The following is a 112,182-nucleotide window of genomic DNA, read 5'->3' as shown; positions in this document are numbered from 1 at the left end:
GTCCTCGGCGACGATGTAGTGCTGCAGCCGGCGACGCGGATCGGGTTCGCGGTAGACCATGCCGACGTTTTCGAGGTAGCCGACGGCCTTGGAGACAGATGCCGGGGAGACGCGGAGCTCGCGGACGAGATCGGCCGCGGTGAGGCTGCGGGCGTCTGCCGTGTACAGCAAGGCTAGAACTCGCGACGCCATCCGGGGCAGGCCACCGTCGACCATCATCGTCGCGAACCGCTCGACGAACTCCCGGATCTGCTCGTCGAGTCCTGACATCGGTTCCGGGCCACCGGTTCGCCGGCGCCGGGCCCGCGAGGTGGTCGCGTAGTGCGCGTGGTCGGCCCGGTAGCCGTGCGCGCCGCCGTTGCGGGCGATCTCGCGACTGATGGTCGAGGTCGGTCGATCCAGTTGCCGGGCGATCTCGGCGTACCCGAGCCCGGCCGCCAGCCCGGTCGCGATCTCGCGCCGGTCGTCGTGGGTCAGCCTGCCTCCCGGCATCGATTCCTCCTAGGTGCTTTCATCGGCAGCTCATTGCAACGACCGTCAAGCCTCGGTTGCGTTCAACCTCATCGTCATTGCACAGATTGCCATACATTCGCCAGAAATACAGGGCTCCGACTCCTGGAGCTGATTGCCGGTTGACTGAACGCAACGTAGCTTTCAGGCATTCGTGAACGACAGAAGAAGGGAGCCGCCCATGGTGCTGGCGGTCGACGGCCTGCGGATGCGCTACGGCAGCACGGAGGTCCTGCACGACGTCTCGTTCCAGGCCCGGCACGGCGAGGTCGTCGCCCTGCTCGGCCCGAACGGTGCGGGTAAGAGCACGACCATCGAGATCCTCGAGGGGTTCCGGCTGCGCTCGGCCGGGACGGTCGAGGTGCTCGGGGTCGACCCGGCCCGCGGTGACGAGCGATGGCGAGCACGGCTCGGCATCGTGCTGCAGTCGTGGCGCGACCACGGCAACTGGCGAGTGCGTGAGCTGTTGCACCACCTCGGCACGTACTACGCGCCGTACTCGACAAGCACCATCGACCGGCCCTGGGAGACCGGCGAACTGCTGGCCGCAGCCGGCCTCACCGAGCACGCGGAAAAGAAGGTCAAGACGCTGTCCGGCGGTCAGCGGCGCCGCCTGGACGTTGCGATCGGGATCGTCGGCCGGCCCGAGTTGCTGTTCCTGGACGAGCCGACCACCGGCTTCGATCCGCAGGCCCGGCATGAGTTCCACGACCTGGTACGCCGCCTCGCCGCCGAGTACGAGACCACGATCCTGCTCACCACCCACGACCTCGACGAGGCCGGCAAACTCGCCGATCGCATCCTGATCCTCACCGGCGGCCGGATCGTCGCGGCCGGTTCGCCCGCCGAGCTCACCACGCTGATCGCCGGCGAGGACGAGGTCCGCTGGAGCATCGACGGTCAGACCTACCGCAAGTCCACCGCCGACTCGACCGAGTTCGTCCGCGGTCTGTTCTCGCAGTACGGCGCAGCGGTCCGCGAGCTCGAAGTACGACGTGCCTCCCTGGAAGACACCTACCTCGCGCTGGTGCGCGACGGCCTTGCTGGTGGAAGGGAGCCGGCAGCATGAGAACCGTTGCGATCCGGGCCGGCTGGCGGCGCGGCCTGATCGAACTGCGCCAGTCCTTCACCAACGGGCCGGAGCTGACCAGCCACTTCCTCTGGCCGGTGCTGATGCTGGTCGCGCTGTTCTTCCTGCGGGACCGGGACTTCGGCTCGACCGGGTTCCTGCTCGGCGCGCTCGCGTTGCCGAGCATCCTGGGGATGAACGCGGCGATGGGCATGGTCAGCATGAGCCAGCAGTTGACCGCGGACCGCGAGGACGGCACGTTGCTGCGGGCCAAGGCGACCCCGAACGGGATGCCCGGCTTCCTCGTCGGCAAGGTCGTCTCGGTGGCCGGCGGGCTGCTCGCCGACCTGGCCATCCTGCTGATTCCCGGCCTGCTCATCGTGGAAGGGCTCGCAGTCGGCTCGGCCACCGGCTGGCTCACGCTGGTCTGGGTGCTGCTGCTCGGGATGGTCGCGACACTGCCGATCGGCGCGGTCCTGGGCTCGGTCTTCACCAGTGCCCGGTCGCAGGGGCTGATCCAGTTGCCCGTGCTCGGCTTGATCGCGATCTCCGGCATCTTCTACCCGATCACGGCGTTGCCGGACTGGCTGGAGTGGATCGGCCAGCTGAGCCCGATCTACTGGTTGGGCCTCGGCATGCGCTCGGCGTTACTGCCCGACAGCGCGGTCGTGGTCGAGATCGATGCCACCTGGCGGCACCTGGAGACGGCCGCCGTCCTCGGGGTCTGGGCCTTGATCGGGCTCGCGGTCGCACCCGTCGTACTGCGCCGGATGGCTCGGCGGGAGTCCGGCTCCAAGGTCGCCGAGCGGCGGGAGCGGGCGCTGCAGCGGGTCGCGTGACGGTGAAAGCGTTTTGAAAGAGCTCTTGAGCCCGTCCCCTCCTACCTTCGAGGAAAGGAGTCGAAGGGGAGGGACGGCCGATGGACTGCGACGACTCGGGCGAAGCGCCCGACCTCGATGAGATCACGCTCCTGCGGCTGCCGCCGCCGGATACCGCGCAGCGCATCCCGGACGACCGCGCGCAGCACCTCCCCACCCCTGACGACCCGGAGCAGGAAGAAGAGGACCCATGGTGGCGACGGGACACCGGCGGATGAACGAGCAACGACCCGGACTGACACCGCCCGGGGGTTCTGAGATGGTCGAGGAATGAGCGACCAGATGGACGTCTGGGCGGTGGACCGGCCGGGACCGATCGATGACGGGCCGTTGCAGCACGTACGTCGTACGGTGCCGGAACCGGGGCCGGGAGAAGTGTTGGTCAAGGTGGAGGCCTGTGGGATCTGCCGGACCGACCTGCATCTGTGCGAGGGCGATCTGGAGCCGCGACGGCCGGGCGTCGTTCCCGGCCATCAAGTCGTCGGGTTGGTCGTCGGTGGCGGGGCCGAGCGGTTCGCGCCGGGGGATCGGGTCGGGATCGCGTGGCTTCGGGGGACGTGTGGGGTGTGCGAGTTCTGTCGCGCGGGGTCCGAGAACCTGTGCCCGCGGTCGTCGTACACCGGTTGGGACGCGGACGGCGGTTTCGCCGAGTACGCCGTGGTGCCGCAGGACTATGCGTATGCACTGCCGACCGATCGCTCGGCCGTGGAGCTGGCGCCGTTCCTGTGCGCCGGGATCATCGGCTACCGGTCGTTGCTGCGGGCGAATCTGCCGCCAGGCGGACGGCTGGGGATCTACGGCTTCGGCTCGAGCGCCCACCTCACGGCGCAATTGGCGACCGCGCAAGGTGCCGAGCTGTTCGTGATGACCCGCGGCGAGCGGAACCGGGAGCTGGCCCGCTCGCTCGGCGCCGGGTACGTCGGTGAGACAGCAGACCGGCCGCCCGTCCCGCTGGACTCGGCCATCGTGTTCGCCCCGGCCGGCGACGTCGTGCCGTATGCCCTGGAGGCGGTCAAACCCGGTGGCACTGTTGCGGTGGCGGGGATCCACTTGAGCGACGTACCGGTGCTCAATTACGAGCGGCACCTGTTCCATGAGCGGGATCTGCGCAGCGTCACCGCCAACACCCGCCGCGACGGCGAGGAGCTGTTCCGTCTCGTCGAGCGGCTGCCGGTCAGTGCTCACACGACCGTGGTCCCGTTCGCCGAGGTGGACCGGGCGCTCTCAGACGTGGCGCATGGACGTGCGGCCGGCTCGCTGGTGGCCGTCTGAATCCCGCCCCACCACCGCGGTCAGGCCACGCTTGAACGCTTCCGGCCACTTAATCGTTAGAACTGGGTGAAGATTCAAACCGCGGTCGGGTCCGGACTTCAGGGGTGAGGACTAGCTACGTTAGATTTGATCAAATCCTACCGACCTGCCAGGGAGTGTGAACGCCATATGCGAGGTCTGACCAGGCACGAGTGGTCGGTCCTTGCGACTGCCGTTCCCGAGGCCCTGCGGCCCGCTGCCCTGACCGGGGCGGTGGGGCGGGAAAAGTACTCTGCACAGCGAGACGGGCAGTGCTGAGCAAGGTTCTCGGCGCGGTGGGTGTGGTCCTGCTGATCGCCGGGGTGGTGTTCGCCATCCGCCCGGTCATGGTCGACGGCCGGGACTGTGGTTCGGTCTTCCAGCCGGAGAAGGGCATCACGCCGATGCAGTGCGACCCGCGCCTGGAGGCCCGCGGCAACCTGGTCGTCGGTCTCGGCACCAGCGGATTCGCCCTGGTCCTCACCGGCTTCGCCGTCGCCGCGGTCCGCGACCGGCGCACCCGCGTTCCGTCCTGACCCGCTCCGCGGCACAGTGTTGACCTTCACACTGTGTCAAGCCGGAAGGTGGTCGCATGTTCACCATCGGAGACTTCGCGGCGTTCGGGCAGGTGTCTGCCCGGATGCTCCGGCACTATGACGCGATCGGCCTGCTCCGGCCGGCGGTCGTCGACGAGGCGACCGGGTACCGCTACTACTCGGCGGACCAGTTCAGCCGGCTGAACCGGATCATCGCGCTGAAGGATCTCGGCTTCAGCCTGCAGCAGGTGCACGAGATCGTCGACGCCAAGCTGAGCGCCGAGGAACTGCGCGGCATGCTGCGGCTACGGCGGGCCCAGCTCGAGGACGAGCTGGCCCGGAGCGCGTCCCGGTTGGTCAGTGTCGAGGCGAGGCTCCGGCTGATCGAGAAGGAAGGTCACATGCCCACCGAAGACGTCGTTGTGAAGCGCATCGCCACGACCAAGGTCGCCGAACTGAGCGCGATCTCCAAGAGTTACGACGGCGAGGACATCGGCCCGGTCATCCAGCCGCTGTTCGGCCAGTTGTTCGAGCGCCTCGGCGCGGCCGGGGTGATGCCGGCCGGCTCGCCGGTCGCGTACTACGAGGATGCGGCCGACGAGCAGATCCTCGTCCACGCCGCCGTACCCGTCGACGCCGACAAGGTCGCCGACCTCGAGGTCAAGGACCTGCCGGAGATCCTGGAGGCCGCGACGATCGTGCACCAGGGCGACATGGACGAGGCCGATCGCAGTATGCAGACGCTCGCCCGCTGGATCGAGGACAACGGCTACCGCAGCCAGGGATATGCCCGCGAGGTCACGCTCCAGTTCGACCCGGACAATCCCGCCAACTGGGTGCACGAGTTCCAGATCCCCGTCACCCGCTGAGCCGACAGGCCCCCGCTCCAGAACGGGAGCGGGGGCCTTCGGCGAGTCAGACGTCGAGGCTGATGGTGGCAAACGAGTGCGGCGGCAGCGTCACCCGCAGCCCCCGCGGGTCAGCTTCCAGTCCGGTCAGCGTCACCGGTGCCACCGCGGTATCGGTGGTCGTGTTGTAGGACTGCGGCTTCGATGCCGTCAGCAACCGTCCGGCCGGGTTGCGGATCTCCGCACCCCGCAGATCCAGGACGACGTCGGCCGACGAGCCCGGGTCCAGGTTGCTGACCGAGATCAGCGCCTTGCCGTCCTTCACACTGGCCGACGCGGACAGCAGGTCCATCGTCTTCCCGTCCAGTTCGTACGGCTCCGGCTGCTCGACCAGGTGCACCGGAACCGCCGTCGCCTCGTGGTGCCCCTTGTTCATCTCGAACACGTGGTACGTCGGGGTGAGTACGAGACCACCGTCGTCATCGGTGAGCAGCATCGCCTGCAGCACGTTGACGGTCTGTGCGATGTTCGCCATCACCAGCCGGTCCGCGTGCCGGTGGAACACGTCGAAGTGCAGGCTCGCGACCAGCGCGTCGCGCATCGCGTTCTGCTGGAACAGGAATCCGGGGTTCGTGCCCGGCTCGACGTCCCACCAGGTGCCCCACTCGTCCAGCACCAGGCCGACCTTGCGCTCCGGGTCGTAGGCGTCCATCACCGCTGAGTGACCGCGGATCACCCGCTCGATGTCCTGCGCCTTGATCATGGTCCGGTAGTAGTCGTCCAGGTCGAACTCGGTCGCCCGGCCCTTGTTCGCCCAGGTCCCGGCGACCGTGTAGTAGTGGAACGAGATCGCCTGGAAGATGTTCTTCGGGTCGCGGCCGCAGCCGAGGCAGCTGATCGCCTTCATCAGTGCCTCGGTCCAGTTCAGGTCGTCGTCCGACGCACCCGCTGCGATCCGGTAGAGCTTGTTGTCCCCGTGGTCCCGGCAGAAGGTGGCGTAGCGCCGGGCCAGGTCGGCGTACGCCTCGGCCCGCATGTTGCCGCCGCAGCCCCAGGTCTCGTTGCCGACACCCCAGAACGGCACCTTCCACGGCTCGTCCCGGCCGTTCGCTTTGCGCTGCCGGACCATCGGGCTGTCGCCGTCACGGGTCAGGTACTCGACCCACTCACTCATCTCCTGGACGGTCCCACTGCCGACGTTGCCGTTGATGTACGGGTCGGCGCCGAGCAGCTCGCACAGCGCCATGAACTCGTGGGTGCCGAAGTGGTTGTTCTCCTCGACGTTGCCCCAGTGGGTGTTGATCATCGACGGGCGCTCGGCCTTCGGACCGATCCCGTCCTTCCAGTGGTACTCGTCCGCGAAGCAGCCACCCGGCCAGCGCAGGTTGGGGATGTTCAGCGCCTTCAGCGCCTCGACCACGTCGAGCCGGATACCGCCCTCGTTCGGCAGGTCGGAGTCCTCGCCGACGTAGAAACCGCCGTAGATGCACCGCCCGAGGTGCTCGGCGAAATGGCCGTACAGGTGCCGGCTGATGGTCGGACCGGGTACGTCCAGATCGATCACGACCCGTGATGCCTTGGACAACTGGTTCTCCTTGTGTGCTTGGTATTTCAGACTGTACGACGCAGGTCCAATGCGACCGGTGCGTCGCGGTCACAGCTGAGCCGATCACCGTCGGCACGCAGTACGGCGACGTGGACGTCGGTCAGCCGGTGCGGGTCGACCACGTTGTCGACACGGTTCTTGTTGAGATTGGCCAGCGTTCGGTGCGTGAAGTAGAAGATCCAGCCCAGCTCGAGGCCGTTCTCGTCCCGGCCCACCACGACGTCCGCGTGGTGACCGACACCCCGGTCGAGCGACCGCTCGTCCAGGATCTGGCCGGCCTGCTCCCAGGTGGTCAGGTCGCGCGATCGGTACACGGCCTGACCGCGCCACTCGTCGGTGATCATCCAGTAGAAGTCGCCGAGCCGGAACACGTTCGGCCCTTCGTGCGGAGCGCCACCGATCACCTGGATCGGGGCCGACCACTCACTGAGGTCCGGCGAGTCCACCGACCAGGTGGTCGACCCGTGCGCCTCGTCCTTGTACCAGAGTCGCCAACCACCACCCGGCAGCTCATGGGCGCACGCGTCGATGACCCGGTCCGACGACAGCGGCAGCACACCGTCGTACCGCCAGTCGATCAGGTCGGTCGACGTGTGGTGCAGGATCGATCGCGGATGCCCTTCCCAGCGGTCCGGTACGCCGGGGATGTAGCTGGTGAACATGTGATAGCGATCCCCGGCACGGATCACCTCCGGCGCCCACAGCGTGTTACGGCCCGGATGGGGATCGAGGCCGGCCGCGACCCCGTCGTACGTCCAGGTCAGACCGCCGTCGACGGAGCGGGCCACGCCGATGTCGGTGCCGTGCACCCAGCGGTTGCCGCCGTCGGGTTCGCGGGCGCGGCGCTGGGTGTAGAACATCCACCACGATCCGTCCGGGCCCGCGATCACGGTCGGATCGGTCGGCGCCAGGTGGACCGGGTCGGAGTACAGCGGTGAGGAAGCAAGGGTCACGACTTCACGCTTCCCGCCAGCAGACCGTCGACGATGTGGCGCTGGGTGAGGATGAAGAACACCACCATCGGGACCAGGACCAGCACGCTCATGGTCATGAACCCCGGCCAGTCCGTCGAGAACTCGCCGACCGATCGGTAGACCTGCAGTACCAGGGTGGCCTTCTCCGGTGAGCTGAGGAACACACTCGGCGTGATGAAGTCGTTCCAGATCCACATCGTCTGGAACACGCCGACGGTGGCCAGGATCGGCCGGATCAGCGGCAGCACGATCCGCCAGTAGATCTGGAACGGGCCGGCGCCGTCGATCCGGGCCGCCTCGATGATCTCGAACGGCAGCCGGCTGATGTACCCCTGGATCAGGAAGTAGCAGAAGATCGCGCCGCCGGTGTAGATCACCACCAGCCCGCGCAGTGTGTCGACCAGTTCGACGTCGACCAGCATCCGGTAGAGCGGGATCAGCGTCGACTGCCCCGGCACGATGAACCCGAGCAGCAGCAGCGCGCCGAAGAACCGGTTGAACCTGCTCGCCCGCATCGCCATCGCGTACGCCGCGGTCGAGCCGACGAACAGCATCACCAGGATCGCGACCACCGTGACGATCAGCGTGTTCACGAAACTCCGCCCGAGCGGCACTGTCTCGAAGATCTGCTGGTAGTTGCCCAGGAACAGCTTGCTCGGCAGCGCCAACGGCGACTGCGTCATCTCCTCCTGCGTCTTCAGCGTGTTGACGACGATGTAGTACAGCGGTACGCCGACCAGGCATGCCAACCCGATCATCACCACACTGGTGATCGGAGACCGTCGTTGCTTCACAGGACCCTCCGTTCGATTCGGCGGGAGACCCACAACTGCGCGACGGCGACCAGGCCGACCGCGATTGTGAACAGCACCGCCAGTGCCGAGGCCAGCCCGTACCGCCCCTGCGCGACACCGCTGGTGATGATCGACTGCGTGATCGTGTACGTCGCATAGCCCGGACCGCCCTTGGTCAGGGTGTACGGCAGGTCGTAGACCTTGAGCCCGCCGGTCATCAGCAGAAAGTTGCTGATGACAATGGCCGGGGTGAGCAGCGGCAGCGTGATGTGGAAGAACTGCTGCCGGGCCGACGCGCCGTCGATGGTGGCGACCTCGTAGTAGTCCGACGGAATCGACTGCAGATAGGCGAGATAGAGCACCGCGTGCCAGCCGGCGCCGCCCCAGACCGCGACCACGATCACCGACACCCGGGCCAGCGTCGCGTCCGACAGGAACGGGTACGGCCCGGCGCTGAACAGGCTGTCCAGCACCGAGTTCAGCACGCCGGAACCCAGCGGCGACAGGATGTAGCCCCAGACCAGGCCGAGGATCGCGATACTCGGGATCGCCGGGAAGAAGAACACCGACCGGACGAGGTTGCGGGCGAAGAACTTCTTGTTCAGTACGACGGCCAGCGGGATCGCGACCACCGTGATCAGGACCGCCGTACCGATGGTGAAGGCCAGGGTGAAGCCGAGACCGGCCAGCATGGACGGATCGGTCAGCACCTTGCCGTAGTTCGAGAACCCGACGAACTTCACGTCGGCCGAGTAGCCGGTGAAGTCGGTGAAACTCCAGTAGAACGTCTGCGTCAGTGGCACCACCAGGAGCACCACGAAGACGAGCGCGACCGGAACCAGGAACAGCTGGTTCGCGGAGGTCTCGCGCGCCCGCGACCAACTGAACCGTGGCGGCCGGTCGGCCCCGGCCGGGACCTCGGTGGAGGTCTCGGCCGGAGCGATCAGACCAGCGGTCACGACGTACTCGCAAGCTTCGTGTCGAGGGCGTTCGCGACCTGCTCAGCCGACGCCTTGCCCTGGACCAGCAGCTGCAGTTGCGCGGTCGCCTCGACGTTGAGGATGTCCTCGGCCCGCTTCCAGGCGATCTGCGGCAGGTACACGTTGCCGGCCCGGACGTCCTTCACGATCGGGGTCAGCGCGGGGTCGAGTTTCGGCTCGAAGTCGGTGGTGACGGTGATCGCCCCGGTCGCCTTCTGGTACAGCGCCATCGCCTCGGGCGAGTCCAGGAAGGTGAGGAACTTCTCCGCCAGCTCAGGGTTCTTCGCCTTGGCGTTGATCGCGTAGCCCGGGCTGGCCGCGCCGGCCAGGTACGGCTTCCCGCCGCTGATGCCGGGGATCGGCGCCATCTCGATGTTCAGCTTCGGCGCCGCCTTGCGCACGCCGGGCACGTCCCACGGACCGGCGATCATCATCGCGGCCTTGCCGGTGGCGAACTCGGTGCGGACCTGATCACCAGTCAGGCCGACCACACCACGAGTGACGAGCCCTTCGGTCCACAGCCGGGACCACTGCGTCAGCGGCTCGACCCAGTAGTCCTTGAACTTCGCGGAGCCGTCGAAGATCTTCGCGTCCATGGTGTTGTCGGTGGTCGCGTTCTGCGCGCCGAGGAAGGCCGACAGCGGCGTCGACATGGCCTGCACGGACTCCAGGTACGGCGTGACGCCGGCGTCCTTCAGTTTGTGGCACAGGGCAAGGAACTCGTCCCAGGTCTGCGGGACCGTGGTCGCTCCGGCCTTCGCCAGCAGGTCCTTGTTGTAGAGCACCCCGGCACCCCAGGAGGCGACCGACATCCCGTACACCGCGCCGTCCGGACCGGAGTACGTGGCCTGGTTGAACTTCGGCACGTTCTTCAGGAACGGCTTGTCCTTCAGGTCGACGACATGCTTGCCGTTGATCAGGTTGGTCTTGTTCTCGGCCGCGATGGCGAACACGTCGGACGCCGTACCGGCGAGGATGCGCGACTGCAGGGTGGAGATGTACTCCGCGACCGGCGGGGCGTTGGAGAACTCGACCTTCACGCCGGGGTTGTCCTGCTCGAACTTGGTGATCAGCGGCTTCATCGTCTCCTCTCCGTCCCAGGAGAAGAAGGTCAGCTTCTTGTCATCACCGCCGCTCCCCGGCGTCCCGCCACAGGCGGCGAGCGGAAGAGCGAGTGCGACGGCCGCCAGGGCGGCCAGTGTGCGGCGTTTTCTCATCGCAACTCCAGAAGGTGTTTAAGGTATGGACCATGAAGCGATCGGGGCGGTGGGGCGGGGAAGGCGACAAGCGAGCGTCCACCGTGGTGACGATGGCCGATGTGGCGCGGTCCGCGGGGGTGTCCACGATGACCGTGTCGAACGTGATCAACGGCCGGCCGCGGGTTGGCGCGGCGACCCGGGAACGGGTGCTGGCGGCGATCAGCGACCTCGGGTACCAGGTCAACCTGGCCGCCCGGCACCTGCGCGCGGGCCGGACCGGAGTGATCGGACTCGCGGTTCCGGAACTCGAACGCCCGTACTTCGCCCAGTTGGCCGGCCGGCTCGCCGACCGGTTCGAGACGCACGGACTGCGGATCGTGATGGAGCGCACCGGCGCCAGCCGCGAGGGCGAGCTGGACGCGGTCGCCTTCTCCCGGCTGCGGATGTACGACGGACTGATCCTCAGCGTGGTCGACATCGACCCGGCCGAGCTGACCCAGATCCGCACCGACGCACCGGTGGTGATGATCGGTGAGCGGGCCCTGCCGTCGCGGTTCGACCACGTGATGATGGACAACGTCGACGGTGCCCGGCAGGCGACCGCGCACCTGCTCGCCACCGGCGCCCGGCGGGTCGCGATACTCGGCGGCAACCCCGACATCACCGCGAGCATGCCGTCCCTGCGGGCCGAGGGCTACGCGGTCGCGCACCGTGAGGCCGGCGTACCGGTGGATCCGGAGCTGGTCGTCCGGTGCAGCTTCCGGCTGCAGGACGGGTCCGACGCGATCCGGTCGCTGCTCGATCGCGGGATCGGCTTCGACGCCGTGTTCGCGCTGACCGATGTGGTTGCCATCGGCGCCCTGCGCGCGCTGGCCGATGCCGGGCTGCGGATACCGGACGACGTCCAGGTGGTCGGCTTCGACGATATCGACGAGGCGTCGTACCTGGTCCCGTCGCTGTCCTCGGTCAACCCCGGCCACGAGGAGATGGCCGACACGATCACGTCGCTGCTCATCGCGCAGATCAATGGCGGGCCGACCGGTGATCCGAAGGAACTGATCGTGCCCGCCCAACTGGTCCAGCGCGGCACGACCAGACCGGCCGGCTGACCGCACAACAGACCTCATCAGGACTCCCGGGGGTGGGTGTTCCTCAGAGGTATATCGATAAACCTAATCAGTCGGCAAGAGGTCGACGGCAGCGAATTGTGGATCCGAACGTGGCGCAGCCCGGCGCCGCCGCCAGTGGGCGAGAGCGCCGGGCTGGTCCTTGGGGGGTGCTGTCAGCTGGTCATGGTGGGGTCGCCCGACCGGCCGGAGATCCGGTCCCGGGCGGCCGTTGCCATGCCGCGACCGCGGTTCGACATGTCACGGGACATGCCGTTCATGCCCTGTGCCGCATGGGTCGACCTGTCCCGCAGTTTGGCTCGTCGTTCGCGGCCTCGCTCCGGGTCCATCAAGTACTCGGTCACCATTCCGGCGCAGACGCCGGCAACGGTCACCCCGGCGGTCTTGAGGAACGGATGCCCGTGATCCTGCACCGCGATACCGCGGCGCCGGGTCCTGCGGTCGACGATCAGTCGCATCGTGTCTCACCCTCTCGATGGTCAGTCATCGTTCGGGTACCCATTCCGCCGCAGGGGATTCGTCACCGCCCGAGCAGCGTGGCGATCTCCGCCATCTGGTCGTCGCGCAGCGGCCCGAACTCCATCGCCCGCGCGTTCTCCTCGGCCTGGGCGACAGTGCGGAAGCCCGGGATCGGGACCGTTCGCGGACTGCGAGCCCACAGCCACGCGAGCGCACCCTGCGCCAACGTCCGGCCGTCACTCTCGAGTACGTCGCGGATCGCGGAGACCTTGTCCCACCACTCCGGTGTGGGTACGCCGCCCTTGCCGAAGTACCGGAGCCAGGACGGCGGCAGGGTGCGGATGTCCGCACCGGTGGCCGGCCGGCTCGCATCGCGGCGACCGAGAAGGCCCATACCCAAAGGCGTTCTGTTGATGCTGGCGAGGTCGGCGCGCTCGCACAGTGCGAAGAACTCCGGCGCGTCGTGCAGGACGCTGGCCTCGTGCTGCACTGCCGAGCAGTGCTCGCCCTCGGCAAAGAACTCCGCGCTGGTCACGGTGTCCGTGCTCCAGGCGTAGCTGCGGATCAGACCTTCCCGCACGAGCTCCTCGCACGCCTCACGCAACGGCTGCGCCACCTCGTTGGACGTGTCGAAGTGCAACTGATACAGGTCGATGTAGTCGGTCCCGAGCCGCTCGAGTGACGCCCGTACCGCCTTGTGCACATACGCCGCGGAATCGTCCTGGTCGTGCATGGTCGCAGTCGACTCGTCGAAGGTGTTACCCCACTTGGTCGCGATGACCACCTGGTCCCGCATTCCCTCGAGGGCCTTGCCCAGCACCCTTTCGCTGTGCCCCGCGCCGTACACATCGGCCGTGTCGAAGAACGTCACGCCGAGTTCGACGGCCCGGCGGATCGCCCGCACCGACTCGTCGTCGTCGACCTCACCCCACCCCAGCGGATCGCCGTCCGGCCTCGAGAACGGCCCGCCGATGGCCCAGCACCCGAACCCGACCGGGCTGACCTCGATTCCCACTCGTCCCAATACACGTTTCTCCATACTTCAACCCAACCAGCGCGTTCCTCATCCGTCCAATGCATCTTTCTTACACAGTTGATGCATGAGACACATCAACTCGGCTCGACTCCCGTGACCGAGCCCTGGGCGTCGGTGACGTACAGGCCCTTCGACAGATCCAGCAGGACCAACGGGTTGCCGAAAGGGTCTTCGGCGATGGCGCAGCGGCCGACCGGGATGTCGAAGGGTGCCTTGATGAGGCGGCCGCCGCGAGTCGTGAGCTGCTCGGCGGCGTCGTCGGCCGAGTTCACCAGCCAGGTCGGGGCGTAGTCGAGGGCAGTGGTCAGGACGATCTCGGTGTCGGCGTCCGGCAGGCGGAGGCCGGCCTGGCCGATGTCGTCGTTCCGCCAGAGCAATTCATGTCCGAGTTGGTCGCGGTAGAACTCCAGTCCGGTGTCCAGGTCCGGTACCCGGATCGTCACGGCGTCGACTTTGCGCAGCAGTCCCGTCATGACTGCCAACCTGCCGTGAATGACCTCCGGCTGTCGAGCGGACTTGTCGTCAGCGGCCGGTGGCGCGGGCGGCCAGGGCGTTGTTCATGGCGACGAACTGCGGCTCGATCGTCGTCGTCAGCATGGACCTGGTGAACGGGATCGCCGCGCCGCGGAACGTCTCTTCCTGGATCAGCCGGGTGCGGCCGCCCGGCAGTTCCTCCAGCCGGAACGCGTGCTCCCCGTCGAAGATCCCACCGAACGCGATCTTGCCGATCCAGCGCAGCTCCTTGTTCGGCTCGACCGCGAGGAGTTCGGGGGAGAACGTGGTCTCCTTGCCCTCGGTGTCGCGCAGTACGTTGGTGATCGTGGCTCCGGCCGTCAGCTCACCGGTCGAGGAGATGATGAAGGGGTTCCACTCCGGGTATGCCTGCCGGTCGGTGAGCACCTTCCAGACCTGTTCCGGACTCGCGTCCACCTCGACCTCGGTGTGCAGGACGTACGGCCGGACGATCGTGTAAACGGTGTAGCCGGCAACCAGTACGACGATGGCGCCGAGGGCAACCAGTAGCTTCTTCATGACTGCTCCAGATCGGGTCCGAGGGTGCTGAGCACCAGCTCCCTCACGTAGGCGGAAGAGATCGGCTCCCCGGTGATGAGGAGCCGGTAGTACAGCGGCCCGACGAGCTGGTCGACCAGTACGGCGGGGGAGGCGTGCCCGGGGACGAGCTCGTCCTCCTGTGCTTGCGCGACGACCGCGGTGACGGCGGCGTGCCGCTCGCCCCACAGCGCGCGGACGCTCTCGCTGACCCGCGGTTCGCGAGCGGCCGCCGCGGCCAGATCGGCGATCAGAGTCGTCGGTACGGCGGTCAGCGTCGAAGCGATCGTGGTGACGAGGTCGGTGAGGTCGCGCCGTGGATCGCCACTCGGCTCGAACGGCACGGCAGCGCGCAGACCGGCGATCATCGCGATCACCAGCTCGGCCTTGCTCGGCCAGCGCCGGTAGATCGTGGTCTTGGCGACGGCGGCCCGATCCGCGACCCGGTCGACCGACATCCCGTCGTACCCGCGCAGTCGCATCTCGGCCATGGCGGCGTCCAGCACCCGCCCCTCCACCCCGGCATCCCGAGGCCGCCCGCGTCCCACCATCGCCACCCTCATTTCGCTACGGCAGTGTCGAAAAGAAGGTAACCCGGCCGGACCGATTTATGCAACTACGGTAGCGAAATGCGCCGTCAAAAGACTGACATGACTTGGCAGTGATTGTTGGGAGGGTGGTTGGGTGCTCAGATCTCATCGGCTGCTGTTGCCGGCTGCCTTCATCACGTCCCTCGGTAACAACATCCAGTTGATCGGGGCCGCGCTGCTGCTCGTGCAGGCGCGTGGCTCGATGCTGGATGTCGGCTGGCTTTTCATCGCGGTGGCCGTGCCGCAAGCGGTGCTGTCGCCGTACTTCGGCCGCATCGCGGACCGGTTCGATCGGCGCCGGCTGTGGGTGGGGTGCGATGTGGTGAGCGCCGCCGCCGCGCTTTGCCTGCCGATCGGGCTGGCGGTCGGTGTGCCGCAGCAGACCCTCGTCTACGCCAGCAACTTCGCGCTGGCGGTCGTCGCGGCATTGTTCGTGCCGGCGAGCGCCGCTTTGGTGCGGGAGCGGGTGCCGGCTCCCGAGCTACGTCGGTTCAACGCGCACTACGAGATCGCCTTACAGTGCGGCATGTTGCTGTCGGCATCGGTCGGCGGATTCGCCTTGCAGTACTTCGGTTCCACGCCGCTGTTCGTGTTCAACGCGATCACGTTCGTTGCCTCGGGCCTGCTCGTGCTCGCGGTCGGGCGTGGTGCTCGCCGTACCACTGCTGCCGTCGAGGAGTTGCGTCCGGCGACCACGCCGAGCCGCCGGAGGTTGCCCCTTGGCGCTCTCGCGTTGCTCTACGGTCAAGGGCTCGTGGTGGTGACGGTCTTCAACGCGTTGTTGCCGGTGCTGGTCGTCGGTGAATGGCGTCGCGGTCCGGCGGTCGTCGGGGTCGTCGATGCGCTGGGTGGTGCCGGGTTCCTGCTGGCCGCGATGGTCTATCGGCGGACCGGCGTACGGTTCGGCGATCTGCGAGTGGCGCTCTTCGGGTTCGTCGCCTGCAATGCCTTGCTGGTGGTGCAGCCGCTGTTCGGGGTCAGCGTGTTGATGGGGCTCGTCCTGGTCGGTGCGTTCGTCTTCGGGCAGGCGCGGATCGCGACCCGGTCGTTGCTGATGACGTCGGTCGAGGAGTCCCGGGTCGGCCGTGCGTTCGGCGTCGCCAACGGGTACGGGCTCGCGGCCACCGTCGTGGTCATGCTGATCGCTTCGGTCGTCACCGGTCGCACCGACACCCGCTACGGCTTCGCGACCCTGGTCGCGATCAGCCTCGCTGCCGCCGTACTGGCCGCCGTCTGGATCCGCCGGTCAACCTTTCCCCGTCGTCCGGCATCTCACGATCATGAGGCGGGAACAGTCGTTCGATCATCTGGCCGAGCAGTACGACCGGCTGGGGGAGTTGACTGACGACGCTGTGGCCGACTGGCTGCCGACCGTCCTGCCGGAACGCCGGCGCCGCGCCATCGACCTCGGCTGCGGCGCCGGCCGGCATGCGGTGATCCTGGCCGACTACTTCGACCAGGTCGACGCGATCGATCTGTCCGGCCCGATGATCCGGCTGGCCCGCCGTAAGCGCTCGCGGCCGAACGTCAGCTATCTCGAGTCCGACATCCTCGACGTCGCGGGGCAGTACGACTTCGTCACGAGCTCGGCGACGCTGCATCACGTCGCCGAGCCGGCCCTCGTGCTGATGCATATCAGGACCCTCGTCGCGGTCGGCGGTCGCGCGGCCCTGGCTGACACGGTGTCGCCGCGGCCGGCCAATCCGAAATGGTGGCTGTACGGCGGTGAGGTCCGGAAGCTGGCCCGGAATCTGGTCCGACGCGGTGCCGGGGACGCCTGGGAGATCTTCCGCTTGTCGACCGGTGAATGGCTCGACCACCGGGCCAGCGACCGGTACTTGAGCCGGGACGGCTTCGAACGTCTCTACGGCGCCGCCTTCCCGGGCGGGAGCTTCGTCCGCGTCGGCGGTCAGCACTGCGTGATCTGGGATCGGCCGGAAGTGACAGGACTTATATAAGTGCTGTTATGATGCGGTCATGGACGATCCGAGTGAGCAGAGTCAGTGGCGGGGGCTGCATCAGTTGCTGGCGCGGATGGACGCGGAGATCGCGAGCATCTACACCGAGCGGCAGGTCAAAGGGCTGAAGCCGAGCTTCGTGATGGAGCTGCTCCGGCTGCACGCCAAGGGCCCGATGACGATCACCGAGTTGGCCGAGTCGGTCGGGCGCACCCATTCGGCGCTGAGTCAGAAGGTCTCCGCGATGCGCACCGCCGGGCTGGTCCGGACCGTGCCGGGCGCGGATGCTCGCAGCAAGAAGGTCGCCCTGACCGCCAAGGCCAAGGGAATTGTCGAGCTGCTGGCGGCCGAGTGGCGAGCAACCGAGGCCGCGATCACCGAACTCGAGGCTGAAATCCCGTACCCGATGACCAAGGTGGTCCGCGACGTCGAGGAAGCCCTGGCCCGTAAGAGCTTCCACGACCGCATCGCCGAGAAGCTCGACCAGCAGCAATGAGAGGCCGGCATGCGCTGATCGATCTGGAGCCGTTGCGGGCTTCGCGGCCGTTCCGGCGGCTGTGGGCGGGTCAGGTGTTGTCGACGTTCGGTGGGCAGCTTGCCTTCGTCGCGGTGATGTTCCAGGTGTGGGATCAGACGTCGAGTGCGGCGTGGACCGGTGCGGTCGGGTTGTCGCAGGCGTTGCCGTTGATCGTGCTCGGGTTGTTCGCGGGCGCGGCGGTCGATCGGGTCGAGCGGCGGCGGTTCTACCTGCTCACGATCAGCGGGCAGGTGGTCGTTTCGGCGCTGATGGCGAGCCAGTTGGTGATCGGCTCGGTGCCGGTCGGCGTACTGCTGGGACTCGTCGCGGCGCAGGCGGCGTTCGGCGCCGCTGGTGGGCCGGTGGCGCGGACCGTGCTTCCGCAGTTGCTGCCTCGCGAACTGCTTGCCGGCGGGATCGCGCTCAATAGGATCGCCTTCCAGGGCGCTATGTTGATCGGCCCGGCCCTTGGCGGACTGATCGTGAACGCGTGGGGTGTCGGTGTCTGCTACCTGATCGACTGTCTGAGCTTCCTTGCCGCCTTGTACGGCGTACTCGGGCTGCCGAAGATGCGGGTCGAGGCCGTTGGACGCCCGGGCCTGGGCGGGATCCGGGACGGGCTGGCGTTCGTGGTGTCGACGCCGGTGATCCGGGGTGCGCTGATCACGGATCTCGCGGCGATGGTGTTGTCGATGCCGATCAGCCTGTTCCCGGTGATCAACGCCGAGCGGTTCGGCAACGATCCGCGGACATTGGGTCTGTTCCTGACCGCGATCGCGGTCGGCGGCGTGACGGCGTCCATCCTGTCCGGCATGTTCACCCGGCTTCCGCGACCGGGCGTGGTGATGCTGGTCGGCTCCATGGGGTGGGGGATCGCGCTTGCGTTGTTCGCCTTCTCGCCCACGCCCTGGGTCGCGCTGGCCTTCCTCGCGCTGGCCGGCGCCGCGGACACCGTCTCGGTCGTCTCGCGCAGCACGATCGTCCAGCTTCACACTCCCAACGAACTCCTCGGCCGCGTCAGCGCCGCCGAACAGATCGTCGGTCAGGCCGGCCCCGACCTCGGCAACCTCCGCGGCGGCCTCGTCGCCCAGGTGACCTCACCATTCATCGCCCTGACCTCGGGCGCCGTCCTCTGCATCGCCGCCGTCGCCGCCGTAGCAGTCACCACTCCCGGCCTCCGGACCCCAACGACCCTGGTACCGAACGACAGGAGGTAGTCCACCGCGACGTTTCCCTCCCCACTGGAACATGCCGGCCGAAGGCAGTTCGGGCCGACTACCTCCTGTCGTTAGGTACCGACAGTCCGGAAGCCGGCGTTGCCCATCGAGGACTCCGGGGTGTTCGACGAGCGGGCGGCGTTGCGGTAGCGGTTGCAGTACGAGTCGTGGCACAGGTACGAGCCGCCGCGCATCACCCGGGCCGCGCCGAGGGACGGGCCGCGTGGGTCTTCGTCCGGGGAGAACTTGTAGTACCGCGGCCCGAACCAGTCGCCACACCACTCCCACACGTTGCCGACCGTCTGCCACAGTCCGTAGCCGTTCGGCTCGAAGGTCCGCACCGGTGCGGTGGTGAGAAAGCCGTCGTCCAAGTCGTTGCGCTGCGGGAACACGCCTTGCCAGATGTTGCAGCGCCACTCGCCGTCGTCGCCGATCAACTCGTCACCCCACGGATACCGCGCGCCTTCGAGCCCACCTCGGGACGCGTACTCCCACTCGGCCTCCGTCGGCAGGCGCCGGCCCGCCCACGAGCAGTAGGCGACCGTGTCGTTCCAGCTCACATGGACGACGGGATGGTCGTCGAGCCCATCGAGATCGGACCGCCCGCCACCCGGATGCCGCCAGTCCGCACCGTGCACTCCGGCCCACCACGGCGTCCCGGCCGCGGGACCCATCAGGTCGCCCGGATCTGCCTGCAGCGCCAGATGGAACACCGCGGAGAAGCCGTAGATCTCAGCCTCGGTCCGATACCCCGTGTCGTCGACGAAGCGCGCGAAGTCGCGGTTCGTCACCGACGTCGCGTCGATGCTGAACGGCTGCAGCCGCACCTGGTGGATCGGCACCTCGCCATCGCCGGGGTTGCCGTCTCCGTAGCCGTCACCCATCGCGAACACGCCACCGTCCAGCACGATCTGCTCGATATCGTGCTTCCCGGTCGCGGCGGCCGGAGCCGGCGGCGGGCTGGAACCGATCCCCACCACAGGCCGCGCCGGCGCGCAGCAGGACGGCTGTTCTTCGGTCATGCCCCCAGCATCTCAAGTCCTCACATCGGAAGTCCCCCACCCAGGGGGCTCAGATGCTGGGCGGGCCCTGTTCGATCCGGCGGAGGACGGGGTCGAGGCGGTAGAAGTCGTTGCCTCGGATGAGTTGGCGTTCGTCCCACCAGGTGGCGCCGGCTTCGGCCAGCGGCTCGATGACGGAGCGATAGTCGGCAGGGTCGGTGATGCCGCCGACGATGACGTCGTACGGCGTGTCAGCGGCTTCGTCACCGCGCAGCTCGCGCAGGTAGCTCATCAGGTCGCGGAGCTCGTCGACCGGCGGGGCGACGCCGTGGTTGGCGCTGAGGAACAGCGGTACGGCGCCGTCCCAGCGCGCGGCGCGTCGCATCGGGGTCTTGCGCGGCCAGTAGCCTGCGATCCAGACCGGCGGACGCGGGCGTTGGACTGTTGCCGGCAGCATTGTCACGTCGTCGACGCGGTAATGGCGACCGTCATGGTTCACCGTCTCGCCGGACCAGTACTGCGCGAGCAGTTCGAGCCCTTCGTCGAGTCGCTCGGCCAGCACCTTCGGATCGGTCTCGTCGCCGAAGCTGCCGAACTCGTCGTCGATCGGGCCGCCCAGGCCCGCACCGAAGATGACCCGTCCGCCGCTCATCCCGTCCAGCGTCGCGACCTGCCGGGCGAGCTGCTCCGGCCGCCGCCGAGCCACTGGCGTCACCAGCGGTCCGAGCATGATCCGCGACGTCGCCAGCGCAGCCGCCGTCAGCAGCATCCACGGATCCCCGAAGGCCTGTCCCTGCCGCTGCCTCTTGCTGTGGACGACGTGGTCCCAGACGAACAGTCCGTCCCACCCCGCCTCCTCAGCCGCCTGGGCAACCCGCGCAACGGTCCGAGCATCCGCGAAGTCCCCGAAGTTGGGGATATTGATCGAGAAGCGCACCCTCGCATCCTCTCTCCTCCCGCCGACACCAGCAATCGGGTCAGTCGGGTTGGGGCTCTAAGCGCAACTCGATGAAAGGGATGGTGTCGCCCGGCAGCAGGTAGGACTCGACCTCGACGAAGCCGTGGGACTTGGCGAACCGCAGTCCGTCCTCGTTGGTCGCCAGGATGTGCGTCTCGATACCTTTGCTGCTGAGTTCGCGGCCGCGGGCGAGACTGCGCTCGTAGATCGCCGTACCGTAGCCCTGCCGTCGGTGTTCCGGCAGCACGCGGGCGATGACGGTCGCCGCCGCGGTCTCCTCCGACGGCGGGCGCACGGTCGAGCATCCGATCAGGACATCACCGGCGTACGCGACCTCGAGCACGTTGCGCTCGGCGCGCTCCCGGATGTCGTCGACAGACAACGGCGCCGTCGGAATGATCTCGTTGTGCACCCGCTGCCAGTCCAGCAGTGTTACGTCATCGCCCACCGGCACAATCCGAAGCTCACTCACCGCTCGAGTCTAGTAGCGTCCGTGTCGTGCGGATCTTGTTTGTGGGGAACAGCTTCACGGCCCGGAACAACCTGCCCGGGCTGCTCACCGCGCTGGCCGGAGCGCGCGGGATCGATCTCGAGCACAAGCTGATCCAGGCCGGCGGTGCGTCACTCCGGCAGCACCTCAATGCCGGGAAGGCGCTCGACGCGATCGCGACCGGCGGCTTCGACGTCGTCGTACTGCAGGAACAGAGCACGTTGCCGGTCAAGAGCCCGGCGCGGATGCGGGAGAGCGTGCGCGACTTCGACGCCGCGATCAAGGAGGCCGGCGCGCGGACCGCGCTCTACCTGACGTGGGCCCGGCGGAACGCGCCCGAATCCCAGCAAGCGCTGACTTCCGCGTACGCCGGTAGCGCTGCCGAGCTCGGTGCGACACTCGTCCCGGTCGGCGTGGTCTGGGAACGCTTCCTGAGCATGCACGACCAGCCGGTGCTGCACGACAAGGACAACAGCCACCCGGCGCTCGCGGGCAGCTATCTCGCTGCGTGTGTCTTCCTCATCGCGCTACTCGAGCACGATCCGGTCGGCATCGACGTACCGGTGAAGGGCCTCGATGCGGACACCGCCGCCCTTCTCCGTCAGTCCGCCTGGGACATCTGCGAGTCCTTAGCGACCACCGAGTAGACCACCGCGGACACGCGCTCTCCGCTCGGAGGAAACGCGGAAACATGTTGCCTAAGCGGTACTACACCGACCAGGAGGACATCGACGTCTGGACGAAGAACGACGCGCATCCGCCGGAGTACAAGACCGCGGCCATCGACTACACGGTCAACAACTCGGCGCCGTACTTCTACCAGAAGCTACGCAACATCGACGCGATCGACAAGGTGCTGACACCGGCGATCCAGGTCATCCAGCAGGGCAAGACCCCGGCCGCCGAGGTGCTCAAGCCACTGGCCGCCAAGCTGAACGGCGGTCTGCTGCAAGGTACGTACCCCACCGACGGCAACTGATGAGAGCCGAACAACGCTGGGGATGGTTGCTGGCGGCACCAGCGATCCTGGGGTTCGGGATCTTCACTATCGGGCCGATGATCGCGTCGCTGGTCTTCAGCCTGACCGACTGGCGGATCGGTGGGCCGGCCCGGTTCATCGGCCTCGGCAACTACGACCCGCTGGCGGGCGACCCGCTGTTCTGGAAGTCCTTGAGCGTGACCAGTTACTACACCATCGGCGTCGTACCGCTGACACTGCTGGTCGGCTTCGTGGTGGCGATCCTGGTCAACCAGGGGGTGCGCGGGCGGTCGTTCTGGCGAACGACCTACTACCTGCCGACGCTGGTGCCCGCGGTCGCGAGTTCGGTGTTGTGGATCTGGATCTTCAACCCCGACTTCGGGTTGCTCAACAGCATGTTGCGCGGGGCCGGGCTGCCGACCTCGAACTGGATCTACGCCGAGCAGTCCGCCGTACCGTCGCTGATCCTGATGAGCGTCTGGGGATTCGGCAACACGATGGTGATCTTCCTGGCCGGGTTGCAGGGGGTGCCGCGGCATCTGTACGAGGCGGTCGCGATCGACGGCGGCGGGACGTGGGCGCGGTTCCGGCACGTGACGCTGCCCTTCATGACACCGGTGATCTTCTACAACCTCGTGACCGGGGTGATCGGCACGTTCCAGGTGTTCAACCAGGCGTACATCATGACGCAGGGCGGGCCGAACAACGCGACCCAGTTCTACATCTACTACCTGTACACGAAGGCCTTCACCGACAGCGAGATCGGGTACGCCAGCGCGCTCGCGTGGGTGCTGTTCGTCGTCGTCCTGGTGATCACCATCCTGCTGTTCCGCAATGCCCGCCGGTGGGTCCACTACGAGATGGGAGCAGCCAGGTGATCCGTCGTACCTCGGTATGGGTGGTGCTCACCGTCGGCGCCGCACTGATGTTCTTTCCGTTCGTCTGGCTGGTCCGCAGCGCACTGATGGACGACAACCAGATCTTCATCTCGCCGCCGGAGTGGATCCCGCAGCCGTTCGCGTGGTCGAACTTCAGCGATGCGCTGAGTTCGCAGCCGTTCGCGCGCTACTTCCTGAACACGATGATCATCGAGGTGCTGGTCGTCACCGGCACCGTGCTCACCTGCGCGCTCGCGGCCTTCAGCTTCTCCCGGCTGCGCTGGCGGGGCCGCAACCTGATCTTCGGGCTGCTGCTCACCGGCGTGATGCTGCCGTACGCCGTGACGCTCATTCCCACTTTCGTCATGTGGGGGTCGGTGGGCGCACTGGACACGTTCGTGCCGCTGACGGTTCCCGCATGGTTTGCCGGGGCCGGTGGCGGGGTGTAAACCGGTGATCGTGGTCGTCGTCATTTTCACCTTCATCGGCGTCTGGAACGACTTCCTCGGGCCGCTGCTCTACCTGACCTCGGACGACAAGTTCACCCTCGCACTGGGCCTGGCCGGCTTCCAGAGCACCTACACCGCCCAGTGGGGCTACCTGATGGCCGCCTCCCTGGTCGTCATCCTCCCCATCATCCTCATCTTCTTCGTCCTCCAGCGCTACTTCGTCGAAGGCGTAACCCTCACCGGCGTCAAGGGCTGAGTACCGTCAATGCGCGTCCCGGTGCGGCGATACCGCCGGGGCCAGGAGGTCGATCGCGTGGTCGGTCCAGCCGTCGCGTGGGGCTCCGAACCTGAGGATCTCTGCGAGGTAGGCGTCTACCAGCAGGCCGGCCAGCGTGTCGGTGTCCACGCTCGGATCGAGTACGCCGACCTGCACGTCGACGTCCATCAGGTCCGTGACTGCGTTCAGCCGGCAGTCAGTCGTGCGCGTAGCGCTGAGGTGAAATCGGGTCACTGTCGGCGATCACGGCGGCGGTGGCGCCGCGGCCGAAGTAGTGGTGCGATGAGGAGGAGCGCGTGAGACAGCTGCGGTCGCCTCGGGTGCAGAATCGGACGGGAACACGCGGCCTGCGGCAGGCTGGGTTTCAGCGTGATTCGCGGGCCGGTCGGGAGCCGTTGTGATGGACGTGCCGTTGTGGGTATGGGGTCTCACGATCCTGGGGATCGTCGGGCTCCTGGTGTTCGACTTCTTCTTCCACGTCCGTAAGGCCCATGTCCCGACGCTGAGAGAAGCCGCTGTCTGGTCGTCGGTGTATGTGGGACTGGCGCTCGCGTTCGGGGTCGGCGTCCTGATCTTCGGCGGAACGGCGATGGGAGCGGAGTACTTCGCCGGCTACGTGACCGAGAAGGCGTTGTCGGTCGACAACCTGTTCGTCTTCCTGGTCATCTTCACCAGTTTCCGGGTTCCTCGCGAGGACCAGCAGAAGGCATTGCTGTTCGGGATCACCTTCTCGCTGCTCGCGCGCACCGGCCTGATCTTCCTCGGGTCCGCGGCGATCAACGCCTTCTCCTGGGTGTTCTACGCCTTCGGCCTGATCCTGCTGATCACTGCCGGCAACATGCTGAAACCTCGAGGTGGCGAGGACGAGTCGGCCGACAACATCATGGTGCGAGCCGCCAGGAAGGTCGTCCACACGACGGACCGGTACGACGGCGACAAGTTGTTCACCGTCCAGAACGGCAAACGGGCGATGACGCCGATGCTGCTCGTCATGGTCGCGATCACAGGCACAGACCTGTTGTTCGCCCTGGACTCGATCCCGGCGATCTTCGGTCTCACGCAGAACGTGTATCTGGTGTTCACCGCGATCGCGTTCTCGCTGCTCGGCCTGCGCCAGCTGTACTTCCTGATCGACGGCCTGCTGGACCGGCTGATCTACCTCGCCTACGGCCTGGCGGCCGTCTTGGCCTTCATCGGCGTCAAGCTGATCCTGCATGCCCTGCACGAGAACAACCTGCCGTTCGTCAACGACGGCCAACCGGTCGATGTCGTCGAGATCAGTACCGGGCTGTCGTTGACCGTGATCCTGGGAGTCCTGGTCGTCACCGTCGTCGCCTCGCTGGTCAGCCGCAAGGGCAAGGCGCAGACCGCGATCGCCAACGCACGGCGGCACGCGACGGCGTACCTGGATTCGGAGTACACCGCCGACCCGGCCGAACGCGAGCGAATCTACGGGCGCCTGCTCGACGAGCGCGATCAGATCATCCGGCTCGGTCCGAAGTACCGGTTGATGGCCAGGAGTGAACAAGACCTGATGGACCTGGTCGATCGCGCCCGCGCCAGCCATGACGCGGCCGTCGGGCGCGGCGAGGCAACCGCCGACTCCTGGCCGCCGCCACCCGCACCGACCAGCTGACTACCTGCCCACGAACTGGCCGGCCTGAGAATCAGGCTGCAAGAACACCGAGTCTTCCGGCAGAACCAACTGCGTGATCTCGCGGACCCGGCCGACCCAGTGGCCGACCACGGCCCTGTGAGCCACTCAATGGACTGCGGTCGGCGTCAGCGATCCGTGTCGTAGCGGTGGTAGAGGGCGGCCATGGTGCCGTCGGGATCCAAGGTGCTCAGGATCGAGTCGGCGATCGCGGTGAGCTGGGTGATCTGCTCGGGTGTCAGAGCGTCGATGACGTGCTGTCTGACCGTGGCCACGTGGCCTGGCGCCGTTTCGCGCACTGTGTCCCAGCCCTCCGGAGTCAGCCGCGCGTTGGTGGCGCGGGCGTCCTCTGGACAGGGGAAGCGCTCGACCAGGCCCCGGTCCTCGAGTCTTCTGACGACGTGGGACAGCCGGGGGAGCGTGGCGTTCGTCTGCAGTGCCAGGGACGTCATCCGCAAGGTGCGGTCCGGGGCTTCCGACAGCATCGCGAGCACGTAGTACTCGAAGTGTGTCAGCCCGGCGTCCCGCCGCAGTTGTGAATCGAGGACCCCGGGCAGGAGTTCGAGTACGGCGGCCAGTCGCACCCAAGCACCCAGTTCTGTCTTGTCGAGCCAATGTGTCGTCGTCACGAGGATCATTCTTGCAGTGATTAGTTGTCGCTACAACCATCTCATGCTATCGTCATAGTTGTAGCGACAACTATTCAACGTTCATCCAGGAGGAGTCATGGCACACGTCAGCATCATCGGCACCGGAAACATGGGACAGGCGATCGCGAGCGTCGTCTCCAAGGGCGGCAACACGGTCGAGCTGTTCGGCTCCGCCGACAAAGCTCAGCGGATCACCGGCGAGATCGTCGTGCTGGCCGTGCCGTACCCGGCCGTGGCACAGGTCATCGCCGAGCGCGGTGACCAGCTCGCCGGCAAGATCGTCGTCGACATCACCAACCCGCTGAACTTCGAGACCTTCGACTCGCTCGTCGTCCCTGCGGACGGCTCCGCAGCCGCGGAGGTTGCCGCGGCGCTGCCCCAGTCGCGGGTCCTCAAGGCCTTCAACACGAACTTCGCCGCGACCCTGGCCTCCGGTGCGGTCGGCGAGGCTCCGACGACCGTGTCGATCGCCGGTGACGACGCTGACGCCAAGGCATTGCTGGCCGGTGTCGTCTCCGCGGGCGGTCTGCGCGCCGTCGACGCGGGATCGCTCAGCCGGGCCCGTGAACTCGAGGCGCTCGGCTTCCTCCAGCTCACCCTCGCGGTCGGCGAGAAGATCTCCTGGACCGGCGGCTTCGCCCTCGTCTGACAGACCCAGCGCAGTGTCGACTCTCGACGACACTGCGTTCCGAGTCCGCTCGCGGCCGAAGAGTCGACCGCAGGCGGTGTCCGTCTACTTCGCGTCGTGGAAGACCAGGCCGAGGGTGTGGCGGTGGCCGGTGTGGATGGTGGAGACGCCGTGGCGGACGGGGGAGGCGGACCAGCCGCGGGCTGACTTGACCGGGCGGTCGCGGGTGGTGAAGACCAGACCGTGGCCGTGCGGGATCAAGGTCGACGTACCGCGCGACTGGGCCCTCGGTCGCTGTTCGACCAGGAGGAACTCGCCGCCGGTGTGGTCGACTCCGGGCTCGTTGAGGTTGATGACGACCTGGAGCGGGAAAACCTTGTCGCCGTACAGATCCCGGTGCAGGGCGTTCCAGTCGCCGGCGCCGTAGCGCAACAGGATCGGCGTCGGCCGCGTCTGCCCGGCGCGGTGACAGATCTCCAGCCACTCGTCCAACGTGTCCGGCCATTCGGCTTCGCGGCCGAGCTTCTCGTACCAATCCCGTGCTATCGGCAACAACCGCGGATACAGCGCCTGCCGCAGCGACTCCACCGCCTCCGGGAACGGTGCGTCGAAGTACCGGTACTCACCCTCGCCGAACCGATGCCGGGCCATGGTGATCGTCGCGCGGAACCGCTCGGCCTCGTCGTACAGGCCGGCGATGTTCGCTGCCTCGGCCGGCGTCAGCAACTGCGGCAGCAACGCACGCCCCAGGTCGTTCACCTCGGCCGTCACCTGGTCCCAGTCCGCCTTCGCCACCCGTCGCGCAAATCTGTCCATACCTATGGAACGGCGTGGAGTCCAGGTGTGTGAGATTGGCCAGGTGGACGTACTGCGATGGGTCGGCGAAGCGGCAACAGGTGGCGGTGTGAGCGAGCGCCAGTTCCACGTCGTACGCGACGAAGGCGACGTACCGGGGGTCATGTGGTTTCCCGAAGGGGTCGACGGTCCGCTGCCGGTGGTGCTGCTCGGGCATGGTGGGAGTGGGCACAAGCGGGGTGGTCGGCAGGAGATGCTCGGTCGGTGGTTTGCCGCCGAGGCCGGGATCGGGGCAGTCGCGATCGACGGGCCCTATCACGGTGAGCGAGTGGCCGGGCAGATGTCCGCTACCGAGTACCAGAGCCGGATCGCGGAGCTCGGAGTCGACAAGGTCACCGACGGGATGGTCGGCGACTGGGATGCGACCGTGGACGCGCTGGTTGCGGATGGATGGATCGACGGAGAGCGCGTCGGCTACCTCGGGTTGTCGATGGGGACGCGGTTCGGGGTGCCGTTGGTGGCGGGTGGTCGGGTGCGGTGCGCCGTACTGGGGAAGTGCGGGATGGTCCAGCCGGCGGCGATGCCGGTCGGGGTCGACATGGCGCCGCGGTTCGCGGTCGATGCGCCGAGGGTAACCGTGCCGTTGCTGTTCCACGTGCAGTGGGACGACGAGCTCTTTCCCCGGTCCGGTCAGCTCGAGTTGTTCGACCTGCTGGGGTCGCCGGACAAGCAGTTGATCGCTTTCCCTGGGCCGCATCGGGGTGCGGTTCCGGCGGCCGTCGCGGCGTGGTGCTCCTTCCTGGTCGAACGGCTCGGTCTGGTCGACCGGCTCGGCGCGGAGCGGCGTACGTCTTGACGTGAAGAGGGGTGGGGAGCGACGGTTGGGGGAGAAGTGGGTGGGAACTTGACGGGTATGGCTGAGAGCGGTTGGGGACTGTATCGGCGCGGCTGGCGGACGGCTGTGGTGATACTGGCGGCGCTCGGCCTCCTGACGGCCGTCGTGTTCGTCGGGTGGTCGACGAATGTGGTCGCGTTCCTGATGGGTGGGACGCTGGTGGCCTCGGTTCATCTGAGTATCGGGCTGGCGCAGGAGAAACAGCCTTCCGAGCTGATTCGGGTCGTACTGCAATGGGCTGCCCGGGCGGGTGCCTGTGTGGTGGCGATCGTCGGGTACGCGACCGCGATCGGGATGGGCACGCTGTGGCTGCTCCTACTCATCGTCCTCACCTCACCGGCCCTGGTGAGCCGGCTCTGGCCACAGGCAGCAGCATCCGGACGGCGACCTGAAGCCGCTCCCAAACCCCCTGCCGACCTGACCCCGAAGAACGACCTGACTCCAAAGATCGAGCTGCCCCCAAAGATCGAAAGGGCAAAGCCAAAGCCTGAGCGGAAGCCAAAGCCGGACCGGAAGCCACGGCCCGAGCGGAAGGCGAAGAAGGTGCCGACGCCCGAGCCGCCACCGCCCCAGGAGCCGGTCGCGCCGAAGGCACCCGAGCCGGTCGACGTCACCGACCTCAGCGACGACGACCTCTGCCTGGCCTGGCGACGCAGCTTCACCGAACTCCAGAGCTGTACGACGGACGAGCAGCGCCTCGCCGTGATCACCGCGCGCAATGCCTACCTCGACGAACTCGAACGCCGAGCCCCGGTCGCCTTCGCCCAATGGCTCGACTCCGGACCCCGCGCCGCCGGCAACCCCAGCAGGTTCTTCAGCCCTCGCGCCAATCACGGCGACCCGGACTGAGCTGTGTGAGCAGTTCGGCCATGCTGCGGGCGACAGGAACGTCGAACGCGTCAGCTGGGTGAGCCGCAGTGTCTTCACTCTGGAACAGCCAAGGCCGGAACCCGGCCGACCGTGCCGCGACGAGGTTGGTCGGGCGATCGTCGACCAGAACGGTGTGAGACGCCTCGAGCCCAGGATGCTCCAGTACGGCGTGATAGGCCATCGGGTCGGGCTTCCGCGCACCGATCTCGGAGCTGACAAACCATCGGTCGACGTACTGATCGAGGCCGAAGCGGGCGCGGAGACGTGCAGACCACGGCTCAGCGTCGTTCGTCAGCACCAGCGGGGTGAAGCCGGCTTCACGCAATCCCCGCAGAGTGTCGAGTGTCCCGGGGGTGAGCTCGTGGCGGCTGCAGTAGTCGGCATCGGACGCCCTGTCCGCAACCTCCAGCTCCGTCCACAGTTCGTCGGTCGACAGCAATCGCAGCGTGCACCGTCGATACACGGCGCGGATGTCGGTCTCGCCGAGAGTGCACCCGAGATCGCGAAGGTACGGCACCAACACTCCACCGACCACGTTTCCGTGCCGGTACAAAACACCCATGGCGTCGAGGACGACGAATCGCACTACGTGACCACCTCCAGCCCGCAGCCTGCCGTGCCGGGGTCACATGCGTCCAACGCCTTTATCGGCGCGAACGCATAGATACCATCGATCCATGCTCGATCTTGTCCGGCTTCGGGTGCTCGCCGCGGTCGCCGCCCACGGTTCCGTGACCGGCGCGGCGCAGGCGTTGCACTACACCCAGCCCACGGTCAGCCATCACCTCGCGCGGTTGGAGGCGGCGACCGGCGCACGGCTGGTGCAGAAGGTGGGCCGTGGCATCCGGCTCACCCCCGAAGGCCAGGTGCTCGCGCGCCGTGCGGCCGAGATCATCGGCCGGGTCGATGCCGCGGACGCCGAGTTGGCCGCGCTGATCGGTCTGGAGGTCGGCCGGGTCCGCCTCGGCGCCTTCACCTCGGCGCTGACGGTGCTCGTCCCGCCGGCTGCCGCCGAGCTCCGCCGGCAGCATCCCAACATCGAGTTGGAGCTCACCGACGTCCATCCCGTCGTCGCGCAGCAGCAACTCCGGGACGGGATTCTCGATCTGGCGATCATTTTCCGGTACGACGACGAGCCGCCGAGCGACGGCATTCGGTACACGTACCTGCTCGACGACCCGGTGTATCTGCTCAGTCGTCGTACCGGAGAGACACTGACCGATCACCGGGAGTCCGACTGGATCGCGGGCTGTGTGCACTGCCGGCAGGAGTTCGTCGATCTCTGCGCGGAGGCCGGCTTCACGCCGCGGATCGCGTACACGAGCGACGACATCATGGTGAAGCAGGCCTTCGTCGCGAACGGGCTCGGCGTCACCACCTCGCCGGGACTGGCGCTGCGCTCGCACCGGGCCGAAGGCATCAAGGCGACCAAGGTCGGCGCCGCACGCCACATCTATCTCGCGACGTACGGCGAACCACCCGACCCTCCCGCGACTGCCGCCTTCATCGAAGCGCTCACACAGGCGCCTGGAAAGCCTCGCGGAGATCGGAAGCGATCAGCTCGATCGCGTGCCGCCCCGCGGACAGCACCGCCGGGAAGTTGAGGAACGCGTGCATGGTGTCGGCGTATTCGACCAGTCGCACCGGTACGTCGTCCGCCTCGAGCCGAGCCGCGTAGTTGCGAGCATCGTCGCGGAGCGGATCGCGACCGGCGGCGAGAATCAGCGCCGGCGGAAGCCCCTTGAGCGTCTCGGCCCGCAGCGGTATGGCGGTCGCCGGGAACTCCCCGACCGGGAAGTACTGCGCTGACGACCAGCCACCTGGGGCGATGCTGAGGAACGTGCCGTCGAAGAGTCGGTACGACTCGGTGTCGCGGTCGACGTCGAGGCTGGGATAGCAGAGGATCTGGCGGTCGGGGAGTGGTCGTCCTTCGTCCCGCGCGAGCAGACAGGCACCGGCAGCCAGCGCAGCCCCCGCGCTCTGGCCACCCACCGCGATCCGGCCGTCGCCATTGAGCTCAGCCTGATGATCTCGGATCCAGTCGAGGGTGTCGCGTACGTCGTGCAACCCTGCCGGATAAGGGTGTTCGGGCGCGAGCCGATAGTTGAGCGAGACAACGATGACGTTGCCTGCGGCAGCGATCCCGGACGTCGCGCACTCGATGTCCCGCAGATCACCGCCGATGAACCCACCACCGTGCAGCCACAACAGGACCGGCCTCGGCTCATCGGTTGCGGGGTGGTAGATCCGTGCTTGGAGGCGACCGCCGATCGTGAGGTCCTTGGGGCGGGTGTTCGGATCGCACACGCCGGCGAGCTCCGGGTCAGGGAGTTCCTCCCGGTCGAGGAGCAGCGCCTGGTAGGGATCGAGCTCCGGTCCTGCAGGCTCGGCGGCGAATCGGGCGAGCAGGGCTTCGGTCTCGGCCTTCAAGGCCGGCAGGTTGATGATGGTCATGCCGGGACCTGCGCCGGGTTGAGGTGGCGGGCTGCGTGGCCGAACAGTGCGCCGTCGGGTGGCGTCGCGGCGTATTCGGCCAGCGCTCCGATGCCACCGTCGTACCCACCGCCGGTCGATGGGTCGTTCCACGACGCGTCGTCGTACTGCTGGATCTCGGCGACGAGTGCGTCGGCGACGCTGTGGAAGCGGTGCAGGAGCAGTCCGGACGGGATGTGCCGGCCGGCCTCGACGCCGCCGACGTTGAGCGCGCTGCCCGCGTCCGCCGTCTCCCAGCGTGGATCCAGGCTCCAGTGCAACCGCCCGGCGGCGGCATCACGTAGTACGGCGAGGGTGATCTCGTCCCACGTCAGAATGTGCGCGGTCAGGTCGTGCAACGAGTCGCAGAAGTGCCTGAGCGGCCCGGACACCACTCGGTATGGCGCCCGGAGCTCAGCCTCACTCAACCCGTCGATCCGATCCAGCAACAGCTGGTGATCCGCCCGCACCAGCCGAGCTGCCTCAGCCGGGGAAGTAGTCGATATACACATGCCCCGAGCCAACCAGCCCGCGCACTACCCCCGGCCCGAATTGACGGAAGTCCTCAATCCATCGCGGTAATGGCTCATCTTCGCGCGCGCACCACACGTGTTCATCGAGCACCAGCGCCGACGCCCGGCCCGGCTCTCGTCGACGAAGAGTAGCGAGCAGTCGTCGGCGGCGCAGGTGTGGATCCGGTCCCCGAGTGGACTGGCGAGCAGCTCGACCGCGTCGCGGGCGAGAACGGTCAGCAGACCGTTCGCAGCTGTCGCTGGACGCTCGAGGGTGAGGTCGGGAGTCAGGCGAGGGCCGGGGAGTGGGCGGCTGCTCCAGCGGTTGACGACGTCCACGTCGAGCGCCGTACCGGTGAAGAGGCGGTAGAGGGCTTCGCGCAGGTCGATGGCTTGGCTGTAGGTGCGCGGGGAGACGTCGACGAGGTCGTCGGACAGGCCGGCGTCGCGGAACCAGCGGGACAGGTCCTCGGGCGCCGGGATGCGCTCGAACGGGTCCTGCAGGCGTTTGCCGAGGGTCGCGGTGAAGTTCACCGACGGGCGGCCGCCGACCCAGGTGAAGCTCTTCATGCCGATCAGGCTACCATCGCTGTTACCAGATAAACCGGTAACAGTGGAGTGGGCAGATGACGACGGTGGCGGTGGTCGGAGCGGGTGGGGTCGGCGGATACTTCGGTGGCCGGCTGGCCCGGGCCGGGTACGAGGTCAGCTTCGTTGCGCGGGGCAAGCACCTGGAGGCGGTCCGGGCCGCTGGGTTGGCGGTGCGGAGTGTGGCCGGTGACTTCGACGTCACGCCGGTGCGGGCGACGGCGGATGCGGCCGAGATCGGGCCGGTGGACTACGTCCTCGTGTGTGTGAAGACCTGGCAGCTTGCCGACGCGATCACCGCGATCCGGCCGTTGGTCGGCAACCGGACCGCGATCGTGACTGTGCAGAACGGCGTCGAGGCGCCGGATCAGGTGGCGGCGGAATACGGCCGCGAGGCGGTCCTGCCAGGTGCCGCCGAGGTGATCGCGTACGTCGAAAGCCCGGGGACCATCCGCCATCTCGGCGGACCGGGCCGATTGACCTTCGCCGAGTGGGACAACCAGCCGACGCCGCGCACCGAATGGTTGCGCACAGCATTCACCGATGCCGGCCTACAGGCCGTCATCTCGGCTGACATCTGGGCCGGCCTGTGGACCAAGTTCCTGTCCGTCGTCCCGAGCGGCGGCCTGGGTACGGCGACCGGCGCCGGATACGGCGTACTCCGCTCCCGGCCGGGCACCCGGCAACTACTCACCGACGCGACCACCGAGATCCGCGACGTCGCGCTGGCGCTCGACATCAAGCTTCCGGCGGACGTCGTACCCAAGACCCTCGCCTGGATCGACAACCTGCCCGCCGACGGGACCACGTCGCTCCAGCGGGACATCCTGGCCGGCCGCCCCAACGAACTGGATGCGTGGACCGGCGCGGTCGTCCGCCTGGGCAACCGCGCCGGTGTTCCCACCCCTGTCAACAGCTTCCTCTACGAGATCGCGGCCGCCCGTGCGATCTGACTAGTGATCGATCCTGGCTCGGAGGCGGGCAGTGTGCTCGGCCGGTGCCTCATCGGTCGGCAGGGTGTACACGGCCAGGTAGAGGATGCAGAGGCTGATTCCGTAGATGGCGACGCCTGCGGCCAGCGCGCCGGTGACACTGATGCCGATCATCACGAGGGACCAGAGGCCGGCGCCGAGCGGGACGTAGCGACGCCACCCGGGCCATCCACCTGAGCGCAGTACCGAGATGCCGGCGACGATCAGCCCGACCGCGGTGAGGGTGACGCCGAGACCGAACGCGGCGCCGACGATCTGCGGCCCGGTCTCGTCCAGCCGCTGGTCGGCGAACGGGATCGTCGCGAACTCCGCCACGAAGAGGACGAACGTCCCCACCAAGGCGAGTGCGCTGCCAACCCGTGCGCCCCGGCTGCTGACGCTGCGGGCGAACGCGACCATGCCCAGGAACACCAGCAGGTGGAAGGCGGCGAACAGGACGGAGACCGGGACCAGCGCGTCACTGCTCCACGGGTAGCTCCACATCTCGTCGGAGACGTCGGACGCCGGCTGGACCACCGCCGCGACGAAGAGACCGGACACGGCCGTCAACGTGCCGCCCGCCAGTCCGATGGCGGCAAGCTTGCGAATGTCGTTCATGGTTTCCCCACCTCTCGAAGGTTTCTTCGACGGTAGGAATGCGTGGCCTCCGCGCACATCGGCGTCAGCACGAGACCTCCAGCAGCGAGATCGCGCGCCTGGGATAAGTACCAGCACTGTTGGCGGGACCGTCCGGCGCTGCCACGATGGTGGCGTGGGTGGGAGGAGCCGGTGGCCGGTCCCGGCCGTGCTGTTCGGAGCGACGGTGGTCGCGGAGATCGCGGCGATCGGCCTGTCCTGGCGCCTCGAACCGGTGTACGACACACTCCTGTACGCCGTCTTCAGCATCGTCAGCGTCGGCGCCGGGGCGCTGATCGCGCAGCGGCACCCGGGGAATCCGATCGGCTGGCTGTTCTGCGGTTTCGGTCTGCTCAACGCGCTGACCGCGGATCTCGCCCAAGGCTGGGGGCTCCGGGCCGCCGCCGAGGGCTGGGCGGCAGGCACGTTCGCCGAGTGGATCGTCACGATGAGTTGGCTCGTGAGCGGCTTCGGCTGGACGCTCACCTTCCTGCTCTTCCCGACCGGCAGCCTGCCAGGCCCGAACTGGCGGCCGCTGCCTTGGATCGGTGCGGTCGGCCTCGTCCTGAGCACGGTCGGCTGGTCGCTGAGCCCTGATCGCGGCCAGGACTTCGTGGGTGGTCGCAACCCGTGGGCGGTCGAGTCGCTGCCGACCGGCGTGCTGGTCGCGGTCGGGCTGCCACTGTTCCTCGGCTCGCTCATGGCTGCCGTTGTCTCGCTCGCCGTCCGCTTCCGACGGTCGCGCGGTGTCGAACGCCAGCAGCTCAAGTGGTTCGTGCTCGCGGCGTCGATCGCGGGTGTGGTTCTTCCGACGGTCTTCCCGCTGTGGTACGTCACTCCAGCCGCCGGTGTCCTGGCCGCGCTCGCGCTGTGCGGTCTGCCGCTCGCGGCGGCGGCGGCGATCCTGCGCTACCGCCTCTACGACATCGACCTGTTCATCAGCCGCACGGTCGCGTACTTTTCGCTCACGCTGCTGCTCGGCGCGGCGTACGTCGTACTGATCATTGCTCTCGGCACCTTGTTCGGCCGGGGCTCGGCCTGGGCCACAGCCGCGGCGACGGTGGTGTGCGCGATCCTGTTCCGCCCGTTGCGCGGCCGGATCCAGGACGGGGTCGACCGCCGGTTCAACCGGTCCCGGTACGACGCCCTGCACCGGATGGCCGCCTTTCTCGACGACGTCCGGTCCGGTCGGCGCCCACCCGAGGACGTGCAGACGGTCCTCCGCGAGATCCTCGCCGACCCTCGTTTGGAGCTGCTCGTCTTCCTGCCGGAGAGCCAGCGGTACGTCGACCTCGCGGGCAACACCCGGACAGACGACGACCGGCACCGGATCGCGATCGAACGCGGCGACCAGCCGATCGGCGTGGTCGTGCATGACAGCACGGCCGAGCTCAGCCCGGAGCTGGTCCGGCGCGTGGTCGAGGACGGCGGCCTGGCGATCGAGATCGCCCGGCTGCGCGCGGAACTGCGGCTGCAACTGAACGAGGTCAAGGCGTCCCGGGCCCGGATCGTTGCCGCCGGCCACGCCGAGCGCCGGCGGATCGAACGCGATCTGCACGACGGCGCCCAGCAGCGGCTGGTGTCCATCGGTCTGGCGCTGCGGCACGCCCAGCACCAGCTGGGATCAGCACCCGAAGCCGCTGGCACAACGCTGGACAGTGCGGTGGCAGAGGTGAGTGTCGCGATCGGCGAGCTTCGAGTGCTGGCTCGCGGTCTGCCGCCGACTCAGCTGGATGCCGGTCTCGGACCGGCCTTCCATGACCTTGCTCGCCGGGCTCCGTTGCCGGTGTCGGTCGACGTACCCGAGGAGCGATTCGACTTGGGTGTCGAGGCCGCGGCGTACTTCATCTGCTGTGAAGGGCTGACCAACGCGGTCAAGCACGCCAACGCCACGCGCGTCGATCTCGCCGCCCGCTGCCAGAACCACAGCCTGCTGGTGACAGTGGCGGACGACGGCGTCGGCGGTGCGTCCGCCGGGAACAGCACGGGTCTGACCGGGCTCGCCGATCGGGTCGCAGCGCTCGGCGGGAGCTTCCGCATCGACAGCGAACCAGGTCGCGGTACGACGCTCACCGCGGAGCTGCCATGCGGATCGTGATCGCGGAGGACCAGGTACTGCTGCGCGAGGGGTTGAAGATGCTCTTCGTCGACGGCGGACACGAGGTGGTTGCCACGCTCGGCGACGCGGATGGGTTGCTCGCGGCCGTGGCGTCGTACCGGCCGGACCTTGTCGTGGCGGACATCCGGATGCCGCCGACGTTCAGCGACGAAGGGGCGCGTGCGGCGGCGGCGGTGAAGAATGCGCATCCGGACGTCGGCGTACTGCTGCTGTCCCAGCACATCGAGACGACGCACGTGGTGGGTCTCGTGTCACTGGGCGGATTCGGTTATCTGCTGAAGGATCGGGTGCTGGACGTCGGCGAGTTCCTGGCGTCGGCGGAGCGCGTCGCCCGGGGCGGGTCGGCCCTGGATCCGCAGGTTGTGGCTGGTCTGGTGGCGCGGCGAGCGGACAACGATCCGCTGGCCGCGTTGACCGATCGGGAACGGCATGTGCTCGAGTTGATGGCCGAGGGACTCACGAACAGCGGGATCGCGAGGCGGTTGTTCCTCAGCGAGCGCACGGTGGAAGCGCACGTCCGGCACGTGTTCACCAAGCTCGCGCTTCCCGAGTCCGAGGACGGTCATCGCCGCGTCCTCGCCGTACTGACTCATCTCAGCGCGGCTGGGTAGGGCTCACTCCAGGCCGAGATCTTCCAGGATGTCTGCCACCGGTCGTCCGGGCGGTGCCGCGCTGGTGAGGCCGCGGATGCAGCCGGTCATGACCATGCGGAAGTACGCCTCGCTGCTGATCTGAGGGAGCTCGGCTTGAGCGGCGGCGAGTACCCGCGCGAGCCGGGCGGCCACGAGATCCGCGGGCCGAAGTTCGCCGAGGACATCGACGGCATCGTCGCCCACCTCCGCAAAGCGGGCTGACCCGAGGCGGCGCCGCGCCCTCAGTGGCGCGGCGCCCGCTTGCGCCTGGCCTGGTCGACCACGATCAGAACGGTGCCGAGGGCGCCGAACAGTGCAAAGGAGCCGAGAGCGGCGAAGGCCGGGCCGAGGAAGGTCGCGGCGGTGTGGCGGCGGCCGGCGAAGTAGGTCGCGCTCTGGTCGGTGCAGCTGACCTCGACCGCCTGCGCGGGCACCTTCTCGACGGAGTGTGCGACCACGTAGTAGACGTCACCGGCGTCGTCGAACTGCTCGGACCGCGATGGTTCCGTCAACGCGATCGGGGCGCCGCTCGCGTCCTTCGCCGTACAGCTCTGACCGGCGCCCCGCTCGGAGGCGAAGATGGTCAGCCCGACACCGTCGAGCTGCACCGGCCCCTGGTCGACCGGGGCCGGTGTGCCTGGAATGGTGCGCAGCAGTTGCACGAGGAAGAACCCACTCACCACGAACGCCACCACGAAACAACCGATCCCGATCCAGCTCAGTCTCCGCATCCGCGAAGAATAATGGCTACAACGCCCGCCCGAGCGGACAGGAGCTTCCATGCCACGCATCACGTCGGTGGAGGTCATCGACGTCCGGTTCCCGACCTCGCTGACCCAGGACGGCTCCCGGTGGGGAAACTGAATTCCTGCAGCGGCTGCCGGTGCATGACAATGGCTGAATGAGTAGTCCAGCGGGTGGTTCGCAGACCGATGTGGTCGTCCAGGGCATCAAACAGATGATCGTGGACGGCACCCTCAAGCCCGGCGCCAAACTGCCGATCGAGAAGGATCTCGGCGAGTCGCTCGGTGTCTCCCGCGGCCCGTTGCGTGAGGCCGTCCGGGCCCTGTCGATCATGGGTGTGCTGGAGACCAGGCAGGGCGACGGTACGTACGTCACCACGCTCGACTCCTCGTTGCTGCTGGCCCCGATGGGCTTCGTCGTCGACCTGCAGAACCACGGCGGCGCTCACCATCTGCACGCCGTACGACGGATGCTCGAGACCGAGGCGGCCGCGCTGGCTGCCAGTCGCATCACCCCGGAGGCACTGCAGGCGGCCGGGGCGGCACTCGACCGGGCCGAGGCCGAGCTGGCGAGCGGCGGCGAACCGGACCACGAGGCGATCATCGACAGCGATATCGCCTTCCACCGGCTGATCGCCGAAGCATCCGGCAACCCGGTGCTCGAGGCTCTGATCGAGGCGCTCAGCGGCCGGACCGTCCGCGGCCGGCTCTGGCGCTCGATCAGCCAGACGGGCGCCGACGAGACCACCCACGCCGAACACCGCGCCATCCTGGACGCCCTCGCCGCCCGTGACGCCGACCGCGCGCGCGCCCGGATGGCCGCCCATCTCTTCGCCGTCGAGGACTACCTGCGCGACGTCCCACCCGCGTAGCAGCGGAGGTCACGGTTTGGATTTCTCAGGGTCGAGGTCTTGTCAGGGGTTATTCCAATGGTTAGTTTAACCGCCACTTGAACCCGAGGGTGCCGTCAGAGTCGCCCTGCCGCCGGGTTCGCAAGGCTTGGAGGAACACGATGGACGGGACGCAGCTTTCGCGTCGGGGTTTTCTCGGGATGGGTCTGGCCGCGGGCGTCATCACGCTCACCGCGTGCGGATCCGACAGTGACGACAAGAGTTCTTCGTCGGGTAACGCCACCGCCGCCAACCTGGTGATGACGGTGTGGGGCGGGGAGAACGACAAGACGACGTACCAGAAGCGGATCGATCTGCTGGTCAAGAAGTTCCCCGAGCTGAAGGTGACGCTGCAGCTGATCCCGAACGACGGGTACGCGCAGAAGGTCCAGACGATGATTGCCGGTGGCAAGGGACCGGACATCATGCAGGTGGCCGAGAGTGTCAACGTCTACTCGAGCAAGAACCAGATCCAGCCGCTGGACGAGCTGGCCTCGAAGGCCGGGATCGACCTGGAGAAGCGGTTCGGCTCGATCGGCAAGCTGTACTCCTACCAGGACAAGGTCTACGCGATCCCGGACCGCTCGGGCGCGATGATCGTCTTCTACAACAAGACGCTGTTCGATGCCAAGGGCATCAAGGCGCCGACTGCGGACTGGACCTGGGACGACGCACTCGGCGCGTTCAAGGAGCTCACCGTCCCCGGCAAGCAGTGGGGTTACGCCGGCTCCGGCTGGTGGGCGCAGTGGTGGAGCTTCGTGTACCAGAACGGCGGCAAGATCATCGACGACAGCGGCAAGCCCGCGGTCGCCACCGACGAGGTGATCGAGGCGCTCCAGTGGTCCGGTGACCTGATCTTCAAGCACGGCGTGGTCCCGACCCAGAAGCAGTACGCCGACATGGGTGCTGACGTCGGTGGCGACGCGGCGTTCGCCAACGGCAAGGTGGCGGTCAACACCACTGGGTTCTGGGGGATCAGCGGCCTGACCAAGAGCAAGATCGAGTGGGATATCGCCCCGCTGTGGAAGGGCAAGCAGCAGGCGGTGACCGCGTTCGGCAGCGGCCTGGCCATCTCCCGGACGGCGAAGAACCCCGAGGCCGCGCTCAAGGCGATCGACTTCCTCACCTCGCCGGACGCTCAGCAGCAGATCATCGCCACCGGCCAGGACGTGCCGGCCAACATCGAGGTGCAGAAGAGCGAGGCGTTCCTGAAGCCGGCCTGGATGACCAAGCCGGTGAACATGGACGTGTTCGGCGAGTCCAGCGGCTTCGTCTACCGGGCCCCGTTCATCCCGGCCTGGAACGAGATGCAGAAGGCGTTCGACGACGGGCTGGCCGACTTCTGGCTGGGCAAGCAGGACGCGCGGGCCGCGCTGACCGCCATCCAGAAGCGGCTCGAGACCATCGTCAAGCCGGGCTGATGTCGAAGCTGCGCCGCCGCGAGGCGTTGTGGTTCTACCTGTTCGCGTCCCCGTGGATCATCGGGTTCGTCGTGTTCCTGCTCGGGCCGATGATCGCGTCGATCTACTTCTCGCTGACCGACTGGGACTCGTTCACCCCGCCGGAGTTCGTCGGGCTGGAGAACTACACCCGGCTGCTGACCGAGGATCCGGTGTTCTGGAAGGCGTTGTGGAACACCTTCTACTACGCCGCCGTCTCGGTGCCGCTCGGTCTGGTGATCGGCTTGTGGCTGGCGAACCTGCTGAACAAGCAGGTTCGCCTCCGCAAGGTGTTCCGGACGCTGATCTATCTGCCGACGCTGGTACCGCTGGTCGCGACGGCGATGATCTTCAAGATGGTGCTCGCACCGTCCGGCCCGCTGAACGACGTGCTCGGGGTGTTCGGCATCCCGGGCCCGTCGTGGCTGCTGGAAGCGATCTGGGTGAAACCCGCGTTGATCCTGCTGTCCGTCTGGGGTGCCGGCGGCGCGACCGTACTGTTGCTCGCGGCCATGAAGGGCATCCCGCGGGAGCTCTACGAAGCGGCCGAGGTGGACGGCGCCGGACCGTTCCGGCAGTTCTGGAGCATCACCTTCCCGCAGTTGACCCCGATCATCTTCTTCAACCTGATCATGGGGTTGATCGGGGCGTTCCAGGTGTTCTCCCAGGTGTACATCCTGACCAAGGGCGGGCCGAACAACGCCAGCCAGATGATGGTCCCGATGCTGTTCGACGAGGCGTTCTCCTTCTACCACATGGGATATGCGTCGGCGCTGTCGTGGCTGCTGTTCGCCGTCATCCTGGTGTTCACGCTGCTCGCCTTCCGCACCGCCCGGCGCTGGGTGTTCTACGAGACCGAGGTGAAGTGATGGCCACCGTCATCTCCGCTGCCGCACCACCGCAGCAGCAGGAACCGGAGCCGGGGCAGGAGCGGGCGCAGAGCAAGGACCGGATCCTCCGGGTGTTCCGCGCGACGCCGTTCACCTATGCCACGTTGATCATCGCGTCGGCGGTGCTGTGCGTGCCGCTGGTGTTCGTGGTGTCGATCGCCTTGGCCAGTGACCAGACGGTGAACGCGAACACCTTCACGATCCTCCCGCGCGAGTTCCACTGGGAGAACTTCACCCGGGTGTTCAGCACCGACCTGCCGATGCAGCGGTTCCTGCTGAACTCGGTCATCATCTCGACCGGCGCGGTGATCGGGCAGGTGCTGTCCAGCGGGCTGGTCGGCTACGCGTTCGCGCGGCTGCGGGCACCGGGCAAGAACGCGCTGTTCATCATCGTGCTGGCAACCATGATGATCCCGGCGCAGATCACGATGATCCCGCAGTTCATCCTGTTCAAGGAGCTCGGCTGGGTGAACACCTACCTGCCGCTGATCGTGCCGAACTTCTTCTCCAACGCGTTCAACGTCTTCCTGGTCCGGCAGTTCGTGTCCCGGCTGCCGAGCGAGATCGACGAGGCCGCGATGGTGGACGGCCTCGGCTTCTTCGGCATCTACCGCCGGATCATGTTGCCGATGCTCAGCCCGGTGCTGATTGCGATCGGCATCTTCACGCTGACCGCGACCTGGGGCGACTTCATGGGTCCGTTGATCTACCTCAACGACGAGACCAAGATGCCGCTCGCGCTGGGCGTGCAGTACATCACCAGTACGTCGGCAGCACTGCAGGCACCACCGTGGAACCTGGTCATGGTCGGGTCGATCCTGCTCACCTTGCCGATGATCCTGGTCTACTACCTGGGACAGCGGTACCTGTACGAGATGGACATCAGCGGCGGCAGTGCGGGGGTCAAGTGAACGCAGTGACAATGGATGCGCGTGGCATCCGGATCGACGGTCAGCCGCAGGTCGTGCTGTGTGCGTCATTGTTCTACTTCCGGTTGCCCCGGGAGCAGTGGCGGGCACGGCTCGACCAGGTCAAGGCGTCGGGCTACACCTGTGTGGACGTGTACCTGCCGTGGAACTTTCACGAGCTCGCGCCCGGCCGCTGGTCGTTCGACGGCCGGCGCGACGTGGCCGCCTTCCTCGATCTCGCGCATGAGGTGGGTCTGCACGTCATCGCCCGGCCCGGTCCGTACATCTGTTCGGAGTGGGACGGCGGTGCGCTGCCGGCCTGGCTCGGTCTCGATCCCTCGCTGCAGGTGCGCCAGAACGAGCCGCGCTTCCTCGGCTGGGTGTCGGAGTGGTTCGACCAGGTGCTGCCGATCCTGGCCGCCCGCCAGTTCGGAGCCGGTGGCGCGGTCATCATGGTCCAGCTGGAGAACGAACTCGACTTCTTCGACTGCGAGGACCGCACCGGCTACATCACCGCGCTGCACGACCAGGCAGTTGCCCACGGCATCACCGTGCCGTTGGTCGCGTGCGCCGGTCAGGGTGACCTGTTCGGTGCCACCGGCAACGTGCAGGACGTCGTGCCCGCGTGCAACTTCTACCCGAACGACGACTCCCCGCACATCGAGGCAGAGGTACGGCGGTACGCCGATCTGCTCGCGGATCGTGGACTGCCGTTGCTGATCACCGAGACGAATCGGCGGCACCGGACCCTGCGACGGTTGCTGGCCAGTGGTGCGTCGCTGATCGCACCGTATCTGCAGGCGTCGGGGTGGAACTTCGGCTACACGCCCTCGAGTGGCAACTGGGGTAAGCCCGGCAACTTCATGAGCCACGGGTACGACTTCGGTGGTTACGTGTCGTCGACGGGGATCGAGCGGCCAGAGTACGCCGAGGCGCAGGTCCTCGGGCGCGTCCTGGACGCACTGGGATCGCGGGTGGCGCTCGCTATCTCGGGAGGGTCCGCCGAGGTCGTGGCCGACTTCCCGACCAGCTCGTCTCCGTCGGTGCTCGACCTCGACGGTGGTGGACAGTTGGTCGCCGTACCGAACCTCGGTACGACGGATGGCCGGGCGGTCGTCAACGGTGTCTCCGTCGCGGTAGCGGCGGACTCGTGCCCGTTGATGCTGATCGACCTGCCGCTGCGGGACAAGACGTTGACATTGGCATCGGCCGACCTGGTCGAGCTGTCGGACGATGGATTGACCTTCTCCTCCAAGGTTCCGGTGACTGTTGTCATCGGCAACACCCCGGTGGAGATCGCGGTTGGCGCCAGCCTCGTTGTGGACGGTGTGCCGGTCAGCGTGCAGGCGCCGGCGGACGTCGTACGTCCTGAGCAGGCGGCTCCGCGGGACGTGACTGCTGTGCGGCGACGGGAGGCCGAGGCTCCGGGCAAGCCAGCCGGTACGCATGAGCTTCCGCCGACCTTGGAGTCGCTCGGCGTCTATCGAGGCCGTGGGACCTACACGACGACGGCCGACCTGACCGGTGTCGACGAGCTGCTGCTCGTCGGTGCGTCCGACATCGTGGATCTGTCGATCGGTGGACGGGTTCAAACGCTTGCTGGTTTCGGGGCCACCCAGCGGATCGACGTCCGTGGGCTCACCGGGGACATTCACGCGACGGTGGAGATCTGGGGCCACGCGAACTTCGACGACGCGCGGCTGCCGTCGCTCAAGCTCGGAGCCCTGCGGGGTCTCGGCTCGCTGTGGACGGTCGTCGACACCGAGGACTTCTCCGCGTTGTGGACGGTGGAGGGTCACTGGGCGGGCGAGCCGGCACCGCTGCGCGGCCTCACCGGCTGGAGCAGCACCCGCGTCGGTACGCCGATCACGTACACGCGTCGCGTCGACGCATCGGAGACCACGGCGCTGCACCTGAAAGGGGTCCGCGAGCCGGTCAGTGTGACGGTCGGCGATGGTGAACCGACCACGGTCCACGCCGAGAATCCATGGGTGCTGTTGTCCGCCGGGACCAAGCAGGTCTCGGTGACCGTGCCTCACCACCCGAGTGGAGGCGGTCTCCGCGCCGAGCTGCTCACGTTGCAGCCGGTGACCGACTGGACGTGCGCCGTACAGGATGACGAGCTGCTGACCGCCTTCGCGCAGCAGGACAGGCCCGGGTTTGAGATCGAACTGCCGCTGACGCTCGAGCCGGGGGAGGAAGCCTGGCTCGACGTACAGCTTCCAACGTTGCAGAATGGATCGGTTGTCCGGCCCGTTGGCACGCAGGTGCGGGTCACCGGCTGGGCTTCCGGGGAGTGCATCGGGCGGGTCTGGATCGGCGAGCGTCCTGCCTTCTCCGGCGGTGATCCCGACGTACTGTGGACTCCGCCGGGGTGGTCCGGGCTGGCGCTGCTGGTCCGGGGCGTCGACGGTCCGGGTACTCCGGAGCTACGCACGCTGAGAGTTGATTGAGGGGGCAAGGTTGCCGAGGCAGACGTCTCGTGATCTGCGCAACGAGAGCCGGTTCGAAGTCCTACATGCGTTGTTCTCGCTGGGTCCCTCGACCCGGCAGGAGATCGCGAAACACACGGGGCTGAGTACGGCGACCGTCGCCACGCTGGTGACCCAGTTCCTGGCCGAGGGCGTACTGCGGATCGCGACGGTCGAGCAGAACACGGTCGGCCGCCCGTACGAGCGGCTCAGTATCGACCCCGACCGCGGCCGGATCATCGGTATCGACGTGGCCGAGACGTACGTCGACGCCACCGTCTACGACGTCACCCTCGGTCCGCTCGGCCAGTCCGAGGTCGCCCTGGACGAGCACGAGAACGACCCGGCGTACGTCGTCGACGGCATCGTCCGCGCGATCAAGGCGGCGGTCGAGGCCAGCGACACTCGGCGCGACCACATCATCGGCGCCGGCGTGAGCATGCCCGGCCAGGTCCGCCCGGATGCCGGGGTCTCGGTGTTCGCACCGAACTGGGACTGGCATGACGTCAAGATCGAGGAATTGCTCGAGGAACGCCTCGGCATACCGGTGTACGTCGACAACCCGCTGAAGGCGGTCGCGCTGTCGGAGATGTGGTTCGGGGTCGGCCGGGAGACGAAGACCATGGCCGTGGTCAACCTCGGCACCGGTGTCGGTGCGGGGATCGCGATCGACGGTTCACTGCTACGCGGCGCGGCCAACAACGCGGGCGAGTGGGGTCACACGCTGCTGCAGTTGGATGGCCGGCAGTGCCGGTGCGGTCGGCGCGGGTGCGTTGAGGCCTATCTCGGGGTGCACGGGCTGGAGATGTCGCTCGCGGAGATCGATCCGGATCACCCGGCGCTCCGGCAACCGTTGCAGCGCGGGTTCGTCGATGCGGTGGCCGAGGGACTTGCCAAGGACGATCCGGCTTTGCTGGAGCTTGCCCGTCGTACGTCGCACTACCTGGCGGCGTCGCTTGGTGATCTGGTCAATCTGCTGAACATCTCGCATGTCACCCTCACCGGGTGGACCACGAAGGCGCTGGCTCAGTGGCTGCTTCCCGCCGTACGGGATGAGCTGCCTGAGCACGTGTTGCCGGGGTCGCTGCCGGGGTTGACCGTGGAGGCGTCGCGCGTCCCGGGCAATGCGGTGGCGCTCGGGATGGCGACGTTCACGTTGGAGCAGTTCCTGGGTGCGCTGGGTCTGGCTAGTCCGGCGAGCGCGCCGGGCACCCGTCGCCGACTGCGCTCACCCGCCAAGGCCAAGGCTTAGGCAGCCTTCTCGAACTGGGTGGTGTAGAGCTCGGCGTACAGGCCGCCGGCGGCCAGCAGTTCGTCATGGGTGCCGCGTTCGCGGATCCGGCCGTCGTCCAGGACGAGGATCGTGTCCGCGTTGCGGATTGTCGACAATCGGTGCGCGATGACGAGCGACGTACGCCCGGCCAGTGCGTTCGCGAGTGCGGCCTGAACGGCGGCCTCCGACTCCGAGTCCAAGTGCGCGGTGGCTTCGTCGAGGATCACGATCGACGGCGCCTTGAGCAGCAGCCGGGCGATCGCGAGCCGCTGCCGTTCGCCGCCGGACAACCGGTAGCCGCGGTCGCCGACCACCGTGTCGAGCCCGTCGGGCAGGCTGTTGATCAGCGGCGCGATCTGGGCCGCTTCGAGGGCTGCGTGAAGGTCGGCCTCGGTCGCGTCCGGACGGGCCAGCAGCAGGTTGGAGCGGATCGTGTCGTGGTACATGTGCGAGTCCTGCGTCACCACACCGATCACGTCTCGCAGTGAGCGCTGGGTGACCTCGCGGACGTCGCGGCCGCCGACCAGCAACGCTCCGCCGGTGACGTCGTACATCCGGGAGACCAGCGATGCGAGGGTCGTCTTGCCGGCGCCGGACGGGCCGACGACGGCGACCATCTGGCCAGGCTGGACGCTGAAGCTGACGTCCTTGAGGACTTCCTCGCCGGTCTCGGCGGACAGGGTCGCGACGGACTCGAGCGAGGCGAGCGATACGTCCGCCGCCGACGGGTAGTGGAAGGACACGTGCTCGAACTCAATCGACGGCTCGACCGTTGCCGGGAGCTCCTTCGCATCCTTGTTGTCGGCAACCATCGGCGGGAGGTCGAGCACCTCGAGCACCCGCTCGAAGCTGACCAGCGTCGTCATCACGTCGACCTGGATGTTGGACAGCGCGGTGAGCGGTCCGTACAGCCGGTTGAGATAGGCGGTCAGCGCGACGACCGTACCGATCCCGAGTGCGCCTTGGACGGCGAAGACGCCGCCAACGCCGTACACGAGAGCTACAGCGAGCGCGGCGACGAGGGTCAGCGAGACGCGGAAGATGCCGGCGTACATCGCGGTGGTGACGCCGATGTCGCGGACCCGCGCGGCCTTGCCGGCGAAGTCCTTCGACGAGTCCTCGGTCCGTCCGAACACCTTGGCCAGTACGGCGCCTGCGACGTTGAACCGCTCGGTCATCGTCTGGGCCATCGTCGCGTTCAGGCGGTAGGTCTCGGCGGTTGCCTCGCGCAACCGGCCGGCGATCAGCCGGGCTGGCAGGATGAACAGTGGCAGCAGGACCAGCGCGAGCAGAGTGATCTGCCAGGACATCACGAACATCGCGGCGAGGACGAGCGCGACGCTGAGCAGGTTGCTGACCACGTTCGACAGGGTCGAGGTGAAGGCCTGCTGCGCGCCGAGGACGTCGCCGTTCAGGCGCTGGATCAGCGCCCCGGTCTGGGTCCGGCTGAAGAACGCGACCGGCAACTGCTGGACGTGGTCGAACACGGCGGTGCGCAGGTCGTAGACCAGGCCTTCGCCGATGCGGGCCGAGAACCAGCGCTGGGCCAGGGTGATCGTGCTGGAGAAGATCGCGAGCAGCGCGACCACGAGGGACAGCAAGACCACCAGTTGTTTGTCACCGGGAACGATGCCGCGGTCGATGATCTCGCGGAACAGCAGTGGGGTGACGGCGCCGCTGGCCGCGTCGATCGCGACCAGGACGAGGAAGACGGCCAGATAGCGGCGGTAGGGGACGGCGAACGTGAGGATCCGGCGCAAGGTGCCGGCGGCCAGTTTGTGGTTGCGGACCGAGGAGTCCTTGAGCAGCGATCGCATCGCGCGACCACCGCCGCCTCCTCCGCCCGGGAGCCCTGAGATCTGTGACATAGGGGCCTTTCGCTCGGCAGCAGATATACTGAGGTTAGCTCACTATGAGCTAAACTCACAAGTCCGCTACCGACTAGGCTCTGCTCGTGCCCGCACCGGAAGACACCGCTGAACAGATCGCAGCGCTCCTCGACGGCCTCGTCCGCCGCCAGCGCCGCGCGTCGAAGGCGGACCTCGACGTCACGCACGGTCAGCTGCGTGTCCTGCGCACCCTCGACAACGCCGACCGTGCACTCCGCCTGAGCGAACTCGCCAACCAGCTCGGCATCGTCCCGCGCTCGGCGACCTCAGTGGTCGACGACCTCGAAGCGGCCGGCCTGGTCGCCCGCAAGCCCGACCCCGACGACCGCCGCGCCACCTTGGTCAACCTCACGCCGGCCGGCACCAAGGTCCTCGCCACCATCCGCCGCCTCCGCCGCGACGCCATGGTCTCCCTGGTCGAGCGCCTCGAGCCTTCCGAGCAGGCAGAGCTCTTACGCCTGCTGACCCGACTCTCCGACGACTAGCGACCGCTCAACCACCGGATCGGATCACCACTTCACTCTCGTCCAGTGCCCCGGCAAGTACGCCGAGCACCTCCTCAGCGGACAGCGGCAGGTCTAGAGTCACGAGAGTGACTGCGACATCGACCCCGCTGCCGATCCTGCCGACCTCGCTGGTGGGCAGCTACGCCCAGCCGGACTGGCTGATCGACCGGGCCAAGCTCGCTGGCCGCTTCCCGCCGAGGGTGCGGGCGAAAGAGCTGTGGCGGGTCAAGGCGGAGTACCTCGAGCAGGCGCAGGACGACGCCACGTTGCTGGCGATCCGTGCCCAGGAGGAGGCGGGACTCGACATCATCACCGACGGTGAGATGCGGCGCGAGTCGTACAGCAACCACTTCGCCACCGCGCTCGAGGGCGTCGACATCGACAACCCTGGGACGGCCCTCGATCGCAGCGGGCACCCTAACCCGGTGCCGCGGATCGCCGGCCCGATCGTGCGGCCGCACCCCGTCGGCGTCCGCGACGTGAAGTTCCTGAAGGCGAACACCGATCACACGGTCAAGATGACCGTGCCCGGCCCGTTCACGATGTCGCAGCAGGCACAGAACGACCACTACCCCGACCTCGCGTCGGCGGCTCTGGCGTACGCTGCCGCGGTCAACGCCGAGATCAGGGACCTGCACGCCGCCGGCGCCGACCTGGTCCAGATCGACGAGCCGTACATGCAGGCACGGCCCGAGGCGGCCCGCGAGTACGGTCTCACCGCGCTGAACGCCGCGCTCGACGGCATCACCGGCACCACCGCCGTCCACATCTGCTTCGGGTACGCCGCGATCATCCACGAACGGCCCGAGGGGTACTCGTTCCTCCCCGAGCTGGCCGGCTGCTCGGCAGACCAGATCTCGATCGAGACCGCCCAGTCGGGTCTCGATCTCGGCGTCCTGAAGGATCTCAGCGAGAAGACCATCATCCTGGGCGTCATCGACCTGTCCGACCGCGAGGTCGAGTCCGCCGAGCTGGTCGCCGATCGGGTACGCCGAGCCTTCTCCTACATCTCACCGGACCGGATCACCATCGCCACCGACTGCGGGATGAAGTACCTCCCTCGCGCGAGTGCGGAGGGAAAGATGCGTGCCATGGCCGGCGCCGCGTCGATCCTGCGCGCCGAGCTCTAACGGGAGCCGTGCAGCCCGCCGCCTAGGATCCAACTCCGACCTGTCCGCGGTATGAGAGGGCGTCTCGCCCACTCGCGTTGGCGTCGGCAGCTAGTAGGGAAAGTGCTTCCAGTGCCCTTCGGACACGACCTCGACGGTGCCATCGACTACCTTGATGGCCGTCTCGTCGTCCATCGCGTACGCCGGACCCGAGATGCCGGCCGCCCATTGTTCCGCCTCGGCCATGGAGTTGCCCGGCATGCCCTCCTGAGCCAGGTGTGGACAGATCGAGAAGTCGACGATGCCCAACGTGCTGTCGTCACCTGCCGGCGGTCTCCACTGGACGAAGTCCTCCCCGATCCTGGGGGTCATCACCATGCCCCCGGCGCTCAGTCCCACCCAGACCGTCTCGCTCAGGGACGGGAGCAGGTCTGCCAGTCCGGACTGCCGCATCCAGTGGCACAGGTAGAGGGCATCGCCGCCCGCCACCAGCAGGACGTCTGTTTCCCGGACCATGGGCACCCAGCGCTCTTCATCGATGCTAGGCAGCGCGGTGAGCTCCAGTACGCCGACGGACTTCCAGCCCAGGTCGACCATCGGATTTTCGGAATTCCCACTGATGAACTGCCAGGCCCTGACACCGGGGCCGACCATGGGGTGCCCATACTGCGCGGTGGGGATGCACAGAGCGCTCGAGTCGGCGATCGGCTTGCCCAGGAGCTCGACCAACGCGCGGTGGATGCTGGCGTTCTTGACGCCCGCGGACGTGAGCAGAAGTCTCAAGATGCCTCCCGATTCGAAGGTGATGGAGCGGTCCGAGGTAGAGACCTGGGACACCTCATCGCTGCTGAACCAGGCAAATCTACCTGCACAGGCAGCCACTGCGCAGATCAGGATTGATTGCACGCAGCACCCAACCCACCGCGGCATATCAGTGCGTTTCTTGGTTGCACCCAGGGCGAAGAGCTGCCGTGCTTGCCCCCACTGCTGCCGGGCTGGAGGCTGGCTGCATGAATTACGTCATCGGAGTGGACATCGGCACGGGCAGTACCAAGGCTGTCCTGACGACGCTCGACGGCACGGTGAAGGCTGCCGCGCGTCGCGACCACGCGCCCAGCCTCCCGCGACCGGGCTGGGCAGAGATGGACGCCGAGCGCGATTGGTGGGGTGACGTCGCCGACGTACTCAAGGAACTGACCTCGGCGGGTGACCGGATCCTGGCCGTCTGCGTCTCAGGTCTCGGGCCGTGCGTCGTACAGACCGATGAAGACCTGCGGCCGCGACGACCGGCCATCCTGTACGGCGTCGACACCCGGGCGACCCGGGAGATCACCGAGATCACCGAGCAACTCGGGGCCGACGCGATCCTCGAGCGGTGTGGGAAAGACCTGTCCAGCCAGGCGATCGGGCCAAAGCTGGCCTGGCTGCGCCGTGAGGCCGGGCATGCGTGGCGACCGCAGGATCGGTGGTTCAGTGCGCACACATACGTCGTCGCGCGGCTGACCGGTGAGTGGGTGCTGGACCACCACACGGCCAGTCAGTGCGACCCCTTCTACGACATCCGCAAGCAGGAGTGGGCGACGGACTGGATCGAGGAGGTGCTCCCCGGTCTGGCGTTGCCGCGACTGGTGTGGCCATCGCAGCAGGTCGGGGTCGTGCAAGGTGCAGCAGCCGCAGCGACCGGTTTGGCTGAGGGCACGCCGGTCGTGGCCGGAACGGTCGACGCATGGGCCGAGGCATTCAGCGTCGGCGTACGACGTCCTGGCGACCTGATGCTGATGTACGGCTCCACCATGTTCTTCGTACAGGTGCTGACCGCGCAGACCAGTGTGCGCGGACTGTGGACCACGTCAGGCGTCGAGCCGTCGTCGCACACGTTGGCTGCTGGCATGGCGACGTCCGGCTCCATCACCACCTGGCTGCAGGACCTGACCGGTGGTGTGCCGTTCGAGACGCTCGTCGATGAGGCTGCTGCGGTTCCCGCGGGTAGCGAAGGGCTGGTGATGCTGCCGTACTTCAGTGGCGAGCGGACACCGATCTACGATCCGCTGGCGCGTGGCGTCATCGCCGGACTGACTCTGCGGCATCGACGCGGACATCTACTGCGAGCGGCGTACGAGGGAATCGCCTGTGGGGTAAGGCAGATCGTCGGTGCGTTCGAGGAGACGGCCGGGCAGCCGGCGCGGATCGTCGCGGTCGGCGGCGGTACGCAGGGTGGGTTGTGGACGCAGATCGTGAGTGACGTATGCGGGCTGGAGCAGCAGGTGCCCGCGCAGACGATCGGAGCGTCGTACGGCGATGCGTTGCTCGCGGCGATCGGGATCGGGCTGGTCCCGCCGGAGACGGATTGGGCTCGGCTGGATCACACGGTCCGGCCGGATCCGTCGACGGCGACCGCTTACGCGACACTGTTCCGGACGTTCACCGAGTTGTACCCGGCGACGCGTCGCCAGGTACACCGGCTGGCGCGTTCGGTGCGATCCACGGAAGACATGAGGTGATTCGTGTACACGCCGACTGCGGGAGTGATCGCGGCCGCGTTCGATCTCGGGGAGCCGGCTGGTGAGCTCGTGTTTGTTCGCCGTGGGGACACAGACACCTGGCGACTCGAGGCGGAGTCCGGCAGCTATTTCGTGAAGGGTTATTGGCCGGAGACCGGAGGTCAGTTCACGTCCGGTGGGCTGCTCGACCAGTTAGCGGTGGCGATGCCGTTCGAGGAGCGTGCGCTGGCGAGCGGAATCGCCGTGGCGGAGCCGATGCCGCCGGTCGATCCGGTGCTCGGCTGGGTGACGCGGATCGAGGATCGGCTGTTCCGCGTGCATCGGTGGATCGAGAGTCGGGCGGTCCGGCCCGAGGACGACATCGCCGAGTGGCTCGGGCGGACGATGGCGATGGTCCATCAGTTGCAGCCGCTCGATCAGGTCGGTCTGCCGGATTGGTGGCGTGCCGCGATCAGGCCGCGATCCGACTGGGAGGAGTGGTTCACCGAGGCGCGGCAGCGGGGCGAACCGTGGGCGGACCGGGCGTGGGAACGGTTGCCGCGGATCCTCGAGCTGACCGCGCGGATCGAGGAGGTGTGCGAGACCGCACCGGACCTCGTGATGACGCATGGCGATTTCAAGTCGCACAACCTGCTGATGACGGCAAGTGGCCCGGTGCTGATCGACTGGGACAGTGTGCGTTCCGACAGTGCTGCGCTGGAGGCGGGTCGGATGGCCCACATGTTCGGCGCCAAGACGCTCGACGCGTACGTCGCGGCCGGCGGCGACATCACCTGGGCCGGAAACGACCTGAACCTCAGCGTCGTCCGGAACCAACTCCAAGGCATCTTCGAACGCGTCCTGGTCCTGCTCGACCGCATCCCGGCACCACGCTGGATGGCCGACCGGGCCGAGATAGCCCAGCAGCTCATCAAGTCATTCTGAGGTGTTGGTGGAGGAAGGCTAGTTCGCGGTGGAGGAGGTTCTCGATGGTGCGGGGGTTGGTGAGGCCGTGACCTTCGCCTGGTAGCAGGACCAGCTCGTGGGGCTTGCCGAGGGCGTTGAGTGCGCCGGAGAAGCGGATCGCGTGCGTGGCCCAGACATTGGTGTCGGCCAGGCCTTGGATCATGAGGAGCGGGCGGTCGAGGTTGGCGGCGTAGGGGAGGAGTGAGGTACGGCGGTACGCCTCGGTGTCGGTGTCCGGGTGGCCGAGGTACCGCTCCTTCCAGTAGGTGTCGTAGCCGCGCTGGTCGGTGAGGGCGGCTCCGCCGATCGCGGCATGGAAGACGTCTGGCCGATGCAGGAGCGCGGCGATCGACAGATACCCGCCGTAGCTCCAGCCGCGAATAGCGACTCGGTCGAGGTCCAAGTCGCCGTACCTCTCGGCGATCAAGTGCAGAGCCTCGATCTGGTCCTCGAGCACCGGCTCGAGGATGTCACCGACCGTCGCCCGGTCGAAGGCCGGACCGCGTCCCGGGGTGCCGCGGCCATCGGTGCTGAGGACGGTGAACCCGTGCTCGGCGAACCACCGGGAGACCAGGTGCTGCGGCGCACGGTGCTTCAGCGCCATCTGCGCTCCCGGACCCGCGTACGGCGTCAGCAGGACCGGAAGCTTCGACGATCCAGGCGCGTGCCACGACGGCCGGAACACTGCGGTCCGCAACTCCTTCGGCCCCGAGCTGACGAACTCGACCCGCAGGTCCAGCACCGGCTCTTCCTCGAAGGAATCCAGCGCCTGCCCGTTGACCGTGATCCGCCGACCGGTCAGCGTCCGCGAATCGATCACAATGGTGCCGTCGGCAACCAATCCGCTGTGGACGCCGGGTTCCTCGGTGAGCCGCCGTACGGCGCCGTCCCAGACATACAGGTGGACCTCGGTCGGATCGGTCTGCGCCAGGAACGTCACCACCTCGCCGCTGACACAGCAGACCTGGTCGACCTGCAGACCGGGTGGCGTCACCACCTCGTCGCCGATCACCAATCGGTACGTGTCACAGGCCTGATCCCGGTCGATCCACACCAGCCGGCCGGACGCGGTCTGCGCCGGCGTCCGCTCCGGTACGCCGACGAACTGCGGATCGGTCACCTCGCGCACCAGCGTGGTCCGGCCTGTTCCAGGATCCACCTCGAGCACCTGCAGACACTGCTGATCCCTTGTCTGTACGACGATCAGCGGCCGCTCGACCGTCCACCCGGCCCGGACGACGTACTCGAACCGTTGCCGATCCCACTGCACCTCACGCTGTTCACCGTCGAGGTCGAGCACGAACAACCGCACGTCCGCATTCGCCGTCCCGGCGGCCGGGTAGCGGAACGCTCGCGGCTCCGACGTCGGATCGGCCGGATCGGAGAGATACCGCAACTGAACCTGGCTCTCGTCCACCCGTGCTGCCAGGATTCGCTGCCCGTCAGGGGACCACCACAGACCCTCGCCGCGTCCCATCGACATCCAGGCACTGAACTCGGCCAGCCCCCAGAACACGTTCTCGTCGTTGTCCTCGGCAAGAACCTGCTCGCCGCTCCCGTCGACACCGATCACCCGCAGAGCCCGGTCCCGGACGAAGGCGACGGTCTTCCCGGTCGGATCGACCTGAGCCGCCGCCACTTCCTTGATCGGCAACTGATCGGACAGCTCACCGACGAGATCCGCCACGAACACGTCCCGCTCCCGCAACACGACCAGGACCGACTCACTCGCGTGGTACGACGTGGCCGGGCCGACTCGCCGCTCACGCTTCGACTGAACGTCGTACGCCCAGAGTGCGTCGTCGCGCAGGAACACGACGAACCGTCCTGCCCCGACGACCTTCAGGTGACTGGGCGCGCCGGCCCTGAACCGCTTCGTCCGGACAAGTTGCCCCGGCAGATCCGCAACCACCCCAGCACCTCCAACGCGACGGGCGCCCAGTCTGCCAGACCTAGACGCGCTCTGGGGTGAAGATCTCGCCGTAGTGGGAGGGAGTTGCTGCGGAGCCGGCTGCCTGCAGCAGTCCCCAGAGGAGCGAGGAGTTGGCGGTGAGGACCGGGCGGCGGAGATCCTGTTCCAGGGCCGAGATGATGCCGACGCTGCGGAAACCGTTGCCGCCGATGAAGACGGCGTCGGCCTCGTCGGGCGTGTGTTTGATGATCCAGGCAAACAACTCGGACGGATTGATGCTGCGCTGGTTGCTCGGCAGACCGCATGGCCCGTGCGCGACCACGTCCAGCCCTTGAGCGGTGAAGTACTCGGCTCCGAGGCGATCGAGCTCGGCGTCGAACCAGGGCGGATCGACGAGTGCGATCCGGCGGACGTTCAGCTGCCTGAGCCCTGCCACTGCGGACGCACACGTCCCGATCACCGGGATGCCCGCACTGTGCTGCATCAGCCGATCGAGCACCTTCTGCTCGCCGTCGGGGCCGAGGACGTACGACGAACTCGTGAACCCGATGCCGATCGCACCGAGTGGCGCGGCGGCCAGCAACGACACCGCTTCGTCGATGTATGGCGGCTCGACGAACGCCTGGACCGGGGCCAGCGGGATGGTCGGATCCATCACCCCGCCGGTCGTGATCGCCCCGAACGGAACCCGGGTCGCATGCACACAGACCCCCTCCGGAGCCATCGCCTGCAACTCCGACTCCGGCCCGACATCACCGTGCGGCGTCAGCACCCCGAGCCGTAGCCGAACATCCCACCCATCTGGCTGCCACATGACGTGCTCCTTCCCCCGCCGTCGATTGTGCCCTGGAACCCCGGCGGACAGTAGGCTGAGGTGTGCATCGTGGTGACTTGATCGCTGGGCGTTACGAGCTGGTCGCGAGGCTCGGCCGGGGCGGTATGGGCGAGGTCTGGACCTGCCGGGACCGTGAGCTCCGCCGGGACGTGGCCGTCAAGTTCCTGGCCCTGGACGACGCTGTCACCCCCGACCTCGCACAACGCTTCGACCGCGAGGCCGTTGCCGCCGCGCAGATCAACCATCCGAACGTGGTCGCCCTGCACGACCGCGGCCTCGACAAGGACCATCTCTACCTGGTGATGGAGCGAGTCGAAGGTACGACGCTCGCCGCGCACCTCCGCTCGACCGGCCCGCTGGCGCCCGGACGTGCGTTGGAGATCGCGCAGGAGATCTGTGCCGCGCTGGTCGCCGCGCACAAGGCTCACGTCATCCACTACGACATCAAGCCGCTCAATGTGATGCTCACCGCGGACGAGCGGGTAAAGGTCGTCGACTTCGGCATCGCCGGGTTCGTACAGACCACGTTCACGGTCGCGCGCTCTGCCGACCTCCCGACCGCGGGCACACCGGAGTACGGCGCTCCCGAGCAGTTCGGCACCGAGCGCGGCGACGAACGCTCCGACCTCTACGCGTTGGGCGGTGTGCTGTTCACCTTGCTCACCGCCCAGCCGCCGTTCACCGGCCCGAATGGCTTCGCCGTCGTCCAGCGCAAACTCTCTGAGCCGGCTCTCTCAGTCGCCTCACTACGTCCGGACCTCCCGCCCGCGGTGGTGCACCTGGTCGACGACCTGCTGCGTCGAGATCCGGACCAGCGTCCCCAGAAGGCCGCCGAGGTCCAGGAGCGCATCGCCCGGCTCCGCGCCGCCCTCGACGTGCTCGATCTCTCGAACGCGGCGACTGTCGTTGCCAAGGGCCTCGACTTCGTTCAGCCCACCAGGCGCTTGTCGGGGAACGACAGTTCGTTCGAGATCGGGTGGGCCGACCATGAGCGCTCCGGTGGCCGCGGGGTGTGGCTGACCGTGGCTCTCTGGTTCTGCTGGCTCCTCTTCCTGGCTTTCGTGATCATGTCGTACGTGATGCCGTCGATCTACGGCAGTGTCGACTGGCAGCCGGCTGCCTGGATCGACTTCCTGCTGCATTCGCCCGCCCCCGGACGACACTTCTCGGTCATCGGCATCATCGGCAGCCTGATCCTCGCCGTGGTGGTGACGAGGCGTGCCCGCCGGCCGCAGGCTGCCCGGCCGTGGTCGCTCCGGATCGGCCCGGACGGCATCACCACGACCGACGCGAGCGGTGCGACCGCCGCGACCGGGCCGTCCGGCCGCCGTACGTTCGCCTGGAACCACATCAAGATGGTCACGCTGGAGGAGATCCGGGCGAAGATGCTGAACCGGGATTCCGGTCTGCACATCCGCTTCGCCCACGACGCGCCGTACAACGGCCGTTTCCGCCCGGCCGGCTGGATCCATTCCCAAGCCACCGCCGTTCGCCAGGACGGCAGCATCCCTCTCTGCGTCCTCGGCCCACTCACGGAGCAAGAACACGCCGACCTGGTCGCCGCCCTCAACCACCACGCCGGCCCCCGCTGGCACCCCGAAATCGGCTACCTCGACGGCGCTGTCTAGTCCTCGGCCCGGTGCGTGAATCGGCCCGCTACCAGAGTTGCCAGGACTGGCAAGGTGCGGAGGTCGGGGTTGGAGAGGTGGATCGGGTCGTCGGGGAGTAGGACGAGATCGGCTGGGTCGCCGACCGTGATCGTCGTACGGCCGGCGGTGGCTGCTTCGAGGGCGGCATTCAGCGGGATCGCTTGTTCGACATGCCAGGGTGCGCGGTCGTTGTCGGTGCGGTGGACGGCGTCGGCGATGGCATGCCAGGGGTCCGGTTCGGAGACCGGAGCGTCGGAGCCGAACTCCAGGGTCGCTCCGGCACGGAGGAGTGAGCCGTAAGGGAAGGCGGTCGCGGTCCGGCCGGGCCAGTGCCGGTCGGCGACGTCGCGGTCGCTCATCGCGTGCTGGGGCTGGACCGAGGTGATCAGACCCGGTCGGGCGAACCGAGGTGCGTCCTCGGGCCGGACGAGTTGGGCGTGTTCGATCCGGCCGGTGCAGCCGACGCGTTCGAAGGCATTCAGGGTGATCGTGTTGGCGTGGTCGCCGATCGCGTGCACGGCCGGCGCCAGTCCGTTGCGAGAGGCAACGGTCATCAGCTGGACGAGTTCCTCCTCGTCGATCAGCAGCAACCCGTGCTTCTCACCGGCAACGGCCTCCGGATAAGGGTCGTGACAGTACGCCGTCCGCGTGTTCAGCGAACCGTCCGCCACCAGCTTGAACGGCCCGACCTCGATCAAACCGTTCAACACATCGCCGGTCCGCAGACCGCGCTCGATGGTCTCGTCCAGCCAGGGTTTCCACACCGACGCCTTCACCCGCAGCGGTACGGCGCCTTGCTCGGCGCGACGCAGCCAGTCGGTCCGATTGTCGGCGTACTCGAAATCGACGATCGAGGTGATCCCGCGCGCCGCCGCGGCTGCGGTTGCCTCGAGCACCCATCGGTCCACCAGTTCGGGCGGGACGTCGCGGGAGAGTTCGTAGTTGACGTCGATGCAGTCCTGTTCCCGCAGTACGCCGGTCTCATGGTCGCGACCGATCCGGGACAACAACGCGGGGCTGAGCCAGATCGCATGCAGATCCTGGCTGACCACCGCCACCTGGACTCCCGGCAGGGCGGATTCCAGCAGGTCTTTGTGCGGCGGCGTACTCCACAACCCGTCCCGGAACCCATGGGCCATCACGACCTCACCGTTCACCGGTGCCGGCCGCTGCCGGAGGGCAGCCGCGATCAGCTCGACCGTCTCGGCCGGAGAGTGCGCACGCTGTACGTCGATCCGTCGCCGGCGCTCGGCCCACTGCGCGCTGTGCACGTGGCCGTCGACCAGACCGGGCATGAGGGTGGCGCCCGGGTGGTGAAGGACGTCATCGCCGGATCCCGGTCGAAGATCGCCGATCTCGACCACGCGACCGCCCTCGATGCGGACGTCGGTGATCGGTCCACCGCTGCCGAGGCGAACCTGCTGGAAGGTGATGGGCTGCATGCCGAGAACGGTAGGCAGCCCGCGCGGCCCGGACATCGTCGTCAGCCAACGAAACGGCACGGCCTGTTGTGGTCCTCGACAGTCAGCCCAGGAGACGCAGGAGCCGGAGCTGGAGCCAGATCGCGAGGACCTGATCGCCGTCGTCGAGCGACAGGTCGAAGAGCGCCTCCACCCGGCGGATTCGGTACCGCATCGTGTTCTCGTGGATGTTGAGCTTCTCGGCGGCCCGGACGACATCGCCGAACGAGCTCAGATAGACCAGCAGGCTCTCGCCATACACCGTCCCGTGCGTCGCGTCGTGCTCCAGGATCGCCCGTACGGGACCGAGCAGCTGACCCTGGTCCGCAGCCCCCTGCTCAGCCACGGTCCGCAATACGACCTCGGTCCGGACCTGCTCGACACTCGCCACTCGCGTCGACGGATCGGCTCGCCCGGTCAGTACGGCCAGCACCCGATCCGCCATCGCCCGGGACTCGGCGACCTCGGCCAGCCCGGCTGCACATGAGCCGATCCCGACCAGCACGTTGAGCCGCCCGGACCGTTCGATCGTCGCCGCCAGATCCTCGGCCAGCTTGAGTAACCGGGGTGACGGCTCGTCCGTCGTACGCGTGGGAAGGAAGGCATAGACGACGCCGGAGTCCGTCACGCACAACGCACTCGAGTGCCACGCCTCGCAATACAGCGTGACCAGGTCGACGATCCTCGCTGCCGCCAGGATCGGCTCGACGTCGTCGCCGGTGGGTGCGATGACCAGTACGACGCTCGGCGTCTCGGCCTTCACGCCCAGCTGAGCCGCGGCACTCCGGGGCGCGATCGCGCCATCGAGCAGTAGGCGTAGTGCTTCGGTGCGCTGGGCCCGTTCAGGATCGCGTTGACCGCGGGCGCGGAGCAGGTGCAGCGCGGTCGCCTTGGCCGCATCGGCGAGGACGAGCTCGGCCCGGGCCACGATCGGGGGGCGGTCGGTCAGCACCCAGATCAGGCCGAGCGCCTCGGTGCCGGCCCGGACCGCGATCGCCAGCCGGCTCGCGTACTCGGGCGTCGGGCTCTCGAAGTACACCGGGCTCTCGGAGCGCAGTACCGCCTGATACTCCTCGTAGTTAGTCGGCCGGTCCGGTGTCTGCCGGCCGAGGATGCCGAGCCGGCGGATCTCGTCGATCTCCTGGTGCGGGAGGTTCGAGTACGCGATTACGCGGCCGGTCGGGTCCTCGATCGTGATCGCGCCGCCGACCGATGAGGCGATCGCATTCGCGAGCGCGAACAGGTCGCCGACCCCGATCGAGGTGAACCGGTCGGTGTCGTCGGAGAACGCGGGCGCCTTGCTCGACGTGATCAGCGCATCCAGGTGCCGCCAGGCCATCTCGTCCGGCGTACTCAGCAACGCGACCCCGGACTCCTCGGCCACATGGGCCAGCCCGATCAGGTCGTCACCGAACGCCTTCACGACCACCGCGCGATAACCCGTCGTACCAGCGCTGCGGATGGTGTCGAGGGTCTGCGGGTGGGCGGCGCGGCTTCCGGTCAGCAGCAGTACGCCGTCGTCCGCGGGTGGCACGGGTTCGCCAGGGCCGTGGACGACGACCTCGCCGAGCTGCTCGTCCATTCGCCCGGCATCGGCGACCAGGTGCAGGGCGTGCCGGCCGAGCGTGTCCAGGATTCCGCCCAGCGTCCGGTCGGCGGCGTCTGCGGGCGGTTCGACGGGAACCACAAAGGTCGCCGACGGAACCGACTCAGCGGGGCTTACCGAACCGTGCATGTACCGAGAATAGGCCCGTCCCGGTGAGATGCTTTGTCGAATCCGACAAAGAGGCCGGTTCGGCTGGTGGTTCCCACCGAGGCCGCTTGTGGTCGCCCCGGCGACGATGAGAACCCCGTCCGGACGATCTGAGGAGTCGACAACGTGCTGCCCGCGTGGCTGGAAGCCGAACTGGAATCGGTACCCGAGATCGAGGTGTTCAGCACCGCCGACGAGCTGGTCGAAGGGCTCCGCGCGCTGGCCGAGCGCCACCCCGACGTCGCGTCCCTGCGCCGGGTCGGGACCTCGCGGCTCGGCGACCCGCTGCTCTGCCTGACCATCGGCTCCTTCGAGGACAACGCCCTGGTCTTCGGCTTGCCGCACCCGAACGAGCCGATCGGCGGCCTGAGTGCGCTCCACCTGGCCCGCCGGTTGTGCGAGGACGCCGAGCTGCGGCAGCGACTCGGGCATCGCTGGCACGTGATCGCGTGTATCGACCCGGACGGGCTCCGGCTGAACGAGGGCTGGCTCAAGGGGCCGTTCACCCGCGAGCACTATGCGCGGAACTTCTACCGCCCGGCCGGTGACGAGCAGATCGAATGGACGTTCCCGCTCGACTACAAGACGGCGTACTTCGACGACGTCCTGCCGGAGACGGCGGCACTGATGCGGCTGATCGATCAGCTGCGACCGACGTTGATGTGCTCGTTGCACAACACCGAACTGGGCGGTGTGTACTACTACCTGTCCAGGCCGGAGCCGGGGCTGCATGGCGTACTGCAGGAGATCCCGTCGCGGCTCGGGCTGAGCCTGGATCGCGGCGAGCCGGAGTCGCCGTCGATCGCGCAGTTCGCCGACGGGATCTTCAAGATGCCGGACATCGAGACGATCTACGACTACTACGTCGAGCACGGTGATCCGTTGCCGGCGTCGTTCGGCGGGAACAGCAGTCATACGTACGCTCGGCCGTACGGGACGCTCACGCTGCTCAGCGAATTGCCGTACTGGGATGACGCCAGGGTGAGTGACGCGTCGCCGTCGAGCACGTCGTACGCCGATGCGTTGCGCGAGCAGGCGGCCGGGTTCCGGGAACTGGTCGGGTGGATGGATGACATCCTCGCGGCGACCGATGAGGACTTGAGCAGCGGGTCGCCGTTCGTACGGGCGAGCCGGTACTTCGCGCGGATCATGGCGACCTCGCCGGACAGCATGGAGAAGCGGGCCGCGGAGCCGTCGTCCCAACGCCCGGCCACCGTCGCCGAGCTCGCGTCGCTGCAGGATTCCGTGCACATGTTCCGCCTGCGGTACGCCGGCATGCTGCTGCGAGCGCTTGACGCCGAGGTCGGCATCGGCAATGCGACACCGGCGATCCGGACTGCGCGGACCCGGCTGGCGGCGCAGTACGACGCGTGGGTCGCCGAGGACAAGGCCGCGGGCTGCGCCGAACCGATCCCGATCCGTTCCCTGGTCGCCACGCAGTACGCCGCCCTGATCGCAAGCGCCGAGTTCCTGCGGCGATGAGGATCCAGCAACTCCGTGAGGACCTCGCCGCCGGTCCCGTGAACGGTGTCCTGGCTCGCTTCTGGACCGAGGTCGCTCTGGTCGGAACTCCGCTGGTCGAGCCATACAACGCGGAGCACCGCCTGGTCACCTTCCTGTGGAAGGAGGAGGCGCCGATCGACACCGTCGTGGTCATCGGCGGCCCGGCGTTGTGGTGGGAGATTCCTGACAACCAGTTGGAGCACATCCCTGGCACCGACGTCTGGTTCCGCAGCTACGTCGCTCGCGCCGACCTTCGCGGCCGCTACGTCCTGTCGCCGAACGATTCCCTCAAACCCCTGGAAACGGCAGGTACGCCGGCCGCCGTCGAACGCGCCGCCACCTTCGTCCCGGACCCGTTCAACCGCGCCCCCTTCACGCTCCCCGGCGTCCCCGGCGACCCGGTCAGCCCACCCCAGCATTTCTCCACCTTCGCACTGGACCAGGCCACCCCGCGCCCGTGGGCCGAGCCTCGTCCCGGCGTACCGCGGGGGACGGTCACCGAGACAACGCTCGGCGACAGACGCATCTGGTTGTGGCAGTCGGTCCCGCGGGCGGAGAACCCCGCACTCCTGATCCTCCTGGACGGGCGCGACTGGACGGAAGCCCTGCCGATCTTCCCCACGCTCGACAACCTGGTGGCCGAGGGGATGCTGCCGCCATTGGTCGCGGTCCTGCCGGACAGTGTGGACTTTGCGACTCGTGCTCGGGAACTGCCTTGCAATGAAAGGTTTGCGGAGTACCTGGCGGACGAGTTGGTGCCGTGGGCAAGGAAGCTGACGGGCGCGACGGACGACCCGCGGCGGACCGTGGTTGCAGGGAAGAGTTATGGCGGACTGGCCTCGGTGTTCGCCGGTCTGCGCCGGCCGGATGTGTTCGGGAATGTGATCGCGCAATCCGGCTCGTTCTGGTGGGCCCCGCCGGGTGAGGAGCCGGAGTGGTTGTTGCGTCAGGTCGACGGCAGTCCGCCCGTGCGGTTCTGCCTGGATGTCGGTTTGCAGGAAGGCGACTGGATGATCCCGCAGACCAAGCGGTTAGCTGCCGCGCTCACGCCGTACGCAGATGAGGTGCTCTACCGCGAGTACAACGGCGGCCATGACCTCACCTGCTGGCTCGCGGAACTTCCCGCCGAACTCCAGTGGGCCTACAGCGCTGGGCGTTGAACCTCATCGGGCACTTCCCCGTTCAGATTATGTGAGGGACCTCTGCGCCGTCGCCCACCGAAGGAGCGTCACCGATGCGTATCACCTCGCGCATGGTCGTAGCATTCGCCACCTGTCTGGTCGCCGGCGTGGTCTCGGCGCCCGCGGCTACGGCCGCCGATACAGTGCCGCCCACTTCACCTTCGAACGTTCGGGTGCTCGCCACCGGCCCTAGTACCGTGACGATCTCGTTCACCGGCTCGACCGATGACGTCGGGCTGAAGTGGTACGTCGTGCGGGTCGGCGACCGCCAACAGGCCACGACCTCACCGAGCTCGACCCAGGTCGGCGGGCTCCTGTCGAACACGAGCTACTCCCTCACCGTGGTCGCGGTCGACAAGGCAGGCAACGTGTCGGTGCCGAGCCAGCCGGTCACGTTCACCACCACGGCGTGGCCCTCGCCGACCGGGCTTCGGGTGACGAGCAGCGCCGGCGGCACCGTCAGCCTCGCCTGGAGTCGGCCGGTGAACATGGACCCGTATCGGTACCTGATCTACGACTCCGGCCGCCCCGAGTCAGCTGCGAAGACAGAAACGATGACGATGCAGCGCCTCGCCGGAGGCACCCACACGTTCACCGTCAAGGCGATGCACTCGAACCAGGATGTCTCGCCTGCGAGCGGCTCGGTGACGGTGACGGTGCCACCCAGAAGTGCCGATGTGACCGCGCCGAGCGCTCCGGGCAACCCGACGATCTTCCTCCCCGAGGAGGGCGATGAGCTGACGACGTGGATCGCGTCCACGGACCAGACCGATCCGTCGTCGAACCTCGCCTACGACATGCTCCAGAGCTGGGCCGGCGATCTGTTCGCGGTGCGCTACGGCGTCACGGGGACGCAGGTCTCCGGCTTCTTCGTGGCCGCGGTCAGGGCAGTCGATCCGGCCGGCAACCGCTCCGCGCCCGCGTTGACGACTGTGCTCTGGTAGGCCGTTCTCCACGTAGGCTCGCTCGCTGTGGAGCACAGACAGCGAGTACTGCTCGGTGGACATCCGCAAGAGGTGCTGATCCAAGGCGCCGACGCCCGCAATCCGTTGCTGCTCATCCTGCACGGCGGCCCAGGCTTCGCCGAGATGCCGCTGTTCACGACGTACAACGCCGACCTGGAGCAATACTTCCTGGTGGTGCACTGGGACCAGCGCGGCGCCGGCCGCTCGTACGCCGCGGACATCCCGGCCGAGTCGATGACGCTGCGCCAGCTCGTTGCCGACGCGCTCGAGTTGATCGACTGGCTGACCTCTCGCTTTGCGCAGGACAAGGTCTACCTGCTTGGGCATTCGTGGGGGAGCTTGCTCGGCGCGACGGTTGCCGCCGAACGGCCGGAGAAGTTCCATGCGTACGTCGGTGTTGGTCAGCTCGTGGCCGGGTTGCGCAATGAGCAGGCGTCGTACGCGTTCACGCTGCGGAAGGCGGTCGAGCGCGGTGACACCGAGGCCGTCAGCGCGCTACGGGCGATCGAGGACCGATATGCGCCGGGCGGTGGGCTGACGTTCGCCGACGTGGTGGTGCAGCGGGGGTGGCTCGATCGGTTCGGTGGGACGGTGCACGGGGACATCGCGGCGGTGTTCGAGCGGGTTCCGTCGGCGTTGCGGCAGGAATACTTCGGGGAACTGTTGGGGATCGCGCAGGAGTTCTCGTTCGGCTACCTGATGCCCGAGATCCTCGAGTCCGACCTGCACCAGACGGCCAGGGCGTTCGACATCCCGGTCCATCTGTTCGTCGGACGGCACGACCAGACCACACCCGCCGAGCTGGCCGTGGAGTACTTCGACGCGATCGAGGCGCCGAGCAAGCAGTTCCACTGGTTCGAACACTCGGCGCACATGCCGCCGTTCGAGGAGCCGGCCAGGTTCAACACCTTGCTGACCGACGCCCTGCTGGGCGGCTGATCGGGTTAAGGCGGGTCGGGCGTGCGGCCCGGAGGTGGTACTCGGTGGGTGCCGGTTGGGGTGACCTGGAAGGTGAAGCCGTGGGGTGTGGTCCACTCCAGGGTCTTGTAGTTGAGGCGGTGGACGTTCCAGCCGCGGGCGTGGGTTTTGACCCTGTGGGTGAAGCGTCCCAGGGGAGCGAGGTTTTGGGTGTTGGTCTGGCCTGGCGGGCCGAGCGGGTCATAGGGCTGGATGTGGTCGATATCCATGGTGCGGTGGGTTTCGCGGCTGCCGTAGGGGAAGAGCTCGACCGGGTGAACCAGCTTCACACGTTCCCGGATCCGGTCGGGGATCTCGTAGGCGTCGACACTGATGGCTTCGTTGAGGTCGATGACCGGTTTCACCACGTAGGGGCCGTGGCCGACGAGTTCGGTCAGTTGCGAGGCGAGGAGTGGGCCGAGGGTTTCGGCGCGCAGCACGCCGTCGCCGGTGGCGAGGGTGTGGTCGGTGAGGTGGACGTAGATCTCGGTCTTGCCCGGGCGTAGTCGCCTGCCGGGCCGGTCGGCGCCGGCTCGGGTGGTCGGGTTGGTGTGGGCTTTGTGCTTGATCTCGGCCAGCCGTGTGTGAAGGGCGCGGCGGGCGTCGGGGTCAAGGGGTTCGCCGGGCTCGGTGGGGACATGCGGTTCGGGCCAGGCGGGATCGAGTGGCGCGGTCAAAGGCGTGTCGAGGGGGTCGTGGAGATCGGTGTCGCTGGGGTGGGGTGCGTCGCGGTCGGCCTCGTCGTCCCAGGCAGGCTCGACTGGATCGGTCAGCAGATCCCCTGCGGAGGGTGCGGTGGGCGGTTCGGTGTCGGCAGGCGACGCCGTTGGCGTGTTGGCCGGAAGCTCGCGGGCCTGGAGGAGGAGTTCTGCGGTGTAGGCGGGGTCGGCGATGATGCCGAGTGCGTCGGCGCGGCGGGTGTTCAGGTCGCGGGTGTCACCGAGGATCTTCAGTGCGTCGGCGATGCTCGCGATGGTGGCGTCGAATCGGATCACGGCACCGCTGGCTGCGCGCGCATAGATCGTCTTGGAGCCGTGCTCGTCCGAGTGCGCGACGAACACCCCGCGCTCGCGGGCCTTCTCCTCGGCCTCTGCGCGGGCGCCTTCGGGGTCGGCGTGGAACTTGGCGGCTTTGATGATCTTGTCGAGGCGGTACGGGGTGATCGTGTCGAGGATCGGTGCAACGCGTTGGTCGACGTAGCGGGCGGCTTCTTCGCTGAGTTTGATGCAGGTGGTGGTGAGGAGGCGGGCTCGCCAGGGTGTTGCCTCACCAGCCTGGACGCGAGCCCAGGTGAAGGGGAAGCGGTGGCGCAGGGCCAGGGCTTGGCCGAGGTAGTCGGCAGCCACGCGCGGGGAGATGCCGAGCATGACACCGAACTCGGCCGGGGCGAACTCGGCGATCTCGGGGCAGCCGTCACCGCCGAGCACCACGGACCGTTCGCGGCCTTCCCAGGAGCGGCGGCCTGGCCGGGGTGAGCATGCGGACGGGTGGTGGCGGTCGGCGAAGATCTGGGCGTGTTCGATGAGCCGAGCCGCGGAACGGTTCTCCTCGGCGTGGTGTTCGGCGGCCGACTCCAGCAGGTCGGGCGTCGAGAGCGTAGCCAGGTCTCCTTCGAACATGCGTTCTAGTTTATGTGGCTTTGATAGGTCGTGCAAACCGAGGCGACCTCGAAACCCCTTATCCACAAGGGGAAACATCACATCGAATCGCCCCGCTGGAAGGGTATGCAGATCATTCCGAGGGGCGAGGGGCGAGGGGCGAGGGGCGAGGGGCGAGGGGCGAGGGGCAAGGGGCGACCGACGGCAACGGCGGCGACGGTTGGGTGTTCGAGGGGAAGGCGAGGGCGGTGTGAAGGCGCAGGCGGGTGCAAGCGAGGTGGGCGTGGGTGAGGGGGCACGTGGGCGAGGTGGGCAGGGGTGAGGGGTGAAGGCGGTCGGGCGAAACCGGGCGAAGGCGGCGGTGGGTGACGGGGACTGCGGTGGGCGTGGGGACTGGGGTTGGGGTGGGGACTGGGGTTGGGGTGGTCAGGGGTGGGGATGTGTGGGCGGCTTCGTCGTTGGCTAGGCGAACCAGTTTTGGCCGTTGATGGTTCCGGTTTGTTGGGTGTTGTCCCAGCGGAAGACTTCTTGGCCGCGGAGGTAGGCGGCTTCTACTCGTTGCATGGGGTCCAGGGGGTCGCCGGACCAGATGCAGAGGTCGGCGTCTTTGCCGGGGACCAGTGAGCCGATGCGGTCCACTACGCCTAGAACGCGGGCTGGGTTGAGGGTGATCGCGCGCAACGCGACGTCACGGTCCAGGCCTTCGCGGACGGCGTACGCGGCCTGGACGTGCAGGAGGTTGGCGGGGATAACCGGGTGGTCGGTGACGAGGGACAGTTCGATGCCGGCCTCGGCCAGGAGGCGGGCGTTGCGGAAGGCGCGGTTGCGGAGCTCGACCTTGCCGCGGCCGACGATCAGCGGGCCGAGCAGCACGGGGATCCCGCGCTCGACGAGTACGTCGGCCACGAGGTGTGCCTCGGTGCCGTGATCCACCACCAGGTCGTACCCGAACTCGTCGGCCAGCCGCACCGCCGTGAGAATGTCGTCCGCCCGATGGCAGTGCTGCCGCCACGGGATCTCCCGCCGCAACACCCGCGCCAGCGCCTCCTTGCCCAGATCGACTCCCGGGCGAGACGTCGTACGGCGCGCCTCGTCGTACTCACGCGCTTCGGCCAGCGCCTGCCGGATCACCGCCGCGATACCCATCCGGGTCGAAGGCATCCGGCCCGCGTCGCCGTAATGCTTCTTGGGGTTCTCGCCAAGCGCCGACTTCATCCCGGCCGGCGACCGCAGCACCATCTCGTCGACGGACCGCCCGGCGCACCGGACAGCGACTGTCTCACCCGCGATCGGATTGCACGAGCCGGGATTCACTCCGACAGCCAGCACTCCACCGCCGATAGCGTCCCGAAACCCGTTGTCCAGATGGTTGATCGCGTCGAGCGCCCGCAGTTGAGCCGTGACCGGCGCGGTCGCCTCGTCGTGGTCGTCGCCCGCCCAGCCCTCGCCCTCCTCGAGCGTGCCCATATGTGTGTGCGCATCGACAAACCCCGGCACCACCCACCGCCCACGCGCGTCGACGACCTCCGCGTCATCAGGTACGGCGACGTCCATGCCGACCTCGACGATCCGACCGTCCCGGATCAGCACCGTGCCGCCGACCAGAGGCGAACCCTCGATCGGCACGACTGTCCCACCTGTCACCGCCAGTTCCATGCGACCGCATCCTGTCCGAGTCGGGGCCGCAGTGGGCTGTCGATGCCGACAACATCGGCGAAGCCTTTCTGATCTCTCCGATAAGGCTGCTTGTTCCCGGCCGCGCGGAGGATGTTGCCGACCGAGCCATGGAGGCAACCACACATGAAGACACCACACCGACGCCTGACGGCCGCCCTCGCCGTGCTCGGCCTGTTGCTGGCGGGATGCGCGGGCCAGAGTTCCGCCACCGACGACAGTGGGACGTTCTCGGTCGGCGTACCGACGTTCTTCGTCCAGAACCTGACGCCGGGCAGCTCCGGCAGCAGCTACGTCGACTACGCGATCTGGTCGCCGCTGACCCGGGTCGACGGTCAGAGCGGCAAGCTGGAGATGCTCGTGGCCGATTCGATCGAGTCGACCGACAACGTCACCTGGACGGTGAAGCTGAAGAGCGGCTGGACCTTCCACGACGGCAGCCCGGTCACCGCCAAGTCGTTCGCCGACTCCTGGAACGCGACCGCGCTCGGCGCGAACGCCCTCACCGGCAACGCGAGTATGGCGATCTTCCAGGGCTACACCGCGATGAACCCGGCGAAGGGCACAACGCCTGCGAAGACGCTGTCCGGCGTACAGGTCGTCGATGACTCGACGCTCAAGGTCACGCTGAACAAGCCAAACGCGCTCCTCCCGTACGTCCTGTCCGCGACCGCGTTCGCGCCGCTGCCAGAGAGCGCAGCCAAGGACCTGAAGGCCTTCGGCATGCACCCGATCGGGAACGGTCCGTTCAAGACCAGTGGCTGGGAGGCCGGTGCCCAGGAGATCAAGCTCGAGCGGTACGACGCTTACGCCGGAACGAAGGCAGCCGCGGCCGGCGTCGACGTGCGCGTGTATCAGCAGACCGGCGCGATCTACACCGACTTCCAGGCCGGCACGATCGACCTCGCCCTGCTCGACGGCGCGGACCTGTCCAAGGCCAAGAAGGACACCCCGGAGCAGGTCGTCGACGTCCAGTACCCGGCGATCGTCTACCTGAGTTTCCCCTTGTACGACAGCCGGTTCGCCAACCCCGAGCTCCGCAAGGCGATCTCGATGGCGATCGACCGCGAGGCGATCGTGAAGTCGCTACTGGCCGGCAATGCCAAGGCCGCGACCGGACTCGCACCGTCCACGCTGACCGGTGGTGGTGAGGCGAAGTGTGAGAGTTGCACCTACGATCCGCAGAAGGCCAAGGCGACGCTGCAGGCGGCCGGCGGCTGGAACGGCCCGATGGTGCTCTACACCTACCAGGACCCGACGAACGAGAAGGTGCTGCAGGCGATCGCCAACCAGCTCAGGACCAACCTCGGTATCGCCAACGTCACCTTCGAGGCCCAGCCGATCGCGCAGCTGTACGAAGGCTTTGCCGGCAAGGCGGTCAAGGGCCCGAGCCTGCTGTACTCCGGTTCGCCGTACCCGCACATCTATGCGATGGCCGACCAGATGTTCTCCACCGGCGCGCCGCTGAACGTGACCGGCTACGACTCTAAGGCGTTCACCGGACTACTCGGTCAGGCTGCGTCGGGCAAGGACACCGATGCGGTGGCCAAACAGGCAGCGGAGCAGGCGCTGACCGACGTACCGGTGGCTCCGCTCTACTGGCCGATGGGTGGTCTGGTCCACTCCGACCGGCTGAGCGACGTGGTGCCGGAGGTCCTCGGCGGCGCCCGGCTGGCGGTCGTCAAGGCGGGCTGACGATGACCGCCTACGTGCTCCGGCGGCTGGTCGGAATGGTCCCGGTCGTGATCGGTACGACGCTGCTCATCTTCGCCGCGGTCTACGCCTTGCCGGGTGATCCGATCAAGGCGCTGGCCGGCCCGGGACGGGTGCTGTCGCCATCGGTCGAGGATGCGTTGCGGGAGCGGTTCCACCTCGATCAGCCGCTCTGGGCGCAGTACGGGCACTATCTGAGCGGTCTGGTCCGCGGCGACCTCGGTATCGACCTGCAGGGTCACGAGGTCTCCGCACTGGTCGCCCGGGCCTGGCCCTACACGCTGCAACTGGGGCTGACGGCCTGGGCGATCATGGCGATCGTCGGCATCTCGCTCGGCACGTACGCCGGGATGCGGCACGGCGGCGCGGTCGACTGGGTGGTGCTCACCGCGACCACCGTGGTCGTCGGGCTGCCGTACTTCGTGATCGCGTACGTCGCCCAGATCGTGTTCGGCGTCAACCTCGGCTGGTTCCCGACGTCCGGCGTACGGGAAGGATGGCCGGCGAGTTACTTGATGCCGGCAACGGTTCTGGCGCTGTTCGGCATCCCGGAGTTGGTCCGGCTGACCCGGGCAAGCATCGTCGAGAACCGGTACGCCGACTACGTCGACACAGCGATCGCGAAAGGTCTGCCGCACCGGATGATCGTGGTCCGGCATATCCTGCGGAACTCGCTGGTCCCGGTGGTGTCGGTGCTCGGGCTGAGCCTCGGCTACATGGTCAGCGGCACCGTGCTGATCGAGGGCATCTTCAACATTCCCGGCCTCGGGTACGTCGTCTTCAACGGCATCTCGCAGCAGAACGGGCCGGTCGTGGTCGGCGTCTGCAGCCTGCTGGTGCTCGTCTACCTGTTCATCAACCTGCTCGTGGACATCGTCTACGGGCTACTCGACCCGAGGATCAGCCTTGCCGGCCGCCGTTGAGACCCCGACCGTCGCCGCCGTCCCACTACGCCGGCGACGGTTGCTGCGCCAACCGAGGATCGCGATTCCGGCGGGCGTGGTGCTGCTGGTCCTGCTGGTGGCCGCTGTACCTGGGCTGTTCACCCAGACCGATCCGCGGGCCTGCGATCTCAACAACAGTGGGCTCGGGCCGGTTGCCGGACACCCGTTCGGCTTCGATATCCAGGGCTGTGACCTGTACAGCAATGTTGTCTATGGCACCCGTTCGTCAGTGACGATCGGGTTCACCGTGACGGCAGGTTGTGTGCTGATCGCGTTGGTGCTCGGGTGCCTGGCGGCGTACTACCGGGGCTTCGTGGACACGGTGGTGAGCCGCACGATGGACATCTTCTTCGGGTTCCCGGCGCTGGTCGGGCAGGTGGTCATCCTCAACACGTTGCATCAGCGCAACGTCGTGGTGGTGTCCGCGGTGCTGATCCTGTTCGCGTGGCCGGCGATGACACGGCTGATGCGATCGGCCGCGCTCGCGACCGTCGACCTGGACTTCGTGAAGGCGGCTCGCGGTCTCGGGGCCGGGCCGGTTCGGGTGATCGTGCGGCATGTCCTGCCGAACTCGTTCGCGCCGATCCTGGCGGTTGCCAGTCTCGGCATCGGCGGGATGATCACCGCGGAGTCGGCGCTGACGTTCCTCGGCGTCGGGTTGCGGGCGCCGTCGATCTCGTGGGGTGTGCAGCTCAACCAGGCGCAGGACTCGTTCGCCGAGCACCCACACCTGCTGCTGTTCCCGTCGTTGTTCCTGTCCGTCACCGTGCTGGCGTTCGTGATGCTGGGCGACGCCCTGCGGGACGCCTTCGATCCGAGGTCGCGATGAAGACAATGGACTCCGTGCCTGACGCACAGCCCACCGGTCAGTTGCTCGAGGTGTCTGATCTCAGCGTCGAGTTCCGGACTGCTCGCGGCTGGGGCGTCGCGGTCGATGGCGTCGATCTCTCCTTGCGCCCTGGCCGCACGCTGGCCGTCCTCGGTGAGTCCGGGTCGGGGAAGAGCGCGACCGCACGAGCGATCATGGGCGTGCTGCCGGCCAGGGTCGGGCGGGTCAGTCGCGGGCAGGTCGTTCTGCACGGTCGCGACATCCTGCAGTTGCCGGTGGAGGAACGTCGTACCGTCCGTGGCGCCCAGGTGGGCATGGTCTTCCAGGACGCCTTGTCCGCGCTGAACCCGGTGCTGCCGGTCGGCTACCAGATCGGCGAGGGCTGCCGGGTGCACCTCGGGATGTCGCGCCGGGCGGCGCGGGAGCGGGCGATCGAGTTGCTCGAGCTGGTCGGGATTCCGGATGCGCGGCGGCGGGTCGACGACTACCCGCACCAGTTCTCCGGCGGGATGCGGCAACGGGTGATGATCGCGACCGCGCTGGCTGCCGACCCGGAGATCCTGATCGCTGACGAGCCGACGACCGCGCTCGACGTCACGGTGCAGGCGCAGATCCTGCAACTGCTGGCGAAACTGCAGGCCGACCGGCAGATGAGCCTCATGCTGATCACCCACGACATGGGCGTGGTCGCGGGGATGGCCGACGACATCCTGGTCATGTACGCCGGCCGCGTCGTCGAACAAGGCCCCGCGGACAAGGTGTTCGACAAGCCGGCGCACCCGTACACCCGGGCGTTGCTGGACTCGATCTGCACGCCTGAGCAGAAGGGCAAACCGCTCCGCGTGATCAGCGGCCAGCCGCCGGACCTCGGCAACCTGCCGTCCGGCTGTGCGTTCCGCACCCGCTGTCCGAAGGCGGTCGAACTTTGTCAGACAAGTCCACCCGTCATGCAGGTGTCACACGATCACTTCGGTAGCTGTCACTTCGCGGGAGGTGCCTGATGACCGTCGTCCTACGTGCTTCCGGCGTACGACGTACCTATCGCATCGGCGGACTGATGAGCAGGGGTCTGGTGCGTGCCGTCGATGGGGTGGACCTGGAGTTGCAGGCGGGGGAGACCCTCGGGATCGTCGGCGAGTCCGGCTCGGGAAAGTCCACTCTGGCGCAGTTGCTCGTCGGGATGGAACGGCCGACCGACGGCACGATCGACCTGCTCGGGGAGCCGCTGCACCTGATGCGCGGTCGTCGGCTACGGCGAGCGCGACGGGACATCCAGTTGGTCCACCAGGATCCGTACACGTCGCTGAATCCGCGGATGACGATCGGTGCGATCGTTCGTGAACCGCTGGAGATTCATCCGGATGTGGTGCCGCGCGCGCAGCGTCATGCCGCAGTGGCCGAGCTGCTCGAGATGGTGGGCCTGAACCCGGATTACATGGAGCGGTTGCCGCATCAGTTCTCTGGTGGCCAACGGCAACGAGTCGGGATCGCCCGGGCGTTGGCCTTGCGGCCGAAGGTGCTCGTGTGTGACGAGCCGGTGTCGGCGCTCGACGTGTCGGTGCAGGCGCAGATCATCAACTTGCTGGAGCGGCTGCAGCGTGAGCTGGGCCTGTCGTACGTCTTCATCGCGCACGATCTCGCGGTGGTGCAGCACATCGCCGACCGAGTTGCGGTGATGTACCTCGGCCGGTTCGTGGAGGAGGGCGGCCACGAGCAGGTGTACGAGCAGCCGCGTCATCCGTACACCAAGGCGTTGCTGGCCGCCGTACCGCAGCCGGATCGGTCTGCACGGCACCGACCGCTCGAACTGGTCCTGCAGGGTGAGCCGCCAAGCCCGTTGAATCCACCGTCCGGTTGTCATTTCCGGACCCGCTGCTGGCAGGCGCAGGACCGTTGCTCGGTTGACGATCCGGCTCTGCAGCGTGGTGTGGCCTGTCACTATCCATTGGGGGTGGAGATCCATGCTGGCCGATCCTGAGACCACTACCGGCGGCCTGACCGCGGCGGAGGCGGCAGCGCGATCCGCTGTCGTCTCGGTGCGGGCCTATCAGGTGTCACTGGACCTGACCGAGCTCCTCGAGACTGATGCCTTCGACTCGCGCACGGTGATCGAGTTCGAGTACGACGGAGTCGGTGGGCCGGGGATGACGTGGGTCGACCTCGTCGCCGGGCATGTCGCCTCGGTCGTGCTGGACGGGACGCTCCTGGACCCGGAAGAGGTTGTCCGGGGCAACCGGATTCGCATCGGTCCGCTGGGTGGACGGCATCGGCTGGAAGTGGTCGCGCGGCAGCGGACCGACGTCCCCGGACGCGGGTTGTCGCGGACTGTCGACAATCAGGATGTCTACGTGTGGACGCAGTTCCAGCCGTTCGACGCGCGGCGGGTGTTCGCGTGTTTCGATCAGCCGGATCTGAAGGCGACGTTCGCGTTCACGGTCCGGGCGCCGTTGGAGTGGTCCTGTGTGAGCAACCGGCTCGAGTCGTCGGTGATCGAGGACGGCGACGCGGCGATCTGGACGTTCCCGCCGACGGTCCCGCTGCCGACGTACGCGACGGCCGTTTGCGCCGGGCCGTTCCACGTCGTCCGGTCGGCCGGAATGGCCTTGTACGCAAGGCGATCGCTGGCCGCGCCGCTCGAGCGGAACGCGGCCGAGTTGTTCGCGTTGAGCCGACGTGGACTCGAGCTGTTCGAGGAGACCTTCGGCCTGGCGTACGACGGTGATTCCTACGACCACGTGTTCCTGCCGGACCAGGCCGGTGCGATGGAGAACCACGGGTGCGTGACCTGGAACGACCAGGTGATCTACCGGTCCGAGCCGACCGCCGAGCAGCGGCGCCGGCGGGCACTGGTGTTGCTGCACGAGATGGCGCACATGTGGTTCGGGAACCTGGTCACACCGCGATGGTGGGACGGGTTGTGGCTCAGCGAGTCCTTCGCGGACTGGGCCGCAGTCTGGGCGAGTGCTGAGCTCGGTGTGCTCGACAGTCGCTGGTCGGTGGCGATGGCGCTGGAGAAGGAACGGGCCGCTGACGCGGACCAGTTGTCGTCGACGCATCCGGTCAGCCGATCGGTGCCAGACCTGGCCGCGGCGGAGGCGAACTTCGACGCGATCACCTATGCCAAGGGCGCCTGCATGCTGCGCCAGTTGGTCGATCAGGTCGGCGAGGATGCCTTCCTGACCGGGTTGCGGGAGTACTTCAGATTGCATGCCGGAGGCAACGGCAGCCTCGCCGCACTGCTCGCCGCGCTGCAGCCGTTCGCCGCGATCGACCTGGCCGCGTGGTCCCGGGAGTGGCTGGAATCGAGCGGTATCAACACGCTCTCCCTTGAAACCACCAGCGAGGACGGCCGCTACACGTCCGCGGTCCTGGTGCAGTCGAACCCACCGCGGCGTCACAAGGTCTCGATCGGCGATCACCTGGTCGAGTTCACCGGAACGCAGACCGACGTACCAGCGCTGGTTGGAACGCCGACGGCGGACTTGCTGCTCCTTGATGCCGCCGACACGACGTACGCCCTATTACGTCCGGACGATGTGCACGCCTTGGTCAAGACAGCCCCAACACTGACGGATCTCGTCGCGCGCACGGTGGCCCGTCGTACCGTTCGAGGGCTATTGCGCGACGGAGCTCTCTCGGCTGCGGACGCGGTCGAGTACGTCGCCCGGTCGCTCGTCACCGAGAACGACGTGACTCATCTGAAGGCGCTCACTACGTTGGGCGCGGAGGCGGTAGGTCCCGCACACAGTGAGTCGCTCGAACGTCGACTCGCCGGCGCCTGCCTCGAAGCACTGGAGGTGGCGAAGGGCGACCACTGGCTGGTTCTCGTCGACGCTCTCGCCGACTTCGCCGACGAGTTGCCGTTGCTGGACTCGCTCCTCGCCGACGATCTGCCGCAGACGATCCGGTGGCGGCTCATCACTCGGCGGGTCGCCCTCGGGCTCGCCGATGACACCGCCGCTGAGTTGGCCCGCGACCACGACCCCGACGCGCGTTGGTACGCCGCCGCGGCGCGCGCAGCGGCTCCAACGCCGGAAGCGAAGAGCGCTGCGCTCGACCTGATGCTCACTGCGCCAGGTGTTCCGGTGGCGGCGTTGCGGACCTTCGGCCAGGCGTTCTGGCAACCGCGTCAGAGCGCCGTACTGGCGGAGTTCCCGATGCGGTTCCTGGATCGGTTGCCGGGCTTCGGTGAGCAGGCCGGTTGGCCGGCGGCTCAGCGGGTGGCGCTGTACGCGTTCCCGACCGTCGGCATCACCGACGCGTTCCTGGCCCGCGCTCTGGACCTCGACGTACCGCTGCTACTACGCCGGGCCCTGAGCGACCAGGCCGAGCAGGCGGCCCGGCGGCGGGTTGGTTCGCTGTCTTGATGGTCTTGCCGGAGCCGTCGCAGCCAGGCCCGCGGATGCCCGCGTGCAGGCCTGGGAAACCGTGATCGACACCACCACGTTCGCCAGTTACAGCGCATTGCAGGCCAGCTGGAACTACCTCTATCCGTGGGGCTCGGACCACAACGGGACCGCGCGGATGTATGCCAGCTCGTCCGACCACAACCACGTCTACCTGGAGTCCGGCGGCGTGCTGGTGCTCAAGGCGTCCCGGATCACCTGGGACGAAGGCAACAGTTCGTCCGACCCGTTCCTGCCGATCCACTACCACTCGGGGGCGATCCACGCGAAGCCTCAGGTGCTGGTCAACGACCAGTTCCCGGAGTGGGAGGTGAAGGGTGAGCGCGGAACTGGTTCAACACCTACGACGGTGGCTGGGAGAACACCATTGTCGGCGTCTCCAGCCCGGTCTCGTGGCACAACTACCGTGCCTGGATCACGAAGGTGAACGCGACCGACGTGGACATCCACTACTACCTGGACGGCAACTGGGTCGGGCAGCACCGCGGCTCGAACTTCGTCGGCAAGCCGATGAACATCATCATCAACCTGCAGATGGAGGGCGCGTCCAGCTCACCCGGCCCGACCACCGACACCTACTACCGGGCCCGCAACGTGTACGTCGGCCGCACTAGGGCTCGAGGGCTGCGACCTGCTCGAGGATGCGCCAGTCCTCTTCCGCGGTACGGCGTACGTCCGGGCTGATGTAGGTGTCCAGTACGACGTACTCGGCGCCCAGCTCGGCGAGGCCGGTCAGGTCCGACCGGATCTGGTCGAGAGACCCCTCGCCGAGCACCCGGTCGTCGTCGGCCAGCTTTCCCGTGGGATGGGCCCGGATCCGCGGACAAAGGGTCGGTGCCGCAACGCCCGCCTCGGCCGCAGCAGTTCGCAACATCGGCATCCCCTTGTCCCGCAGCCAGTGTGGATGCGGGTTGATCGGATGCCAGGCGTCACCGTGCCGGATCGCTCGCCGGATCGCAGCTCGGCCGGCCCCGCCGACCCACACCGGCGGGCGTCGGTCCGGCCGCGGTCCGGTGTGGATCTCGTCGTACGGCGCGTAGGGTCCGGGCGACGAGGTGATGTCGTTGCTCCAGGCATCCACGATCGCGGCCAGGTACTCGTCGGTGATGGCTCCGCGGCGGTCGAACGGTACGCCGAGTGCGGCGTACTCCTGCTCGGACCAGCCCGACCCGACGCCGAGCACGAACCGGCCGTTGCTGAAGTGGGCGAGGTTCGCGCCGACGCGGGCGGTCTGCAACGGGTGGCGGTAGGGGAGGACCAGGACCGAGGTGGCGAACTCGAGTCGCGTGGTGTGCGCGGCGAGCCAGGTGATCGTGGTGAACGGGTCGTAGAACGGGACCGGGTACAACGCCTGCACCTCGGGGGTCATGGCGAGGTGATCGGAGATTGTCGCCAGCGCGAACCCGGACCCCTCGGCGAACCGTGCCCAGCTGAGTAACGACTCCGGCGTGGTGCCGGGACCGTAATTGAGCAGGTTCAGCCCGAGTTTCACCGTTGGCTCTCCAGGAAGGCGGTGAACGGCTCGCGTGCCTCGGGCAGCTCGACCTGCTCGATCCGGCCAGGATCGAGTTGGCGGGCCGCTGCCTGGATGTCGAACAGCACGGGTGCGAACGGCGTACCGAGATCCGGCACCCATTCCTTCGGTGCCGCGTAGACGATCCGGTCGATCTCGGCCGCGATCGCGACCGTGTGGCAGATCGGGCACGGCTCGCAGCTCGTGTAGAGCGTCGTACCGGCCAGCGTGATCGTCCCGAGCTCCCGGCAAGCGGCCCGTACGGCGACCACCTCGCCATGTGCTGTGGGGTCGTTGTCCGCCAGTGACGTGTTCACTCCGGTCGCGACGACGTCGTCACCGTTCGCGATGACCGCGCCGAACGGCAACTGGCCCTCGGCTCCGTTCGCCCGCGCCAACTCGACCGCCTGTCGTAACAACGCAACGTCCATGGGCAGACGCTACCCGGCCGAAGGTCGTGAAGGACGACCGCGGAGGATGTCATAGACGACGGAGTCGTCTTTGCGGCCGAGACCCTTGCGGCGACCGGTGAGGTAGAGCTGTTCGGCTGTGGCGGCGAGGGGTGTGGGTTGCGCGACCGACTTCGCGGTGGCGGTGACGATACCCATGTCCTTGACGAAGATGTCGAGGGCGCTGCGAACGTCGTCGAAGGCGCCGGTGACCATCCGGCCACCACGGTCGCTGAACATGAAGGAGCCGGCGGCCCCGGACTTCAGCGCCTCCCAGGTCGCTTCGACGTCGAGGCCCATCGAGTCGGCCAGTGCCAGGGCCTCGCCGGCCGCGGCGATGTGGACGCCGCAGAGTAGCTGGTTGACGACCTTGACCTTCTGACCGTCGCCCGGGTCCGGGCCGACCACCGGGGCGGTCGAGGCCATCGCGTCGATGATCGGCCGGGATACCGCCAGGTCCTCTACGGAGCCCGAGACCATCACCAGCAGGTCACCCTTGGCAGCCCTGGCCACACCACCGGAAACCGGTGCGTCGACGAGGCCGACCCCGAGCTCGCCGAGGCGCCGGGCCCAGCCCTCGACCGGGCCCGGACCGACGGTCGCCATCACGATCACGACTGCTCCGGTCTCGAGCTGAGCGGCCGCGCCATCCGCGCCGAAGAGGACCGCCTCGACCTGGTCCGGGGTCGCCACCATCAGGACGAGGACGTCCGCCCCCTTCGCCGTCGCCCCGATCGAATCGACCGCGGTCAGGCCTCCGCCGGCCAGCGATCGGGCTCGGTCGAGTGAAACGTCGTACGCCGTGACAGCGTGGCCGGCCGCCGCGACGCACTGGGCCATCGGGCCACCCATGGCGCCCAATCCGATCCATCCGATGCTGGTCATATCAATGGCTCCTTGCGGGAGAGGGAAGTGATCTTCTCGGTGGCGACGGCCGCCATCGCCGCGACCGCGGCGCGCTGGATCCTCAGCAGGTCGTCGCCGTCCTGTGCGGTGCCCACGGCCTGTTCGGCCGCGAGCAGATCGGTGCCATGGGCAAGCATTACCGGACTCCTTCCGTCGCGGACCGGAGTCGGTCGAGGACCAGGGCGAGGGCGTCGACTCCACCGACGTTGCCGGGGAAGACGACGAAGGCGCAGCCGAGTACGTCGGCCGGGGCCTCGTCCGGGGTGAACAGGGAGATCTGGCCGGGCAGGAACTGGCCGGCGACGGTGGCGCGCCGGATCCCTAGACCACGGACGGCCAGGTCGTGCGAGGTGATGCCGCCCTTGGCGATGACCCAGGCGGGCCGGGCGGCGCGGGCCTTCTCGACGACGGTGACGAGTGCTGTCGACACCGAGCGGGCGATGTCCAGGCTCGCGTCCGGGTCGTCGTCCACGGCCACCAGATCACGGCTGGTGCAGACCAGGACGTCCGAGTGCGGCAGGGCCGCGACGATCCGGGCCGCCGTCTTGTCGATGTGGCTCGCGGCGGTCGACGGGTCGAGCAGGGCGGGAACGTGGAGCTCGATCTCGACGAGACCGCCGCGCTGCCGTGCTTCCCGCACCTGCCGGGTGGTCAGACCGACGTGGCTGCCGACGGCGATCAGGCCGTGTGGGGTGCGGGAGCTGTCGATGGCGATGTCGGCCAGTTCCTTCGCCTCGATCCCGGCCAGTGCCCGGACGAAGGAGGGCCCGGATCGGGTCAGGAAGGTTTTACCGGCGTCCTGGGTCAGTTGCAGTCCCAGGGCGACCACCTCGAGATCGGCGTACGACGTGCAGTTGACGACCACCCAGCCGAGCCCGGACACCTCGGTGAGGATCTCGGCGACCCGCTCAGGGCCGCCGATCCGGATGTCGTCGAGGGAGAGACTTCGGACGTCCGCCGCGGCGACCGTTCCGCCGGACCGCTCCGCGATGAAGTCCCGCAGGTCCGACGAGGTGTAGCCGAAGGTCTTGTCCCTGGCGAACTCGGTGTCGGCGGCCGGCGTCGGCACCCCGTCGACGACAGCGAAGTGGACGTCGTCGACGGTGAACCGGCCTGCCTCGATCATGGCCGGGCAGAACAGCACACCGTCCACCGGACGGCCGATGACGGCCAGGTGCTCGGCCGCGATCGCCTCGATCTCGGCGTGCACGTGGCCGCGCAGGGTGCTGTCGCTGCGGGAGACCACCTCGACGGTCGCCCCGGTGTCGGCGGCGAGGGTGTAGAGGTCGTACGCCGCGGCCCGGTTCACGTCGACGGCCTGGCTCTCGTCGAGCGCCCGGGTGTTGGTGAGGACGAAGCAGGTGTCTGCGGGAGCGGCGAGCCCAGCGGCGTACTCGGACCGTTCGAGCACCGTCACGACCGAGACACCGTGCACCGCCTGCGACCCGGTCGGGTCGTCGTCCAGAACGGCCAGTCGCCGGCCGGTACGCCGGTTGTGCTCGCGAATCCGGGTGGCTGCGCCCGGGACCTCGAGCACAGCCGGCAGCGTCCCGGAGGCGGTCATGCCAGGGCCTTCTCGGTCGAGGTGGCGGTGGAACCAGAGGTGACCTTCAGCTTGCGGCCGACCGGCTCGATCTTGCCCTGATAGCCGACGAAGGTGATGCAGGCGAACAGGATCATGCCGATCACCCCCACCCCGGCGATGGTGTACGTCGCCATGTCCTGGGCGTGAGCGTTGACGGCCAGTTGGGCGGCGTCGAGGGTGCCGGTCTTCGGCGGCGAGACGTAGCCGTAGGCGTTCAGGACGGCAGCGCGGATGTTCGGGGCGAAGAAGCCGCCGAGATTGCCCAGAGAGTTGATCAGGCCGATGCCGGCCGCCGCGGCGGCGCCGGTCAGGATCGACGCGGGGAAGGTCCACATGATCGGCTGGACCGAGACCAGCGAGCCCGCGACCAGGCAGAGGAAGGCGATCGCGACGACCGGCTCGGCCTTGAACAGCACCGACCCGGTCAGGCCGATCACGGCCAGCGAGTAGGCGAAAACGGCCGTCCACCGGCGCTGGCCGGTCTTGTCGGAGAACAGGGTGGTGTAGCGGGTGATCACCAGCGCGACGATCCAGGGGATGGCGGTGATGACGCCGACGAGGAAGCCGACCTTCTGACCGGTCAGCGCCTGGACCTGACTGGGCAGGTAGAAGGTGAAACCGTACATGCAGATCTGGACGGAGAAGGAGCAGAGCGCGATGTACACCAGGCGGGGATTGGTCAACGGCTTGTACCAGGGCTCGTGGTGGCCGCGGCCGGCCGCGGCCCGCTCCTCGTTGTCCAGCGCGATGGCGGCGTTGAGGACCTTCTTCTCCCCGGCGGTCAGCCACTTCGCGTCGTCCGGCTTGGAGTCCAGGTAGAAGTACACCCAGAACCCGAAGACCACAGTGAGCAGACCCTCGAGTCCGAACATCCACTGCCAGCCGGCCAGACCGAGTACGCCGTGCATGTCGAGGAAGGCACCGGACACCGGTCCACCGAGTACGTACGCCAGCGGGATACCCATCATGAACAGCCCGGTGAACCGCGAGCGATACTCGGCGACCGCCCAGTAGGTGATGTACAAGATGACGCCTGGGAAGAGGCCGGCTTCCGCGACCCCCAGCAGCACGCGGACGCCGTAGAAGATCCACTCGTTGTGCGCGAACGCCATCAGCGCGGAAATGACGCCCCAGGTCACCATGATCCGGGCCAGCCAGAACTTGGCGCCGACCCGGTGCAGCAGCAGGTTCGACGGCACCTCGAAGAAGGCGTAGGCGACGAAGAAGATGCCGGCCCCGAGGGCGTACGCGGTCTCGGTCAGGCCGGTGTCGGCCATGTATTCGGTCTTGGCGAAACCGATGTTCACCCGATCCAGGAAGGCCAGGGTGTACATCAGCAGCAAGACCGGCACCAGGCGCCACTGCACCTTGCGCATGATCGAGCCCAGCGTCGCCTCCGCGGCGCTGCCAGTACGTGGGGATGGCATGGTCGGACCTCGATTCGTCGGAGCCCTGGGGCGTCGGGCCGCGGAGGGGTGCGGGTAACCGGAGCGTTGCGTGGAGATGACGGCTCACCGTGCCACGAAAATCTATATAAAATAGATTTTGAGGTCCAGAGGTGGTCCTGTGTGACCTGCGTCACAGGTACAGGCGTCAGCGGGGTTGGGCGGCCAGGTCCTTCAGGGACCGCCGGCGGATCTGGTTCATGTGGCTGCGCATGGCCTCGATGGCACCCGGCAGATCGCCCTGCTGGAAGGCGGTCAGGATCGCCGCGTGCTCACGGACCGCGAACTGCGAGTCGTTCACACCGACCACGACACCTTGGCGTCGCCGGTGCAGGTGTCCGCCCAGTCCCTCAGCCATCTGTACGACGTACCGGTTGCTGGACCGGTGCAGGATCGCCAGGTGGAAGGACCAGTCGGCCTCGAAGTACTCCCGCTGCCGAGCCGTCACCGACGGATCGCCGGCCGGGAGCTCGGCGAGGCGCCGAGCAGCTGCCTCGTGCTTGTCCTGCGCCGTCTCGAGCTGGCGAACCAGGCTGTCCAGCTCGCCGGAGATCAACTCCATCGCGCCGAGTTCCAGCAGCTCCCGGGCGTCGACGAGCTCCGACATCTGGGCTTCGGCCAGCAGCGGGGCGACCCGGTAGCCCTTCTGCGCGACACGGGTCACCAGGCCGGTCGTCTCGATCCTGGCCAGTGCCTCCCGGACTGGCGTGGGGGACACGTTGAGCAAGGTGGCGAGGTGCTCGATCCGCAGCGCCTGCCCCGGCTCGACGCGGCCGCTGATCAGCAGGTCGATGAGCGCCTCGTAGACCCGGTCGCTGAGGACGAGCCGGTCGCTCTCGTCCAGCGGGCTCACCGGCAAGGACACGGCTGCCCCCTTCCGCGAAATGTCGCCCGATACTCGATCCGTAGCCTAACCCGTGGCCGTCACCCGTTGGCGACGGTCACCACCAGGTCCGCTGCGCGGTTGGTGAGCTCGCGCCGACCGGTGGTGCCGGCGTGGATCTGCAGCGCGACGCCGTCGAGGACGGAGGTGATCAGGCGTGCCCGGGCGGAGATCTCCGCGTCCCGCAACCCGGGGGAGACCCGGCGGAGCAGGACGCCGAGCTCGCGGTAGAAGGTCTCGTAGATCTCGCGGTTGAGCTCGCGGAAGCGCTCGTGGTGGTAGGCGAGCAGGGACATCGTTCCGAAGATGCTGCCTGCGCCGGTGGTCCAGTTCCGGACGAGTGCGCGGGCGGCCGTCTTCAGGCCTTCGGCCGACTCGACGGTCGTCGCCAGCCGCACGGCCTCGAGGTCGCGGTCGAACTCGGCCCTGATGACTGCCTCGAGCAGATCGTCGCGGGTGGCGAAGTAGTACTGCAGGTTGCCGAGCTTCATCTCCGCCTTGGCCGCGACCCGGCGCAGCACGAACTGGTCGAACCCCTCCTCGACCAGCAATTCACGCGCCGTCGCCAGCAACGCGTCGCGCCGGGCCTGGCCACGGTGGCTCAGCGAGGTGCTCATGGACAGGCAGTCTACCGCTCTAGGTCAATGACCTATTATGGGTCACTGACCTAGAACTAAACCGATGAAGGGAACTTCCATGCCAGACCGCCTGACCGTCGCAGCGCGCGAAGCGTTCCTGTCCGACGTCCGGATCGGCGTCCTCAGCGTCGCGTCGGACCGGCCCGACCGGGCACCGATCAGTGCGCCCGTGTGGTACGACTACAGCCCCGAGACCGGCATCGTCACGATCATGATGAACGCGAAGTCGCGCAAAGGTGTGGCGCTCGAGGCTGCCCAGCGTTTCGTCCTCGTCGTCCAGTCCGAGGCGCTCCCGTACCGCTATGTGACCGTCGAGGGCCCGCTGACCGAGGTACGGCGTCCCGACACCGAGAAGGACCTGCTCCCGCTGGCTGTCCGCTACCTCGGCGAGGAAGGCGGCCGGGCCTACGCGAAGGGTTGGGAGGAGGCAGGTGCCGCGGACACCGACCTCGTCTATGTCATGAAGCCGACCCACTGGAACACAGCCGACTTCAGCAACGACCTCGCCTGATGGCGTTCCGCTCGCTCCCCGCTCCGAGGGAAGGGAGGGTCGGGCTTCTCAGCCGTGTTTGTCTTTGTACCGCTGGCGGGCGGTATTGACGAGCTCTAGGTAGCGCTTGGAGCCCTTGGCTTCCAGCTCCTGCTGGAAAGCGTCCCACTCGGTGAGTGGCTTGCGGCCGAGGATGAATTCGAGCGTACGGCGGTCGACGGTGTCCTTGAGTGGGGTCGTGAGCAGCGTGACCTGTTCGCGTTCGGCGTCCGAGAGCCGAGCGGGTGGACTCTCGGGCGCCGGCTTGCGGGTGGCCAGAGTGGCCTTCTGGAACGCCACTTCCTCGTCCGACTGCATCGAGCGTTCCAGCTCCGTCGTCAGCCCGTCCTGCAGCGCGTTCAGGGCAAAGCCGTAGTCGCGCTCCAGGTCCTTCTTGGCGCCCGGGTTGAGGCTCAGGTAGCCGATCCCGTCCGCGAGCTTTCGCTTGCCTGCGGCATCCTTGTGCTGCGGTGTGGCCGGCCCGTAGACGAAGCACGTCGGCGAGGAAAGCTCGCGGTATAGCGTCACGAGATCGCTGTGAAGAGCGGCGCGGAATTCCGATAGTTTCGACGCTCAGTACGTCGAGATTCCCGTCGTACTCTCGCGGACCACCAGGTCGTAGTCGGCCGGGACTTCGGCCGGTGCGGACTGGTCGCCGTCGAGCCGGTTGAGCAGGAGCTGGACGGCATGCTTGGCGATCTGGGTCTTGTCCGGCCGGATGGTGGTGAGGCTGGGGGTGCTGTAGCGACCGTCCTCGATGTCGTCGAAGCCGACGAGGGCGATGTCCTCGGGCACGCGGAGGCCGCGGCTGAGGATTGTGCGCAGGGCGCCCAACGCGAGCAGGTCGTTGTAGCAGAAGACGGCGTCCGGGGGATCGGGCAACGCCAGCAGGTCGGCCATCGCGGCGGCGCCGTCGGCGCGGTGGAAGAACTCGGTGGGGCGGATCAGCTCCGGGACGACCTCCACGCCGGCTGCACGCAGAGCATTCTGGTACCCCTGGGTTCGCAGCCGGCCGGTCTGGCGACTCTCGTCGGACTGGTCGCCGATCGCGGCGATCCGCTGCCGGCCGAGCGCGATCAGGTGCCGGGTGGCGAGCTCCGCGGCTCCGACGTTGTCGACCATGATGTGGTCGAGCCCGCCCTGGACCACGCGCTCACCCAGCAGCACCACTGGCGTGGACGACGGTCGGTCACGCAGATCGGCGTCGCCCAGCGCGAGCGGGTTGAAGATCAGCCCGTCGAACATGGCCGCCCGGCTGCCGCGCATCACCAGCTCCCGCTCGCGGACCGGGTCGCCGTCGGTCTGGTCCACGACCACCGTGTAGCCGGCAGCCGCCGCCTGCTCGATGACCGCCCGGGTCAGCTCGGCGAAATACGGTACGTCGAGCTCAGGCAGGACCAGTGCGATCAGCCCGGATCGCCCGCGCCGCAGCGTCCGGGCGACCGCGTTCGGCTGGTACCCGAGCTCGTCGAGCGCTCGCTGCACCTTTGCCCGGGTGTCCGGCGCGACCTGAGGGAAGTCGTTGACGACGTTCGACACGGTCCGGACCGAGACGCCGGCTCGCTCGGCGACTTCACGCAGTGTGGCGGGCACTGGGTACCTCTTCCCGGTCGACGAAGTCTTGACACTTGCAACGTTGCAAGTTTAGCGTTCCCAGCATCGTTTGCAACGTTGCAAGCCCCAGCAAAGTCATGAGGACGCGACATGACCCATTCCCTTTCAGTCCCGGTTTCCCGGCGTACAGTGCTCCGGGGTGCTGGTGCCGCCCTGGTGGCCGGCGGCCTCGGCGCCTGCGCTCCGGGTAACACCACCGGCAGCAGTCCGCTGCCCACCAGCAGCGCGACCACGCCGCCGTCCGGTGAGATCACCATCTGGGACCGCACCGGCGACCTGTTCAAGGTGTTCGACAAGGCGATCGCGACGTTCACCGCGAAGTACCCGCAGGTGAAGGTCAACCACCTCGCCGTCGACATCAACGCCAAGCTCCCGGCCACGCTGATCAGCGGTGCCGGTGTCCCCGACGGTGCCTTCTACGACGACGCGCTGCTCACCGGCGTCGCACCGCACCTGCACGACCTCAGTCAGCTGATCGACCAGTACAAGCCGGACATCGCGCCGTACAAGCTCGGTGTGGTCACCGTCGACGGCAAGGTCGTCGCGGTGCCGTGGGACCTCGACCCGGCCTGCTGTTCTACCGCGAGGACATCGTCACCCAGGCCGGCGTCGATCCGGCGAGTCTGACCACGTACGACGCCCTGCTCGGCGCGGCCAGGACGGTCCGGGACAAGTTCCCGAAGGCCAGGCCGATCCATCTGGAGAACGACCAGTTCCTGGCCCAGTTGTGGGTCGACATGTTCGCCAACCAGCAGGGCGGCGCGATGGTCGATGCCCAGGGCAAGCTCACGATCGACTCCGACCCCTACCGCACAACGCTCACCTGGCTGGACGCGGTCCGCTCCGAAGGGCTGGGGACGCTGGCGAAGTACACCCAGCCGACCGACCTGCAGACCCAGGACAACGGCACCCAGGTGTTCGTTCCGTGGGCGCAGTGGTTCGTGTTCGCGCCGCAGCAGTTGCTGAAGGCAAGCAAGGGCAAGTGGCGGGCGATGGCCCTGCCCGCCTGGCAGGCCGGTGGTCCGCGGGCGGGTGTGATGGGCGGCTCGTCGTTCGTCATCCCGGCCAAGTCGAAGAACCCGGAGCTGGCCTGGCGGCTGTACGAGCACCTCGTCTTCAGCAAGGAGGGGTACACCGCGGTCTACGGGCCGAACGACGTGTACCCGGGTGGGTTGAACACGTCGATCCCGTCGTACCTGCCGGCGCTCGATCCGGACACTCCGCTGTTCAAGCCGATCGACGCGCTCGGCGGTCAGGACCTGTGGAAGGTGGCGGTCGAGGCCGGTCAGCAGGTCCCGGGTGGCTACACGATCCCGACCTGGTGGGGCAAGGCGGTCGACTACTTCGGCGTCAACGTGCAGAAGTTGCTCGCCGGACAGATGAGCCCGGACGAGGTGCTCAAGACGTCGGCGACCCAGATCCAGAAGAACCTGATGGGGCCTAGTTGATGGTGACCGTCACCGAAGCGGCCGGCACCCGGCGGGAGGCGCGTCCAGTACGACGCCGCCGTCGGGTCAAAGCCGCACCCTACCTGTTCGTCGCACCGTTCGTCCTGGTCTTCGCGGCGTTCAGTGCCTATCCGATCTTCTTCGCACTCCAGCTGAGTTTCACCAACTGGCATGGCGCCGGGGTGCTGGAGTTCATCGGGTTCGCGAACTACCGGTTCCTGTTGGCCAGTCCGGACTTCTGGCAGTCGATGGCGACGTCGGGTGCACTGTGGCTGCTCGTCGTACCTGCGCAGGTTCTGCTGGCGTTGACGATTGCGGTTGCGTTGCGCAAGGCAAGGTTTCGTGGGTTGTTCAGTGCCGCGCTGATCGCGCCGTTCGTGACGCCGCTGGTGGCGATGGCGCAGGTCTGGATCATCTTGTTCGACAAGGATTTCGGCGCGGTCAACCACGGTCTGACCTCGCTGGGATTGCCTGCGATCGGATGGTTGACCACGTCGGTGTGGGCGAAGGTGACCATCGCGCTGTTGGTGCTGTGGCGAACGACGGGGTACGCCGTCATCTTGTTGATGGCAGGATTGTCGACAATCCCAGCGGATGTCTACGAGGCGGCTCGGATCGACGGAGCCAACGCGTGGCATCAGTTCTGGTCGATCACGGTTCCGTTGGTGACCCGGACGTTGAGCTTCGTCGTGGTGATCGGGACGCTGACCGTCTTCCAGTTGTTCGCCGAGCCGTACGTCGTGACCGGCGGCGGACCGTTCAACGGCACCCGGACCGCGGGGCTCTATCTCTACAAGCACATCACCAACTCCGACCTCGGACTCGGTGCCGCGAACTCGATGCTGCTCGTGGTGATGGTGCTCGCCCTGTCGCTCGCCTCCATCCGGCTACTGCGTTCGAGGGAGGACCGATGAAGCTCGGTGTGATCGGCCGCTATGGCCTCCTGACCGTGGCTGGTCTCATCAGCCTGGCGCCGCTGCTGTGGATGATGGTCTCGTCGCTGAAACCTGGCGGGGATATCATCGCCCGGCCGTTCAGCTTCGATCCGGGTCAGCTGACGCTGCACAACTTCCGGGCGATGCTGGACACGATCCCGATCGAGACCGGCTTCCGGAACACCGCGATCGTCGTCCTGCTCAAGGGCGCGCTGACGATGATCTTCTGTCCGATGGCCGGGTTCGCGTTCGCGAAGTACGACTTTCCGGGCAAGCGGCTGCTGTTCGGCACCGTGCTGGCCACGCTGATGCTGCCGACCCTGGTGCTGCTGATCCCGCTGTTGCTGGAGATGAGTCAGCTCGGCTGGGTCAGCACGTTCCAGGCGCTCATCCTGCCCGGCGCGATCGACGCCTTCGGGGTGTTCTGGATGCGTCAGGTGATCATGTCCATCCCGGACGAACTGCTCGACGCCGCCCGGGTCGACGGAGCCGGTGAGCTGCGGATCTTCGCGAGCATCGTGCTGCCGGTGATCCGGCCGGGTCTGGCGGCCCTCGGCGTACTGACCTTCATCAACATCTACAACGACTTCGTCTGGCCGGTCGTGGCGGTGAACGACGAGCAGCACCAGACCCTGCAGGTGATGCTGTCCGCCCTGGCGCAGAACATCCGCTCGGGTCAGCTCGGCGCCGACTGGACCAGCGTCTGGGGCCAACTGCTCGCCGCCAGCACCATCGCCGCGATCCCGGTGCTCATCGTCTTCATCGTCCTGCAACGTCACCTGATCAAGGGCGTCATGGCCGGCAGCCTCAAAGGCTGACGCACCCTACTTGGAGAATCCATCGTGAACACACCACGTCCCGAATACCCCCGCCCACACTTCGACCGCTCGGACCGGTGGCTGAACCTGAACGGGGAGTGGGACTTCGCTCGGGACCCGGACGATCTGGGTCGCGGTGCCGCTGGCAGCGGCCTGACCACTGGCCGTCCGACACCACTCCATCGACCATCGTCGTCCCGTTCCCGTGGGAGCACCCCGGCTCGGGTGTGCTCACGCATTGGCTCCCGATCGCCTGGTATCGCCGGGGGATCGAGCGGCCGGCGGAGTGGGCTGGGCAGCGGACGGTTCTGCACTTCGGCGCCGTACATCATCAGGCGAGTGTCTGGGTCAACGGCGCGTTGGCGGTCGAGCATGAAGGTGGCTATCTGCCGTTCGAGGCCGACATCACCGATCTGCTCGACTCCGATGGCACCGGGACGCTCGTGGTCCGTGTGCATGCGCCGGTGGACAAGCGGTTCATCCCGCACGGCAAGCAGCGGAGTATGCCGGCCGATGACTACGACGGCTGCGCGTTCACCCCGTCCAGCGGGATCTGGCAGACCGTGTGGCTCGAGCCGCGCCCGGCGGCGTCCATCTCCCAACTGTCGCTCCGGCCCACGCCCGAGCTCGACGGTATCGAGGTGTCGCTCGTTGGCCCTTCGCCGGTCAGGATCGAGATCCCGGGCGTCGTCGTGCGCGAGTATGACCAGCTGACGGGTCCGGTCACACTGCCGATACCGGAGCCGCGGCTGTGGACCCCCCAGGATCCTCACCTGTACGACGTCGTGGTCACCGCCGGCGAGGACACGGTGCGTGGATACACCGGATTGCGCCGGATCGAGTGGCAGGGCAACAACCTGCTGCTGAACGGCGTACCGACGTATGTGCGTGGTGTGCTGGACCAGGGCTTCTGGCCGACGGGCGGTCACACTGCGCCGACCGATGATGCGTTGAAGCGGGACATCGTGCTGGCACGCGAGGCTGGGTTCAACGTGGTCCGGAAGCATCTGAAGCTCGAGGACCCGCGCTGGCTGTACTGGGCCGACAAGCTCGGCATGCTGGTGTGGGCCGAGCCGCCGTCCACCGGGCGCTTCAGTCCTGAAGCCGTTGCTGCGTTCGAAGAGGTGACGGCCGGGATGGTCGTACGCGACGGCAACCATCCGTGCATCGTGATCTGGGGTGCGTACAACGAGGAGTGGGGACTCGACTGGGACGTCCCCGGTGATCCGGCGAAACAGGACGCCGTACGGCGTGCCTACCGGATCATCCGTGACTCGGACCCGACGCGACCGGTCGTGGACAACTCGGGCTGGGCGCACGTCGAGACCGACCTGGTCGACTGGCACTACTACGACGACAACGTCGCGTCGTGGGCCGCGGCTGTCGATCGATTGGTGAACACCGACGACGGGAGTTTCCCGGTGCGGCTCGGGCCGGACTTCGTGGTGGACAAGGCGATCGCGGCTCCTGGATTCGACGGTTCGGAACTGATCCAGCTCAACGGTGAGTACGGCGGTGGGTCGACCAGTGTGGAGCGCGGGTGGCATCTGCGCTGGCAGACACAGGAGTTACGCCGGCACGCGCGGAACGCGGGCTACATCTTCACCGAGCTGTACGACATCGAGCACGAGACCGTCGGGATCTACACCTACGACCGGCGTACCAAGGATCTCGGTGGCACGCGGCAGTCCGACGTCCACGCCGAGACCACGCTCGTCATCGACCTGACGCCGGAGGCGCCCGGGCGCGATCTGGTCGTGACCGGCTCGGGGACTGTGCCGGTTCGGGTCTCGCATCACGGCCGGGATCCGTTGCTCGGCACGTTGCACTGGGCAACGGGATCCGCGCCCGTCGATGCCAAACCTTTCGTCGTCACCGACCCGATCGAGGTCGTGGCGACACCGGGTCGGTTGCAGTTGTGGGTCACCGACTCCGACGGTGCTGTCGTCGCGAGGAGTTTTGTCGACATCGCCTGAGTTCACGGGGACCTTCGCTCGATCCGCCTATCAGAGGAGGTTTCATGTCCATCCGTCGACTGTCCAGGGTGCTGGCTGCGCGCGGCCGGGAAGTGCGTCGACGTGGACACCAACACAGCGGTGAACGGGAATCTCGTGCAGTTGTGGACGTGTAGCGGCGTACCAGGTCAGCAGTGGACGAGGATGGCCGACGGCAGGATCCAGTCGTTCGGCAAGTGTCTGGACATCGTCGGCAACGGTACGGCGAACTTCACCATGGTCCAGCTGTGGGACTGCGGACCCGCCGGCGGATCTGGCAGCCACAGGCCAACGGGTCGTTGCTGAAGCCTCAATCGGGGCGCTGCCTGGACAGCCCCGGCGGCGCCACGGCAGACGGGACCGACCTGCAGATCTACGACTGCAACGGTCTTGATCCGCAGAAATGGAACGTGCCGGGGTGAAACGAGCGAGCGGCCGCGGGCGTGACCGCCTGCGGCCGCTCGGCGTCGTCAGCTCGAAGGTCGACTACTGAATGTCGTCGTCCTGGCCGTCGAGTCCGTCCAGCCGGTCCTTGGCGAAGTCGGTGCCCTGGTCGATCTTGTCGCCGTGCTCGCCGCCGGTCTTCTCGTTCGCGAACTCACCGGCCTTGTCCACGCCCTCGCTCACCTTGTCGCCGTGCTCGTCGACGGCGTCGGTCGCCTTGTCGCGCAGGTTGTCGAACATGCCCATCGTCTTTCCCCGTTCTTTCGATGGTTGCTTGGACTACCTATCCGTTAGTACCCGATCTCCCTGTCCCCACACAAGGGTTCCGCGCCGGTGTTGTCCACCCGTTCATGCACAACTTTGTGTTGAGATTGAAGGAATTCGGGGGTCAGACTGTGAAGGGGTTCTCGCCGGACCTGATCGCCGGGAGGATGCCTCCGGCAAGCTTGGTGTAGGTGTGGCGCTGGAGCATGGGGCCGAAGGTGATGCGGGCGACGCCGAGGTCGGTGAGCTCGCTGAGGGAGCGATCGCCCGGGCCGAAACCGACGTTCACCGGGCCGGGGATCTCCTTTACCAGGGTCTGGATGACGTCGGGATCGCTGGTGCCGATGGGATAGACGCAGTCCGCACCGGCCGCGAGGTAATGAGCGGCCCGGTCGATCGCGGCCCGGAGCTGTTCCTCGGGTGTGCCGGCGCGGCGGATGAAGGTGTCGATCCGGGCGTTGATCACCAGGTCGGAGCCCGCGGCGGCCCGGACCGCGGCCAGGAAATCCGCCTGTTCGGACGGATCGACCATGGCGCCGGTCGACGGCTCCGAATCCTCGAGATTGAGACCGACGGCGCCGGTCGCGGTGAAGCGCTCGACCAGCTCGGCGGGAGGAAGCCGGAAGCCGCGTTCGAAGTCGATGGTGACCGGCACGGACACCGAGCGTGCGATCCGCGTGGCCGCGGCCAGTACCTCGTCGACCGGTGCCTGTTCGCCGTCGCCGTACCCGAGGATCGTGGCGGTGCCGAAGCTGCTGGTCGCGACGGCCGGAAAGCCTGCTTCTTCGACCATCCGCGCCGAGGCGGCGTCCCACGCGTTGGGGATGACCACGGGTGTGCCGGGAACGTGTAGAGCTCGGAGGGTGGCTGCCAGTGTCATGGTGTCTCCTTGGATCGACGGCTGATCGGTAGTCCGAAAGCCGGGAAGAGTGCTGGTTGGTGGAAGGCCAGAACGGCTGCGATGCCGGCCTTGGTCAAGGTCAGGACCTTGATCGAATGGGCGTGGTACTGCTCGTCCTTGCCACGGTTGTACAAGGCGAACGCAGGCTGTCCGTTGGCCGACGTCTCGACCAGGACCCGTCGATCCGGGCCAGGGCCGAGCTTGGCGTCCAGCAGTCGCAGTACGTCGGCCCGTCCGCTGAACCAGGTCGGGATCGGTGGCATCTCCCACCGGGTGTCCGCGGTCAGCAGTCCTTCCAGGGCGGCGAGATCCTTGCTCTCGAAGGCCGTCGAGAATTGATCCAGGAGGTGCCGTCGTACCGGCTCGTCCGGCTCGCTGAGGTCCTCTTCGGCCGGTCGTAGCCGCGCCAGCTCGGCACGGGCGCGCTGCAGCGAACTGTTGACGGCGGCTGTTGTGGTGTCGAGCAGAGTGGCGACCTCAGCGGCCGGCCAGGTCAGCACCTCACGCAGGATCAGTACGGCGCGCTGCCGCGGCGGGAGGTGCTGCATCGCGGCGACCACCGCCAGGCGCAGGCTCTGCCGGTCGCCGACGACAGTGGCGGGGTCGGTGCCGAGCAAGTGGTCCGGGAAAGGTTCCAGCCAGGTCACCTCGAGCGCCTGCGGATGGAGGTCGTCCGGATCGTTGCCGGGGGCACCGAGCGCGGACGGGACCACCCGGCGACTGCTGTGTTGCAGGAACGTCAGGCACACGTTCGTGGCGATCCGGTACAGCCAGGTCTTGATCGATGAGCGCTGCTCGAAGCCCGCCTGTCCGCGCCAGGCCCGCAGGTACGTGTCCTGTACCGCGTCCTCGGCGTCGTGCAGCGACCCCAGCATCCGGTAGCAGTGAGCGACCAGCCCGGCCCGATGCTGCGCGAACTCCTCCTCCAGGTTCATCGCACCTCCTCCATGGCCGTGGGGACGACTAGTCCGCTGGTACGGCGTCGTGCCGTGATGCCGAGGCCCGCCAGCGCACCGAGTAACGACAGTACGCCGCAACCCGCAAGCGCCCGGGTGAAACCATCGCCCCCGTACCCACCGGCGGAGACGAAGACAGTCCCGAGTACGGCGACACCGGCGGCTCCACCGAGCTGGCGGGTCATGCTGTAGATGCCCGAGGCGATTCCCACTGCCTCCCGCGGCAACGCACCGACGCTCGCGCTCTGCGTGGCCGGCAGCGCCAGGGAGATGCCGCAGCCCGTGACCACGAGCGGTGCGACGAGTTCGTAGTACTGGACGGAACCCTTGCTGAGCTCACCGATCCAGAACATGCCGATGGTTTGCAGAGCCATGCCGACCACGACCGGCGGGCGCTCGCCGAACCGGTCGACCAGCCGCCCCGCGAAGGGGGCGACGATGAACAGGGTGGCTGTCCAGGGGAGGAGTTGCAGGCCCGCCTTGAACGGAGCCGAGCCCAGGACGACCTGCATGTACTGGGACAGGAAGAACACGGCGCTGAACAGCGCGGCGCTGAGGAAGAACCCAGACGCGTTCGCCGCGCTGAACGTCCGGTTGCGGAAGAAGCTGAGCGGCACCATCGGGTCGGTCGTCCGCCCTTCCCAGACTCCGAACGCGGCGAGGAAGACACCACCGATCGCGAACGAGCCGAGGACCTCCGTGCTCGTCCAGCCGGCGCTCTCACCGCGGACCACACCCCAGACCAGGCCGAGGACCGCCAAGCTGATCAGTACGGCACCGATCAGGTCGAGCCGCCGGGCCGGGCCGGTGCTCTCGGGGATCTTCCGCAGGACCAGCGGAATCGCGATCGCGCCGACCGGGATGTTGATCCAGAAGATCCACTGCCAGGCCAGTCCTTCGGTCACCGCGCCGCCGATCACCGGACCGCCCAGCACCGCGAGCCCGGTCAGGCCGCTGAACACGCCGATCGCCCAGCCGCGCCGCTCCGCAGGGAAGGCGGCGCCCAGCAGGGCCATCGCCAGCGGCATCACCATCGCCGCGCCGACTCCCTGCACGGCCCGGGCCGCGATCAACCACGGCAGCGACGTCGCCAGCGCGCACGCCACCGACGCGACCGAGAACAACACCAACCCACTGACATAGGTACGCCGCCGGCCCCAGCGGTCACCGATCGCGGCCGCGGTCATCAGCAACATCGCGAAACTCAGCCCGTAGGCGTTGACCGTCCACTCCAGTTGCTCGGCCGACGCTCCGAGATCGGCCCGGATCGTGGTGAGCGCGGCCGCCACCACCAGAACGTCCAGCGCCACCATGACCGACCCCAGCGAGGCCAGTCCCAACACCCACCGCTGCTCACTCGTCGTACGCACACACCCTCCAGAAACTCGCTGTCATCTGTACAGACCGCGAGCACGGGCAAAACTCATCGCCGCGATGAGTTTTGCCGCTGGAGACCGAGCTACCAGAGTGAGACGAGGACCTTGCCGGAGGCGTCGGAGTCCTTGGCGACGGCGAAGGCCTCGACGGCCTGGTCCGCGGGGAACTCGTGGGTGATGACCTGCTCGAGCAGCGGGTTGGTGTCCAGCAGCTCGACCGCGTGGTCGATCTCGTCGTTGAAGCGCATCGTGCCGCGGAGCTGGAGTTCCCGGGAGACGAGTGGCGAGAGGTTCACCGGGCGGGCCTCGTTGAGAGGGATGCCCACGAGTACGACGACACCTGCGCGCCGGGCGGCGTCGAGCGCTCCGGTGATGGCGGCCGGGACGCCGGTGCACTCCAGTACAACGTCGAAATGCGCGGACGGGACGTCTTGTGTGCCGATCTGGACCGTGTCATGGACGCCGAGCTCCCGGGCTCGCCGAAGCGGTCCCGGGAGGACATCGGTCGACACGACTTCGGTGGCACCGAGGGCCAATGCGCCCGCGGCGGTCAGCAGGCCGATGGCGCCGGAGCCGGACACCAGCACCCGCTTGTCCTTGACCCCGCCGGCGATGGCGATGCCGTGCAACCCGACGGCGAGGGGCTCGGCGAGGGCTGCGCGGCGGAGCGGCAGGGTGGCGGGCAGGACCCGGAGCATGTTCTTGCGCACAACCAGGAACTCGCTCATCCCGCCCTGGGTGTGCGGCCAGGTGGAGGCACTGCCGAGGTAGGCGCCGTTGGGCCAGAGGTGCGGGCGGTCCTCGATGCCCGGCTCGGATGTGCCGAAAGTGGCGGGGTGGATGGTCACCGGTGTCCCGGGCGCGAGCTGACCGGACGGGTCGAGGTCGACCGTACCGGAGAGCTCGTGCCCGGGAACGAGCGGTTCGCGGACGACGAACTCACCGTTCGCGCCCTCGTTGTAGTAGTGCAGGTCGGAGCCGCAGATGCCGCCGTACGCCATCCGGAGGCGCACCTGGTCCGGCTCCGGGGCAGGAGTGGGGAGCTCGGTCTCGACGAGCTCGAGCTTGCCCTGGATGACGATGGCCCTCATGGGCTCTCCTCTGCGGTGGAACGGGTCAGGCGGCGGTTGGTGCCAGTGTGCGGTCGGTCGCGTTCTCCGGTGCGAGCAGGTCCCGGTCCCGGGTCTCCGGTGCCTTCAGCGCGGCGCCGAACGTCACCGCCATCGCGACCGTCATGTAGATCGCGACCGGTACCCACGAGTCGAAGGCGCCCAGCAGTGCGACCGCGATGAGCGGGGCGAAACCGCCGCCGAGGACGGCGGCGAACTCACGGCCGAGGGTGACACCGGCGTACCGGTAGCGGCTGCCGAACATCTCCGGGAAGTAGCTCATCGTCACCGCCACCCCGCCCTGGCAGGCGAAGACGAAGCCGATGATCATGGCCAGATAGATGACGGTGAGATTTCCGGTGCTCAGGGCAACGAAGGTCGGGAACGGCAGCACCAGCAGCAATCCGGCGATGGCGAGGAACACGGTCCGCCGGCCGAACAGGTCGGACAGGTACCCGAGCACAATCGCGCCGAGACCACCGAAGAGCGCGCCGACCAGGAGGATCTCCGGCACGGTCTGGGCGTCGATCTTCACCGTGCCCTTGAGGTAGGAGGCCATGAACACCTGGTACGTGTACGACTGCACGCTCAGCCCGACCGTCATCAGGGTGACCAGCGCGACCGCCTTCTTCCCGTTGCGGAACACCTCCCGCACCGGCGCCGCAGCGGCCACCCGCTCGGCCTTGATCTCGGTGAAGACGGGGGTCTCCTTCAGCTTCCGCCGCAGGATGTACGCCGCCACCGTGACGAACGCGCTGCTCAGGAAGACCAGCCGCCAACCCCAGGACATCAGTTGTTCCTCAGGCAGGAGCTGGACGAGCGCCCACGCCCCGGCGCCGAGGGCGGTCCCCGCCGCCGCGCCGGTCATGATCAGGGCAGCCAGTCGGCCGCGACGACCCACCGCCGCGGTCTCGGTCAGCAGTGTGGCGCCGCCGGACTGCTCGGCACCCGCGCCGAAGCCCTGCAGGAACCGGCTGAGCACCAGCAGGATCGGCGCCCAGACACCCACGGTCTCGTACGTCGGCAGGACGCCGATCGCCATGGTCGAAATGCCCATCAGGGTCAACGTGGCCACCAGGATCCACTTGCGCCCGAGGCGATCGCCGTACCGCGAGAAGAAGAAGCCGCCGAGCGGGCGGGCACAGAAGCCGACCGCGTACGCGCTGAAGCTGGCCAGTAGACCGGCCGTCGGCGAGATGTTCGGGAAGAACAAGTGGCTGAAGACCAATGCCGACGCAGTGCCGTAGATGACGAAGTCGTACTGTTCGAGGGCAGTGCCGATGAGACCGGCGAGGGCGGCCCGGCGGACCTCCTGGCGGGGTGGTTCCTGCTGAACCGTCGTGGGGGCTGTGGTGACTGATTCCATGGCGGATCCTCTGGGATACGTCAGGCCGCGGGCGATGCCTGCGGCTGGTGAGGGGTGCGGGAGCGTGCGGCCTTGCGGGCGGCGGCTCGGACGCCGTCGGTGCAGATGACGGCGACGTACTCGGCGATGCGCTGGACGAATTCGTTGCTCTCAGCAAGCTCAGTGGGGAAGACCTCGGCGCACGCTTTCCGGACGAGGTCCACGCGTGACCCGGCTGTTGCGGCGAGTTCGCCGAGCCGCGAGCGGGCGGGGTCGACCATCGCGTGGGCGTGCGGGCCGGGATCGAAGCCTGGCAGCGGTACGACGCAGCACAGCCAGGCGGCGATCGTCAGGGCGAGGTGTTCGGGCATGACGCCTTGGTCCAGCAGCCGGAGCGCCGGCTGTGGAACACGTTGTGGGAGCTTGACGGACCCATCGGTGCCGACTTGCTGAGTCCGATGGCCGAGGGCGCCGTTCGACCACCGCTGGAAGAGTGATTCGACGTACGCCTCGACGTCGAAGCCGTGCGGCAGGGCGATGCTGGGCAGGTATTCGTCCTCGAGTACGGCGCGTGCGGCGTACTCGATGAAGTCCTGGGCACGCGACTCGGGAATGGTCGCGCGACCGTCCAGTGCACCGAGGTAGGCGATCAGCGAGTGGGTGCCGTTGAGCAGCCGCAGCTTGATCAGTTCGTACGCCTCGACCTCGTCGGAGAAGACCGCACCGGCCCGCTCCCACGCCGGACGCCCGGCGGCGAAGCGGTCCTCCATCACCCACATCGTGAACGGCTCGGCCGGGACCGGGCTGCGGTCGTCGATGCCAAGAAGCTCGTACGCCGTCGCGCGGTAGGCCTCCGTGGTCGCTGGCACGATCCGGTCGACCATCGAGTTCGGGAAGGTGACGTGCTCGGCGACCCAGTCGACGGCCCGGCTGTTCGCCGCCTGGAGAAACTCCAGGATCAGGCCGCGGGTCTGTGTCCCGTTCGACTGCATGTTGTCGCAGCTGAGCACGGTGATCGGGCGGCGATGCGTGGTGGCCCGGTGTTCGAGCGCGCGGGCGATCTGGCCGATGACGGTGACAGGCGTGCTGCTTTCAAGGTCGCCAACGATGCCCGGGTGGTTGAGGGCGAGTCGGTGGCTGCTCGGGTCCATGCAGTACCCGTGCTCGGTCACCGTCAGGGACACGATGCGGGTGTCCTCGGCTGCGATCGCGGCGACGACGGCCGCGGGATCGTGGGCGGCGACGATGGCGCCGGTGTGGACGCCGGGAACGCTGATGGACGAACCGTCGGGTGATAGTTCCAGTACGGAGTAGAGACCGTCCTGATCATTCAGAGCATCAGCAACCGATGCCGACCGGCTGGCAACGCCGAGGATTCCCCAGTCGCCGGCTCGGGCCGTGTAGACCGCTTGGTGCGCGCGGTGGAAGTTGCCGAGTCCCAGATGGACGATGCCGGTGGTGGACGGCTTGTGGTCGAGGGTGAGCAGGTGCCGCGGAACGGAACGGCGGCTCAGGGTCGGAGGCAAGTCGATCACCAGTCGGTCATGGCGCCGTCGAGAGTGCGCGCAACGGGCAGGTAGGCGGGCTCGTAGGGGAACTTGGCGGCCAGTTGCTCGTCGACCTCGACGCCCAGGCCCGGTGCTTCGCCCGGGTGGAGGTAGCCGTCGCTGAAGGACCAGGAGTGCGGAAACACCTCGTGGGCCAGTGGGTCGTAGCCCATGTACTCCTGGATGGCGAAGTTGTGCGTCGACAGACCGAGGTGGACGCTCGCACCGAAGGAGACCGGCGAGACGTCGGACGGCCCGTGCGGTGCCGCCCGGACCTGGTACACATCGGCCAGCGCGAAGATCTTGCGCAGGTGGCTGATGCCGCCCGCGTGCGCGGCCGCGACCCGGATGAAGTCGATCAACTGCTCGGTGATCAGATCCTTGCAGTCGTAGATGGTGTTGAAGACCTCGCCGATCGCCAGCGGTGTGGTCGTGTGCTGACGGACGAGGCGCAAGGCATCCTGGTTCTCCGCCGGCGTGACGTCCTCGAGCCAGAAGAGGTCCGCCGGCTCGAGTTCCTTCCCGAGCCGTGCTGCCTGCTGCGGGGTGAGCCGGTGATGAGCATCGTGCAACAGCGCCAGCTCAGGACCGACGTGCTCGCGGACCGCGGTCAGCACGGACGGGGCGTGACGCAGATACGCGTCGGTGTCCCATGATTCGACGACCGGAGCCGTGCCGCGGCTGGCCGGCTCGTAGTCATGGGCGTCGCGATGAACGCCGTACACGGTCTCCAGACCTGGTACGCCGGATTGCGCCCGGACTGCCCGGAATCCGTCCTGGCGGCGGGCATCCACGGTGTCGAGCAGCTCGGGGAGCTCCCAGGCCGATGCGTGGGTGTAGGCGAGAATTCGGTCGCGTACTGCACCGCCGAGCAACTGGTACACGGGCATGCCGGCAGCCTTGCCCTTGATGTCCCACACGGCGAGGTCGACGGCGCTGATGGCAGCCATCGTGATCGGCCCGCGGCGCCAGTACGCCCCGCGGTACAGGTACTGCCAGGTGTCCTCGATCTGAGCCGGGTCGATGCCGACCAGCAACGGGTTGATGTGGTCGCGCAGGTAGGACGCGACGGCGAGCTCACGGCCGTTGACGGTGGCGTCGCCGTACCCGACGAGGCCGTCGGCGGTCTGGAGTTTGAGGGTGACGTAGTTGCGGCCGGGGCTGGTGACGATGACCTCGGCCCCGATGATGCGATCGGTCATAAGAGAACCTTCAGAGTTGTACGACGTTGCGCAGTTCGTTGCCCTGGGCAAGAGCAGTGATGTTGGCCGCGATGTCCTGGACACGGCCGAGGAAGGTCTGCCGGGTGATCCCGGACACGTGCGGAGTCAGCAGGACGTTGTCGAGCTCGCCGAAGGGTGCGGTGGCGGGCTTGCCCTGGCCGTCGGGGCTTGGGTAGGAGTACCAGACGTCGAGGGCGGCGCCGCGGATGGTCCTGTCGCGCAGAGCGTCGTACAGGGCCTGTTCCTGGACGAGCGGACCGCGGGCCACGTTGACCAGTACGCCGTCGCGGCCGAGCGTCTTGAGTTCGGCGGCGCCGACGATGCCGCGGGTGGCGTCGGTCAGTGGGGCGGAGACGACGACAGCGTCGGATTCGTTCAGCAGGCGGGAGAGTTGGGAGGTGTCTCCGGCCCAGTTGAGGCCGTCGGCGTCGGCTCGGCCTGATCCTGTCACCGCTTGGCCTTCAGCGCCGAAGGCACGCAGGACGCGCCAGGCTGCGCGGCCGATGTGGCCGAGACCGACGAAGCCGATCGATGCACTTGCCAGCGAATGCGGTTGGGGGAGGGCGGCGTCGTACACCGGGGAGAGCCAGCGGCCCTGGCGGAGGGCGGCGTCGGCCTGCGGAAGCTGGCGGCGGAGCGCGATCAGGGCCCAGACGATGTACTCGGCGATCGAGTTCTCGTGGTTGTAGGTGTTCGCGAGGATGATGCCATCGAGGGCTTTCGCGTCGATACGGTCCGTGCCGGCGCCCGCGACCTGGACGAGCCGGATGCCCGGCGCGATCTCCGCCATCTCCTGGGTGAACGCCGGACCGACGAGGACATCGGCGTCAACGAGGGCCTCGAGAACTGCATCCGATGTTGTTGCCCAGACTGTCTCGGTGCCTACGGGCAGCAGTGACTCGAGCTCATCGCTGAGCGGCCGGAGGTTCGGGTCGGTGATGACGACTCTCATGCGTCGCTCCGTCCGCGACGGGCCGGAGTCCAGCCGGAGACAGGGCCGGTGCTCTGGCGGACCACGAGCTGCGTGGGCAGCGTTACCGATCGTGGGGCTATCGGTGCCTCGGCGGTCAGGTTCTGGTGCAGCATGTCGACGCTCATCACGCCGGCGCGCGACATCGGGGTCTGGATGCTCGTCAGCGTGGGCCGGCTCACTTCGGCCAACGGGGTGTCGTCGATGCCGACGATGCTGAGGTCGGTGGGGACTTCCACGCCGAGCGCTGCCGCTCCGGACATGATGCCGAGTGCCATCAGGTCGTTGTGGGCGATCACGGCGGTGGCCCCGGAGGCGACCACGCTGGCGGCCGCGGCCTGACCGCCGGCCATCGTTTCGGCCTGCCAGCCGAGAAGTTCGAGGTCGATGTCCGCTTCGTCCGCGAGTCGCTGGAGGGCTTCGACCCGGTTCTGGTTCGACCAGGACAGCGGCGAACCCTGGGCATAGGCGACGTGCTCGTGACCGAGGACGCGCAGGTATTCGAGGGCCTGCCGCAGGCCGTCGGCCGCATCGGGGACGACGCTGTTGGTCTCGTCCGAGGTGCGGTTGACCAGGACGAGTGGCGTGTCGCCGCACAGCTCGACGATGTCGTGGGCCGGCAGTCGGGGCGAGCAGACGATGAAGCCGTCGACCCGCTCCTGCAGTTCGCCGAGGATCTCGCGCTCGCGGTCCGGGCTGCCGTCGGTGTCGGTCAGCACGATGGTCTGCCGCCGGTTCCACCCGTGCGCCTGGGCGGCCTTGACGAAGCTGGCGAACACCGGGTTGCCGATGTCCGGGACGATCATCGCCACCGTGGCCGAGCGGGTCGGCAGCGTCGCGGACCGCGACCGGCGGCCGGACGAGGCGACGTACCCGATCTCCTCCGCGGCGGTGATGATCCGGCGCAGGGTGTCCCGGCCGATCCGGTCCGGGTCGCTGAAGGCGCGTGACGCGGTCGACAGCGAGACACCCGCGCGCTGCGCGACGTCGGTCAGGGTTGGGTTCACGGATCGGCTCCCGGGTGGATGTCCAAGGTTTCGGCAATGTTGCGGCAAGTTGCGCAAACATGTCAAGCCCTTGTCCTGGGTTGGGCGATCCCGCTCTCTGAGACGTAATCTCCAGTCGACCGGTAGACATTACTGTCGTCGCATGACCTACGAGAGCACTTACCGGGCGGCGGAGGAGCGGTACGAGCGGCTCGAGTACCGGCGGGCCGGTGACTCGGGGCTCGACCTGCCGGCGCTGTCGCTGGGGTTGTGGCAGAAGTTCGGCACCGACTACCCGTTCGGGACGCAGCGCGAGATCGTGCTGCACGCGTTCGACCTGGGCATCACCCACTTCGACAACGCGAACCGGTACGGACCGCCGCATCGGGGCGCGGAGAAGGTGTTCGGGCAGGTGCTGCGGGCTGTACGTCGGTGTGTCCAACTACCCGGCTGAGCGCGCGCACGAGGTGGCCGAGTTGCTGCGGCAGGCCGGCGTACCGCTGCTCGTGCACCAGCCGCGCTACTCCATCTTCGACCGTACGCCGGAGACCAGCGGACTGCTGAAGCTGGCGGCCGAGGACGGGTTCGGACTCGTTGCCTACAGCCCGTTGGCGCAGGGACTGCTGACCGACAAGTACCTCGACGGCACCATCCCGGCGGGTGCCCGAGCTGCGGCGAGCGCCTTTCTGAAACCCGACCAGCTCGATGAGCATTACCGCGAGCGGGCCGCCGCACTCAACGAGATCGCCAAGCAGCGTGGGCAATCGCTCGCCCAGCTGGCTCTGCAGTGGGTACTGCGGCAACCCGAGATCACCACCGCGTTGATCGGCGCGAGCTCGACCGCACAACTCGACCACAACGTCGCCGCTCTCGATTTCCCGCCGCTGACCGAGGAAGAGTTGTCCCGCATCGACCAGCACGGCATCCACGGCACCGGCCAACGCCAGCCCACAGGAGCATCGCGATGACTTTGTCCCCGGAAGTGTGATCAGCAGTTCGTCGTCGGCCACCCGGATCGCTTCGACGAGACAGCCGTCAAACCGCGCTTGCCGCAGCAGGTGGTGCTGCATCACGAGACCTACGAGCTACAAGCCGCCCACCTGAAGGGGTACGACGAGGTCCTCAACACCTTCTACTCCCAGGCCGGCCTGCCCGAGAGCTGGTTTCAGCGAGTTGCCACCCGCTTCGGAACCGTCGGCGGCTTGAAGGGCCGCGAACACCTTCGCGACGCCCTTCACCGCCTCGGCTTCGAGCTTCGCTGACTCAGGCCGTCGGGAGCAACGCGGCAGCCGGGAGGGTTGGCTCGGGCGATCCGCCGGTGGGTTCGACGGTGAGACCGAAGGCGACCGAGCCGGTCACGGAGCCCTCGACGACCGTGGTGAGGTCGCCGGACGCCAGGCCGACGGAGTGAGCAGTGCGGTTCGGGTCGATCATCCAGAGCTGCCAGGTGCGGTTGGCCGGGAGTCTCGGCAGGTCGCGGAGTACGACGACTGCGGCGTCGGCTTCGGCCGACGTCACGACCGTGGCCTGACCACCGCCCTTCACCGCGCCGTGGACAGTGCGGGCATCGGGTTCCGCGAGTACGGCGGCCATGCGCTCGTTGGCCTGGATGACTTCCTGCTTGTCGCGGTACTGGTCGATCGCGATGCCGCCACTGGCCGCGACCCCGAGAGCCGCGGCGGCGAGCGTGAGGACGGAACGACGGCTGAAGCGGCGGCGGGCCACCTCGTCCGTGGCGCCGGGGACGAGCGGAGGCAGCTGGCGGATCTGCTCGATCGCGGACATCACGTCCGCCTTGAGGGCCGGCGGTGGTGGGGTCGCCACCTGGGTGGCGAGTTTGACCGCTGCACCGCGGAGCTCGGCGACCTCGTTGGTGCAGAAACCGCACTCGGTGAGGTGCTGCTCGAAGCGTGCGCGTTCGTCCTCCGGCAGCGCGTCGAGGACGTAGGGGCCGGTGAGGGTGTGCACGTCGGGTTCGGTCATGCCGTTGCCCCCTTGGTGGTTCCGAGGCAATCGCGGAGCCGGATCAGGCCGTCGCGCATTCTCGCCTTGACGGTCGGCAGTTTCGCATCGAGTCGCTGGGCGACCTCTGGGTAGGTGTACCCCTCGTAGTAGGCCAGCGCGATCGACTCCCGTTGTAAATCGGTCAGCGTGTCGAGGCACCGGCGTACCTGCTCGACCTCGAGCCGGGTGGTGACGGTGTCGGAGACCTGGTCGAAGTCGATCTCGGTGGATCGGGCGCCGACGAGGTCGGTGCGATCCGCGGCGGCCTGTTCGGAGCGGACCCGGTCGACGGCCCGGCGGTGGGCGATCGTAAGGATCCACGAGTGCGCCGAACCGCGGGCGGCGTCGTACCGGGTCGCGGTCCGCCAGACGTCGAGCATGACCTCCTGGGTCACCTCTTCCGACTGCGCCGGGTTGCGCAAGATCCGTCGTACCAGGCCGAACACCCACGGCGTGACACGGTCGTACAGCGTGCTGAACGCTGCCGTGTCACCGCGGGCGGTCCGGACCAGGAGATCGCCGTCACTGACCTCGCCCGGCTGGGTACTGGACCCGCCGGGCCAAGGCAGTGGGGTGGGTGCGGGCATGATCAGGCAGCCGGCGGCATCAGGACGGAGTCGATCAGGTAGACGGTGGCGTTGGCTGTCTTGACGCCGCCGCAGATGACTGTCGCGTCGTTCACCTTGAGGCTGTCGCCCGAACCGGTGATGGTGACCTCCTGCTTCTCCACAGTCACATGCTTGCCCACAACGGCCGCTGGGTCGAGCTGTCCGGGAACCACGTGGTAGGTGAGGATCTTGCTCAGCAGGGCGTCGTCGGTCTTCAAGGTGTTGATGGTGGCCGCCGGGATCTTCGCGAACGCCGTGTCGACCGGGGCGAAGACGGTGAACTCACCGCCGTTCAGCGTGGACACCAGGTCGACCTTCGGGTTCAGCTTGCCTGATACCGCCGAGACGAGGGTCGTCAGCAGTGGGTTGCCGGAGGCGGCGGTGGCCAGCGGCGCGGCGGCCATGCCGTCGATGGAGCCGGCGCCGCTGGGGTTGGCCTTCGCGTAGTCGGCGCAGCCGGGACCGACGAGCCCGGAGGCGCCGGCCATCGACGGCGCCGTGCTCGGGGTCTGGGCGGCGGCCGTACCGGCTGCGCCGGAGTCGTCGTCGCTGCCGCAGGCGGTCGCTGCGAAGACGAGGCCCAGGGCGGACAGGGCGATACCGATGTGCTTACGCATGACGGTTTCTCTTTCTCAAGGGGTGTGACAGGAGTACTTCGGAACCGCACCGCCACCGGATGGGTGGACTTTTCAATCGACCATGACGACGGTGTTGTGCAGGCCACTGGAGCCATCGGGGCGGGGCGGGGTCGACCGGGAGGTCTGAACAAAGCCGTCGGCATCGGTGGCCCGGACGGTGAGTTTGTGGGTGCCAGGGGTGGCTGTCCATCGGAATCTCCATTGCCGCCAGGTGTCGATGGTGTCTTCGGTGGCCAGGACGGCGGGTCGCCAGGGACCGTCGTCGACCTGGACCTCGACCTTGGCGATGCCGCGGTGCTGGGCCCAGGCGACGCCGGCCGCGATCGCCGGGCCGGCCTTGATGGTCGCGAACCCTTTGGGTACGTCGATCCGCGACGCTGTCTTGATCGGTGCCTCGACCGCCCAGCCGCGATCGGTCCAGTACGCGCTGAAGTCCTGGAACCGGGTCACCTCGAAGTCGACGATCCACTTCGTCGCCGACACGTAGCCGTAGAGACCCGGGACGACCATCCGCACCGGGAAACCGTGCTCGAACGGCAGCGGTTCGCCGTTCATCGCCACCGCGAAGATCGCGTCGCGGCCGTCGGTGAGTGCGCTCAGCGGAGTGCCGATGGTGAGCCCGTCGATGCTGGTGGACTTCACCGCGTCCGCTCCGGCGCGTACGCCGGCTTCGGCGAGGACATCGGCGATCGGTACGCCGATCCAGCGGGCATTGCCGACGTACGGACCGCCGACCTCGTTCGACACGCAGGTCAGGGTGATGTCTCGCTCGATGAGCCGCCGGTCCAGCAGATCCGGGAGCGACAGCCGAAGCTCCTTGTTGACCATGCCGCGAATGCGCAACTCCCAGTCGGCCGGGTCGATCCGTGGCACTTCCAGCAACGTGTCGACCCGGTAGAACTTGGGATTCGGCGTGACGAACCGGCTCACTCCCGGTACGTCGACCTGCACGCCGGACGGGAGTGGTCGCGCGGCCTCGGTCGGTCGCGGGATGCGGATCTTGGCACGCACCGCTTCACCGGGTCCGAAGGACGCCACCCGGGTGGTCGCGAAGGCGCCGGTCCCGACGACAGCCAAGGCTGACACGGTGAGCATGAAGCGGCGCCGGTCGAACCCATCCGGCTGCGTGGCCTTCGGGCCGCCGGGTGAGCGGACGACCAGGGCCATTGCTGCAACGGCTGTGATCAGGGTGACGATGGCCGGTAGCAGCCGTTCGGCGACCCCCGTAGCCGCCGAACGGCTGACGATGGCGAACACCAGCCCGACCAGCCCGAGCGCCGCCGCGATGCCGACAGCGACCAACTGCCGGCGGCCGGTTCTCGGTCGCGTCACCCCGATCACACCGGCGACCGCAGCCACGATCGCCAGCACCGCGCAGATGCCCACCCGGAGGAGTGGGCGATCCGCCGTACCCAACTCGCGGACGGCGAAATCCTTCACCGGCCCCGGCGCCCAGTCGATGACCTGCACGCCGACCGCGTCGACCGGCCACGGGCCACCGGTCACTGCCGCGACCAGATAGCCGACGGCCAGCGCCGTACCCGCCGCGACAACGCCGCCGGCGGCTGCTGCAAGTCTCGAACTGATGCGCATGAAAGGGATTCGGACTCGGCGGCCGCATAGATGGGTGCCGGACCCCATTTAGAGTGCGGACCTTCCGGCCAGTGGAAGTTGACGATCTGCGACGGGTGGTGTGGCTCTTAGCCTGAACAGGTGACAGCCGAACCCGACGACCTGCCCAGCCAGCACGCCATCAGCGAAGAGATCGAGAAGTTCCACGCCGACCGACGGGCCGGCGACGACCAGCCGCGGCTCGGCTTCGCGCCGTACCGGAGCACCTTGTTGCGGCATCCGACCAAGGAGTTGCGGCGTGCCGATCCCGAGGGGGCGGAGCTGGTCGCGCCGGTGTTCGGTCACTCGGATGTAGGTGCGCTGGAGTCCGATCTGACGATCCAGCGCGGTGGCGAACCGATCGGCGAGCGCATCCTGCTGCGCGGCCGGATCGTCGACGGCGACGGCCGTCCGGTACGGCGTCAACTGGTCGAGATCTGGCAGGCCAACGCGGCCGGCCGGTACATCCACAAGGACGATCAGCACCCGGCACCGGTGGACCCGCATTTCACTGGTGTGGGGCGTTGCCTCACTGATGACGACGGGTGCTACTCGTTCACGACGATCAAGCCTGGGCCCTATCCGTGGCGCAATCACCGGAACGCCTGGCGGCCGGCGCACATCCATTTCTCGCTGTTCGGCACGGACTTCACCCAGCGCATGGTCACCCAGATGTACTTCCCGAGCGACCCGCTGTTCGCGCTGGATCCGATCTTGCAGTCGATCCCCGATCAGAGCGCTCGCGACCGGCTGATCGCGACGTACGAGCACGATCTCTCCCAGCACGAGTGGTTGATGGGGTATCGCTGGGACATCGTGCTGACGGGCAGTCACACGACGCCGATGGAGCAGGAGGACGACCATGGCTGACCTCGTCGCGACCCCCGGTCAGACCGTCGGTCCCTTCTTCCACTACGCCCTGCCCTACCCCGGCGATCGGGAGTTGGTACGACGGGGAAGCCCGGGCTCGGTGTGGTTGCACGGCTACGTGTACGACGGTGACGGCAGCGGGATGCCCGATGCGCTGCTCGAGATCCGGCAGGCTGACGCCTCAGGAGTGGTCCCTCTGGTCGAAGGGTCGCTCCGTCGGGACGGCGCGGGGTTCACCGGCTGGGGACGCAGCAACACAGACCCGAACGGGCAGTACTGGTTCAGCACGGTCGAGCCGGGACCGACGCGGCCGGGTGCACCTGCCTTCTTCGCGGTGACGGTCTTCGCTCGTGGTCTGCTGAATCGGCTGTTCACGCGGATCTACCTGCCGGGGGATCTCACCGGCGATCCGTTGCTGTCCGGGCTGGACGAGGCGGATCGGACGACGCTGGTCGCCGTACGCGAGGAGGACGGGAGTCTGCGGTTCGACGTCCATCTGCAAGGGCCGCGCGAGACGGTCTTTCTGACGTATCCGGGGCGTTCCTGATGGCATCGCTGCTCGAGCCCGGATCACATCGCGCGGCCGGTGTGGTCGACGACGATGCGCTGGTGGCGGGGATGGTCCGGGTCGAGGAGGCGTGGCTGCGGGTCCTCGGTGGGTCCGGCACCGTCGAGAAGCCGGTTGTCCTGGATGTGGCCGAGGTCGAGTCGGGCGGCAATCCGGTGCTGCCGTTGGTGCGGGCGCTGCGGGCTGAGTTGGGGGAGGACGTTCATCGCGGGCTGACCAGTCAGGACGTGCTCGATACGGCGATGATGCTGCTGGCGCGTGACGTGGTAACTCGTATGACAAGTGATCTTGGCAAACTTGCTGACTCGCTTGCCGGGTTGGCAGCTGCGCATCGTCAGTCACTAATGGTCGGTCGGACGTTGACGCAGTACGCGGTGCCGGTGACGTTCGGGCTGAAGGCTGCTCAGTGGCTGACTGGTGTGCTGGATGCGCGGGCGGCGGTGGGTGCTGTAGTGCTTCCGGTGCAGTGTGGTGGTGCGGCTGGGACGTTGGCGCTGGCGGGGGAGTTGGTGGCTGATCCCTTGGCCGCAGCGCGTGCGTTGGCTGACGATTTGGGGTTGGTTGCGCCTGGGATCGGTTGGCATACGCGGCGTACGCCGGTGACGCGGCTCGGCGACGCGCTGGTGGAGACGTGTGATGCGCTCGGGCATATCGCGGGTGACGTGTTGTTGCTCGGGCGGCCGGAGATTGCGGAGGTGCGGGAGGCGCCGTCGGCTGGTCGGGGTGGATCGTCGACGATGCCGCAGAAGCAGAACCCGGTGCTGAGTGTGCTGGTCCGGAGCGCTGCCTTGCAGGCGCCACAGTTAGGTGCGCAGTTACATGTGTGTGCTGCTGACAGTCAGGACGAGCGGTCGCCTGGAGCATGGCACGCCGAGTGGCCGGCGCTGCGTCGGCTCCTCGAACTCGCCCTGACGGCATCCAGCCAGTCCGCCGAACTGGTCGCCGGCCTCGAGGTCGACACAGCCGCAATGCGCCGCCGCGCCGAGTCGGCTGCTGATCAGTTATTGAGTGAAAGGGGTTCCGTCGCGAGCGAGCGGGAGTCCGAAGCCGCCGCTCCCGACCCTGCGTCCTACCTCGGCTCATCTGACGCGCTGATCGATGTTGCGCTCGCCCGTTGGAAGTCTCGTGGTTGAGCTTGTCGCGACCCGGCTCGCCGGTGAGCCGGGTGTCGGCGAGTTGCTTGTGGTCGGGCCGTCGCTCGGTACGTCGGTCGAGGCGTTGTGGGGTGAATGCGCGCGACGACTCGGCGACTTCGAGGTGGTCGGGTGGGATCTGCCGGGACACGGCCGGAGCCGTTCTGCGTCGGAGCCGTTCACGATCGCTGACTTGGCGTCCGCCGTACGTGAGATTCCAGATGGCCGGGACGCCTGGTATGCCGGCATCTCCGTCGGCGGGGCCGTGGGTTTGCAGCTCGCCCTCGACCCCGGACCGTTCGGTGCGGTCGCCGCGCTGGCGACGGCGCCCAAGATCGGCGACGCGCAGGCCTGGCGGGAACGGGCCGAGTTGGTCCGCCGTGCCGGGACCGGCGTCATGGTGTCCGGCTCGGCCGAGCGGTGGTTCGCACCCGGCTTCACGGACCGGCGGCCCGAGATCGCCGGCGCGCTGCTCACGTCATTGCTCGACGCCGACCCAGGCTCCTACGCACTCGTCTGCGACGCCCTCGCCGAGTTCGACGTACGTGACCACGACGCAAAGGTGCCGGTGCTGGTCGCCGTCGGCGAGCACGACTCGGTCGTGAGCAGCGCCGGCATCGAGCTGGCCGGCTGCGGACACCTGCCGGCGGCCGAGGATCCGCACGCCGTGGCGACCCTGCTCAGGGCGTTCTTCACAACCCAACGAGGTGCGCGATGACGTACGACGAGGGCATGACGGTACGACGGGAAGTCCTCGGCGACCCCCATGTCGACCGCGCCGAAGCAGCGAAGACCGACCTCACGACCGACTTCCAGGATTTCATCACCCGCTACGCCTGGGGTGAGATCTGGACCCGGCCAGGGCTCGAGCGGCGCGACCGCAGCTTCATCACGCTCACCGCATTGATTGCCCACGGCCACTGGTCGGAGCTCGAACTCCACCTCCGGGCCGCGCTCCGCAACGGCCTGACCCGCGACGAGATCGCCGAGATCATCCTGCAGACCGCCGTGTACTGCGGCGTCCCGGCAGCGAACCACGCCTTCGCGGTCGCGAACGCCGTACTCGAGGAGAGCTCATGAAGCACGGGCGTACCTCGGTTGGCATTGTCGGCGGTGGGCCGGCCGGTCTGATGTTGTCCCACCTGCTGCAGGTCTCCGGCATCGACTCGGTGGTGATCGAGACGCGCAGCCGGGACGAGATCGAGCACACCCATCGCGCGGGAATCCTGGAGCGTGACAGCGTCCGGCTACTGGTGGAGTCGGGCGTCTCCGATCGGGTGCTGCACGATGGTCACGAGCATCGCGGGATCGAGTTGCGTTTCGGCGGAGTGAGTCACCGGATCGACTTCCAGGCGCTGGTCGGCGCATCCACCTGGCTCTATCCGCAGACCGACGTCTTCATCGACCTCGCGAACGCCCGCGTGCGAGACGGCGGCGACGTGCGGTACGGCGTCACCGACACCGCCGTCGTGGACGTGACCAGTGACCAGCCGGGGATGCTGTTCACCGATGTCGACGGTGTCGAGCACGAGGTGCGCTGCGACGTACTGGTCGGTGCCGACGGCTCGCGGAGTATGACCCGGTCGGCGGTGGAGAACCGCCAGGAGTACTTCCGGCAGTACCCGTTCGCCTGGTTCGGCATCCTGTGCGAGGCGCCGCCGAGCGCACCCGAACTGATCTACACCCGCTCCGACCGCGGCTTCGCCCTGATCAGTCAACGGACCGACTCGGTGCAGCGGATGTATTTCCAATGCTCACCGGAGGAGTCGGTCGACGACTGGTCCGAAGACCGGATCTGGGCCGAACTGCAGGCCCGCCTGGCCGGCGAGGACGGCTTCACGCTGAAGGAGGGCCGCATCTTCAGCAAGACCGTGCTGCCGTTCCGTTCCTACGTGTGCGAGCCGATCCGCCACGGGAACCTGCTGCTGGCCGGGGACGCCGCACACACCGTTCCGCCGACAGGTGCGAAGGGGCTCAACCTCGCGCTCGCCGACGTACGCGTCCTGGCCGAGGTGCTGGAGCGCGCCGTACTCAAGAACGACAAGTCAGCCCTCGACGCCTACACCCCACGCGCGCTGTCGCGGGTGTGGAAGGCGCAGTACTTCTCGGCCTGGATGACGACGCTGCTGCACGCGGTCCCGGACGCGACCGAGTTCGACGTACGACGCCAACTCGGCGAACTGTCGGCCGTCGTCGACTCCGACCACGGCCGCAGCTTCCTCGCCGAGTCCTACACGGGCTGGCCGAGTTAGCGCTCCGGCCGCTTGTCCACGCAGATCAACGTCTGCTGACCTGACGCGACCAGCGACCTCTCCGCAGCCCGAACACCAAAGACTTCCAGGCGGCACACGGTCAGGGTGCGTCCAGACCTCAGCACAGTCCCCACTGCTTCGAGGTGATCGCCTTCGGCAGGGGCCAGAAGGTTGATCTTGTACTCGACCGTGAGCACCGAGCTGTCCTCGGGGAACAGCGTGTACGCCGCATAGCCACCGGCGCTGTCCGCGATCGCGCTGGTGGCACCCGCGTGGAAGTACCCGTGCTGCTGCGTCACCTCGGGCCGGCTGGGAAGCACGATGTGCACCCGACCGGGCGCGATCTCCGAGAGCCGGGCGCCCAGATGATGCATCAGCCCCTGGCGCTCGAAACTGTCCCTGACCCGCTCCTGCACCTCAGGTGCCGCCTCCTCCATGCGACGGGACTGTACTCGCGCCGGGGCTATCAGCGTTGGAGCGCCAGCCGGACGCCGAGCCCGATGAAGATGCCTCCGGTCGCGGTGTCGATGCGCCGGCGAGCTGCGCGGCGGGTTCGCAGCCAGCCGCCGATGCGACCGGCCAGCA

Annotated in this window: 119 protein-coding genes and 1 pseudogene (2 of these 120 only partly in view); 63 read left to right on the top strand and 57 right to left on the bottom strand. The window is 67.7% G+C overall.

Annotated elements, in window-relative coordinates:
- Positions 1-492 carry the 5' portion of a GbsR/MarR family transcriptional regulator gene (locus tag EV652_RS21250; RefSeq protein ID WP_132210932.1) on the bottom strand. Its footprint begins 417 nt before the window's first position, so only the first 492 of its 909 coding nucleotides appear in the window; it begins with the start codon at positions 490-492; its stop codon lies off the left edge, out of view.
- Positions 493-691: 199 nt separating this feature from the next.
- Here EV652_RS21250 and EV652_RS21245 point away from each other — a divergent pair, with 199 nt between their 5' ends.
- The 6 genes from EV652_RS21245 to EV652_RS21225 all read left to right on the top strand — a co-directional run bounded on the left by EV652_RS21245 (position 692) and on the right by EV652_RS21225 (position 5,152).
- Positions 692-1,579: an ABC transporter ATP-binding protein gene (locus EV652_RS21245; RefSeq protein ID WP_132210931.1), complete on the top strand. Its 888-nt coding sequence runs from the start codon at positions 692-694 to the stop codon at positions 1,577-1,579.
- Positions 1,576-2,418, top strand: a complete 843-nt coding sequence (locus tag EV652_RS21240; protein ID WP_132210930.1) for an ABC transporter permease — start codon at positions 1,576-1,578, stop codon at positions 2,416-2,418. Before EV652_RS21245 ends, EV652_RS21240 begins: the two co-directional genes overlap by 4 nt.
- A gap of 80 nt (positions 2,419-2,498) precedes the next feature.
- Positions 2,499-2,675: a hypothetical protein gene (locus EV652_RS44095; protein WP_158441214.1), complete on the top strand. Its 177-nt coding sequence runs from the start codon at positions 2,499-2,501 to the stop codon at positions 2,673-2,675.
- A 52-nt stretch (positions 2,676-2,727) separates the two neighbouring features.
- Positions 2,728-3,729: a zinc-dependent alcohol dehydrogenase family protein gene (locus tag EV652_RS21235; RefSeq protein WP_242001897.1), complete on the top strand. Its 1,002-nt coding sequence runs from the start codon at positions 2,728-2,730 to the stop codon at positions 3,727-3,729.
- 290 nt (positions 3,730-4,019) lie between these two features.
- Positions 4,020-4,283 (top strand): hypothetical protein, encoded by a 264-nt coding sequence (locus EV652_RS21230; protein WP_132210929.1) that lies wholly within the window; start codon positions 4,020-4,022, stop codon positions 4,281-4,283.
- 56 nt (positions 4,284-4,339) lie between these two features.
- Positions 4,340-5,152, top strand: a complete 813-nt coding sequence (locus EV652_RS21225) for a MerR family transcriptional regulator (RefSeq protein WP_132210928.1) — start codon at positions 4,340-4,342, stop codon at positions 5,150-5,152.
- Positions 5,153-5,198: 46 nt separating this feature from the next.
- Here the strand turns inward: EV652_RS21225 and EV652_RS21220 are convergent, their stop codons facing one another.
- Genes EV652_RS21220 through EV652_RS21200 form a run of 5 tightly spaced genes read right to left on the bottom strand, consistent with a single transcriptional unit; the run spans position 5,199 to position 10,702 of the window.
- A complete protein-coding gene (locus EV652_RS21220) occupies positions 5,199-6,716 on the bottom strand; it encodes an alpha-N-arabinofuranosidase (RefSeq protein ID WP_132210927.1) in 1,518 nt (505 codons plus the stop codon).
- Between the two features lie 26 nt (positions 6,717-6,742).
- A complete protein-coding gene (locus EV652_RS21215) occupies positions 6,743-7,690 on the bottom strand; it encodes a glycoside hydrolase family protein (protein ID WP_132210926.1) in 948 nt (315 codons plus the stop codon).
- Positions 7,687-8,505: a carbohydrate ABC transporter permease gene (locus EV652_RS21210; protein ID WP_199238320.1), complete on the bottom strand. Its 819-nt coding sequence runs from the start codon at positions 8,503-8,505 to the stop codon at positions 7,687-7,689. The genes EV652_RS21215 and EV652_RS21210 overlap by 4 nt, the downstream gene beginning before the upstream one ends.
- A complete protein-coding gene (locus tag EV652_RS21205; protein ID WP_199238319.1) occupies positions 8,502-9,464 on the bottom strand; it encodes a carbohydrate ABC transporter permease in 963 nt (320 codons plus the stop codon). Before EV652_RS21205 ends, EV652_RS21210 begins: the two co-directional genes overlap by 4 nt.
- The gene (locus EV652_RS21200) at positions 9,461-10,702 is read right to left on the bottom strand and encodes an ABC transporter substrate-binding protein (RefSeq protein WP_132210925.1); all 1,242 of its coding nucleotides are present in this window, start codon (positions 10,700-10,702) and stop codon (positions 9,461-9,463) included. Before EV652_RS21200 ends, EV652_RS21205 begins: the two co-directional genes overlap by 4 nt.
- 32 nt (positions 10,703-10,734) lie before the next feature.
- Here EV652_RS21200 and EV652_RS21195 point away from each other — a divergent pair, with 32 nt between their 5' ends.
- Positions 10,735-11,793, top strand: a complete 1,059-nt coding sequence (locus EV652_RS21195) for a LacI family DNA-binding transcriptional regulator (RefSeq protein ID WP_199238318.1) — start codon at positions 10,735-10,737, stop codon at positions 11,791-11,793.
- A gap of 173 nt (positions 11,794-11,966) precedes the next feature.
- Here the strand turns inward: EV652_RS21195 and EV652_RS21190 are convergent, their stop codons facing one another.
- The 5 genes from EV652_RS21190 to EV652_RS21170 form a co-directional block, all read right to left on the bottom strand.
- Positions 11,967-12,269 (bottom strand): YtxH domain-containing protein, encoded by a 303-nt coding sequence (locus tag EV652_RS21190; RefSeq protein ID WP_132210924.1) that lies wholly within the window; start codon positions 12,267-12,269, stop codon positions 11,967-11,969.
- A 62-nt stretch (positions 12,270-12,331) separates the two neighbouring features.
- Positions 12,332-13,309, bottom strand: a complete 978-nt coding sequence (locus EV652_RS21185) for an aldo/keto reductase (protein ID WP_132210923.1) — start codon at positions 13,307-13,309, stop codon at positions 12,332-12,334.
- A 71-nt stretch (positions 13,310-13,380) separates the two neighbouring features.
- Positions 13,381-13,779 (bottom strand): VOC family protein, encoded by a 399-nt coding sequence (locus EV652_RS21180; RefSeq protein ID WP_132210922.1) that lies wholly within the window; start codon positions 13,777-13,779, stop codon positions 13,381-13,383.
- Between the two features lie 49 nt (positions 13,780-13,828).
- The gene (locus tag EV652_RS21175; RefSeq protein WP_132210921.1) at positions 13,829-14,338 is read right to left on the bottom strand and encodes an SRPBCC domain-containing protein; all 510 of its coding nucleotides are present in this window, start codon (positions 14,336-14,338) and stop codon (positions 13,829-13,831) included.
- The gene (locus EV652_RS21170) at positions 14,335-14,907 is read right to left on the bottom strand and encodes a TetR/AcrR family transcriptional regulator (protein ID WP_132210920.1); all 573 of its coding nucleotides are present in this window, start codon (positions 14,905-14,907) and stop codon (positions 14,335-14,337) included. The genes EV652_RS21175 and EV652_RS21170 overlap by 4 nt, the downstream gene beginning before the upstream one ends.
- Before the next feature lie 133 nt (positions 14,908-15,040).
- Between EV652_RS21170 and EV652_RS21165 the strand changes: the two genes are divergently transcribed.
- Genes EV652_RS21165 through EV652_RS21150 form a run of 4 tightly spaced genes read left to right on the top strand, consistent with a single transcriptional unit; the run spans position 15,041 to position 18,638 of the window.
- Positions 15,041-16,291, top strand: coding sequence for an MFS transporter (locus tag EV652_RS21165; RefSeq protein ID WP_132210919.1), 1,251 nt, complete (start codon positions 15,041-15,043; stop codon positions 16,289-16,291).
- Positions 16,227-16,904 (top strand): class I SAM-dependent methyltransferase, encoded by a 678-nt coding sequence (locus EV652_RS21160; RefSeq protein ID WP_132210918.1) that lies wholly within the window; start codon positions 16,227-16,229, stop codon positions 16,902-16,904. Before EV652_RS21165 ends, EV652_RS21160 begins: the two co-directional genes overlap by 65 nt.
- A gap of 19 nt (positions 16,905-16,923) precedes the next feature.
- Positions 16,924-17,400 carry a MarR family winged helix-turn-helix transcriptional regulator gene (locus EV652_RS21155; RefSeq protein WP_199238317.1) on the top strand — a complete coding sequence of 159 codons (477 nt, stop codon included), beginning with the start codon at positions 16,924-16,926 and terminating at the stop codon, positions 17,398-17,400.
- Positions 17,397-18,638: an MFS transporter gene (locus tag EV652_RS21150; protein WP_132210917.1), complete on the top strand. Its 1,242-nt coding sequence runs from the start codon at positions 17,397-17,399 to the stop codon at positions 18,636-18,638. The genes EV652_RS21155 and EV652_RS21150 overlap by 4 nt, the downstream gene beginning before the upstream one ends.
- A 71-nt stretch (positions 18,639-18,709) precedes the next feature.
- Here the strand turns inward: EV652_RS21150 and EV652_RS21145 are convergent, their stop codons facing one another.
- The 3 genes from EV652_RS21145 to EV652_RS21135 are packed head-to-tail and all read right to left on the bottom strand — an operon-like array spanning position 18,710 to position 21,069.
- The gene (locus EV652_RS21145; protein WP_199238316.1) at positions 18,710-19,660 is read right to left on the bottom strand and encodes a formylglycine-generating enzyme family protein; all 951 of its coding nucleotides are present in this window, start codon (positions 19,658-19,660) and stop codon (positions 18,710-18,712) included.
- Between the two features lie 49 nt (positions 19,661-19,709).
- Positions 19,710-20,576, bottom strand: a complete 867-nt coding sequence (locus tag EV652_RS21140) for an LLM class flavin-dependent oxidoreductase (RefSeq protein ID WP_132210916.1) — start codon at positions 20,574-20,576, stop codon at positions 19,710-19,712.
- 40 nt (positions 20,577-20,616) lie between these two features.
- The gene (locus tag EV652_RS21135) at positions 20,617-21,069 is read right to left on the bottom strand and encodes a GNAT family N-acetyltransferase (protein ID WP_132210915.1); all 453 of its coding nucleotides are present in this window, start codon (positions 21,067-21,069) and stop codon (positions 20,617-20,619) included.
- A gap of 26 nt (positions 21,070-21,095) precedes the next feature.
- Between EV652_RS21135 and EV652_RS21130 the strand changes: the two genes are divergently transcribed.
- From EV652_RS21130 to EV652_RS45350, 5 genes are read left to right on the top strand one after another with little or no spacing between them, the layout of a single operon-like run.
- Positions 21,096-21,734: an SGNH/GDSL hydrolase family protein gene (locus tag EV652_RS21130; RefSeq protein WP_132210914.1), complete on the top strand. Its 639-nt coding sequence runs from the start codon at positions 21,096-21,098 to the stop codon at positions 21,732-21,734.
- A 44-nt stretch (positions 21,735-21,778) separates the two neighbouring features.
- Entirely contained in the window at positions 21,779-22,066 is a 288-nt protein-coding gene (locus EV652_RS21125) for a hypothetical protein (protein ID WP_199238315.1), read from the top strand.
- Positions 22,066-22,944 carry a carbohydrate ABC transporter permease gene (locus EV652_RS21120; protein ID WP_132210913.1) on the top strand — a complete coding sequence of 293 codons (879 nt, stop codon included), beginning with the start codon at positions 22,066-22,068 and terminating at the stop codon, positions 22,942-22,944. Before EV652_RS21125 ends, EV652_RS21120 begins: the two co-directional genes overlap by 1 nt.
- Positions 22,941-23,393 carry a carbohydrate ABC transporter permease gene (locus EV652_RS45355; RefSeq protein WP_242001896.1) on the top strand — a complete coding sequence of 151 codons (453 nt, stop codon included), beginning with the start codon at positions 22,941-22,943 and terminating at the stop codon, positions 23,391-23,393. The genes EV652_RS21120 and EV652_RS45355 overlap by 4 nt, the downstream gene beginning before the upstream one ends.
- A gap of 4 nt (positions 23,394-23,397) precedes the next feature.
- A complete protein-coding gene (locus tag EV652_RS45350) occupies positions 23,398-23,649 on the top strand; it encodes an ABC transporter permease family protein (protein ID WP_242001895.1) in 252 nt (83 codons plus the stop codon).
- A 6-nt stretch (positions 23,650-23,655) separates the two neighbouring features.
- Here the strand turns inward: EV652_RS45350 and EV652_RS21110 are convergent, their stop codons facing one another.
- Positions 23,656-23,838, bottom strand: a complete 183-nt coding sequence (locus EV652_RS21110) for a hypothetical protein (RefSeq protein WP_132210912.1) — start codon at positions 23,836-23,838, stop codon at positions 23,656-23,658.
- Positions 23,839-24,070: 232 nt separating this feature from the next.
- Here EV652_RS21110 and EV652_RS21105 point away from each other — a divergent pair, with 232 nt between their 5' ends.
- Entirely contained in the window at positions 24,071-25,306 is a 1,236-nt protein-coding gene (locus tag EV652_RS21105; protein ID WP_132210911.1) for a TerC family protein, read from the top strand.
- Between the two features lie 146 nt (positions 25,307-25,452).
- On the opposite strand, the gene EV652_RS21100 is transcribed toward EV652_RS21105, so the two are convergent.
- On the bottom strand, positions 25,453-25,953 hold the full coding sequence (locus EV652_RS21100; RefSeq protein ID WP_242001894.1) for a MarR family winged helix-turn-helix transcriptional regulator: 501 nt from the start codon (positions 25,951-25,953) through the stop codon (positions 25,453-25,455).
- A 97-nt stretch (positions 25,954-26,050) separates the two neighbouring features.
- On the opposite strand from EV652_RS21100, the gene EV652_RS21095 reads away from it, so the two are divergent.
- On the top strand, positions 26,051-26,623 hold the full coding sequence (locus EV652_RS21095; RefSeq protein WP_132210909.1) for an NADPH-dependent F420 reductase: 573 nt from the start codon (positions 26,051-26,053) through the stop codon (positions 26,621-26,623).
- Between the two features lie 84 nt (positions 26,624-26,707).
- Here the strand turns inward: EV652_RS21095 and EV652_RS21090 are convergent, their stop codons facing one another.
- Positions 26,708-27,418 (bottom strand): 2OG-Fe(II) oxygenase, encoded by a 711-nt coding sequence (locus tag EV652_RS21090; RefSeq protein WP_132210908.1) that lies wholly within the window; start codon positions 27,416-27,418, stop codon positions 26,708-26,710.
- Between the two features lie 25 nt (positions 27,419-27,443).
- Here EV652_RS21090 and EV652_RS21085 point away from each other — a divergent pair, with 25 nt between their 5' ends.
- Together EV652_RS21085 and EV652_RS21080 are read left to right on the top strand one after the other, a co-directional pair.
- Positions 27,444-28,253 carry a dienelactone hydrolase family protein gene (locus EV652_RS21085; protein WP_132210907.1) on the top strand — a complete coding sequence of 270 codons (810 nt, stop codon included), beginning with the start codon at positions 27,444-27,446 and terminating at the stop codon, positions 28,251-28,253.
- A 57-nt stretch (positions 28,254-28,310) separates the two neighbouring features.
- The gene (locus tag EV652_RS21080) at positions 28,311-29,141 is read left to right on the top strand and encodes a hypothetical protein (RefSeq protein ID WP_132210906.1); all 831 of its coding nucleotides are present in this window, start codon (positions 28,311-28,313) and stop codon (positions 29,139-29,141) included.
- Here EV652_RS21080 and EV652_RS21075 read toward each other — a convergent pair.
- Positions 29,107-29,748, bottom strand: coding sequence for an HAD family hydrolase (locus EV652_RS21075; protein WP_132210905.1), 642 nt, complete (start codon positions 29,746-29,748; stop codon positions 29,107-29,109). The genes EV652_RS21080 and EV652_RS21075 overlap by 35 nt on opposite strands.
- Positions 29,749-29,839: 91 nt before the next feature.
- On the opposite strand from EV652_RS21075, the gene EV652_RS21070 reads away from it, so the two are divergent.
- Positions 29,840-30,766 (top strand): LysR family transcriptional regulator, encoded by a 927-nt coding sequence (locus tag EV652_RS21070; RefSeq protein ID WP_132210904.1) that lies wholly within the window; start codon positions 29,840-29,842, stop codon positions 30,764-30,766.
- Here EV652_RS21070 and EV652_RS21065 read toward each other — a convergent pair.
- The 3 genes from EV652_RS21065 to EV652_RS21055 form a co-directional block, all read right to left on the bottom strand.
- A complete protein-coding gene (locus EV652_RS21065; protein ID WP_132210903.1) occupies positions 30,678-31,616 on the bottom strand; it encodes an alpha/beta hydrolase in 939 nt (312 codons plus the stop codon). The genes EV652_RS21070 and EV652_RS21065 overlap by 89 nt on opposite strands.
- Positions 31,613-32,104: a hypothetical protein gene (locus EV652_RS21060; RefSeq protein ID WP_132210902.1), complete on the bottom strand. Its 492-nt coding sequence runs from the start codon at positions 32,102-32,104 to the stop codon at positions 31,613-31,615. The genes EV652_RS21065 and EV652_RS21060 overlap by 4 nt, the downstream gene beginning before the upstream one ends.
- 66 nt (positions 32,105-32,170) lie before the next feature.
- On the bottom strand, positions 32,171-32,716 hold the full coding sequence (locus EV652_RS21055) for a CGNR zinc finger domain-containing protein (RefSeq protein ID WP_132210901.1): 546 nt from the start codon (positions 32,714-32,716) through the stop codon (positions 32,171-32,173).
- A 56-nt stretch (positions 32,717-32,772) separates the two neighbouring features.
- On the opposite strand from EV652_RS21055, the gene EV652_RS21050 reads away from it, so the two are divergent.
- On the top strand, positions 32,773-33,687 hold the full coding sequence (locus tag EV652_RS21050; protein WP_132210900.1) for a 2-dehydropantoate 2-reductase: 915 nt from the start codon (positions 32,773-32,775) through the stop codon (positions 33,685-33,687).
- Here EV652_RS21050 and EV652_RS21045 read toward each other — a convergent pair whose 3' ends face one another.
- Positions 33,688-34,323, bottom strand: a complete 636-nt coding sequence (locus EV652_RS21045) for a hypothetical protein (protein WP_132210899.1) — start codon at positions 34,321-34,323, stop codon at positions 33,688-33,690.
- Between the two features lie 154 nt (positions 34,324-34,477).
- On the opposite strand from EV652_RS21045, the gene EV652_RS21040 reads away from it, so the two are divergent.
- Complete coding sequence (locus tag EV652_RS21040; RefSeq protein WP_158441213.1) at positions 34,478-36,439, top strand: sensor histidine kinase; 1,962 nt, start codon at positions 34,478-34,480, stop codon at positions 36,437-36,439.
- Entirely contained in the window at positions 36,427-37,071 is a 645-nt protein-coding gene (locus tag EV652_RS21035; protein WP_132210897.1) for a response regulator transcription factor, read from the top strand. Before EV652_RS21040 ends, EV652_RS21035 begins: the two co-directional genes overlap by 13 nt.
- Before the next feature lie 263 nt (positions 37,072-37,334).
- Here EV652_RS21035 and EV652_RS21030 read toward each other — a convergent pair whose 3' ends face one another.
- Positions 37,335-37,823, bottom strand: a complete 489-nt coding sequence (locus tag EV652_RS21030) for a hypothetical protein (RefSeq protein ID WP_132210896.1) — start codon at positions 37,821-37,823, stop codon at positions 37,335-37,337.
- 170 nt (positions 37,824-37,993) lie between these two features.
- On the opposite strand from EV652_RS21030, the gene EV652_RS21025 reads away from it, so the two are divergent.
- From EV652_RS21025 to EV652_RS21000, 6 genes are all read left to right on the top strand, one after another.
- Positions 37,994-38,707 (top strand): FadR/GntR family transcriptional regulator, encoded by a 714-nt coding sequence (locus EV652_RS21025; protein ID WP_132210895.1) that lies wholly within the window; start codon positions 37,994-37,996, stop codon positions 38,705-38,707.
- Between the two features lie 140 nt (positions 38,708-38,847).
- Positions 38,848-40,146 carry an ABC transporter substrate-binding protein gene (locus tag EV652_RS21020; RefSeq protein WP_132210894.1) on the top strand — a complete coding sequence of 433 codons (1,299 nt, stop codon included), beginning with the start codon at positions 38,848-38,850 and terminating at the stop codon, positions 40,144-40,146.
- Positions 40,146-41,033 (top strand): carbohydrate ABC transporter permease, encoded by an 888-nt coding sequence (locus tag EV652_RS21015; protein WP_132210893.1) that lies wholly within the window; start codon positions 40,146-40,148, stop codon positions 41,031-41,033. Before EV652_RS21020 ends, EV652_RS21015 begins: the two co-directional genes overlap by 1 nt.
- The gene (locus EV652_RS21010; protein ID WP_199238314.1) at positions 41,033-41,965 is read left to right on the top strand and encodes a carbohydrate ABC transporter permease; all 933 of its coding nucleotides are present in this window, start codon (positions 41,033-41,035) and stop codon (positions 41,963-41,965) included. The genes EV652_RS21015 and EV652_RS21010 overlap by 1 nt, the downstream gene beginning before the upstream one ends.
- Complete coding sequence (locus EV652_RS21005) at positions 41,962-44,415, top strand: beta-galactosidase (protein WP_242001893.1); 2,454 nt, start codon at positions 41,962-41,964, stop codon at positions 44,413-44,415. Before EV652_RS21010 ends, EV652_RS21005 begins: the two co-directional genes overlap by 4 nt.
- A 10-nt stretch (positions 44,416-44,425) precedes the next feature.
- Positions 44,426-45,685 carry an ROK family transcriptional regulator gene (locus EV652_RS21000; RefSeq protein ID WP_132210891.1) on the top strand — a complete coding sequence of 420 codons (1,260 nt, stop codon included), beginning with the start codon at positions 44,426-44,428 and terminating at the stop codon, positions 45,683-45,685.
- On the opposite strand, the gene EV652_RS20995 is transcribed toward EV652_RS21000, so the two are convergent.
- On the bottom strand, positions 45,682-47,523 hold the full coding sequence (locus EV652_RS20995) for an ABC transporter ATP-binding protein (RefSeq protein ID WP_242001892.1): 1,842 nt from the start codon (positions 47,521-47,523) through the stop codon (positions 45,682-45,684). The two genes, EV652_RS21000 and EV652_RS20995, sit on opposite strands and share 4 nt — an antisense overlap.
- Before the next feature lie 137 nt (positions 47,524-47,660).
- Between EV652_RS20995 and EV652_RS20990 the strand changes: the two genes are divergently transcribed.
- On the top strand, positions 47,661-48,080 hold the full coding sequence (locus tag EV652_RS20990; protein ID WP_158441212.1) for a MarR family winged helix-turn-helix transcriptional regulator: 420 nt from the start codon (positions 47,661-47,663) through the stop codon (positions 48,078-48,080).
- Between the two features lie 107 nt (positions 48,081-48,187).
- A complete protein-coding gene (locus tag EV652_RS20985; RefSeq protein WP_199238313.1) occupies positions 48,188-49,231 on the top strand; it encodes a hypothetical protein in 1,044 nt (347 codons plus the stop codon).
- 90 nt (positions 49,232-49,321) lie between these two features.
- On the opposite strand, the gene EV652_RS20980 is transcribed toward EV652_RS20985, so the two are convergent.
- Positions 49,322-49,993: a Type 1 glutamine amidotransferase-like domain-containing protein gene (locus EV652_RS20980; RefSeq protein WP_132210888.1), complete on the bottom strand. Its 672-nt coding sequence runs from the start codon at positions 49,991-49,993 to the stop codon at positions 49,322-49,324.
- A 227-nt stretch (positions 49,994-50,220) separates the two neighbouring features.
- On the opposite strand from EV652_RS20980, the gene EV652_RS20975 reads away from it, so the two are divergent.
- Positions 50,221-51,711: an FGGY-family carbohydrate kinase gene (locus EV652_RS20975; protein ID WP_132210887.1), complete on the top strand. Its 1,491-nt coding sequence runs from the start codon at positions 50,221-50,223 to the stop codon at positions 51,709-51,711.
- Positions 51,712-51,714: 3 nt separating this feature from the next.
- Entirely contained in the window at positions 51,715-52,635 is a 921-nt protein-coding gene (locus EV652_RS20970) for a phosphotransferase (RefSeq protein ID WP_132210886.1), read from the top strand.
- Here the strand turns inward: EV652_RS20970 and EV652_RS20965 are convergent.
- Together EV652_RS20965 and EV652_RS20960 are read right to left on the bottom strand one after the other, a co-directional pair.
- The gene (locus tag EV652_RS20965; protein ID WP_158441211.1) at positions 52,622-54,568 is read right to left on the bottom strand and encodes a S9 family peptidase; all 1,947 of its coding nucleotides are present in this window, start codon (positions 54,566-54,568) and stop codon (positions 52,622-52,624) included. The genes EV652_RS20970 and EV652_RS20965 overlap by 14 nt on opposite strands.
- 40 nt (positions 54,569-54,608) lie before the next feature.
- Positions 54,609-55,382: a maleate cis-trans isomerase family protein gene (locus tag EV652_RS20960; protein ID WP_132210884.1), complete on the bottom strand. Its 774-nt coding sequence runs from the start codon at positions 55,380-55,382 to the stop codon at positions 54,609-54,611.
- A 77-nt stretch (positions 55,383-55,459) separates the two neighbouring features.
- Here EV652_RS20960 and EV652_RS20955 point away from each other — a divergent pair, with 77 nt between their 5' ends.
- Positions 55,460-57,031 carry a serine/threonine-protein kinase gene (locus tag EV652_RS20955; RefSeq protein ID WP_132210883.1) on the top strand — a complete coding sequence of 524 codons (1,572 nt, stop codon included), beginning with the start codon at positions 55,460-55,462 and terminating at the stop codon, positions 57,029-57,031.
- Here the strand turns inward: EV652_RS20955 and EV652_RS20950 are convergent.
- Together EV652_RS20950 and EV652_RS20945 are read right to left on the bottom strand one after the other, a co-directional pair.
- Positions 57,028-58,494 carry an amidohydrolase gene (locus tag EV652_RS20950; protein WP_132210882.1) on the bottom strand — a complete coding sequence of 489 codons (1,467 nt, stop codon included), beginning with the start codon at positions 58,492-58,494 and terminating at the stop codon, positions 57,028-57,030. The two genes, EV652_RS20955 and EV652_RS20950, sit on opposite strands and share 4 nt — an antisense overlap.
- An 82-nt stretch (positions 58,495-58,576) precedes the next feature.
- Positions 58,577-60,247: a PucR family transcriptional regulator gene (locus EV652_RS20945; protein WP_132210881.1), complete on the bottom strand. Its 1,671-nt coding sequence runs from the start codon at positions 60,245-60,247 to the stop codon at positions 58,577-58,579.
- Positions 60,248-60,391: 144 nt separating this feature from the next.
- Here EV652_RS20945 and EV652_RS20940 point away from each other — a divergent pair, with 144 nt between their 5' ends.
- The 4 genes from EV652_RS20940 to EV652_RS20925 all read left to right on the top strand — a co-directional run bounded on the left by EV652_RS20940 (position 60,392) and on the right by EV652_RS20925 (position 64,853).
- Complete coding sequence (locus tag EV652_RS20940) at positions 60,392-61,747, top strand: M14 family zinc carboxypeptidase (protein WP_132210880.1); 1,356 nt, start codon at positions 60,392-60,394, stop codon at positions 61,745-61,747.
- Positions 61,744-62,928 carry an enterochelin esterase gene (gene fes, locus EV652_RS20935; RefSeq protein ID WP_132210879.1) on the top strand — a complete coding sequence of 395 codons (1,185 nt, stop codon included), beginning with the start codon at positions 61,744-61,746 and terminating at the stop codon, positions 62,926-62,928. The genes EV652_RS20940 and fes overlap by 4 nt, the downstream gene beginning before the upstream one ends.
- 74 nt (positions 62,929-63,002) lie before the next feature.
- Complete coding sequence (locus EV652_RS20930; RefSeq protein WP_132210878.1) at positions 63,003-63,893, top strand: fibronectin type III domain-containing protein; 891 nt, start codon at positions 63,003-63,005, stop codon at positions 63,891-63,893.
- A 27-nt stretch (positions 63,894-63,920) separates the two neighbouring features.
- Positions 63,921-64,853 (top strand): alpha/beta fold hydrolase, encoded by a 933-nt coding sequence (locus EV652_RS20925; protein ID WP_132210877.1) that lies wholly within the window; start codon positions 63,921-63,923, stop codon positions 64,851-64,853.
- Between the two features lie 5 nt (positions 64,854-64,858).
- On the opposite strand, the gene EV652_RS20920 is transcribed toward EV652_RS20925, so the two are convergent.
- Together EV652_RS20920 and EV652_RS20915 are read right to left on the bottom strand one after the other, a co-directional pair.
- Positions 64,859-66,490 carry a DUF222 domain-containing protein gene (locus tag EV652_RS20920; protein ID WP_158441210.1) on the bottom strand — a complete coding sequence of 544 codons (1,632 nt, stop codon included), beginning with the start codon at positions 66,488-66,490 and terminating at the stop codon, positions 64,859-64,861.
- Between the two features lie 441 nt (positions 66,491-66,931).
- On the bottom strand, positions 66,932-68,125 hold the full coding sequence (locus EV652_RS20915) for an amidohydrolase (RefSeq protein WP_132210875.1): 1,194 nt from the start codon (positions 68,123-68,125) through the stop codon (positions 66,932-66,934).
- 144 nt (positions 68,126-68,269) lie between these two features.
- On the opposite strand from EV652_RS20915, the gene EV652_RS20910 reads away from it, so the two are divergent.
- From EV652_RS20910 to EV652_RS44660, 8 genes are read left to right on the top strand one after another with little or no spacing between them, the layout of a single operon-like run.
- A complete protein-coding gene (locus tag EV652_RS20910) occupies positions 68,270-69,838 on the top strand; it encodes a peptide ABC transporter substrate-binding protein (protein WP_158441209.1) in 1,569 nt (522 codons plus the stop codon).
- Between the two features lie 2 nt (positions 69,839-69,840).
- Positions 69,841-70,779, top strand: coding sequence for an ABC transporter permease (locus EV652_RS20905; RefSeq protein ID WP_132210873.1), 939 nt, complete (start codon positions 69,841-69,843; stop codon positions 70,777-70,779).
- The gene (locus tag EV652_RS20900; RefSeq protein ID WP_132210872.1) at positions 70,763-71,629 is read left to right on the top strand and encodes an ABC transporter permease; all 867 of its coding nucleotides are present in this window, start codon (positions 70,763-70,765) and stop codon (positions 71,627-71,629) included. The genes EV652_RS20905 and EV652_RS20900 overlap by 17 nt, the downstream gene beginning before the upstream one ends.
- Positions 71,630-71,634: 5 nt before the next feature.
- Positions 71,635-72,630: an ABC transporter ATP-binding protein gene (locus EV652_RS20895; protein ID WP_132211282.1), complete on the top strand. Its 996-nt coding sequence runs from the start codon at positions 71,635-71,637 to the stop codon at positions 72,628-72,630.
- A 56-nt stretch (positions 72,631-72,686) separates the two neighbouring features.
- Complete coding sequence (locus EV652_RS20890; RefSeq protein ID WP_242001938.1) at positions 72,687-73,607, top strand: ABC transporter ATP-binding protein; 921 nt, start codon at positions 72,687-72,689, stop codon at positions 73,605-73,607.
- The gene (gene pepN, locus EV652_RS20885) at positions 73,591-75,996 is read left to right on the top strand and encodes an aminopeptidase N (protein ID WP_132210870.1); all 2,406 of its coding nucleotides are present in this window, start codon (positions 73,591-73,593) and stop codon (positions 75,994-75,996) included. The genes EV652_RS20890 and pepN overlap by 17 nt, the downstream gene beginning before the upstream one ends.
- 43 nt (positions 75,997-76,039) lie before the next feature.
- Positions 76,040-76,462 (top strand): hypothetical protein, encoded by a 423-nt coding sequence (locus EV652_RS20880; RefSeq protein ID WP_199238312.1) that lies wholly within the window; start codon positions 76,040-76,042, stop codon positions 76,460-76,462.
- Positions 76,459-76,719 (top strand): hypothetical protein, encoded by a 261-nt coding sequence (locus tag EV652_RS44660; protein WP_199238311.1) that lies wholly within the window; start codon positions 76,459-76,461, stop codon positions 76,717-76,719. The genes EV652_RS20880 and EV652_RS44660 overlap by 4 nt, the downstream gene beginning before the upstream one ends.
- Here EV652_RS44660 and EV652_RS20875 read toward each other — a convergent pair.
- The 8 genes from EV652_RS20875 to EV652_RS20845 form a co-directional block, all read right to left on the bottom strand.
- Positions 76,646-77,527: a TIGR03619 family F420-dependent LLM class oxidoreductase gene (locus EV652_RS20875; protein ID WP_132210869.1), complete on the bottom strand. Its 882-nt coding sequence runs from the start codon at positions 77,525-77,527 to the stop codon at positions 76,646-76,648. The two genes, EV652_RS44660 and EV652_RS20875, sit on opposite strands and share 74 nt — an antisense overlap.
- Positions 77,524-77,979, bottom strand: a complete 456-nt coding sequence (locus EV652_RS20870; RefSeq protein ID WP_132210868.1) for a nucleoside deaminase — start codon at positions 77,977-77,979, stop codon at positions 77,524-77,526. Before EV652_RS20870 ends, EV652_RS20875 begins: the two co-directional genes overlap by 4 nt.
- A 9-nt stretch (positions 77,980-77,988) precedes the next feature.
- On the bottom strand, positions 77,989-78,882 hold the full coding sequence (locus tag EV652_RS20865) for an NAD(P)-dependent oxidoreductase (protein ID WP_132210867.1): 894 nt from the start codon (positions 78,880-78,882) through the stop codon (positions 77,989-77,991).
- Positions 78,879-79,040 carry a hypothetical protein gene (locus EV652_RS44090; RefSeq protein ID WP_158441208.1) on the bottom strand — a complete coding sequence of 54 codons (162 nt, stop codon included), beginning with the start codon at positions 79,038-79,040 and terminating at the stop codon, positions 78,879-78,881. The genes EV652_RS20865 and EV652_RS44090 overlap by 4 nt, the downstream gene beginning before the upstream one ends.
- Positions 79,040-80,467 carry a four-carbon acid sugar kinase family protein gene (locus EV652_RS20860; protein WP_132210866.1) on the bottom strand — a complete coding sequence of 476 codons (1,428 nt, stop codon included), beginning with the start codon at positions 80,465-80,467 and terminating at the stop codon, positions 79,040-79,042. Before EV652_RS20860 ends, EV652_RS44090 begins: the two co-directional genes overlap by 1 nt.
- Complete coding sequence (locus EV652_RS20855) at positions 80,464-81,915, bottom strand: MFS transporter (protein WP_132210865.1); 1,452 nt, start codon at positions 81,913-81,915, stop codon at positions 80,464-80,466. Before EV652_RS20855 ends, EV652_RS20860 begins: the two co-directional genes overlap by 4 nt.
- Before the next feature lie 166 nt (positions 81,916-82,081).
- Positions 82,082-82,798: a GntR family transcriptional regulator gene (locus tag EV652_RS20850; RefSeq protein WP_132210864.1), complete on the bottom strand. Its 717-nt coding sequence runs from the start codon at positions 82,796-82,798 to the stop codon at positions 82,082-82,084.
- Positions 82,799-82,857: 59 nt separating this feature from the next.
- Positions 82,858-83,433 carry a TetR/AcrR family transcriptional regulator gene (locus EV652_RS20845; protein ID WP_132210863.1) on the bottom strand — a complete coding sequence of 192 codons (576 nt, stop codon included), beginning with the start codon at positions 83,431-83,433 and terminating at the stop codon, positions 82,858-82,860.
- 79 nt (positions 83,434-83,512) lie between these two features.
- Here EV652_RS20845 and EV652_RS20840 point away from each other — a divergent pair, with 79 nt between their 5' ends.
- On the top strand, positions 83,513-83,965 hold the full coding sequence (locus EV652_RS20840; protein WP_158441207.1) for a pyridoxamine 5'-phosphate oxidase family protein: 453 nt from the start codon (positions 83,513-83,515) through the stop codon (positions 83,963-83,965).
- A gap of 48 nt (positions 83,966-84,013) precedes the next feature.
- Here the strand turns inward: EV652_RS20840 and EV652_RS20835 are convergent, their stop codons facing one another.
- Together EV652_RS20835 and EV652_RS20830 are read right to left on the bottom strand one after the other, a co-directional pair.
- On the bottom strand, positions 84,014-84,511 hold the full coding sequence (locus EV652_RS20835; protein WP_132210861.1) for a type 2 periplasmic-binding domain-containing protein: 498 nt from the start codon (positions 84,509-84,511) through the stop codon (positions 84,014-84,016).
- A gap of 45 nt (positions 84,512-84,556) precedes the next feature.
- Complete coding sequence (locus EV652_RS20830) at positions 84,557-85,576, bottom strand: LacI family DNA-binding transcriptional regulator (protein ID WP_132210860.1); 1,020 nt, start codon at positions 85,574-85,576, stop codon at positions 84,557-84,559.
- Between the two features lie 111 nt (positions 85,577-85,687).
- Between EV652_RS20830 and EV652_RS44655 the strand changes: the two genes are divergently transcribed.
- The 7 genes from EV652_RS44655 to EV652_RS46185 all read left to right on the top strand — a co-directional run bounded on the left by EV652_RS44655 (position 85,688) and on the right by EV652_RS46185 (position 91,214).
- A complete protein-coding gene (locus tag EV652_RS44655) occupies positions 85,688-86,224 on the top strand; it encodes a type 2 periplasmic-binding domain-containing protein (RefSeq protein WP_199238310.1) in 537 nt (178 codons plus the stop codon).
- Positions 86,149-87,045: an extracellular solute-binding protein gene (locus EV652_RS20825; RefSeq protein WP_199238309.1), complete on the top strand. Its 897-nt coding sequence runs from the start codon at positions 86,149-86,151 to the stop codon at positions 87,043-87,045. Before EV652_RS44655 ends, EV652_RS20825 begins: the two co-directional genes overlap by 76 nt.
- Positions 87,045-87,959, top strand: a complete 915-nt coding sequence (locus tag EV652_RS20820) for a carbohydrate ABC transporter permease (RefSeq protein WP_132210859.1) — start codon at positions 87,045-87,047, stop codon at positions 87,957-87,959. The genes EV652_RS20825 and EV652_RS20820 overlap by 1 nt, the downstream gene beginning before the upstream one ends.
- Entirely contained in the window at positions 87,956-88,798 is an 843-nt protein-coding gene (locus EV652_RS20815; protein WP_132210858.1) for a carbohydrate ABC transporter permease, read from the top strand. The genes EV652_RS20820 and EV652_RS20815 overlap by 4 nt, the downstream gene beginning before the upstream one ends.
- Before the next feature lie 227 nt (positions 88,799-89,025).
- Entirely contained in the window at positions 89,026-90,774 is a 1,749-nt protein-coding gene (locus EV652_RS20810) for a glycoside hydrolase family 2 protein (protein ID WP_500784494.1), read from the top strand.
- Between the two features lie 102 nt (positions 90,775-90,876).
- Positions 90,877-91,098, top strand: a complete 222-nt coding sequence (locus tag EV652_RS45010; protein WP_206752092.1) for a ricin-type beta-trefoil lectin domain protein — start codon at positions 90,877-90,879, stop codon at positions 91,096-91,098.
- Positions 91,041-91,214 (top strand): ricin-type beta-trefoil lectin domain protein, encoded by a 174-nt coding sequence (locus tag EV652_RS46185; protein ID WP_369410033.1) that lies wholly within the window; start codon positions 91,041-91,043, stop codon positions 91,212-91,214. Before EV652_RS45010 ends, EV652_RS46185 begins: the two co-directional genes overlap by 58 nt.
- A gap of 64 nt (positions 91,215-91,278) precedes the next feature.
- On the opposite strand, the gene EV652_RS20800 is transcribed toward EV652_RS46185, so the two are convergent.
- The 10 genes from EV652_RS20800 to EV652_RS20755 form a co-directional block, all read right to left on the bottom strand.
- Entirely contained in the window at positions 91,279-91,482 is a 204-nt protein-coding gene (locus tag EV652_RS20800) for an antitoxin (protein WP_132210857.1), read from the bottom strand.
- 142 nt (positions 91,483-91,624) lie between these two features.
- Positions 91,625-92,380, bottom strand: coding sequence for an isocitrate lyase/PEP mutase family protein (locus EV652_RS20795; protein ID WP_132210856.1), 756 nt, complete (start codon positions 92,378-92,380; stop codon positions 91,625-91,627).
- A complete protein-coding gene (locus tag EV652_RS20790; protein WP_132210855.1) occupies positions 92,377-93,336 on the bottom strand; it encodes a sigma-70 family RNA polymerase sigma factor in 960 nt (319 codons plus the stop codon). The genes EV652_RS20795 and EV652_RS20790 overlap by 4 nt, the downstream gene beginning before the upstream one ends.
- On the bottom strand, positions 93,333-94,727 hold the full coding sequence (locus EV652_RS20785) for a DHA2 family efflux MFS transporter permease subunit (RefSeq protein ID WP_242001890.1): 1,395 nt from the start codon (positions 94,725-94,727) through the stop codon (positions 93,333-93,335). The genes EV652_RS20790 and EV652_RS20785 overlap by 4 nt, the downstream gene beginning before the upstream one ends.
- Before the next feature lie 89 nt (positions 94,728-94,816).
- A complete protein-coding gene (locus EV652_RS20780) occupies positions 94,817-95,824 on the bottom strand; it encodes a zinc-binding dehydrogenase (protein ID WP_132210854.1) in 1,008 nt (335 codons plus the stop codon).
- 25 nt (positions 95,825-95,849) lie between these two features.
- Positions 95,850-97,208, bottom strand: a complete 1,359-nt coding sequence (locus EV652_RS20775) for an MFS transporter (RefSeq protein WP_132210853.1) — start codon at positions 97,206-97,208, stop codon at positions 95,850-95,852.
- A 20-nt stretch (positions 97,209-97,228) separates the two neighbouring features.
- Entirely contained in the window at positions 97,229-98,722 is a 1,494-nt protein-coding gene (locus EV652_RS20770) for a mannitol dehydrogenase family protein (RefSeq protein WP_199238308.1), read from the bottom strand.
- Positions 98,719-99,936: a D-mannonate dehydratase ManD gene (manD, locus tag EV652_RS20765; RefSeq protein ID WP_132210852.1), complete on the bottom strand. Its 1,218-nt coding sequence runs from the start codon at positions 99,934-99,936 to the stop codon at positions 98,719-98,721. The genes EV652_RS20770 and manD overlap by 4 nt, the downstream gene beginning before the upstream one ends.
- A gap of 10 nt (positions 99,937-99,946) precedes the next feature.
- Positions 99,947-100,909, bottom strand: a complete 963-nt coding sequence (locus EV652_RS20760; protein ID WP_132210851.1) for a 2-hydroxyacid dehydrogenase — start codon at positions 100,907-100,909, stop codon at positions 99,947-99,949.
- Positions 100,906-101,934, bottom strand: a complete 1,029-nt coding sequence (locus EV652_RS20755) for a LacI family DNA-binding transcriptional regulator (RefSeq protein WP_132210850.1) — start codon at positions 101,932-101,934, stop codon at positions 100,906-100,908. The genes EV652_RS20760 and EV652_RS20755 overlap by 4 nt, the downstream gene beginning before the upstream one ends.
- Positions 101,935-102,076: 142 nt before the next feature.
- On the opposite strand from EV652_RS20755, the pseudogene EV652_RS20750 reads away from it, so the two are divergent.
- A pseudogene (locus tag EV652_RS20750) lies at positions 102,077-102,881 on the top strand (aldo/keto reductase).
- A gap of 78 nt (positions 102,882-102,959) precedes the next feature.
- Positions 102,960-103,175 carry a nitroreductase family protein gene (locus EV652_RS20745; RefSeq protein WP_158441206.1) on the top strand — a complete coding sequence of 72 codons (216 nt, stop codon included), beginning with the start codon at positions 102,960-102,962 and terminating at the stop codon, positions 103,173-103,175.
- Position 103,176: 1 nt separating this feature from the next.
- Here EV652_RS20745 and EV652_RS20740 read toward each other — a convergent pair whose 3' ends face one another.
- The 4 genes from EV652_RS20740 to EV652_RS20725 all read right to left on the bottom strand — a co-directional run bounded on the left by EV652_RS20740 (position 103,177) and on the right by EV652_RS20725 (position 106,756).
- Positions 103,177-103,896, bottom strand: a complete 720-nt coding sequence (locus EV652_RS20740; protein WP_132210848.1) for an anti-sigma factor — start codon at positions 103,894-103,896, stop codon at positions 103,177-103,179.
- Positions 103,893-104,504, bottom strand: a complete 612-nt coding sequence (gene sigK, locus EV652_RS20735; RefSeq protein ID WP_132210847.1) for an ECF RNA polymerase sigma factor SigK — start codon at positions 104,502-104,504, stop codon at positions 103,893-103,895. The genes EV652_RS20740 and sigK overlap by 4 nt, the downstream gene beginning before the upstream one ends.
- Positions 104,505-104,506: 2 nt before the next feature.
- Positions 104,507-105,142, bottom strand: a complete 636-nt coding sequence (locus tag EV652_RS20730; RefSeq protein ID WP_132210846.1) for a fasciclin domain-containing protein — start codon at positions 105,140-105,142, stop codon at positions 104,507-104,509.
- Between the two features lie 72 nt (positions 105,143-105,214).
- On the bottom strand, positions 105,215-106,756 hold the full coding sequence (locus EV652_RS20725) for a molybdopterin-dependent oxidoreductase (RefSeq protein ID WP_199238307.1): 1,542 nt from the start codon (positions 106,754-106,756) through the stop codon (positions 105,215-105,217).
- Positions 106,757-106,876: 120 nt separating this feature from the next.
- Here EV652_RS20725 and pcaH point away from each other — a divergent pair, with 120 nt between their 5' ends.
- Genes pcaH through EV652_RS20695 form a run of 6 tightly spaced genes read left to right on the top strand, consistent with a single transcriptional unit; the run spans position 106,877 to position 111,597 of the window.
- Complete coding sequence (gene pcaH, locus EV652_RS20720; protein WP_199238306.1) at positions 106,877-107,644, top strand: protocatechuate 3,4-dioxygenase subunit beta; 768 nt, start codon at positions 106,877-106,879, stop codon at positions 107,642-107,644.
- Positions 107,637-108,191 carry a protocatechuate 3,4-dioxygenase subunit alpha gene (pcaG, locus tag EV652_RS20715; protein WP_132210844.1) on the top strand — a complete coding sequence of 185 codons (555 nt, stop codon included), beginning with the start codon at positions 107,637-107,639 and terminating at the stop codon, positions 108,189-108,191. The genes pcaH and pcaG overlap by 8 nt, the downstream gene beginning before the upstream one ends.
- Entirely contained in the window at positions 108,191-109,345 is a 1,155-nt protein-coding gene (locus EV652_RS20710) for a lyase family protein (RefSeq protein WP_132210843.1), read from the top strand. Before pcaG ends, EV652_RS20710 begins: the two co-directional genes overlap by 1 nt.
- Entirely contained in the window at positions 109,338-110,063 is a 726-nt protein-coding gene (locus tag EV652_RS20705; RefSeq protein ID WP_199238305.1) for an alpha/beta fold hydrolase, read from the top strand. Before EV652_RS20710 ends, EV652_RS20705 begins: the two co-directional genes overlap by 8 nt.
- Positions 110,060-110,425 (top strand): 4-carboxymuconolactone decarboxylase, encoded by a 366-nt coding sequence (gene pcaC, locus EV652_RS20700; RefSeq protein WP_132210841.1) that lies wholly within the window; start codon positions 110,060-110,062, stop codon positions 110,423-110,425. Before EV652_RS20705 ends, pcaC begins: the two co-directional genes overlap by 4 nt.
- Positions 110,422-111,597, top strand: coding sequence for a 4-hydroxybenzoate 3-monooxygenase (locus tag EV652_RS20695; protein ID WP_132210840.1), 1,176 nt, complete (start codon positions 110,422-110,424; stop codon positions 111,595-111,597). Before pcaC ends, EV652_RS20695 begins: the two co-directional genes overlap by 4 nt.
- On the opposite strand, the gene EV652_RS20690 is transcribed toward EV652_RS20695, so the two are convergent.
- Positions 111,594-112,034: a PaaI family thioesterase gene (locus EV652_RS20690; RefSeq protein ID WP_132210839.1), complete on the bottom strand. Its 441-nt coding sequence runs from the start codon at positions 112,032-112,034 to the stop codon at positions 111,594-111,596. The genes EV652_RS20695 and EV652_RS20690 overlap by 4 nt on opposite strands.
- A gap of 29 nt (positions 112,035-112,063) precedes the next feature.
- Positions 112,064-112,182, bottom strand: partial view of a LysE family translocator gene (locus EV652_RS20685; RefSeq protein ID WP_132210838.1) — the end only. 514 nt of this gene lie beyond the right edge of the window; the window shows 119 of its 633 coding nt (coding positions 515-633); the start codon falls outside the window, past its right edge; its stop codon occupies positions 112,064-112,066.

Origin of the sequence: Kribbella steppae, assembly GCF_004342025.1 — a bacterium.
GTDB classification, from domain to species: Bacteria; Actinomycetota; Actinomycetes; order Propionibacteriales; family Kribbellaceae; genus Kribbella; species Kribbella steppae.
The sequence above is the reverse complement of the archived record's forward strand: the minus strand, read 5'-3'. Positions and strand labels throughout refer to the sequence as shown.

Coding starts and splice junctions, on each gene's coding strand:
- EV652_RS21235 (WP_242001897.1), top strand. CDS start 2,728: ATGAGCGACCAGATGGACGTCTGGGCGGTGGACCGGCCGGGACCGATC.
- fes (WP_132210879.1), top strand. CDS start 61,744: ATGAGGATCCAGCAACTCCGTGAGGACCTCGCCGCCGGTCCCGTGAAC.
- EV652_RS21120 (WP_132210913.1), top strand. CDS start 22,066: ATGAGAGCCGAACAACGCTGGGGATGGTTGCTGGCGGCACCAGCGATC.
- EV652_RS20775 (WP_132210853.1), bottom strand. CDS start 97,208: ATGGAATCAGTCACCACAGCCCCCACGACGGTTCAGCAGGAACCACCC.
- EV652_RS21200 (WP_132210925.1), bottom strand. CDS start 10,702: ATGAGAAAACGCCGCACACTGGCCGCCCTGGCGGCCGTCGCACTCGCT.
- EV652_RS20845 (WP_132210863.1), bottom strand. CDS start 83,433: ATGAGCACCTCGCTGAGCCACCGTGGCCAGGCCCGGCGCGACGCGTTG.
- EV652_RS20740 (WP_132210848.1), bottom strand. CDS start 103,896: ATGACCGAACCCGACGTGCACACCCTCACCGGCCCCTACGTCCTCGAC.
- EV652_RS21025 (WP_132210895.1), top strand. CDS start 37,994: ATGAGTAGTCCAGCGGGTGGTTCGCAGACCGATGTGGTCGTCCAGGGC.
- EV652_RS20910 (WP_158441209.1), top strand. CDS start 68,270: ATGAAGACACCACACCGACGCCTGACGGCCGCCCTCGCCGTGCTCGGC.
- EV652_RS20865 (WP_132210867.1), bottom strand. CDS start 78,882: ATGACCAGCATCGGATGGATCGGATTGGGCGCCATGGGTGGCCCGATG.
- EV652_RS21150 (WP_132210917.1), top strand. CDS start 17,397: ATGAGAGGCCGGCATGCGCTGATCGATCTGGAGCCGTTGCGGGCTTCG.
- pcaC (WP_132210841.1), top strand. CDS start 110,060: ATGACGTACGACGAGGGCATGACGGTACGACGGGAAGTCCTCGGCGAC.
- EV652_RS20790 (WP_132210855.1), bottom strand. CDS start 93,336: ATGAACCTGGAGGAGGAGTTCGCGCAGCATCGGGCCGGGCTGGTCGCT.
- EV652_RS20905 (WP_132210873.1), top strand. CDS start 69,841: ATGACCGCCTACGTGCTCCGGCGGCTGGTCGGAATGGTCCCGGTCGTG.
- EV652_RS21080 (WP_132210906.1), top strand. CDS start 28,311: ATGGCTGAGAGCGGTTGGGGACTGTATCGGCGCGGCTGGCGGACGGCT.
- EV652_RS21125 (WP_199238315.1), top strand. CDS start 21,779: ATGTTGCCTAAGCGGTACTACACCGACCAGGAGGACATCGACGTCTGG.
- EV652_RS21050 (WP_132210900.1), top strand. CDS start 32,773: ATGACGACGGTGGCGGTGGTCGGAGCGGGTGGGGTCGGCGGATACTTC.
- EV652_RS21240 (WP_132210930.1), top strand. CDS start 1,576: ATGAGAACCGTTGCGATCCGGGCCGGCTGGCGGCGCGGCCTGATCGAA.
- EV652_RS20795 (WP_132210856.1), bottom strand. CDS start 92,380: ATGACACTGGCAGCCACCCTCCGAGCTCTACACGTTCCCGGCACACCC.
- EV652_RS20730 (WP_132210846.1), bottom strand. CDS start 105,142: ATGCGTAAGCACATCGGTATCGCCCTGTCCGCCCTGGGCCTCGTCTTC.
- sigK (WP_132210847.1), bottom strand. CDS start 104,504: ATGCCCGCACCCACCCCACTGCCTTGGCCCGGCGGGTCCAGTACCCAG.
- EV652_RS20975 (WP_132210887.1), top strand. CDS start 50,221: ATGAATTACGTCATCGGAGTGGACATCGGCACGGGCAGTACCAAGGCT.
- EV652_RS21105 (WP_132210911.1), top strand. CDS start 24,071: ATGGACGTGCCGTTGTGGGTATGGGGTCTCACGATCCTGGGGATCGTC.
- EV652_RS21175 (WP_132210921.1), bottom strand. CDS start 14,338: ATGAAGAAGCTACTGGTTGCCCTCGGCGCCATCGTCGTACTGGTTGCC.
- manD (WP_132210852.1), bottom strand. CDS start 99,936: ATGACCGATCGCATCATCGGGGCCGAGGTCATCGTCACCAGCCCCGGC.
- pepN (WP_132210870.1), top strand. CDS start 73,591: ATGCTGGCCGATCCTGAGACCACTACCGGCGGCCTGACCGCGGCGGAG.
- EV652_RS20920 (WP_158441210.1), bottom strand. CDS start 66,490: ATGTTCGAAGGAGACCTGGCTACGCTCTCGACGCCCGACCTGCTGGAG.
- EV652_RS21160 (WP_132210918.1), top strand. CDS start 16,227: ATGAGGCGGGAACAGTCGTTCGATCATCTGGCCGAGCAGTACGACCGG.
- EV652_RS20895 (WP_132211282.1), top strand. CDS start 71,635: ATGGACTCCGTGCCTGACGCACAGCCCACCGGTCAGTTGCTCGAGGTG.
- EV652_RS21055 (WP_132210901.1), bottom strand. CDS start 32,716: ATGAAGAGCTTCACCTGGGTCGGCGGCCGCCCGTCGGTGAACTTCACC.
- EV652_RS21195 (WP_199238318.1), top strand. CDS start 10,735: ATGAAGCGATCGGGGCGGTGGGGCGGGGAAGGCGACAAGCGAGCGTCC.
- EV652_RS21170 (WP_132210920.1), bottom strand. CDS start 14,907: ATGGTGGGACGCGGGCGGCCTCGGGATGCCGGGGTGGAGGGGCGGGTG.
- EV652_RS20710 (WP_132210843.1), top strand. CDS start 108,191: ATGGCATCGCTGCTCGAGCCCGGATCACATCGCGCGGCCGGTGTGGTC.
- EV652_RS21070 (WP_132210904.1), top strand. CDS start 29,840: ATGCTCGATCTTGTCCGGCTTCGGGTGCTCGCCGCGGTCGCCGCCCAC.
- EV652_RS21245 (WP_132210931.1), top strand. CDS start 692: ATGGTGCTGGCGGTCGACGGCCTGCGGATGCGCTACGGCAGCACGGAG.
- EV652_RS20870 (WP_132210868.1), bottom strand. CDS start 77,979: ATGGACGTTGCGTTGTTACGACAGGCGGTCGAGTTGGCGCGGGCGAAC.
- EV652_RS21180 (WP_132210922.1), bottom strand. CDS start 13,779: ATGACGGGACTGCTGCGCAAAGTCGACGCCGTGACGATCCGGGTACCG.
- EV652_RS44095 (WP_158441214.1), top strand. CDS start 2,499: ATGGACTGCGACGACTCGGGCGAAGCGCCCGACCTCGATGAGATCACG.
- EV652_RS20760 (WP_132210851.1), bottom strand. CDS start 100,909: ATGAGAGTCGTCATCACCGACCCGAACCTCCGGCCGCTCAGCGATGAG.
- EV652_RS20860 (WP_132210866.1), bottom strand. CDS start 80,467: ATGACCGCCTCCGGGACGCTGCCGGCTGTGCTCGAGGTCCCGGGCGCA.
- EV652_RS20960 (WP_132210884.1), bottom strand. CDS start 55,382: ATGTGGCAGCCAGATGGGTGGGATGTTCGGCTACGGCTCGGGGTGCTG.
- EV652_RS21090 (WP_132210908.1), bottom strand. CDS start 27,418: ATGGACAGATTTGCGCGACGGGTGGCGAAGGCGGACTGGGACCAGGTG.
- EV652_RS20725 (WP_199238307.1), bottom strand. CDS start 106,756: ATGCGCATCAGTTCGAGACTTGCAGCAGCCGCCGGCGGCGTTGTCGCG.
- EV652_RS44090 (WP_158441208.1), bottom strand. CDS start 79,040: ATGCTTGCCCATGGCACCGATCTGCTCGCGGCCGAACAGGCCGTGGGC.
- pcaG (WP_132210844.1), top strand. CDS start 107,637: ATGGCTGACCTCGTCGCGACCCCCGGTCAGACCGTCGGTCCCTTCTTC.
- EV652_RS44655 (WP_199238310.1), top strand. CDS start 85,688: ATGACCCATTCCCTTTCAGTCCCGGTTTCCCGGCGTACAGTGCTCCGG.
- EV652_RS21185 (WP_132210923.1), bottom strand. CDS start 13,309: ATGGAGAAACGTGTATTGGGACGAGTGGGAATCGAGGTCAGCCCGGTC.
- EV652_RS20930 (WP_132210878.1), top strand. CDS start 63,003: ATGCGTATCACCTCGCGCATGGTCGTAGCATTCGCCACCTGTCTGGTC.
- EV652_RS20690 (WP_132210839.1), bottom strand. CDS start 112,034: ATGGAGGAGGCGGCACCTGAGGTGCAGGAGCGGGTCAGGGACAGTTTC.
- EV652_RS20945 (WP_132210881.1), bottom strand. CDS start 60,247: ATGCACGGTTCGGTAAGCCCCGCTGAGTCGGTTCCGTCGGCGACCTTT.
- EV652_RS21030 (WP_132210896.1), bottom strand. CDS start 37,823: ATGCGGAGACTGAGCTGGATCGGGATCGGTTGTTTCGTGGTGGCGTTC.
- EV652_RS20915 (WP_132210875.1), bottom strand. CDS start 68,125: ATGGAACTGGCGGTGACAGGTGGGACAGTCGTGCCGATCGAGGGTTCG.
- EV652_RS21190 (WP_132210924.1), bottom strand. CDS start 12,269: ATGCGACTGATCGTCGACCGCAGGACCCGGCGCCGCGGTATCGCGGTG.
- EV652_RS20840 (WP_158441207.1), top strand. CDS start 83,513: ATGCCAGACCGCCTGACCGTCGCAGCGCGCGAAGCGTTCCTGTCCGAC.
- EV652_RS20855 (WP_132210865.1), bottom strand. CDS start 81,915: ATGCCATCCCCACGTACTGGCAGCGCCGCGGAGGCGACGCTGGGCTCG.
- EV652_RS21110 (WP_132210912.1), bottom strand. CDS start 23,838: ATGGACGTCGACGTGCAGGTCGGCGTACTCGATCCGAGCGTGGACACC.
- EV652_RS21045 (WP_132210899.1), bottom strand. CDS start 34,323: ATGAACGACATTCGCAAGCTTGCCGCCATCGGACTGGCGGGCGGCACG.
- EV652_RS21225 (WP_132210928.1), top strand. CDS start 4,340: ATGTTCACCATCGGAGACTTCGCGGCGTTCGGGCAGGTGTCTGCCCGG.
- EV652_RS20820 (WP_132210859.1), top strand. CDS start 87,045: ATGGTGACCGTCACCGAAGCGGCCGGCACCCGGCGGGAGGCGCGTCCA.
- EV652_RS20995 (WP_242001892.1), bottom strand. CDS start 47,523: ATGCGATCGCTGCTCAAGGACTCCTCGGTCCGCAACCACAAACTGGCC.
- EV652_RS21095 (WP_132210909.1), top strand. CDS start 26,051: ATGGCACACGTCAGCATCATCGGCACCGGAAACATGGGACAGGCGATC.
- EV652_RS21065 (WP_132210903.1), bottom strand. CDS start 31,616: ATGACCATCATCAACCTGCCGGCCTTGAAGGCCGAGACCGAAGCCCTG.
- EV652_RS21035 (WP_132210897.1), top strand. CDS start 36,427: ATGCGGATCGTGATCGCGGAGGACCAGGTACTGCTGCGCGAGGGGTTG.
- EV652_RS21020 (WP_132210894.1), top strand. CDS start 38,848: ATGGACGGGACGCAGCTTTCGCGTCGGGGTTTTCTCGGGATGGGTCTG.
- EV652_RS21010 (WP_199238314.1), top strand. CDS start 41,033: ATGGCCACCGTCATCTCCGCTGCCGCACCACCGCAGCAGCAGGAACCG.
- EV652_RS20815 (WP_132210858.1), top strand. CDS start 87,956: ATGAAGCTCGGTGTGATCGGCCGCTATGGCCTCCTGACCGTGGCTGGT.
- EV652_RS20695 (WP_132210840.1), top strand. CDS start 110,422: ATGAAGCACGGGCGTACCTCGGTTGGCATTGTCGGCGGTGGGCCGGCC.
- EV652_RS21015 (WP_132210893.1), top strand. CDS start 40,146: ATGTCGAAGCTGCGCCGCCGCGAGGCGTTGTGGTTCTACCTGTTCGCG.
- EV652_RS21145 (WP_199238316.1), bottom strand. CDS start 19,660: ATGACCGAAGAACAGCCGTCCTGCTGCGCGCCGGCGCGGCCTGTGGTG.
- EV652_RS20800 (WP_132210857.1), bottom strand. CDS start 91,482: ATGGGCATGTTCGACAACCTGCGCGACAAGGCGACCGACGCCGTCGAC.
- EV652_RS20890 (WP_242001938.1), top strand. CDS start 72,687: ATGAGCAGGGGTCTGGTGCGTGCCGTCGATGGGGTGGACCTGGAGTTG.
- EV652_RS20780 (WP_132210854.1), bottom strand. CDS start 95,824: ATGAGGGCCATCGTCATCCAGGGCAAGCTCGAGCTCGTCGAGACCGAG.
- EV652_RS20950 (WP_132210882.1), bottom strand. CDS start 58,494: ATGCAGCCCATCACCTTCCAGCAGGTTCGCCTCGGCAGCGGTGGACCG.
- EV652_RS21155 (WP_199238317.1), top strand. CDS start 16,924: ATGGACGATCCGAGTGAGCAGAGTCAGTGGCGGGGGCTGCATCAGTTG.